The following is a 115343-nucleotide window of genomic DNA, read 5'->3' as shown; positions in this document are numbered from 1 at the left end:
CACCGCCCCCTCGGGAACGGTGGGAACCGCGTCCTTCAGCGTCAATGCGAGCGTTGCCGCCAATTGCCTGGTCAGCGTCCAGAATATCGATTTCGGTAGCCAGGGCGTATTGAGCACCAATGTCGACGCCACCGGTTCCATTACGGCAACCTGCACGCCGGGCACGACCTACACGATTTCCCTGAATGGCGGCACCGCGAACGCCGCGCCGACCGCCAGGAAAATGTCGAAGGGGGCCGAAACGGTGACCTATGGTCTTTACAAGGATACGAACCGGTCGCAGCCCTGGGGCGATGCAAACACCCCGGGAAGCACCGTCGGGGGAAGCGGAACCGGCGCAGGCCAGCTCCTGACAGTCTATGGCCGCGTACCACCACAGACGACGCCGTCTCCTGGGATCTACACCGATACGGTGGTGGTCACGCTCACCTACTGACGCGAAATTCTCAGCCGGTAGACCGTCACGCGGCGTTTTCGACGCCTGGGGCAGCCGGCCCGACTTTCACTGCCGACACGATCGTCTTCTCCTCAAGCGCATCGGAAAAACAGACCCGATTGCGCCCGTTTCGTTTGGCCTGATAAAGGCGCTTGTCGGCAACCACGGCGAGTTTTTCCCAATCTTCGAATGTGCATTGTGCACGCCAGTCGACACCGAAACTGGCCGTGACCGTCAAGCCATGCTCGCCGTCGATGACAGCCTGTGCCAAGGTCTCCCGCAGCCTTTCCGCGGTCGACCGTGCCGATGTTTCACTCACGTCGCAGAGGACGATGATGAATTCCTCGCCGCCATAGCGCGCGAACAGATCATCGGGACGCAGGCATGGCCCTAGAATTTCGGAGACTCTTTGAAGCGCCCGGTCGCCGACGGCATGTCCATATCGATCATTGATCGATTTGAAATGGTCGATGTCGAACATGACGACACTGAAGCCACGGAAACCTGTTTTCTTTGCGGAAAGCAGCCGTCCGACTGCCTCGCCAAGCGCGCGCCGATTGAGGAGTCCGGTCAACGAATCCGTCTGAGAGAGGCGCCTGAGCTCTTCCGTCATCGACTTGCGTTCCATTTCCAGATGCCGCTTGAATCGCTGCTGCTCACGCAGAATATCGAGCCGCTGGAACATTTCGCGCACTTCCCGGCCGGCATGAGGCATTGTCGGTGGCGTCGCGAGGTTGCCCGCGGCAATCTCGTCGATCTGACCTATGGCGGCAAGCATGGGCCTGAAGAGCGAGCGTCGCAGCGTGTAGGCCAACCCGATGACCACCACGATCGCCATCCCCGCCAGCGAGGCGGAGACCAGCATGGCTTTCACAGCGTTCTCCCTAACCCTATCGAACGAAGTCAATGCACTCGTTTCGATGAACTCGCGCAGGATCTCGGTGGACTTCATTCCGGGAACGTAATTTGCCGTGAATTCGGCCGGTGTCGGCGCGTTATCGATGTTCGACTCGAAGGCAACACGCTGGGCATAGGGCAGCGATCCGGCAAAGTAGCTGAGCGTCACCTGATCCAGCAGCCGTGCAACGGCTTGGGATTGCAAGGTGGTGGGCGCATAGGTCTTCAGAAGCGCGTTCACCTCGAAGAGGCTGTTCAATTCGCGGTCGAAGGCGCTGCGATAGTGCGAACGAGCCTGTCCTTGCGAGGTCAGCATCATGACCACATAGGATCCCAGGCGTCCAGCGTGCTCTCTCAGCGTGCCGGCCATCGATGTCAGCATGACTTCGGCGCCGGTCTCCGGTGCCAGAGCAATGATCGATCGGCCCGCAATGTCGCGGTAATCCTGCGCCCGGTCCGCCGCACGAAACATTGCCTGGATCGCCTCTGCGATCTTTGCGCCGCTACGCTCGCTCCGCGGCATGGCGGCCACCGCGTCGACGGCCTGCCTGCCGGATTCCAGCTGCGCCTTGACCGCCATGAACGCGCTGCGCATCTCCGGCGACTGATCTATTTCCATTCGAAAGAGTGTTTCGAGTTCGGCAATGTTCTTGTCGGTCTCATCACGGCTGGCCTTCAAGGCGGCGGCAAATTGCGGCCGCTCGTCTTGCGAAGCGCCCATGAGACTGTTTGCCGGCCCCCGTTCCCTCGAGATCATCGCCGCCGCATGCAGCGCCGCGTGAAAACGGCTGAACTCCGTCACTCCCCGCTTGTAACTGATGTAATCCGACAGGGTAAAGGCAATCGTAGAGCCGGCCATCATCAAGCAAACCATGATAACAGCAACCGCGCCGATCCATTGCAGCTGTTGAATTCTGAGCCGTGACAAGAAATGCTCTCCAAAACTACCTTCTGTTCGACGATTACAACAGATTCATTGGAATCTTCATTTAACGAACAGACTTAAAACTTCTTCATTTTTCGAGAGCGCAGCGACCGCAATAGCCAGCCGGACAGTGTTTGCCTTCACGTCTTTGCGATGACAGCCAGCATCCCACTCGCGGAAGCGATAGGGAAGAATAATGCCGAAAGTGAGGTTTCGTCACATTTTCCCGATTGCCGCGCAGGCGTTGCGGGGCATCTAGTTCTGTACGAAAGCAGGGGGCATGAAATTGACGCGAGCGGAGTAATGCGGCTGGCCGACCACATGCGATATGACAAGCGCATAGACCAGGATCGAACCCAGGACGATGACGATGCCGCTCAGCGGAAAACCCATCTTCGACGTCGCATCCGGTAAAGCTTCGGGCGGATTTATATCAGCATGTTTTTTCGCGGCTGGTCCAACGGCCGGAGAAGGAAGCCGCAGCTCCTTTTCCAGGCGGGCTTGCGCATCAGGATGCTTGCCATATTTGCTCGCGGGCCGCGGTGCGCAGGAAATCAGCCTGTTTGCGCCATCTTTTCGCGTTGTGCTCTATCGCATCGATTGTCCATCCCAAACGGAGTCCTTGAGATAATTAAGGACGATCTGCGGCCCGTGCAGCGTTGGTGCTTGCGTCGGCGATCCTTTCACGCGACACATTTGCCATGAGTGTACCGACAGCCCATCCCTTCGACTTCGATCCGACCTATGGCATGCAGCTCTCGCAGTTGCAGGCCATCGAGACACCGGAAGCCCCGTTCGGCTTCGACGATTTCTGGCGGCAGCGCTACAAAGCCGCCATCGCCGTCGATCCGCAACCGAAACTTCGTCGCAGCAGATTGCGTCACGACAACTGGCATGTTTTCGATATCAGCTATGTGTCGACGGGATCGTTTCAGATCAACGGTTGGCTGCTTATTCCCCGCCATGGTCAGGTGCGCCGCGGGCTCGTCGTCGGACATGGATATGGAGGAAGGGATCAGCCCGAATTCGACTTGCCGCTGGAAGAGGCCGCTGTTCTGTTTCCCTGCAGCCGTGGGCTTTCTTTAAGCGCCCGCCCGCCGATCCCATCGGACGCGTCGGGGCATGTTGTGCACGGCATCGAAAATCGCGACACCTATGTCATCGGCGGCTGCGTCGAAGACATCTGGCTTGCCGTTTCGACCCTGGAGATCCTCTACCCATGGGTTGCCGGCCATATCGGCTATAGCGGCATCAGCTTCGGCGGCGGTATCGGCGCATTGGCGATTCCGTTCGATGCGAGGATCAGACGCGGCCATCTCGTAGTCCCGACTTTCGGGCATCGTCCGCTATGGCTGACCTTGCCGACCGTCGGCAGTGCGCAATCCGTCCAGGCCTATCAGAAGCAACATGGCAGCGTTCTCGAAACCCTGCGTTTCTTCGATGCCGCGATCGCAGCAAGCCGGATCACCGTTCCGATGCTCGTCGCGCCTGCCCTTTTCGATCCGGCCGTTGCGCCGCCCTGCCAGTTCTCCGTCGCAAATGCGCTGCAGAAGTTTAACGAAATCTTCATCCTGGATGCCGGCCACTTCGATTATGCTGGTAGCGAAAAGCAGAACGCAATTCTGCGAGACAAGGTCGGGCGATTTTTCAAGGTGCTATGAACCGCGAATACCTGCGCGCGGCTGGATCGAGACATGGAGCTGCTGGTGTTCGGTCACGCCGGCGCCAAGGTATTGGTGTTTCCCACGCGCGACGGACGATTTTGGGAATATGAGCAGATCGGCATCGTCGCCAGCCTCGCTGACAAGCTGGTCAGTGGGCACCTTCAGCTCTATTGCATCGAAGGGCTGGCCAGGGAAACCTTCTACGATGCTCATCGTCACCCGGCCGAGCGCATTCGCAGGCATAAAGCGTTCGAGGAATATATCCTGAACGAAGTCCTGCCGCTGATGGCGCAGAAGAACGCGCATGAGTGTACCATCGTCCATGGTTGCAGCCTCGGCGCCTTCCAGGCGGCCAGCCTGGTTTTCCGCCACCCTCACCTCTTCCGCAAGCTGGTCGCCTTTTCCGGCCGCTACGATCTGACGATGACGGTCGAATCCTTCACCGACCTGTTCGACGGTTACTATGATGACGAAATCTATTTTCACACGCCGACACATTTTCTGCCGGGGCTAGCCTGCGATTGGCGATTGGAGAAGCTGCGCCAGATCGAGATCGTCATGACGATCGGAGACGCCGATCCCTTCATCGACAACAACCGCCACCTGAGCCGCCTTCTGGCTGACAAGCAGATCGACCATCGACTGCACGTATGGGATGGGCGCGCTCATCGAGCCGGCGCATGGCGCAGAATGGCGCCGCTTTACATCTGATCAGGCGACCGACGCCGTGAACCCGCGTGTTGCGAACTCGTATCCTTCAGTGGGATATCAGGCAAGTCCGGCCGGGATTGGTCGCAAAGCCTTGCGCGCACCGTAATCCCGCTCGTGAGACTTGCGATGTTGCTGCTCGGAGCTTGCGGAGAACTCAACCAGAATGCGGTCCATCATGCCATCCGGATAGGTTCCGGTGTCGGCGGTCTCGACTTCCGACTGGGCAGTAACAATCTTCAGATTCATCTTTAGTCCTCCGGCTCGGCGCGGAAACCCTTGATTCCAATGTTTGTTCCATTAGTATCTGCATAATTGTTAAAAAATTAACTACGTCCGTTAATCAATTCGGGCGACGCGGTATCGAACTTGAACGGTCGGCCGGATTGGAACATTCTTGCAATCCTGGCATTCAATCTCTGATGGATTGGGGATCTTGATGCATCGATCCAAATCACTTTGGAAACCGCACCGGATGCTGCCAGCGAAACAACCGACATCGATTTCGACTTAAGAGTGGCCGCGGACTCCGTTGGAGCCCGCGTGTTCTTTGCATGCCTTCGATCAATCACTGTCCAATCGACGGATAGACTGGAACGGATCATGGCCATCATCATCACTTCGATCATTCTGGCGCTCATCGGCTTGGCGCTCGGCGGCGGCGGACTTTGGCTCATCCTGCTCGGGGGAAGTTTCTTTTATCTTCTGGCCGGACTCGCCTTTCTCCTGACCGCCATCCTGCTTGCCATGCGCAAGGCGGCCGCCCTTTGGCTCTATGCGATTTTCGTGCTTGCAGCGCTTGCCTGGGCGATATGGGAGGTCGGTTTCGACTGGTGGCAGCTCGGTCCGCGCGGCGGCCTCATCATTCTGATCGGGCTCTGGCTGCTGACACCCTGGATCCGGCGCCCGCTCGGCTTTCGCAGCCTCGACGGGGTTCATTATGGAGCCAATCCATGGCCGCTTGCCATTTCTCTCGTCATCGCCGTCGTCGCTGCAGCCTATTCGATGACGACCGATCCTCACGATCTAGCCGGCGAGTTGCCGACGGCCGTCGTGTCAAATGCCCCGATGGGCGGCAATGTGCCTGATGGCGAATGGCATCAGTATGGCAGAACCTCCTTCGGCCAGCGCTATTCGCCCCTCGATCAGATCAATCCGCAGAATGTCGCCAATCTCAAGGAGGTCTGGCGCTACCAGACCGGCGATCTGAAGCGGCCCGACGATATCGGTGAGACCACCTATCAGGTGACTCCGCTGAAGGTGGGCGACACACTTTTCATTTGTACACCTCACAGCCTGGCGATCGCCATCGGTGCGACGGACGGCAAGGAAAAATGGCGTTACGACGCCAATGCCGGCATGAACCCCAACCGCCAGCATCAAACGTGTCGTGGCGTCTCTTACTACCACGACACGGCCGCCGCAGCCGGAGCGCCTTGCGCCGACCGCGTCTATCTGCCGACCTCGGATGCCCGATTGATCGCGCTCGACGCGGCCAATGGCAAGGTGTGCCCGAGCTTTGCCAATCAGGGCACACTGCATCTGGAAGCTGGCATGAAGTACAATCCGGCCGGCTACTATTATTCGACGTCGCCACCCGTCATCGTTGCCGACAAGATCATCATCGGCGGTGCGGTCAACGACAATTACTCGACGCAGGAGCAATCCGGCGTCATTCGCGCCTTCGATGCCCGGACCGGCACATTGCTCTGGAACTGGGACTCGGGCAATCCGGACCATACAGCCCCCATACCCGCGGGACAGACCTACACCACCAATTCGCCGAACAGCTGGTCGGTTTCCAGTGCCGATGAGGCACTCGGCATGGTCTATGTCCCGCTTGGCAACCAGACGCCCGACCAGCTCGGCATGGGGCGCAGCGAAAACGTCGAACGCTTTTCCTCCTCGGTGGTGGCGCTCGATATCAATACCGGCCAGCTCAAATGGGTGCAGCAATTCGTCCATCATGATCTCTGGGACATGGACGTACCGGCGCAGCCCGTGCTCTTCGATCTGACAAAGGCGGACGGCAGCGTCGTTCCGGCACTGGTCGCCTCGACCAAGCAGGGCGACATCTATGTGCTCGATCGCCGCACGGGCGCGCCGATCATTCCCTTTAAGGAGATTCCTGCGTCGGGCGGCACCATTCCGGAGGATCATGCCTCACCAACACAACCGATCTCGGATCTGACCTTCTCGCCGCCGCCGCTCACGGAAAAGGACATGTGGGGCATCTCGCTGTTCGATCAGCTCGCCTGCCGCATCTCCTTCCATCAGCACCAATATGAAGGCCGTTATACGCCGCCATCGCTGCGCGGCTCCATTATCTTCCCCGGCAATTTCGGCACCTTCAACTGGGGCAGTGTCGCCGTCGATCCCGAACGGCAGATCATGTTCGGCATGCCGACCTATCTGGCCTTCACCTCGCGGCTGGTACCGCGTGCCGAAATCCCGCCCAAAGGCGCCGGCGACAAGGGGAGTGAACAGGGGCTCAACCGAAACGAGGGCTCACCCTATGGCGTCTATATGGGACCGTTCGTCAGCCCGCTCGGCATTCCCTGCCAGGCGCCGCCCTGGGGCTATGTTGCCGGTGTCGACCTGAAGACCGGCAAGATCGCCTACAAGCACAAGAATGGTACCGTCCGTGACATGACGCCCTTGCCGTTGCCCTTCAAGGTCGGCGTTCCCGGTATCGGCGGGCCGATGGTGACTAAGGGCGGAGTGGCGTTCCTGGCCGCCGCCGTGGACGATTATCTGCGAGCCTATGATGTCACCACCGGCAGGCAGCTTTGGCAGGCACGCCTGCCGGCAGGCGGCCAAGCAACGCCGATGACCTATACGGCAAGCGACAACAAGCAATATGTCGTCATGGTGGCTGGAGGGCACGGTTCGGTGGGAACGAAGCCTGGCGACTATGTGATCGGCTATACGCTGCCATAGGCCGATGGTTTTGGTCAGCTTTTCCGGGAGCGGAGCTGGTCCGGTTCGATGCGATCGCCATCGGATTCGGAGGGAGGCTCCCAGCCGAAAACGCTGCGGCCGCCATAGGAGTAAGAGCGGTCGAATTCGCCGGCTACGATCTCCTTGAGATCAGGGCCGGTGACATAGCGTTCCAGCATTCTCGACTGATCATCCAGGCGCTTGAGAGCCGACAATTCCTCGTCGCGACCGAGACGGCCTTTCCTGACCGCCGATTTCATCACGCTGATCGTCTCGTCATAGACTTTCAGCGGCACGGGAAAGGGATGCCGGTCCTTGCCGCCATGCGCGAGGGAAAAGCGCGCCGGATCGGAAAAACGGCAGGGTGCGCCATGCACGACTTCGGCGACCATCGCCAAAGCCTTGACCGTTCTGGCGCCGACGCCGGGCGTCAGCAGCAATTCCTGGAAATCGACCGGACCACGGTCGGCCGCGGCGGCGAGATTTCCGTGCAAACGCCGCATGTTCACATCTTCTTCACGCACGTCATGATGTGCCGGCATGATAAGATAGGGCAGCGTCGGCTGAAGCTCGATTTTATCATTTACTTCAGCTTGTCTCTCCAGCGCATTGAATTCACGAATAATTCCGTCCGGACCTATCGAGGCGAGCAAATCGAGCTGTTCGCTGCGGGAGCGCTCCGCACGCCGATCGGCGAGATTGATGATCTCGCCCTGCTCGCGCCCTTCGATGGCTGCGTGGGGCGAATCCAGAAAGCTCGTGAGGCCCTCGGATAACCAATGATAGCGCCGCGCCTGCCGCCGTTCGCCATTCATGCCCTGCTGGATGACGACCCACTTGCCGTCATCCGCGACGATGAAGCCATGCAGATAGAGATCGAAGCCATCCTGCACGGCTGCACTATCCACTTTTGCGATCAGTCGGCTCTTGGTCGCGAGCGACGCGCCGTCGATGCCGACGCGATCGCCGATCTCAAGCAGTTCGCCCGGCGTCTTTCGGGATTGCGCACCACGGCCGCCGCAGACATGGATGCCGAGCTCGCCCGAAAGCGGCGTCAGGCCGCGCTTCAAGGCACCCAGAACGCTTGTCGTAATCCCCGAGGAATGCCAATCCATGCCCATGACGGCGCCGAAAGACTGGAACCAGAATGGATTGGCAAGGCGCCGAAACAGCTCGTCGCGACCATAATGCTGCACGACCGCCTCGGTAATGACGGCACCCAAGCGCGTCATCCGGTCTCCAAGCCAGCGCGGTACGCGGCCGCCATGCAGGGGAAGATCAGCTTTGCCAGCTCTCTGTGCCAAATCCACGACTCTCGTTCTTTATCGAGACATTGTAGTCCCGGGAGCGGAGATATGCCAATCGCAACGCTTTAGCGATCAGCGGAGGCCGTGCACGTTGGATTGTGATGAGATTAGGCCAATACCGGTGTCGGCGCGAAGTCCTGCATTGCTCCCGAAAACGGCTTGGGCAATGGCGAGGCGTAGGAGCTGCGCTTGCTGGTGGAGAGACCCAAGGACACCAGCGCTTCGGCCTGCTTGACCGCCGCGGCAACACCATCCACGACCGGGACACCGTAGATCGATTGCAGCTCCCTTGCGAGATCCGTCATGCCGGCGCAGCCGAGGACGATTGCCTCCGCCCCATCTTCGGCAAGCGCGCGTTCGATTTCCGCCCGCAACTTTCCGATCGCGCCGGAAGACGAGTCCTCAAGCTCGAGAACGGGAATGTCCGAAGCTCGAACCTTCGCTCGCGCGCCCATGCCGTAGCGCTGGACGAGATTATCGATGAGGATGCGCGAACGTTCGAGTGTCGTCACCACGCTGAAGCGCTGCGCCAGAAAGCCGGCTGTTGCAACGGCAGCTTCGCACAAACCGACAACGGGCACATCGCAAAACATGCGTGCGGCTTCCAGGCCGGTATCGTCGAAGCAGCAGATGATCGCGGCGTCATAGCCTTCAGCCCGCCTCTCCCTCAGTTCACGCAGCATACCGGGTACGGCCAGCGCTCCATCGTAATAGCCCTCGATCGAAGCCGGCCCCATTTGCGAGGTGGCAGCAATGATCTCCGTGCCGGCGCTCGCCACGGCGCGTGCAGCGATCGCCGCCTTCTCCGTCATGGAAACGGTGGTATTCGGATTGATGAGCAGCAGGCGCATGATCTTAGCTTTTCTTGGCTTGGCGGCGGCCGAGCATGGTCATGATCGCAAGCGCCAGCAGGATGATGGTGAAGGAAAAGAGCGTCGTCACCGTTCCGAGCGCATAGAGCACCGGCGTCGTGACATTCGTCGTCATGCCGTAGATCTCGAGTGGCAGGGTGTTGTAGGTGCCTGATGTCATCAGGGTGCGGGCGAACTCGTCATAGGACAGCGTAAAGCCGAACAGGCCGACGCCGATCAGGCTCGGTGCGATCATCGGCAGCACGACATGGCGGAAGGTTTGCCAGGAGCTAGCACCGAGATCTCGGGCAGCTTCCTCATAGGCCGGCGAAAACCGGTTGAAGACCGCAAACATGATCAGCACGCCGAAGGGCAACGTCCAGGTCAGATGCGCGCCGAAGGCGGAGGAATACCAGGCCGGCGCGATGCCCCCCTGTTGGAAGACAACGCCGATCCCGAGCGAAATGATGATGGATGGGACGACGAGGCTGGCGACGGTCGCATAGAACAGGAATGTCGAGCCACGAAACCGGCGGCGAAAGGCTAGCCCTGCCAGCAGCGAGACGACAACGGTCACGATCATGACCATCACGCCAAGGATCAAGGAGCGCTGGAAGGAGGCGCCGAAATCGCCGACCGCTTGCTTCTCGAAGAGATTGGCGAACCAATGCAGCGAGACACCATTCAACGGGAAGGTCAGGCCGCCGTCCGGCCCCTGGAAGGACAGGATGATGACCGCCGAGAGCGGGCCATAGAGAAACAACACGAAAATGGTGAAGAAGATCGCCAGGACGTAGAATTCGAGGCTGCGCTTTTCGCGGTTCATCCTAGAGCTCCTTGCGAATATCGACGATGCGCAGGATGGCGGCGACCATCAGCAGCACGACGATCAGCAGCACGACGGCATTGGCGGCGGCCGCCGGATATTGCAGCAGCGACATCTGGTTCTTCATCATCAGTGCGATGGATGCGCTTTGGCCGCCCGACATGACCTGCACGGTGGAAAAATCAGCCATGACGAGCGTGACGACGAAGATGCTGCCGATCGCCATCCCAGGCTTCGCAAGCGGAATGACCACATTCCACAGCACCTGCCATCCGCTGGCGCCGGCATCGCGCGCGGCTTCGAACAGCGAGCGGTCGATGCGCATCAGCGTATTGAAGATCGGCGTCACCATGAACAGCGTGTAGAGATGCACCATGGCCAGCACGACGGCGAAATCGGAATAAAGCAGCCATTCGATCGGCTGCGGGATGAGGCCCATCTCGATCAGCGTCGAATTGACCAGCCCGTTGCGCCCGAGAACGGGTATCCACGAGATCATGCGGATGATGTTGGACGTCATGAAGGGCACGGTGCAGACGAGGAAAAGGATCATCTGCGTCGAGGTACGGCGGATATGAAAAGCCAGGAAATAGGCGACCCAGAAGCCGATGAAGAGTGTCAGCGCCCAGACAATGGCTGTAAATTTCAATGTGTTGAGGTAGGTTTTCCATGTAACCCACGAACCGAGCGTATCGGTGTAATTCGTGGTCAGGAATGCCGGATAGAGGCCGGCGAAATCATAATCCCAGAAACTGACGATGCCGATCATGGCGATCGGCAACAGGAAGAAGAAGCCGAGAATGAGAAACAGCGGCGTTGCCTGCAGATAGGCAACCGCCCAGCCGGGCACGGCTAAACCGCGTCTGGCCTTCTGAGTTTCCTGCTCCGCATCCGAGGAAGCGATTGTCGCCATATTCCGGCTTCTCCATTGATAGGATCCTCTCCCCGCCTTGAAGCGGGGAGAGGAGATGACGGCTATGCAGCTTAGGCAGCGATGAACTCGTTCCAGCGGCGGACCATGTAGCGGTCCTCGTCCATGACCGAGTTCCAGCAGGCGACCGCGCCCATGCGGGTTTCGAAGGAACCGCCGTCGCGGACGGCGCCGGCCTTCTCCATCACCTTGCCTTCCGGAGACAGGATATCGCCCTGCGCCGGCTTGCCTTCGATCCAGTAGCCCCATTCGTCGGCCGACATGAACTGCTTTGCAGTTTCCATGCAGGCGGAATAGTAGCCTTGGCGGTTGAGATAGCCGCCGACCCAGCCGGACGTATACCAGTTGATATACTCATAAGCCGCGTCGAGCTGTGCGCCCTTGAGATGCGAGGCAAGGCCGAGACCGCCGCCCCAGGCGCGATAGCCTTCCTTGAGCGGCTGGAAGGTGCAGGCGATGCCCTTGGAGCGGACGGCGGCAACCGCCGGCGACCACATGGACTGGATGACCACTTCGCCCGAAGCCATCAGGTTGACGCTTTCGTCGAAGGATTTCCAGAAGGCACGGAATTGGCCGTCGCCCTTGGTCTTGATCAGGAACTCGATGGTCTTGTCGATTTCCGCCTTCGTCATGTTGCCCTTGTCGGCATATTTGATCTTGCCGGCGGCTTCCATGATCATCGCGGCATCCATGATGCCGATCGACGGGATGTTGAGGATCGCGGTCTTGCCCTTGAAGGCGGGATCGAGAATATCGGCCCAGCTGTTGATCGGACGGCCGGTGAGATCGGGACGAATGCCGAGCGTATCGGCGTTGTAGATGGTCGGGACCATCGTCATCCACTGCGTCGGCTCCTTGGCGAACTTGCGGGAGGCCTGTCCCTCGACGAAGCCGACCGTGTGCGGCGCCGTGCCCTGTGCAATCACGCTATCGGGCTTCAGCTTGCCATTGATGAACAGTGGCACGATCTTGTCGTAATATTTCAGCTTCTTGACGTCCATCGGCTGCAAGACGCCGGTCGGGAACACCTTCTTGGCGATCCAGTATTCGATGTCGGCGATATCGTAGCTGTTCGGCTGCGTCACGGCGCGCTGGGCGGCGGCATCGGAATCGGTCGCGGTCATCTCGAGCGTGATGCCGAGATCGGCCTTGCACTTCTCCGCAATGGCATTGATGTTCGAAACGCCGGTGCCGAACTGGCGCAGCGTGATGTTCGATTGCGCCCAGATGGTCGGAAAGCCGGTGATGGCACCGGAGCCGGCCATGGCGCCGAGCGCGGCCGCGCCGGTCTTCAGTAGCGAGCGGCGGGAAATGCCTTTCGTCGTCTTGGTAGTCTTGGTTTCAGTTGTCATGTCAGTTCCCCTTTTTTGATGCTTCGGATTTTCATGCGGACATACGGCCGAGAAGGATCGCGTCCTCCTGGGCCCAGCTCAATGAGACGGCGTCGCCGACCGTTATGGATTTGGCGGCGTCATCGTCATTGCTTGCGATCACTGTGAAATCGTCGCTTCCCGCACCGATAACGGTGATCTTCAGCGTCGCACCGCGATATTCGACATTGGAGACCACGCCGTTGAAGCCGAGGCCTTTACCATCAGCCTGCGAAAGCCGGACACGATCGGTGCGGATGGCGATATCCACGGCTTCGCCGGCCTGGCGTCCCGTTCCTCTCACGGAAAAGCCCTGCCCTTCGGGCACGGCCATGGTGATGAGGCCGTCTTCGCTCGCGGTTACCCGCCCCGACAGGACGTTGTGGTCACCCATGAAGCGGGCGACGAAGGCCGTTGCGGGGTGCTCAAAGACCTCCCGTGGCGAGGCGGCCTGCTCGATCCGCCCGTCATTCATGATGACCATGATATCGGCGAGCGCCATCGCCTCTTCCTGGCTGTGCGTGACATGGACGAAGGTGATGCCCAATATCTTCTGCAGCTTCTTCAGTTCGGCGCGCATGCGGATCTTCAGGAATGGGTCGAGCGCCGACAGCGGCTCGTCCAGCAGCAGCGCTTCCGGATCGGTGATCAGCGCGCGTGCCAGCGCGACACGCTGCTGCTGGCCGCCTGAAAGCTGTGCCGGGCGCCGGGTCGCATAGGCTTCCATCTGCATAAGCTTCAGCATTTCGAGCGCCTTGGTCCGACGCTCATCCTTTGCGACACCCTTCATCTTCAGGCTGAAAGCCACGTTGTCGATGAGGTCCAGATGAGGAAACAGCGCGTAAGACTGGAACATCATCGCCGTGCCGCGCCTGGCGGGCGGGAAGTCCGTCACGACGGTGTTTCCAAGGCGGATGTCGCCGGAGGAAATGCCTTCGTGGCCCGCGATCATGCGCAGCGTCGAGGTCTTGCCGCAGCCGGACGGCCCCAGGAAGCAACAATAGGAGCCAGCCGGGATTTTCAGGCTGATCGCATGAACGGCCGTGGTCGCCCCGTAGACCTTCGAAACGGACACTATATCGATCTCTGCCGCTTTCGACATCATCTTCCCCTTTGGTTTGGGAAAGACACTGCATCAATCGTGCCAGTTTCGCTGCGATGCGCTAAATTACTGAAATATTTGTCTTATTCTGAGAGGAATGGTATTCTGCCTTTCTTGAGGCAGTTCGGTGTCTGCTCATCAAATAGGCTATTGTGCTCGATTTGTGCAAATTATTGTATACAATTTAGCATCGTCTTTGCATAAGATTTCATTTAACTTCGGGCCGAAACAAGTTATCATTTTTGGCGACCATTCAGGTAGGCGATTATGGATTCTTCAGCAGACGGGCTTCTGACGCCCATCGACTCCACGGAGACGGGCGCACAGCAAATCCGCGACGCCATTCGTGACGCGATCGTCGAGCGCAGGCTGGCACCCGGTACGAAGCTCTCCGAAAGTGATGTTGGCGGCCTATTCAATGTCAGCCGCACTCTGGCGCGCGCCGCCTTGCAGGCGCTTTCCTATGAGGGGCTCGTCAGCGTTGAAAAGAACAGAGGCGCTTTCGTCGCCTATCCATCGCCCGAGGAAGCCAAGCAGATATTCGCCGCGCGCCGCCTGGTGGAGCCGGGCATATTGAAATCGGCGGCCGAGCGGATTACCCCGGTTCAACTCAGGCAGCTGAGACAGCTTCTCCTGGAAGAAGGCCGCCTGATGGGCGAGCGCGGCCAATCCGCACGCCGCGCCGAGATCAAGGCTTCGGGCGATTTTCATCTGATGGTGGCGGCCATTTCCGGCAATCTTATCATGCAGCGTTTCATGGAGGAGCTTGTCGCCCGCTCGTCATTGGTAATTGCGCTCTACGGACAGTCGAGCGCCTCCAGCTGTGGCCATTCCGAGCACGGTGACATCATCACCGCTCTGGAGCAGAAGGATATCGACACGGCCTGCGATCTGATGCTTCATCACATCGCGCATATCGAGGCGGATCTCGATCTGCGCGAGCGCAAAAGCTTCGGGCTGAAAGAAGCGTTCGAGCGGTGAGACCGCCGTCTTGCAGGCAGTTGCGCTCGGATCGCTGTCTATCGGTTGAAGGGGGAAAGTTGAGTATGACGGAAATCCTCTTTGCCGAGGCCAAGCTCGCTAATGGCTACCCCACTGCAATGAGCGAGGCAGCTTCATGCTCGATCTGGTGATTTCGAATGTCCGTATCGCCGGGCGGGACGGTTGCTACGATATCGGTCTCAGGGATGGCAGGATTGCCGCGATCGAGCATGAGTTGACTGTGGATGCGCCGCGTCACGATATGTGCGGCTGCTTCGCCTTCGGCGGCTTTGTCGACAGCCACATCCATCTCGACAAGGCCTGCATTCTCGACCGCTGCTTCATATGCGAAGGCACGCTGGAAGAGGCCGTCCGCGAGACCGCCAAGGCAAAAGCCGCCTTCACGGTCGAGGACGTCCATGCGCGCGCCGCCCGGGTGGTCGAAAATGCGATCGTCAATGGCACCACGGCGATGCGGACTTTCGTCGAGATCGATCCACGCGCGGCTTATCGGTCATTCGAGGCAATCAAGCAAATCAAGCGCGCCTATGCCTGGGCGATCGATATCCAGATTTGCGCCTTCGCGCAGGAAGGCCTGACCAACGAGGCCGAAACAGAGGGCATGCTGGATCAGGCGCTCCGCGACGGAGCGGATCTCGTCGGCGGCTGCCCTTATACCGATCCCGATCCCCCAGCTCATATCAGCCGGATTTTCGATCTGGCGGAACGTCATGATGTCGACGTCGATTTCCATATCGATTTCGATCTCAACCCATCGGGTTCCGCAATCCCCGCCGTGCTGGCGGAAACGAAGCGGCGGAACTATGGCGGCCGCGTTTCCATCGGCCATGTCACCAAGCTTGCGGCCATGTCGTCCTTCGAAGCCGGCGAGATTGCGAAGCGTCTTGCCGATGCCGGAATCGCGGTGACGGTTCTGCCGGCAACCGATCTCTTCCTGCTTGGCCGGGACAGCGATCATCTTGTCCCGCGCGGCCTTGCCCCGGCGATGCTGCTGACAGGCAATGGGGTTACCGTGACGGTGGCGACAAACAATGTCCTCAATCCGTTCACCCCCTTTGGCGATGCTTCCCTTGCCCGCATGGCCAATTTCTTCGCCAATACAGCGCAGCTGTCGAGGGATGAAGACATCGCCGCGGCATTTGACATGGTCACCATCAATGCCGCGCGAGTGATGGGACGCGACTATGACCTCAAGCTAGGTGTGGAGGCGGATATCGTGGTGGTGGATGCTGCCGATCCGTTGTCGCTGGTTCGTGAAATCCGGCACCCGATTGCCGGCTGGAAGAACGGCAGGCAGACTTTCATGCGCCCACGGGCACGCCTGCTCACACCGGAAGGCTGAAGAGCATGATGCCGAAAGTGTAAGCGGCTTTCGGACAACGTCATGCTTCATCGATCGAAGGCCGATCGCGTCGCGATGCGCCTATCGCTTCAATTCGCGCTCGAATTTTTCGATCTGCTGAAGAACCCACGGATCATCGGCGGAATGTTGAGTTACGTCCTGCTGCAGCCGCGTTTGGCGGCGGCGCAGGATCCAGTCGACGAAAGCGCGAAGCAGCCGCATGCCTATATCCAAGCTCATTTCAATATCTGCGAGGCCCGGCCACCAGGCCCGAAAGCCAATCGGAAGCCGAGCCTCGACAACCGCAAGGCGTTGCGGCCATTGCCTTTCTGCCCGCGCGAAAATGAACGCCAGCTGAACAATGTTGCACGGTAAAATGGTTTACACTTATGTTTCTCGTTAGAGGCAAGTACCCTCTTCCGTGAGTTCGACGGCGTTTACTTCAGAGGAATTGCCGGGATTGATTGCCGATATTTTCCACCAGCTTTCAGGTGTGATTCACGAATGAAAAGCTTTTTTACGCAAGCGTACCGTTATCGGCAAAACTGACCTAGCCGGGAGAGAAGACGACCGTTAGACAATGCCGCGTCGCTTCCGATTTCCCCGGAGCGGCACAAGCTTAGCCTCGCCTGTGCGGGGCTTTTTTCTTTTCGGCCTATGCCTTTCTGCGCCGCGGCTCGCCGCCTGGTGCATAGATCGTGTCCTGCTCGAAAGGAAACACCGAGCCGCACCGGCAGCGGACCATATGCTTGCGCGGATCGTTCGATGGCCGCTCCGTGGAAAAGCCGCGCGGCATCTCGTCTATCTTGAAATCGCGGCTCGTCGCCCGACGATCGTCAGTTTCGGAAACTTCGGCGAAGCCGGTGTGATCGCATTTCGCGCATTCCAGCTTTCGTGAATATCGATCTCTTGCGGCCATTCTCTTCCAGCCCGGGACTCACAACACGTTCCTTCTATCAGCGCTATCGGTGCTCTTGAAGGCCGCAAACAACCTTCGTTGCCGCTCGCTTTGCGTCCTTAAAATTTAAGGGCCGGAAAAATGCGCGTGCCAAGAAAAAGAGATTGACCTGATGGCAGATGTCAGACCAATTTATCGACCCATGACCAAACCGATGCTGACACCCCTTCCCTCCATCGACCGGACGCGGCAAGTCATCGACGCGCTGTCGACCTTCATCGAATCGTCGAAGCTGCAGGCGGGCGACAGGCTGCCGACCGAGCGTGAGCTGATGGCCGCGCTTTCGGTGGGGCGTTCGACCATTCGCGAAGTGCTTACCTACTTCCAGGCACTCGGCGTCATGGAGACGCGCAAAGGCAGCGGCACCTATCTGCTGAAGCCGGTTTCGAAAGCGACGATCCATATGCCGCTTTCCTTCAACCCGTCACATCTGCGCGATGCGCTGCTGCAGACGCTGGAGGTCCGCCGCGGCATCGAATGCGAGGCCGGCATGGTGGCTGCAAGGAAGCGCACCGACGAAGACCTCGTCATCATTGAAGAGAAGCTCAACGAGATGGAGCGCGTCCATATGGCCAAGGGCACATCCGGGCCCGAGGATCTGGCTTTCCATCTTGCCGTCTATGACGCCACCCACAATCCGCTGTTCCGGCAGCTTCTCGAACAGATGCGCGAAACTTTCGAGCGATTCTGGGAGCATCCCTTCGATCGGCAGGATTTTGCTCGCCGGTCCTTCCCCTATCACCGCACGCTGTTCAACGCGATCGTCGACCAGGATCCTGAGGCTGCGCGGGCCGAAACACTGAAAATTCTCGACGTCGTCGAGGAAGACATCAAGGAAATGTCCCAATGACCGACGGGCTAGAGCCGTTCGAACTCGCATCCCTCATTACTGCTCACGACGGCGGCAATTTTGCCGAAGCCGTCGTGCCGCCGATCTTCCAGACATCGCTCTTCACCTTCTCGAACTATGACGAGATGATCGCCTCCTATCGCGGCGAAAAGGTGCGTCCGATCTATACGCGCGGCCTCAACCCGACCGTGCGCATGTTCGAGGAGATGCTGGCAAAACTCGAGGGAGCCGAAGATGCGCTCGGCTTTGCCAGCGGCATGGCGGCGATCTCGTCGGCCGTCTTAAGTTTCGTCGAGCCGGGAGACCGCATCGTTGCGGTCAAGCATGTCTATCCCGATGCCTTCCGCCTCTTCGGCACCGTTCTGAAGCGCATGAAGGTCGAAGTCGCCTACGTCGACGGCCGCGATGAGGAAGCCGTCGCGCGAGCGCTTCCCGGCGCCAAGGTCTTCTACATGGAAAGCCCGACCAGCTGGGTCATGGAAGCGCATGATGTCGGCGCTCTGGCCGCCCTTGCAAAGCAGCACGGCGTCGTCTCGATGATCGACAATAGCTGGGCCACGCCCTACTTCCAGCAGCCTTTGAAGCTCGGCGTCGATCTCGTCATCCATTCCGCCTCCAAATATCTCGGTGGGCACAGCGACGTGGTCGCCGGCGTTGTCGCCGGCTCGAAGGAGATGATCGCGCGGCTGAAGGCGGAAGCCTATCCCTATCTCGGCGGCAAGCTTTCGCCCTTCGACGCATGGCTCCTGATCCGCGGCCTGCGCACCCTGCCGATCCGCATGAAGGCGCATGAGGCGGCGGCGATGACGATCGCCAGGCGGCTGCAGGAGCTCGATGTCGTCGAGCAAGTCTGCCACCCGGGCCTGGCCAACCGGCTGCCATCCGGACTGAATGGCACCTCGGGCCTGTTTTCTTTCATCTTCCGCGAGGGCGTCGATATCCGCGCCTTTGCCGATCGCCTCACGCTATTCAAGCTGGGTGTGAGCTGGGGCGGACATGAGAGCCTGATCGTGCCGGGCGAAGTCGTGCTGCAACAGAAGGCGCAGCCAAACTCAGCGCATACTTTTGGCATCAATCCGCGCTCCGTACGTCTCCATATCGGCCTCGAAGGAACCGAGGCCCTGTGGAAGGAACTCGAGGAGGCAATCGCCGCCGCCTCGTGACATCGTCAATCTGAGAGGAAAACCTAAAAAGGGGGAACCGACATGAAAAGACTGATAACAGCAGCACTCTTTACCGCTCTGATGGGCGGCACCGCCTTTGCCGACACGACGCTCAAGCTTGTGGAAGTCATCACCAGCCCCGAGCGCACCGAGACGCTCAAATCGATCGTCGCCAAGTTTGAGGCCGCAAATCCCGGCACCAAGGTCGACATCATCTCCCTGCCCTGGAACGAGGCCTTTCAGAAGTTCGCCACCATGGTTTCGGCCGGCGATACGCCGGACGTGATGGAAATGCCTGATACCTGGCTGTCGCTCTATGGCAATAACGGCATGCTCGAAAGCCTCGAGCCCTACCTCGCCAAGTGGGAGCATACGGGTGAACTGACGCCCCGCGCGCTTCAGCTCGGCCGGGATGTCAAGAACACCGCCTACATGCTGCCCTACGGCTTCTATCTGCGCGCCATGTTCTACAACAAGAAGATCCTGAAGGATGCCGGCGTCGCCGAGCCGCCGAAGACGTTGGACGAGTTCGTCAAGGCATCCGAGGCCATCTCCAAGCTGCCCGGCAAATACGGCTACTGCATGCGCGGAGGTCCGGGCGGTCTCAACGGCTGGATGATCTTTGCCGCCACCATGGCCGGGGACAATAAATACTTTAAGGATGACGGCACGTCGACGATGAACAGCCCGGGCTGGGCGAAGGGCATCGAGTGGATGGTCGATCTCTACAAGAAGGGCTATGCGCCGAAGGACAGCGTCAACTGGGGCTTCAACGAGGTCGTCGCCGGCTTCTATTCCGGCACCTGCGCCTTCCTCGATCAGGATCCTGATGCGCTGATCGCCGTCGCCGAACGCATGAAGAAGGATGATTTCGGCGTAGCGCCGCTGCCGAAGGGGCCGGATGGCAAGTCCTTCCCGACTATCGGTTATGCCGGCTGGTCGATGTTCGCGACGAGCCAGAACAAGGATCTGTCCTGGAAGCTGATCGCGACCCTTGAAGGCAAGGAAGGCAATCTGGAATGGAACAAGAAGATCGGCGCACTTCCAGCCTATACGGCCGCTGAAAAAGACCCATTCTACGCCGGCGATCAGTTCAAGGGCTGGTTCCAGGAGCTGGCCGACAAGGACACCGTTCCCACTGTCATGCCGACCTATCTTGAGGAATTCGCCTTCTTCAAGGATTCGCTGGCGATCAAGACGTCGCAGCAGGCATTGCTCGGCGATATCTCGGCCAAGGATCTGGCCGACCAGTGGGCCGATTACCTGACCAAGGCCCAGCAGAAATTCCTGGCCAAGAAATAGAACGCACATGCGGCGGCGGAGCGATCCGCCGCCATCTCTGCCCAATTGAAACAGACGGCGTTCGAACGCCGCGAATGGGAACTCTTGCAGATGACTTCGATCACCGACACGCTCGACAGGCGTCACGACCGCAGGCCGTGGCTGAAGCGCCTCGCCGACGCCTCGGAACCTTATCTCTACAGTGCCCCTGCCCTCATCCTCATCATCGCCGTGATGCTGGTGCCGCTGGCAATCGGCATATCCTACGCTTTTCGCGATATTCAGCTGCTCAATCCGTTTTCCGGCGGCTTCATCGGCCTGGAACACTTTCGCGATCTCTCCAAGGATAAGGCCTTCTACTGGGCACTGAAGAATACACTTTGGTGGACCGGCGCCTCCGTGGTGTTGCAGTTCATCTTCGGGCTGATCCTGGCACTTCTGTTGGACAAGCCGTTTTTCGGCAGATCGATCGTTCAGGCGCTGGTATTCCTGCCCTGGGCCGTTCCCTCTTTCCTCGCCGGCCTCAACTGGTCCTGGCTGTTCAATCCGGTCATCGGCCCCATCCCCCATTGGCTCTATGCCATGGGTCTGATGAGTGAGCCGGGCAATATCCTGTCCGATCCGAACTATGCGATGTGGGGGCCGATCATCGCCAATGTCTGGTGGGGCATTCCCTTCTTTGCCATCACCCTTCTGGCTGCTCTCCAGGCGATCCCGCGCGATCTTTATGAGGCGGCTTCGATCGATGGCGCTGGTTGGTTCGAGCGCTTTCGCTCGATCACGCTTCCTTTCCTGGCGCCGACCATCGCCATCACGGTCCTCCTGCGAACGGTCTGGATCTCCAATTTCGCCGATCTGATCGTCGTCATGACGGGCGGCGGCCCGGCGGACCGCACGCAGATCGTCGCCAGCTACATCTTCACACAAGCCTTCAAGCGGCTGGATTTCGGCTATGCCTCGGCCATCGCGCTGGTGTTGCTCATACTCCTGCTTGCCTATTCCATGCTGATCATCCTGCTGCGGCAGACACTGCTGAACAAGGATTGAGCCATGAGACGATCCGTCCTTCCCACCATCGCCCATCGTCTGGCCATTCTTTGCTACGTCGCCTTCGCGCTCTTCCCACTCTTCTGGTTGCTGAAAGTGTCGGTGACGCCGAACGATCTGCTTTATACCGAAGGCGTTCGCATGTGGCCGTCGCGCACGACCTGGGAACACTATGCCTTCGTGCTGCAGCACAGCGACTTTCCGACCTTCTTCAAGAACAGTCTGATCGTCTCCGCCTCGACGGCGGTTGCGGTCACCATTTGCGCGTCGCTCTCCGGCTATGCGCTCTCGCGCTTCAAATTCCGTGCCAAATACTGGATCGTGGCGCTGATGCTGCTGACGCAGATGTTTCCGCTGGTCATGCTCGTCGCGCCGATCTTCAAGATTCTGACGCCGCTGCATCTGACCAACAGCCTGACCGGCCTCGTCATCGTCTACACGGCCTTCAACGTGCCTTTCGCCACCTTCCTGATGCAGTCCTTCTTCGACGGCATTCCGAAGGATCTGGAAGAAGCAGCCATGATCGACGGTGCGACGCAGTTCACCGCCTTCCGGCAGATCATCCTGCCTTTGACGCTTCCCGGCATTGCGGCAACGCTCGGCTTTGTCTTCACGGCGGCATGGAGTGAGCTGCTTTTCGCGCTGATGCTCATCAACGGCAATCAGGCAGCGACCTTCCCGGTCGGCCTTCTCACCTTCGTCTCGAAATTCTCGGTGGATTTCGGGCAGATGATGGCAGCGGGCGTCATGGCGCTCATTCCGGCCGCGCTCTTCTTCCTGCTCATCCAACGCTATCTCGTGCAGGGCCTGACGGCCGGCGCGGTCAAGGGTTAGTCATATGGCATCGATCGATATTCAGAACGTCAAGAAAGCCTACGGCCATGTGCAGGTGCTGCACGACATCGACCTTCGGATCAAGGATGGCGAGTTTGTCGTTCTTGTCGGCCCCTCGGGATGCGGCAAATCCACCCTGCTTCGCATGATCGCCGGCCTCGAGGATATCAGTGGCGGCGAAATCCGCATTGCCGACAATCGCGTCAACGAACTTCATCCGAAAGATCGCGATATTGCCATGGTCTTCCAATCCTATGCGCTCTATCCGCACATGAATGTCGCCGGCAATATGAGCTACAGCCTGCGGCTGCGGAAGATGGCGAAGGACAGCATTTCCAAGGCAGTCGCCAGTGCGGCATCCAAGCTCGGTCTCGACCCGCTGCTGGAGCGCCGGCCGAAGGCGCTCTCGGGTGGCCAGCGCCAGCGCGTCGCCATGGGTCGCGCCATCGTGCGCCAGCCGAAAGCCTTCCTCTTCGACGAGCCGCTATCGAATCTCGATGCTCGCCTTCGTGAACAGATGCGAGCCGAAATCAAGAAGTTGCACGGCGATCTTAAAGCGACGTCGATCTATGTGACGCACGACCAGATCGAAGCGATGACACTGGCGGACCGCATCGTTGCGATGCATGGCGGCGTGGTTCAGCAGGTCGGCAGCCCGCTTGAACTTTACGACCGTCCCGCCAACCTCTTCGTCGCCGGCTTCATTGGCTCGCCCGGCATGAATTTTCTCGATGCAATCTACGAGGGAAATGGTGTCAAGCTCAAGGACGGAACAGTCATCCCGCTTTCGGAGCCGTTGAAAATGGCTGATGGCGCGAAGGTGACGCTCGGCATACGGCCCGAGCATGTCGCGCTATCGTCAGATCAGTCCGGCATGTCCGCCAATGTCGAACTCGTCGAACCCACGGGCTTCGGCATCATCCTGCATCTTTCGCTGCATGGCCTGCCGTTCAAGGTATTCACCCTCGATCGTGGCGCATTGAGCGCCGGCCCCCTCGTGAATGTCGTCTTTCCGGCGCAGCATCTGCATGTCTTCCGTGAGGACGGAACAAGGGCGGCATAGGTCTGTCGCTTTGACCGTGTTATCGCGGCGGCTTCGCAGCCTCCACGGCGTTTCCTATACCAACGAGCGGGCAAAGCAGCCCGGGCCAACCATTCCGTTCCAGGGCTGAGAGTGCCGGCGAATGCAGAAAGCCGATATCGGGGCATTGCCCGGCGCTCGAGCGCCGGGCTGGCCTCTGCCATCAGGCGAAAGGCTCGGTCGGCCCCTTGGACGGCTGGGTAAACCAGCGCGGGCCATCCGCCGTCATATAGATATGATCCTCCAGCCGAATGCCGAATTTCTGCGGAAAGACGATCATCGGCTCGTTCGAAAAGCACATGCCGGGCGCAAGCGCCGTCGCATTGCCGCGCACGATGTAAGGTTCCTCATGGATGTCCAGTCCGAGGCCATGGCCTGCGCGGTGCGGCAGGCCCGGCAGCTTATAGTGGGGGCCGAGTGCGTATTTTGCCAGCACAGCCCGTGCCGCATCATCCAGGCTGGAACAGGCAGCACCCAATTTTGCCGCATCGAAAACCGCTTGCTGTGCCTCGCGCTCGATCGCCCAGGCATCTTCGAAGGCGCTATCGCCGGCCTTCAGCTTGTATGTTCGTGTCAGGTCGGAATGATAGCCGTCGATGCGTGCGCCTGTGTCTACCAGGATGACATCATCTTCACCGAGCGTCTGATCGCCGTCCGCACCGTGTGGCAGCGACGTGGCCTCACCGAAGGACACGATGCAGAAGGTCGAGCCACCATGGGCGCCGGCCTCGCGATGCCGCCGGTCGATGAATTCGATCAGGTCCGAGGCGCGGATGCCGGGCTTGAGCACGGCATGAGCCTGCCTGTGCACGTCAAGCGTCAAGTTCATCGCACATTGGATGAGCGCGATTTCCGCGGGAGATTTGATCCGGCGCAGCCCGTTGATGAGCGGTCCGCCATTGGCCAGTCTTTCAGTTCCAAGCTCGGTCGCCAACGCGTTGTAGAAATAGAGCGGCATATTGTCGTCGAGCGTCAAAACGCCTGAATGTCCAAGCGTGCGAGCGATCAATGCCGCACTGCTCTCCTCCTCCTGCCATTCGAGGATTTCGGCGGGCAGATGCGGCAACGTCTCCACGCGGCTGCGCTCGAAGTCGGGAACGATGTAATAGAGCGCGGTCGGCGTGACGAGTGCGCCCAGAAACCGCTCGCTCGCATGCCAGACGAGCCCGGTGAAATATCGCAGGCTTTCCGTCGGCCCGAGCAGCATACCGGCCAGTCCGTGCGTATCGAGAAGCTGACGAAGCCGCGATAGGCGCTGCTGCCGTTCCTCGTCAGTGATCCGGGATACGGGATGTTGCCACGACATTTTCACTCTCCCTGGTAGACTTGGCCTTACGCTGGTTGGCCTCGACACTATCGTCGCTGTGGGCAAGATGTCGACAATGAAAATACTGGCGTTGCCGCCACTATCCACGATTGTTTGTCGCCATCGCCCACATGGGGTTCGTCGCCCTCGGCTGCCCTGTCGATCGCTAAATTATCTGACAGCGCGGAATCCCTCCCAATGGTTCACTGTCTTCATCGAAACAAGCGGTGGAGTATCGCCATGCAAGTCGCAAACATCACAATTTTTTCCGAGCGCAGCCGTGCCGTCCGCAAGGCCCAGCGTATGCCTCTCTCGATCTTCATCGATATAATGCGCTTCGTCGCGCGCAAAATCGCCGAGAGAAGAAATCGCAATGCGCTGCTTGAGCTTTCCGACGACCAGCTGAAGGACATAGGGCTTTCTCGCGGGCAAGCCGGAAGCGATGTTCATATTTACAGCCGCTACTAAAAATATGAAGCGGAACGTGCTAGGCTCAGGCCATGCAACCTGCTGAAGCGGTGGGATGAGGATTTCGGCATGCTACAATTTTCGACAACCGTACTGCTGAAGACGAAAAGCGTCCTCATCCGCGATGTCGTCTGCAATGGTGAATGTCGGCACAAGAGCGATGAAGAATGCGCCCATAAGACAAGCCTCGTCTATACCTATCGCGGGGTCTTCAAGCGTCACGTCGGCCAAAGCGAGGCCGTTTCGGAAGCCAATCAGGTTGTCTTCTTCAATCGTGGCCAGGACTACAGGATCAGCCACCCCATCGAGGGTGGCGATTCCTGTCTCGATCTCATGATCGATGAGGCCCTGCTTCACGAACTCGCGCCAAAGGAACAGATACAATCCGGCGAAGGCGTCGTTTTCCGCCGCCAGCGCCGTCGTATCGATCCGCGAGCGCAAGCGCTTGTGGCGATGCTTCGTCACGGGCTCAGCCGCAATATTGCCGAAAGTCTGGAGGGCGAAACGCTGGCGTTGACGCTGGTGCGCCGTTCGCTTGGCGAGCGCACCTCGCATGAGGCGGGCGCAAGCTTCGGCCGGCAGAAACTCGTCGACCGGGCGAAGCTCGTGCTGACCTCCGATCTCGCCCGGCGGTGGACGCTTGCCGAGATTGCCAAGGAGGTCGGCGTCTCGCCGGTGTACCTCACCCAGGTTTTCCAGCAGGTCGAAGCCATGCCGCTCTATCGCTATCAGTTGCGGTTGCGGCTGGCGCGAGCGCTCGATCTTCTGGGCTCTTACGACGATCTGACCATGCTCGGGCTCGATCTCGGCTTTTCCAGCCACAGCCATTTCAGCGCAGCCTTCAAGCAGACCTACGGGCAGACGCCGGCGGAATTTCAGCGCTCGGCGCAATTGAAGCCGAAGCGCTACGCGGTTCGCTAAAGATTTTGACAGCACCTATCCGGCAATCGATGCTTTCATGATCCTGCCCCGGCAAGGGGAGAAATCGGGAAAGGATCACGACATGAGGAAAACAACATGCGCCGCCTGTGACTGCGAACTTGGCGCAGACACGATCAAGGTCAACCTTGGCGGCAAATCGGTGGAGGTATGCTGCGAGGAATGTGCGGCTGCCTTGAAGGAAGCCGGGCAATCGACGTCAGCGGCTGCAAGTGGCAAGGAATAGCAAAGCTGCCCCGCCGGCCCGGAGCGGCACGTCGATCAAGTCTCAAAAGAGCCGTATCCAAGGGTGCGGCTCTTTTCATGTGTGACGGCCTCGCTGCACCGAGATCCCTACCTTACGAACTGCAGCTGTTTCGCTACTGCATCCGGCCTTGATGCGGTTGCGATGTTCGCTTTGCGCCTGTTGCGTCAAGAAAAGTTGTAATGAATTGTTGCCGCCGCCGCCCTTGGCAAACTTCGTTCGCAACTTTCCTCCGAGAAGAAATATTCGGAAATGTCGGGACCTATTGCGTTCATATGGCCCCGCTAGCCTCAGCATCCGTCAATCGCAATGAAGGCACTGATCATGAGGCAACGATATATCGTCGCAACTTTGTTGATAACGGCTATCGGCGGCATTGCCGCTTCGGCACTCGCCGGCGAGCCGGCCGCCACGCCAGACGCTCAGACCCCACCCATCGCCCAAATGGCATCGCCACCCCCGCCTCCCCTGTTGCCGGAGGGCTGGGGCTTCCCCGGTCCGCATCCCCAAGGCCCGATGATGGCTTTCGGCGGCGACATGCCCATGCCGCCGCGTGGCTTCCCTTATCCGCCGGATCCCGCCCTGGAACTGGCAGGCAGGTTGTCGGCGATGGAAACCTCGATCGGCATTCGCAGCGCTCAGCTTGATGCCTGGCGGGATTACACCAACGCGCTTATGGATTTTCTGGCCTTTCCTAAGCAACACCCCTCCGGGCTGCCGCCCGCGAATGGTGACACCGTGCAGCAGCCCGATCACGATGCGGACCGGTCGAAAGGGCTTCTTGGCGAGCGGATCGCCGAGCGCTTTCTTAATCGTGCCGCCAAGGCCACGGTCCTCAAGGACAAGGCTGCCGCCCTTCGCAACGTTCTGACAGCAGATCAGCTTGCGAAGCTTGCGGATGCCGAACGATCGCTCGTTCCCGGTCCTCATGCATTCCACTGATCGCAACAGAGGTTCGGTCAGGGAAAAGGCCGCTGCCTAGCAAATTCAGACCATGTCCTCTCCACTTCCAATCGATCGAGATCCCCCCGGACGCGTTGTCGGTTGGAAGGAGCGGCCCCTCCGGGGCTGAATGGTCCGGGAGCGCCCCGCCCGGTGCTCCCGGACCTTCGCGTGCAGCATCGCCAATATCGGCGATCGGGCGAAGAAATCCTCCATCGGATGGACGCCCGGCCCGACGCCGACGATCGTCCATAGCAGCCGGCTGAAAGTCGCCGCCGGCGTGTGTATGGCAGTTGGTGTAGGACGCCAGGACAGCCTACAGCAATTCCTCCTTGAAGCCGTGCGGAATTGCCTGCTCGGCGCTGTGTTCAATTATTTCAGATTTAATTTTACTTTGGTCCATTCTGCGGTCCGATTATCTCGCCGCCACCTGTTTTTGCGCGATGAGTCTTATCTTCAGCGACCTGCCCGCTTGGGCAACGTTCGCTGCCCGCCCGCTGTAGCAACACCATCAAAGTGACTGATTATTCGAGATAAAAATCACGGCAGCATTGCCGGAAAGCAATCCGGCTTCGCCATTCGTGTTGGGGGCGTCATGGCGAAGCCGGGTATGCGGGGCGATCAAAGCCTGCTCGAGCCAAGCTGCTGATCGGCTATAATTTTACATAGGTTGAAGCTCGAAACATTTCCGAATGTTGCTGAATCAGGGCATTTTGACGAATTTTAGTGTCTCGGCTTTTCTATTAGAAAAAACGTTATTTAGTAAGTTCTATGATCTTACTGCAAATACTATTGTTCGTAGAATTTCGAAAATTCTACGTAAGTAAATCCTGTTTAAGGAAAACTTCGCGTACGACCTTGGAGCGTGGCCGAATTTGCATGCTGCTGATTTGTTCGGCCTGTTCCGCTTGATCAGCTCGCGGCCTTGGCCTCGGCACTCTTGAACGATACGACTTGCTCCAGCCCCCGCGGCTGGCGGTTTCGAACGGTGATTTCGCCCTCGAATCGTGTGACGATTTCACGCGCAATGGCCATGCCGAGGCCGGCGCCGGGGAAGGATCTCTGCCTTGCGATGTCGATTCGGAAAAAGGGCTCGAACACCTGATCCAGTCGATCCTCGGGGATGCCGGGACCCGTATCGATAATCCTCACGACGGCCCGGTTGCCAAGGTGCGTGACCGTTACCGTCGCTGACTGGCCATGCGTTGCGGCGTTGATGAGCAGGTTGCGCAAGGCGCGGGTAACGGCCAGCGGCCCCGCGCAGATCGTCGCCTGCTCCAGATCGCCGCTCGCGACGTTCATATCGATCGCCCTCAGTTCCGTGACGATACCGTCGACAATCCTGTCGAGCCGGACCCGCTCCAAGCTGTCCTTGGAAATCTCTTCGCGAACGAGGCCGATGGCGCTGTCTGCGATCCTGTCGAGTTCCTCCAGATCGGCAAACCATTTGCGCCGTTCCTCGTCATCCTGGATGAATTCGGCGCGCAGTCGCATGCGGGTCATCGGGGTTCGCAGATCATGGCCGGCAGCGGCAACGAGCCGCATCCGGCTTTCCGTGGCCGCCTTCACCCTGGCCGAAAGGCCGTTGAGCGCTTGTGCGGTGGCGCGAATTTCACCCGGGCCGCTTTCCGGTATGTGCGGCAGCGTGCCGTCCGGATTGACTGCCGCCACCGCCTGCTCCAGCAGGCGCAGCGGTTTCATGATCTTCGAAGCGGCGAAGATGGAAACGAGTACGCTGCCGATGATGATAAGGCCAAGCCAACCGACAAGGATTTTCCAGCCATCCGGAGGCGGGCCGTGCGGCGTCATCGGCATGACCAGCCATTTGCCGTCGGAGAGCTTCAGCGACGCGATCAACTCGCCTGTCGACTGGTGCGATATGATTGCGTCGCGCATGCCGGAAATGCGAAGCAGCGCCTCCATGAGAAAGCGGGAGAGTTCTTCGTCGGGCGGGCCGCTGGGCGGCATGGGAGCGATGATCAATCCTGCCGATTCCGCCAAGGCTCGATCCTTCTCCGCGAAGGTCGCGAGAATGGCGAGCTGCCGGGCCGTCCGATCGATCGTCATGTCCGGTCGTGGCCCCCGCATGACGAGGCTTGCCACGAAGGAGGAGGAAATGACGACCAGGACGATGGCTGTCAGCAGGAGTAGCGCCAGGCGCGCACCAAGTGACCTCATGAATCGCCTTTGATAGCCGTTACCGGGACAACGAGTTGATAGCCGCCGTTGCGGATCGTTCTGAAAATGGGATCTTCCGTCGTTTCTCCCAGCTTGCGGCGCAACCGGCTCATCAGGACATCGATCGAGCGGTCGGCAGGGTCGCGATCACGCCCCTGCGTCAAGTCGAGCAGCTGATCACGCGACAGCAGCCGGCCGGCGCGCTCGAGAAACGCCTTGAGAAGATCGAATTCGGCACCCGTTAGCGCAATGACCTCGCCATTATTCCGGCTCACCCGACGAAGTTGCGGATCGAGCGTCATATCCGCGAACTGATAGCGCCTTTGCTCGGGCTCTGCCGAAGGGTCCTCGTTCGTACGACGCAGCACGGCACGAATGCGCGCAGCCAGTTCGCGCGGATTGAACGGTTTGCCGAGATAATCATCGGCACCGATCTCAAGACCGAGGATGCGATCTATGTCCTCCTTCAAGGCGGTCAGCAATATGACGGGAATCCTTGGGCGGCGGTTTCGCAGATCACGGCAGAGATCGAGACCGGATCCATCGGGAAGCATCACATCCAGCACGATCAGGTCGGGCTGGCGGCGGTTCAGCGCGTCGTTGCATCCGCGAAGGTCGCTTGCCGTCGAGACGCGGAATCCCTGTTCCTCGAGATATCGGCTCAGGAGCGAACGTATCTCATGGTCATCATCCACGATCAGAATATCCGGCGGTGCGCTGGCGTTCATGGGCTTCATTCCGTTTTCTCAACCCTTATACAAACTATCAATTCGCTGAAAAGAAGGGTTTTACGGCACCAATACGGAATTTCGGCGCAGGAAACGTTGGTTTACAAAATTCCTGGAGCTGGAAATATTCAGCAATAGAATATTGTTCGGCACAGCAGAATAAGACGGCAATCAAGATACCGTCGCCGGCCGGAAGCATATCTTGGCTCATTGTGTGCGAAGCCAGCACGGCGCTCGGATCAGGCGGCTCGCTGCCACTCGACGCTCCAGGCGGAAAGTCGTCCCTCGATGGCGCCGCTATCCATCATCAGGCGAATTTCGATTGGAGCACGCGGATCGACGACATCGACCGGCACTGCCGCTTCGAATGAACCCGTGCCTTGCGGACAGACCCGCAGCTTCCCCAGCAATTCGGTGGCATGAATTTCTATTGTGAAGATCTGCCCGTAACAGTCCTCGTCCACATCGAAATTGAGTTTGGCATTCCAGTGGCCGATCGGCAGGTGCAGATAAGGGCCATAGATCAGACACCGGGCTCCTCCGGTCAGGTCCACGAGCTCGTCCAGACCCTGCTCCAATCTGTCGCCCGAAAAAAACGTCTCCTGCGGCCAGAAGATGGTGCTGCCCTCCCCCCTCGCCGCATCGAACTGCAACGGGTGAAGAACTTTTCTTGCTGTTTCACGCAGGGACTCGCTGAGCTCGGGCACCTCTTCCTGCGGCGTCAGATATCCCGCGATGACCGCCGCCGCGGCCTCCTCCAGCTCCGGCGCTTCGGCGAGCGACAATTGGCCCGACGGCGCCATGCCGACATGCCGCAGCGCCTTTGCAATTTGCTCCAAAGTCAGATCGGTGCTGAAATGGTCATCGATTTCCCTGAGTAGCCGATCGATGCTGCCCTTTTGACTGACGTCGTTGCGGCGCAGGACTAGTGCTGCGGAGGCGTTCGCAAGCGGCTCCAGACAGGCAAGGCTAGCCGACACGGCCCTGACCAGGCCGATATCCCGTTGTTCGGTGGCGCGTGCGAGATAGGAGACCGCGTCGATGGGATCTTCGAGGAACAGCAGAAAGGGCACGTTGACCCTGAGGATCAGTTCCGACAGCCTGGCTTCCGGAAATTGCGAGACGAGCACGGCATGCATCCCGGATCGGCTCTGGACGTGTCGCTTGAGATCCTCGATCGTGTCGGTTGCGATGATTGCGTAGTCGCCGAAGGCTTCGCGTGCGAGCGCGTGGACGGCGGCCACGCCCCAGGAGGACATGACACCCGGCATACCGAAGGCGAAGAGGATGGTCATATCCACGCGCTCCCGTGATCATCCATTGAAAAGCGTGTCATAGAGCGCGCTCACCTTCTGCTGATACCGATCCGGCGAGAAGCGTGCCGCCTGCCTCGGGCCGGCCTTGGCAAACGAGGCGCATAGCGCATCGTCCTGATCCAGGCTGACGATCGCCTTGCGCATTTCTTCGGTATTGTACGGATCGACCAGAAGCGCGGCATTCCCGGCAATTTCCGGGATGGATCCTTCCGTGGAGCTGAGAACCGGCGTTCCGAGCTGCATGGATTCGAGCACCGGCAGGCCAAAACCTTCGTAGAGCGAAGGAAACAGCACGGCGCGCGCGCCTCTGATCAGGCTTATCAGCAAGGGATAGGAGACGAAGTCGAAGCGCTGGATCTGCCGCTGCGGCAGAATGCGGTCTTCGGCACGAAGATAGAAGCGGAACCGATCATCATCGATGAGCTGCTGCGTTTCCGCGCCCTTCCATCCCGGAGCGCCGACGATGATGAGCGGCTTGTTCGTCTTTGCGGCAAGATAGGCTTCGACCAGCCGCGAGATGTTCTTTTTCGGTTCGAAGGCACCGAAGAAGAGGAAATATTCCTTCCAGTCGAGATGGAAGATGCCGGCTATCTCGTTGGCAACCACATCGGCCGGCTTCGCGCGAAGCTGTTCCGGCACGTGAACCGCCTGATAGGTATTGCTGACCCGCGCCTCGTCGGCGCCGAGAACCTTGATGATATCGGCGCGAGACGTCTCGGACACGGTCACGATGTGATCGGCCCGCCGCACGAGGGACCGAAGCATCTTGTAGTGATAGCGCTTGTCGTCCTCGGTGAGATATGGCAGCCGCAACGGAACCAGATCGTGGATCGTATAGATGTTCAATGCCTTCTTTGCAGCAATCGGCATGGGATAGGTGCAATGCAGAAGATCCGGCTGCGTCTCGAACTTCATGGCAAGATTGTTGCCGTAGCGCTTGAAATGATACCTCGCGAGCTGGAACAGGTCATTGGAGGCGTAAACCATGGCGGAATCGCCGAGCTGCGCTTGAAGCGACTTCAGAATGACGGTTCCGCTCAGCGGAATCGGAACGGGCTTGATGCCGAATGGTGCGGCAACGCGCCGGCGCAGCCACCGCTTTGCAGTGGAAAGCGCGCCCGGTACGCGGGCGCTGGTATCGTCAAATAGCAGCACCTCGCGCAATATCGGATCCTTCGGAACGTTTCCGGGCATTCCGTGGACGACTCCGGTCTGATAGCCCAACGCACGCGCCGTCGACATCAAGCTCCTGGTGTAGGTCGCCACACCGGTGCCCTTCTTCAGCGAAAGATTGAGGCCATCGTAAAGGATCGTCTGGCTCACTCCCGTCTCTCCTTCGCCATCTTGCATCCCTCCCCGTCCTCAGGCCGGCTTGTCGCGGGAAAGGACGAGGAGCGAGTCGTCGGCCCCGTATTTCGAGAGCAGGTCCGTAGAGGCGATAGGGACAGCTTCGCCACTGAAGTCGAGACGCCGAAGCGATCCGTAGATGCCGGCAAGGCGCTCGAGAAAACCGCGCGCATCGGCATAGCGGGCGGGATTGAATTCGACGACAAGCATCGGCTTGTGACGGGCAATGGTCTCGCCCATCCCCTCAAGGATGACTTCTTCGGCCCCTTCGGCGTCGATCTTTATGAAGTCGACGCGCGTGCAGGATGCGCTCAACCGGTCGAGCGTCGTTACGGGGACCTTGATGAGGGCCCCATCCTGGGGATGGGGCAGGAAAGTCTCTGCAACGATCAGCGCGTTCTTCGGTTCGCTATGGGGAACATAGAGGGATGCCTCGCCTGATGCCGCGCTGCCGAGCGCCAGCCTCTCGACCCGCGTCCGTCCGAGCAGTCCGTTCAGCTCGACGCTGTGGCGCAGGAAATCCGCAGCATGCGGGTTGGGTTCGACGGCGATCAGTTCGCCCTTGGCTCCGACGAGCTCGGCCAGCAGAAGTGAGTAATAGCCGAAGTTTGCACCGACATCGATCGCGGTCATGCCGCGCCTGACGTTGCGCGCGCAGAACAGGGTCAGCCAGATTTCCCAGAAACCGTCCAGGAGGACATGGGACCCGAACCCCCTGTCGCGGGTATCGATATAGAGCTTATAGCGGCCGAGCACGCGCACTAGAGCCGTATGGTTCCCGAGATAAGCGCTGCTCACTCGCTGCAAAATAGCAGCCTCGGCCTGATGCCGATCGAAAGCCATCAACTCGTGAAGGTGCAGCAGCGGCGAAGAACTCATCTTATCCCTCTCGATCCGGCCTTGATCCGGCATGCCGGCAATGCAATCTGGAGACCGGACAACATCATGAAACTTCCTCGATTCCCGCAGCTCTCTCGCTGCGGGCACGGCTTTCCAGCGATATCCTCAGTTTGCCGTCGATGCGGCTATGCCGACCGATGCGGCAGACAATGCAGTTCCCGTGACGCCCTGGAAGAGACCCATGAATTTCTGAATATCGATCGAGGAAGCATTGGAAATGTAGATGATGTCGCGCGGCTGAACCTCGAAGCTCTGCATGGCGAGCAGTGTCGAGCCGTTTTTCAGGTTGAACCGATAGACGATCGGGACTGGTCCGCCGCGTCTCAGCAATGGATTGTTCGGTGCGACGATGCGGCGGGCAGTGTCGAGCGGCTCATACCGGAAGAGAAAGATGCCCGAAGCATCGGCACGGGCATCCTGAAGGCCTCCCGCACGTGCCACCGCGTTTGCCATGGTCAGGTGTTGCGCGCTGAAGGGCACTTCGCCATTCTGCGCCGATGCGCCAAGGATCGTATAGGTGGTCGGTTCGCGCATGACGGTGACCACATCCTCAGGCCGCAATCTTATGTTCTCGCGCGGGTTCTGGACAATCGCGGTGAAAGGCATGTGCATCGTCCGGCGTCCCCGCGTCAGATAGACGACGCTGTCGTTGACGCTGGCGCGCAGGCCTCCTGCCGCGGCAATCGCATCGAGTACCCGGTCGCCGGCCGGCGACAGCGCGACACGTGCGCCGCCTGCAACCTCGCCCGTAACTGTGACCGTGTTCGAGGCGCTCTGCTGCACCGTCACCAGCGCTTGCGGCTGCACCGCTTTGCCGGCAAGGCCGGAGATTACGGCGCGCTCGACGGAGGCAGGCGTCCGTCCAGCCGCATTGATGCGTCCCACATAGGGAATGCTGATCGTTCCATCGCTATTGATGGTTTGCGGCGGGATCGTAACGGAACTGCCCGTCGCCTGCTGCTGCCCGGAGGTGCTAGCTGCCATTCCGAACAAGCTTCCAGGCGGGGCCTCCCAAAGGCTGACCGAAACGACATCACCGACGGCGATCTTCAGGCCCGGATCACGCGTACCTTCGCCGAAATAAGCCGCCAGACTGGCCTCCGGCCGCGCGGCGCTCCGGACTATTGCCGTCGATATCACGTCGACCAGCGCAAATGGTGGAACGGTACGCGCCGCCGCCTCCTCCAATATGCGGGAGGCCTTGGGTCCGGCCTCCGGCAATGCACAGCCCGTAAGAACGCAGGCGAGAACACACAATAATCCGAACTTCACCGGCATCGACAATCCTGAACGGCATGGAGGCAGTTTTGATGAGGCATCATTGCTCTGAGCACATTAAGCCGTTCCGGCATCGTCACTGCGCTCACGGGTAAACCGAAGGATCGATGATGGGCTGGAGCCATAGGCGTGCTTGTAGAGAACGGAGAACCGCCCGGGATTGGAAAATTGCAGGCTCATGGCGAGGTCGGTGATGCTCTCGGCCTGGCCGCCCTTGATCGCGCCGTGGGCCGCGGCTAGCCTATAGTTGCACAGGATTCCCATCGGTGTGTCACCGCGATAGGTCTTGAACATGCGTTGCAGTGCGCGCGGGCTGCAGCTTGCGGCCTGGGCAAGGTCTTCCAGCATGATCGCGTTATGCAGGTTGTCCCGCATGAAAGCCTCCGCCCTCAGAAGCTGGCGCGGCGCGCTTTCCAATGTTCCGCGATGGAAGGCATCGGAAAGATTGTGCGGAAGCTTGGCAAACAACTTGACGAGAAGAAGCTCGCTGTAGGCCTTTGCGAGCATCACCCTTTCAGCCGGACGAGCTGTCATGAGATCCTTTTCGGCCTGGCGAAGGGTCTGGTATAGCCCCTGCGCGCCGCCTTGACGGAAACTCACCGGTGCCAGGGCGAATTCCTGCACATAGGGCTTGCCCGTCAATTCCTCGAAGTGCTGCCGGATAACCGATTCCGGAATTTGAAACAGCAGCCAGGAACTTCGCGGCTTTATCTCCAGCCGCTTGCCGGCGCGGTCGCTGATGCTGGCGACATTATTGGCAGGAATGCGCAGCGATTTATGCATCCGCTTGTGATTGATTTCCAACTCGCCTGCCAGGACGAATACGATGCTGACACGCGGCACGTCGTGCTTCGCGATAGCCTCCAGGCCAGCAGAGTGCTCCGCACTTATGATGGACGTCGATTGAACGGGCTGCTTGCTGAATTTAAAGGAGTAATCTCCACTGGCTTCCGACGGAACACCCCATTTCCAGTTTGGTTCAAGTACATCGAGATTGCGAACAATTGCATCACGAGAATACACTTCAAAAGTGCCAACGCATTGTTCGGCAACTTTTTCCAACATCGCCATCCGCTATCCTACTCAATATCTCAGATTGCATATTCGCAATCGCCACCACATGATTTTATCGAGCCAGATTTTTTCCAGCGTTCGTTACGAGGACTTCATGGTCTTGCCCCTTGACCACTCCAAATCGTATGATCATTCATCTTAAGTTGTATTATCTGAAAGTAAATTAGCACGACGAATTTTAGCGCGACAGTACAGATAATGACGGCGTTATACAGATTCCTACACCTCCATGCGCTTGCTCAAATTCAGCCTTCGGACGCGACGCCATCGGACAAAAAAGCTTCTACCCGTATAGCCATTATCCCTGTGATATACCGGTGCTGGTTGCAGAAGTAGTTACTGATTTATGCTCCACACTCACCGCGTAATGGTTGTGATGGGGGCATATGTCGTACGCTGCAGAAATATGTGGCGAGAATCGCCGTAATTTCGAAAGCAATCAAAAACGATTTAATTTCGATTAGCCTAATGTATTGGGTGTTTTGACCGGGCGAACCGACGGGATCCGAGGCGTAACGGCATTGTTTCAATGGCTGACGAGAAGATGAGACAATGCCGGCTGACGGGCTTCCGATACTGTCTCATTTTGCAAAATCTGCGCGTGATGTTTGCCATCGACGCTCGAAAAATACAATCAAAGCGGAAGATCTACAATGTAGAGTAGATTCGAAACGCCGTTTCTATGTCATCGAAGACGCGGCCGCGGCCATTTTTCAGGACGAGTGCCGACTTGCACAAATCGCCGATCACATTGAGGTTATGTCCCACGATGATCATTGAACGATCCTTCCGTTTGACAAAAAGTTCTTCGAAGGAGCGCAGCTGGAAACGTTTGTCGCCAACAGCAAGCACCTCATCGATGAGATAACAGTCGAAATCGATCGCAAGCGACATGCCGAAAGCCAATCGCGCACGCATGCCGGACGAGTATGTCCTGATGGGCATGCGCAAATAGCGACCAAGCTCGCTGAAATCCTCCACCAGATCGCGAATTTCGTCGAATGGCTTGTCGTAGATCCGTGAGAGGAAGCGCATGCAGTCAAAACCGGTCATCGAACCGCCGAAGCCGCCGCTCAGCGCTATCGGCCATGACATCGACATATTGCGCACGACCTTTCCGGACGTCGGCTCCTCTATGCCGGCGATCATCCGGACGAGCGTCGATTTTCCCGCGCCGTTATGACCGAGAACGGCGATCTTCTCGCCGCGGCCAATCTTGAAGGTCACGCCGTCAAGCACGCGGCGCATACGCCCATTCACTTCATATTCCTTGACGAGATCGAATACGCCGACAATGCCATCTTCGTGCCAAGGCGCCTCGACCCTCTGGGCCGCGACTTCCGACGGTGCGAATCGCGCGAGACTGGAAGGAAGACTAGTCATTGCTGAGCCGCATGCTCATAGACCTGGATGACGAAGAAGCGCACGATCCAGAATATGGCGAAGCAGATCGCAAGCAGCAGGAGGAATGACTGGAGGCGCTTCGGATAGAGCGCATGGTCCGGCAAGTTCGGATCGGCAATTCGTTCGAGATAGAGTTGCTGCCGTTGCGCATCGATTTTCGCGTTCTCCAGAGAAGCGGTCGCCGAGGTCAGCATTTTCGCGGCCATTTCCCGCTCCAGCAGCAGCTGTTCGTATTGAGCGATACGCGGCGCCATCGAACCGTCGCTGCCGACGATACGTGCCCGTTCGTCGCTGATCTGCCGCTCCATCGCCGCCACTCGTGCCCTTAGCGCGTCATTCTGCGGGCTCCGCGGGGCTTGCTCGTCAAGCGCGGCAAGGCGTGTCTTGCTGTCGGCCAGATCGTCCGAGAGCCGGGCAATCATGTCGAGCGCCGCGGACGACTGCTTGCCCGGATCGACAAGAGCCTCGCGATTGCGGAAGTTCGTCAGTCTCTTCTGCATGTCGGACAGCCTCACCTGACTGTCATTCACCTCGACCTGCGCATAACGGATCGCGTCCTGCCGGGCGCGATCATTCAGGCGATTGATGAGCTCTTCGGCGTGCTGAACCAGGGCGTTCGCCAGACGATAGGCATCATCGGCCTGAAATGCCCTCACATCCAGCGTCGTCACGCCGCTACCACTGTCGGTATGGACGTTTATGAACCGGAGATAATGCTGAAACAGCTCCTCGCTGTTCGCCTCGCGCCACGGCAGAGGATAGCGGTTGAGAAAGTCCGCCTCGGGTCTGGAGAAAATCTCCTTCAGGCCGTCCTTTTCGACGAGCGCGTCAACGGCCGCACGGGACTTGATGAATTCGGTGACGATATAGCTGTCGTCCTGAGCACGAACGAAGCCGGTGCTCTGGAGGAAGCCGCTCAGCAGGCCTGCCGCATTCCTGTTCGGGCTGCGAACGACGAACTGCGTCTCGGAAACATATTGATCGGCAGATATGAAGGCATAATAGACGCCGCCGAGCAGGCCTGGAATGACGACGATCAGTAACAGCAGCAGCTGGGATCTGATCCATCTCACAATTGAAATCGGCCTGGAGACAGGCCGGCCGGTGGTGATGCCGGACGAGCGCGCCGTTACCAATGTGACGAAATCGACAAAATCCTGGTTATTCTCGATACGGCTCATCTGGGACCATCAATCTCTCGGAGAATGGCCGCAACCATTCAATAGTCATCTTGCCGAAGCTCCGCGCGCATCGCGGCAGACTTCCCATTCCGCCTCTCCCAATCGCCACCCCGCCGAGGCGCATGACGCTCGTGACGGCATTTAGTTTCGCAAGAGATTCACATATATCCTTTGAAAGTCAAATATAATTCTCGGTCTATTTGATATTTAACGTATGATCTCAAGAATAATTTGCCTTCTGTCGCAATTAATACTTTGGCGGCGCGATCCGTATGGCGGGGCGAAATTGCGGCGGTGATAACTGCCATTCAATTCGCCATTTCTCCCTCATTGCTGGCTCAAGGAATTCGGAATGGGAAAGCTTGGAGGCATCTTGAACCCTGTCAGCAATCGTGCCGGGCCGAATCGTCGCGAGCGCCCGTGGCTGCAACGCGCAGCCATGAGATATCGGACTGCCATCCTGCAATTGGCGCTTCCCATCTCTCTCGAACCGATCCCGTTCAGGCAATCGGCCGCAGTCCGGCATTGCAGGTCGCTTCGCCCGGGCGGCCGTGACCGCCTCTAGCTTGCATTGGGGGATCTATGCATTTGGATTCGACGATTTTCTCCCAGGACATGCGGGTCTCGACAACAGATACAGGTGAACGGCCGTCCTGGCTGCCTGTGGCGAACGCACAGCTGCTCGCCTTCCTGGCGACCCGGCGGCGTTTTCCCCTGATCGGTCCGGCGATTTCCGCCTCTCTCAGACCGATCGAGCTGATGGCGGGCGCAGCCGCGGATGGCGTCGTGGGTTGGGGGGATGGGCCGCTCGCCCGGATGGCGCGCCTTTATGCGCGCATTCACCGTCTGCCCTTCTGGACCGTCTCCGGCGGCTTTCTGCAATCGCCTGGCGCAAGCACGGCACCGCCGGTTTCCATCGTCACCGACGATCTCGGAATTCATTTCTCCGCCCACCAGCCGTCACGGCTGGAAACTCTGCTCCAGGCAGGGCCGCGGCATAAAGATATTGGTCGTGCGAGCGATCTGCGGCAACGGATCGTCCGCGAGCGGCTTTGCCAGGACAACCATCTGCCGGAGGGTGCCGTACTCCTTCGCCGAAACCACCGCAGGCGTCTGCTGCTCATCGACCAGGCCATCGGAGATCGATCCATCGAAAGCGCCGGCGCCGATGCCGGTGCCTTCGCAAGGATGTGGGCCGCAGCGCGTGCGGACAGAAATGCTGACATCATCATCAAGTGCCATGCCGATGTCGTGGCGGGCCGTGCCAAAGGTTTTCTTCAACCCTATATCCACACAGGCGGAGTGCAGTTCGTCGACAAGGCCGTCTCCCTGCATTCGATACTGGATCTGGTCGATGAGGTCTGGACCGTGTCGAGCCATCTAGGCCTCGAGGCATTGCTGCGCGAAATACCCGTCGTGACCTTCGGCATGCCTTTCTATGCCGGCTGGGGACTGACCGACGATCGCGCCGAAGGCGCTGCAGCAATTGCAGCGCGCGCCCGGCGGACACGGCATGTCAACATCGACGAATTTGCCGACGCGGCATTCCTTCAATATTCCCGTTATGTCGATCCGGTCTCGCGTCATCCGATCACGGCCGAGCAGGCCGTCGAGCGGCTGCTCGAATGGCGCCACCATGCCCGCTCCCTTTCGGGGCGCTATCTTTGCGTCAACTTCTCGCTTCACAAACGCTCGGTAATGCGTCGTTATCTGAGCAGCCCCAGATCCGAGGTGCGGTTCGCCACCGATCCGACGGCCATGCAGATCCAGAATGCAGACACGATCGTCCTGTGGGGGAATGCCGATCCGCCGGAAGAAAGCCTTCTATGGAAAGGTGGCAAGAGATTGCCGATCATTCGGGTTGAAGACGGCTTCATCCGCTCTTCCGGCCTCGGCAGCTCGCTCGTTCCTCCATCCTCTCTCTGCTTCGACAGGCAAGGCATCTACTTCAATGCCTCTGCCCCGAGCCAGCTCGAAACGATCCTGAACGGGACGAATTTCGATGAGGCGCTCCTCGATCGGGCAAAGCGCCTTCGGCAGGCGATCGTCTCGATGGGCATCACCAAATACAACCTGCCGCCGCAGGCCGCGCCGGACTATCGTGCAAAGGCCAAGGGACGGACGATCGTTCTGGTTGCCGGGCAGGTTCCGAACGACGCCTCCCTGCGCTTCGGTATGCCAAGCCATGCGTCCGACGTCGACCTGCTAAAGGCCGCCCGGCGCGCAAGGCCGAACGCGTTCATTATCTACAAGCAGCATCCCGATCTCCTGGCCAGGAATGAAGGCCGTCACCCGCCTTCATCCCCATCGATGAATGCTGCCGATCTTGTCATCGGCAATGTCGGTTTCGACGATCTCCTGCAGGCGGTCGACGAAGTTCATGTCGCGACATCGTTGATCGGCTTCGAGGCTTTGCTGCGCGAAAAGCCGGTATGGTGCCATGGCCTGCCCTTCTATGCCGGCTGGGGTCTAACCCATGACACCGTCGTATCGCTCCGGCGCAAGCGGCTGTTGAGCCTCGACGCTCTCGTTGCCGGCGCGCTCATCCTCTACCCGCGATACTGGTCGAATATCACCGATCTTCCCTGCGAAGCGGAAGATGTGGTCGCCGAGCTCTATCGCGCCCGCCTGGGGGCGGCTCCCAACCCATCAAAACGGCGCTGGCTTGCGCAAGTCATCCACATGCTTGAGGCGAGAAAATCGTGATGAAGCCGATCGTTATGGATATTTCGCGGCTGATGGAGCGGGCGCATTGCCCGACCCCCACAGGCATAGATCGCTACGAGCTTCACTATGCGCACTGGCTGAACGAGCGCCGCAAGCGTGCCGCTATGACCAATGCTTTGGGGGCACCGCAAGCATCCTGGTTTGTCGAAACGGGGCATCACGGCGCGGTATCCGTTGCCACCGAGCGAGCGGACAAGCTCGTCTCCACGCTTGCCCGCCGCTGGGCGGCGAGCGAAGTATCAACCTCTCAGGCTGCTCTTCTCGATCGCATTTTCGCTGCCATCGACGGCAAGATCCAATGGCAGGCGACCGAGGCTAAGCCCGGCGAAGCTCACACCCGGAAGCTGCGCAAGATCGCGCATGTCGTCGCCAATCATTTTGCCCAGGGGCGGACGCTGCCCGGCAACGCATCCTTCGTCCACGTCTCCCATAGTCGGCTGGAGCGAACATCGGCTTTTTCCTGGCTCGAGCAAACCGGGCGGAACGGCGTTTTTTACGTCCATGATCTCATCCCACTTTCGCATCCCGAGTTCGTCCGACCGGAAGAGCCGGAGCGTCATCGTCGAAGGATGGCGACGGTGCTGAAGCACGCCTCCCTTGTGCTGTGCAATTCCCAGGTGACGGCACGGGCGTTACGCACCTTCGCCCAGGAGTGCAACAGCGCGCTCCCCTCCATCGCCGTGCTGCCCCCGGGGGTGGAGCAATGCTTTTTGTCTCCCCCCGATGACATGGCTCGCACGCAAATTCCCTATTTCGTGACGATCGGCACCATCGAACCGCGCAAGAATCACATTCTGCTGCTGCGTCTATGGCAGTATCTGGCAGAACGGGACGGCCCTAGGGCACCTCGTCTGGTGATCGTAGGCAAGAGGGGATGGGAAAACAGCCATATTCTGGCAATGCTCGAACGGTGCCCTGCCTTGCCCGGGCTCGTTATCGAAGTACCGGGGTTGGAGGATGCCGCCTTGGCGCGGCTGGTCGCCGGCGCCGCCGCTCTCCTCGCCCCCTCGTTTACCGAGGGTTATGGCATGCCGATCGCCGAAGCGATCGCTCTCGGCACGCCCGTCGTCGCATCCAACATCAGCGCGCATCGCGAGGCTGCAGGCGGACATCCGGCAATTTTCCTCGACCCTCTTGACGGGCTGAGCTGGAAAGCCGCGCTCGACATGATCGCCGCCTCGCCCCGGCACCGAACCAGACCGGGGCGGCCAGGCGGATGGGACACACATTTCGATGACTTGGAGGCACTGATCGAGGCCGATCTTTCCGCCCGGCGCTATGCGGCCCAACGAGCGCCGCGGCGCGTCGAAACGATATCACCATCGGCAATTCTACAATGATCGGACGGGGAATGACGCACGGGAATGCAAGTGAAAATCAACAGCAGAATAAGTTCAAATCGTCAGAACGACGGGGGAGCAGCGACGTGACAAGTTTTTACGACATCGAGAACTGCTACAAATTCATCCTCGGCCGTCCGATAAACGACGACGAGCGCAATGCCATCGGGCAGAACCTGCTGCAGCTGACGGACATTCCGCTGGACGAGCATCGCCGACGCTTTCTCAGTTCCAACGAGTTCCACCAACGCTATAGCGAATTGCTGTTCGACAATTTCGTACCGAAGTCGATTTGCGTTCTCTTTGAAACGCAATACGATTTTAAGCTGTATCTCGATTTGCGCCAGTACCATATTTCCTTCGGAATCATGAGTGGAGAATATGAGAAATTCGACATCGAACTTGTCAAAGCCATTCTGCCCGAAACCGGACAATTCATCGATGTCGGCGGTAATGTCGGATATTACTCGCTTTCCGTCGCGGCCCATCCGACTTTCAAAGGGACGATCCTTGCCTTCGAACCCCTCCCCAGACTTTGGGGTCTGTTCAACCGATCGATCCTGGAGAATGGCTTTGAAAATCGCCTGAGCGTCCGCCAGCTCGCCCTTGCCGATGCACCGGGAGAGCTACAGCTGAGTGATGCCGAGGATACGGTTAATGCCGGCGCGACGCGGCTGGTCATGAATACGGCCGATACCAAAGCCGGCCGCATGGCGAAGGTCGAGACATTGGATCATGTGATCGGCAGTCTGCGGCCTGATGTCATGAAAGTCGACATTGAGGGGGCGGAAGGCCTGTTCCTGAAGGGCGCGCGTGAAACCATATCGGCGCATAGACCCTCGCTGCTTATGGAGATCAATCGCGACGTGCTCGCCGTTCTCTCGAAAACGACGCCCGGCGCAATTCACCGTCAGCTTGCCGAATTCGGTTACGGCATCTGGACCAGCTCACAAAATCAGCTGACCAGGATCGAGACGTCGGACGAGCTCGATCGGAGTTTCCAGATCGGCACGGTCGCGAACATTCTTGCAGTTCATGAAGATCGCGCAGAAAGGGTCGGCGAGCGCCTTCAGCGCCTCGGATTGGCGCTAGCCTCATCCAAGTCCCAAAAGCATCGGCAGCAGGAGATCGCACTCTGAAAACAGCGGCAATTGATCTTGCGACTTCGACCTGAAATGCCCGCGCATCGCGACTTTACATGGAGACCGACAACATTTGCCGTCGATTTCGGCCGCAGTACTGCACCCCCGGATCGGGCCGCCGTCATGTCATTCGAACTTGATGTGATTGCGGGCCATATTCACCAGGAAAAGCCCGACGGCCGTGGTGAAGAGGCAGCATTTCGTGATGTAGCCGATATCGTAGAAAGTCTGCACGGTATCACCGAAGAAGCCGGCTCGGAAAAGTTCGAAGCAGTGGACGGTGGGAACGTAGAGGGCCAGTTTCTGCGGGCCGCTCGGCAGCCAGGCCACCATGAAGAACATGCCGCCGATCGGGAGTGTGAGATACTGGAACGGCGAAACAAATTTCTCCACGAACTCGAAGCGCTCGGAGCCGGCGGCAAAAATCAGCCCTACGGCGAAAGAGAACCATGCCATGAACAGCCAGCCCGCCAGAAGCGGGCCGAGGTCCTGATAAGGCGGTATGATATTCGCGAGACGAGCGACCGTGTAGACGATGATGAGCGCCGCCGTCGTACCCGCCACCTCCAGAAGCCCGCGCGCGATCAGCGCGTCGGCGAGACGGATCTGACGATGATACATCAAGGGCAGATTCTGACGCAGACACGAGACGGCATGGCCGCTTATGTGGCGCCAGAGCGTCAACGGCATGTAGCCGCTCAGGACGAAGGCCGCGATCGTCAATCCATGTGCTTCGTGACGCATCAAGGTCCACATGACCATGACGCCGGCAGTCAGAATCATCGGCTCCAGCGCAAGCCAGAGGAAACCAATGTTTTCCCGCCCATAGCGGATGAGCATTTCACGCATGATGAGTGCGCCGAGCACGCGCGCCTGGATCTTCAAGCCGGTTATAAACTGCGAACGGCCGCGAGCGTTCGTCGATACGTGATGCATGCGGAGGCCTCCTGTTCGCCATCCCATCTCCGTCGGATGGTGGAACAACGATACCGGCGAAGGCCGCTTGCTCAATCTTCATTGCGTCGGGCCTGGACAATTACCGCCCCCGGTGCACAGGCGCCGACAGATAACGGCAGGCAGTCATCAGTGGGAACGCAACCATGGCTCTGATAAATTCCGAAACGCAAAGCAAGAAGGTCGATGCACGGCAGCCTCGGTTGCCTTTCCGCGAGATGATTAAGCGATCGATCATCGGGCCGGCAAAAACGGGAAAGCACCTCAGGCGCTCAACGCGCCTGCGCGTCTACATGCTCGCGGTCGTCGGTCCTACCCTCGTCGTGAGCGCCTATTATGCCTTCATGGCCGCGCCGATCTACGTATCCGAAGCCTCTTTCGTCGTTCGTATGGCGGCTCCGCCATCATCGAACGTCTTCGGTTCGCTGCTGCAGAATAGCGGCATAACCCGCTCACAAGACGACACTTTCTCCGTGCAGGAATATATCCGCTCGCGCCAGGCACTGAAGGAGCTCACCGAGCAGCTTCCCGTGCGCACCATTTTCGGCAGCCGGCAGGCGGATTGGCTGACACGCTTTCCGCGGCCTTGGGAGAACAGCAGCGAGGAGGAGCTCTATAACTATTACTCGAATCGCGTCTCGGTCATCCACAACGATACGACAGGCATCACCGTGTTGCGCACGACAGCCTTCCACGCGCAGGATGCCGTAGATCTGAATATCGCGTTGCTTTCGCTCGGCGGCAAACTGCTCGACCGTTTGAACGACAGAGCCCGCGGCGATGCGGTTCGCTTTGCCGACAATGAGGTACAGGAAGCGCAGCAGCGGGTCATAGATGCGCAGAAAAACATTACGAATTTCAGAAACAAGGAACTGATGATCGATCCCAATGCCAGTTCCCTGTCGATGGTCGACCTCATCACCAACCTGACTGCCGAGCTGGCCAACACGCGCGCTCGCCTTGCCGAGACGCGCAAGACCGCGCCCGACAGCAACGCTATCCCCTTCCTGACCAGCCAGATCGCGGCGCTGGAACAACAGATCGAAAACGAGCGCGCCAAGATGGTCGGATCGGACAAATCCGTTGCGCCCAGGATTGCCGATTATGAAAGTCTTGTCCTGATGCGCGAATTCGCCAACAAGGCGCTCGTCGCCGCCCTTGATTCGCTGGAAGCAGCCAGGGCCGATGCCCGCCGGCAGCAGCTTTATCTTGAGATCGTCGTACCATCGCACCTGCCTGACGAGGCGGAGATGCCTTATGCGCTCAAGAACATCGCCGTGGTTTTCCTGTCATTGAGCCTCGCCTACCTTCTGGGCTGGCTCATGCTGACCGCCGTCAGGGATCACGAAAGTGGTTGATCCAGGCTTTAGTGCAGTATCGGCCGGCAATGGCAACCCGTTATCAATCGGCGTGCCAGAAGCAGGTATAGATTTCCGACATGCAGGCGCGGATCTCCTGCCCGGCGGTCGAGTCCGCGGTAATATGGCCATAGAGGCTGAACTCCGCATCGCGTGCGCGGATGTAATATCGCAGGGCCGCCTCCATATCCCGCATGGCCTTATAGAGATGTCCGGTCTGGATCTCGACATCGATGACCGCCGCTGCATCGAGATTTTGCGCATATTCGCGATAGACCTCATAAAGCTTCAATGCCTCGTCGAAATCGCCGGCCTCCTTAGTCACGTTCGCATAGACGGCAATCAGGTCGATTTCTCCGTCCGTAATCACCAGGTCGCGCAATTTCGCCTGCGCTTGCCCCCAGCGTCTCGACTGAACCAATTCCATGGCATTCTGACGCTTGCGCTCGATATCGACACGCGAAAGCCGTAAACGCGCCGTTTCGAGATGGCCGGTTATTTCAGCGTCGTCCGGTGCGAGCTCATGGGCACGTTCGTACCATTGCAGCGCGGCCTCAGGCTCATGCATTCGATTGTAGAGGTGGCCAAGCTGCAGATGGATATCGATATCGTCCGGCTCCTCCTTCAGGAAGCGCCGGTATGCCTCCAGCGCCGCCTCGAAATCGCCATTCTCCTTGTGAGCATGGCCAAGCTGCACGAACAACGAAATCCGCGCGGGATACTGCTCCACTGCCTGCTGATAGTAAAAGGCTGCAGTCGCCCAATCACGACGGTCGCGCGCTGCGTCGGCCTCCGCAAGGGCATTGACAGGTGTACGGGCATCGGCTGTGCCGGCTCTGGTCTGTCCGACACGCAAAAGCGTCGATGCAAATCGCAGCTCCCTTCTCATGACACATGCCGCATCGAGATGTTTCGCGGGCGCAGCCAGCAGTCTTCGGGTGGCCGCTCATGAATGCGGATACGCAATTCTATGAAACGATGCTCTCTCTTGATAGTCACGCATACGCTTCCCGAGAACGAGCCGACCAGCGTCATGGCCTGCAGAAAATCGAGACCGGAATTGGCGACGACCTCGATATCGAGCTTGGCCTCCTTCGGTTGGATAAGCTCAAGATCCAGCAGCCAGTCGCCTTCCTTGAAACTACGTTTGGGGCCTGTCAGCAGCCAGCCCGGCTGGACGCTCCAGTTGCTGTCGTTGATCTGCGGCGGCTGCCGCAGGAGGTCGGAGCCGATCATCCAGCCGGCATTGTCGACCTCCCGTACGAAGATGATCGTCGCCTGCCCCTCTGAATCGACCAGAAATCCGGAGGGGGTAATGCTCGCACGGGAGGAATCGCCGACATCCCGCGGCTCGCTGTCGCTATCGGGCAGCAACGTATCCCAGTAGGCCGTCTGGCCTTCCCGACGCGCAATGGCGACGATCCGCTTCACGACGGTGGCGCGGGTGACGACGCCGCGCCGGAGATCGAACTCCAGTCCAAGTCGCTCGGCGGACGTCGGATCCCTTCCGCAGATGCGTGAGAAAGCATAGCGTAGAAAGGCCGCGTCGTCCTCTCGTGCAAAACGCACGAAGTTCTCCACCATGGCGAACTGATCCGGTTCCCTCCGAAGTGCCTGCATCAGGGAGGGACCGCTGAGCGCTGACGGAATGGGGCGGCGAGCCTTCAACGCGTCGACGATGCGCAGCCGATTGGTACCGCCGCGAATGGCATTTGCAAGCGAGAGACGGTCATCCGATGTGAGGTCAGATTCCGTCAGATCCAATGCCTTTGCCCAGGCATCGACGAAGGATTCCGCAGGCAGGGAGAACACGTCTTTCGGCAGAATACTCAAGGGCTGTCTATGCAACTCGGCGATGGTCAATATTGCCCCCCAACATCTTTTCGATGGCTGTGACATGCCGCGCGGCGGTGCGCGGATAGGAATACCAATGGGCTGCCTGGCTGCGATCGCGATCCAGCATCGACAGCAACGCGGGATTTTGCGCGAGGCTCAGCAATGCCTCCGCTATGCACTCTATCTCGGTGTTTTTGACGACATGGCTGATCGGCCACAGGTCCCGCAGGACCGGCGAGCGGGAGCACAGCAGGGGGCGATTGACGCTCATTGCGATGCGCGCCGCCCCGGTCGCCGTCTCGGTCGAATGACCATACAGGAACGAAAGCAGGTCGCACGTCATCAATTCACGACGCAATTCTCCTTCCGGAATGAAATCGAAACGCGCCGTGACCTTCTCGGATATTCCAAGATACTCGATCAGGTTTTCGATCACGGCGCGCGTTGCCCGGGATTCGTCGTTCGCAACCATGCAGTTGAACAGTTTCAGATGCAGTCGAGGCTCGTAGTTCAATGCCTCCGCGAAGGCCAATACGAGACGGTCGATGTTCTTGTGCGGCATCAGGAACCCGAAGGAACCGATCGTAAAACGCGACAGGTCTGGTCCTGGCGCATCTTCCGGCTCAGAAAGAACGCCATGCGGCAAGACGATCGGGTTCAAATGCCCTGAAGCCGAAAGCGCTGCCGCATCTTCCGCCGAATGCACGAAGACCATGTCGAATGCGCGGGTCCAGTCGAGCGTGCCGCCTCGCAAGGCCTCCTTTACGCTGTGCATGGTCAGCACGCGCAGTCGATGAGCCGTGGCGGAGATCGGCTGGATCAACAGCTCCATGTCCGCCGTCGAAAAATGTCCCGGATGATGCTGCATCCATAAGACATCGCCTCGCCCCTGCTCCAATCGCCCCGCCAGGCGCTTGAGCGAAGCGAGGTCATAGCCCCATAGCCTCGATATGCTGCGGGGAATGTTATCGACGATGTTCGAAGGCGTTTCCGGCAAGGCATCGTCCATGATCCGCCGTGCAAAGACGTGGTCAAGCCTGCCCGCGAAGGCCGGTGTGGCGTACAGATGCTGAGAATAGGTAGCGATGCCGCATTGTTGCTGCCAGGAGGAAATGAGATCCATCGTCCAGTCACGCCGCGCTTCGGCAGCGGTAGGGGCGGGTTTGGCAAGGGCAGCCAGCGTGCGGACGGCAACTGACCTCCAGCTGAAATGTGTCTTCAGAAGGGCCTTTGCTTTCTCCGCTCGGCTGGTGGCTTCAGCGGGACGATCAAGCACCGCGCGCATCTGCGAGCCCAGGTGTTCCACCGATGGTTCTGCCCATAGGCTGTGGGAGCCCGCTACATGAGCCTGGGATGCGGACATGTGGCAATCGACCAGCCAGGCCGTATCGGGGCGGCAGAAATCGAGCTGGCCGCTATAGTTCGTGGTCACGACTGGAACGTCGAGCAGCATGGCTTCGGCCAAAGGCAGGCCAAAACCCTCTCCCCTGCTGGGTGCTACCAGCATCGCGGCGGAACGATAAAGCGCGCTCAGCTGGCTGGCATCATAGTGCTGTTCGATGATGGTGATGGGCGGCGCGTCGGCAAGTCTGTTGCGTTTTTCCGCAAGGATCGATGCCAGTACGTTGTTTGGGTTCGGAAACGTCTTGATCACCAGTTCGACCGGTTCATCCGCGCGGAAAGTGCTCAGGAATGCCTCGATCAGGACATCGACACCTTTGCGTGGAAAACAGGAAGAGACATGCAGGATGCGCCGACGTCCGTTTTCCGGCGGCGGCGAAACATCATTCATGGTGTCGGACAAATGATCGCAGCCGGTGCCAATTACCTCAACCGGTATGGTAATTCCGGATCGCTCGAAGCTGTCGTGAATGAAATTCGAGATTACCGTCACGAGGTTAAGATCGCGATTGAAGCGATCCACCAGATATTGAGGGAATTCAAGCTCTTCCCAGGCAAAGGCGATATAGGCGTTCTGCCGCCCGACCATGTCGTGGGTTGCCGGCGGCCAGGTATTTCGCAAATGAATGTCGAAGGTCTCTTTGAACGGATAGTCATCGCGCATGCGGCGCATGACGTCCGTGGCCGCTGAAAGGTTTGCGTCACCCTGCCAGTCTTCCTCGGCGGTGTGGCAGGTCAGATTGACGCCCAAATCTATGAGCGCCTGCGCGAGATGACGATTGACGATCGCCAGACTGTAGTCGCCCTTGAAAACGCCGTCATAGAAAACAGTCTTGCCGGCAAATCTCTCGATCAAAGACCGTTCGTCTATGCGCCCCGCGTCGAGCGGATAGGGCGAAACAGCATCGTCATGGTGCATCCATTACTCCCAGGCACTGGAGACAAACAAATGAGCGATATGGCAAACGGGCAAACTCGTGGACGCATCACTGATACGGATGACGAGAATGCCGGCTTGCGCTTATCGCCTGCTTCAGCTCCGGGCAGCCGTCGCCGTCCGGAGCTTGCTGCTCGGCTGTATGTCAGGATGCCTGAGCTTCTCGGACGAAATAGCCCATTTCCTCGGCCCGCTTTTCAAGAGACGCGCGCGCCTGTTCAAGCACCTTGCCCGCATAGACCGGAGGATAGCACCAGTCATTCCAGGTCCGCGTCGCCGCATCGGCAAGAGAGCCGAACCGCAATACGCCCGGCTCGAGGAAGGAAAGACGCCCACCAAGATCGAGATAGGTTTCGGTCTGTGCTCCCTCGGCAAGGACGATCGCATGCTGCTCCAACTCGATATGGAAATATTCGAATGGGGCCAGCGTCGCCTCCTGCGTGATCGTCGAGCCGTTGATGAGGAACTTGGCCGGGATCAGCGATTCTTCCAGGAACATGCAATGATCGGGAGAGACATAGAGATCGCGAGCGGGAATATTTTCCGCGATAGCGCCCGCCTGGATACGGATCGGGAGCGTGTCGCGGGGCTTGTCGATCGCCTTGGGATCAATCCGGCGACGGCCGACCCATTTGATCTCAGCCACACCCTTGTGAGTGACGACGAGATCGCCGACCCGCAGATCCTCGACCGGAATATTATCTTCCGGCGTCCGGATGAGTGTGCCGCGCAGAAAGCAGCTCGTAAACGTCAGCGTATCTGTGCTGGGGTCGTAGGTATAAGTGACGCCCGCCGGGATCGTATAGGAGCCGAGCGGGCTCAGGATACCCAACGCGCCGTAAAAGGTGACGGTATTGCCGGACTGCTGGACCGAGTTTGAACCCACGATTTCGATCCTGTCGCCGCTCTGAACGTTCGTGACATTCGGTGGCGTCGAAATGTTCAAATTGACGAGACCGGGATCGTATGAGAACAAGCCGGTGCCATTGGCATTGGCAAAGTCCACGGTGACGCCGTTCAGCAAACCGACGTTGAGCGCACTGGCTTCGACGTTAATGCTGGAGCCAGCGCCGATCGCATAAGTATAGGTCGAACCGGCTCCGATATTCGCAAGGCCGGCATTGAGCGTCACATTGGCACCGTTGATGGCTTCGATCGTTGTGTTCGAAAGCGCGCCAGTACCAACAAGACTGCTGATATTGACGTCCACGCCATCGACTATGACCGTGCCGTTGGAAACTAGGTTCAGTTGGAGCGTGTCGGACGAGTTACCGGCATTGCTGCTATTGATGGTGGTCGTGCCGCCATTGATTAGATTTACGTCAATCAAAGCCATGCTATTGTCCTCTCTCTTAGGCTAACATTTTGTCTTTCAAGGCAAAATGAGTGTCAGAACTTATAGTTCAAGCCGACACGGATGGCGTGAAAGTCGGGGCTGGCCTTGGTAGAGAGCGCGTCACCGCCCATGTTCTTGCTCCCGAAATCCACATACTGATACTCGAGTTTTGCCGTGATGTGGTCGGTGAAGGCGTGTTCGACACCTGCGCCAACGGTCCAGCCCGCCTTGGTTGCGTCGTCGTCGAAGCTGCCGACGCCGGCTAAAGAGCCCTTGTACTTGATGTGACCGTAGGCAAGACCGCCGGTGCCGTAGATCAGGGTATTGTCAAATGAGTAACCGATGCGGGGACGGACTGTGCCGTACCAGTCGATCTTCGATGAGGCGCTCGCTATATCGCTTCTGAAGGAATCACTGATGTCAGCGCCCTGGAAATCGGCTTCGAGGCCGATCACCCAGTTGGGATCGAACTGATAGTTGTAGCCGATCTGGCCACCGCCGAGGAAACCCGATCCCTCGATCTTGCCAAACCTGCCGAGATAACTCCCGAACGAGTGGAAACCAACATTGTCATTGCCGCCAAAACCACCGCCCGCATTCAAACCGACATAGAAGCCTGTCCATGAAAATACCGGTGCCGTCTCGGCGGGAGCCTCTGGCGGTGTCGAGACGGCAAGATCGGCCGCATAGCCCGCACTTGCCGCAACCATCGTCAGAAGGAAAGCGGTAGATCCCAAAAACTTGCGCATTCGAAAATTCTCCTCGAAGGAATTCACGAGATTCAACATGTAACTGGTGAAAGTCCACGTCGACGCCATAATATAGGCGTGTTTATAGCTGTAAATACGCCATCACTAATATATATTTTCGGAATACATACTTAATTTGTACAGAATTGTCGTAATATGTATTGAAGTATGACTTCATATTTACTTGTGAGTCGCGATGGATTCCTTTGTTGCCATAGACCGCAACGGAAGGGGTCGATTTTACACCGCGTCGTTCCAGCATCCTGGAATCAGGATGCAGCAGTTCGCAACACCCCTTCTCGATCAGAGAAAGCCGATTGTTTGTGAGCACTTAGTGGTGACGCAATCCGATACGCGCTGTCGCTTTCGATATGGACAGACGCCGGACTGATCTGCAGCTTTTTGCTGCTACTGCAGACATCGATCCGCTGCAGTGGGAGGCTCGACGGGGCGGACCCTTGAAGGTACGTCGAGCCTCCCCAACGGCCATCCACCCTATTCGTCATCTTCACTGAGGATCGATCAAAGATCGCTTCGAGCAATCCTGGCGCGAACATAAGGCCGTATCATGCGCCATCGACCGGCCGCTGTGACGTTGCGAAACAAACAAGCAGCCAGGGTTAGGTTATTGCTCACTCTAATGTCGGCTTTCCAAAGTCAGGCGCAATCAGACTTCTCACGTCGTTTCGCGTATGGACGATATGCCAGTAGCAGGCGACATCTTTGCAACTATCGCAACCGCCAAATTGCGATGGTCGGGAGGTTCGGTCGTCTGCAACATGCATCGGCCGGACCTCCTCGTATCCCTATGGCCAATTCCCGTTCGGCCGCCTTTTGAAGAGAACCGCCAAGACGGGCCAATGGGCAGTCGGCATCGCTGAAAAACGGCTGGCCGCTCTTCATTCAGAGTTCACGAGGATGCCAGCCGCCTTGGCGGCCGCGATGAATGCAGATCGAACCTGCTGCGGCGACGCCCTGCCCGCGATGCCGTCTATGCAGATGTGAAGCGCGTCTTCGAATGCCTCTCCATAGCGCACCGGCCATTGTGTCGTCAGGCACTCCACCGCACGCGTGACGGAATCGACAATCTGAACTTCGCCATCGTCGTCGAGGCTGATTTCGATCGGCTCGAACGCAAGATTTCGGAGATTGCCGGAATTTTCGCCGGAGAAATCCTGCCGATCCTGAACGGCAGTTCGTTCGATCCCTGCGTATCTTCTTTTCATGACCAGCTTGCTCAACAACGTCATGTCGCGAGCGATATCATCTGCCTTTGGCGCAGGGCCAGGAGTTCTAGAGGGATTCGAACGAACAAACCGTCCGCCGACATCAGGGCCGGCGCCAAAATTCTTACCATTCCGCCCCATGCCAACTTGCCCTATTTAGCGTCCTCAACCCCAGCCCATCACAGGCCTATGCCGCGATACGTTGCATCGATAAAAGTATTACTATTAGAAATCAACAATTTAACGTGACCAAAGTAGAGCCCCAAAACGAGTTTGACCAGTATCGCTACAACAAAAACCGTGAATATCAGCTATGGAAACGTTCCCTGCTTGCTTTATAGTGTATAATTATGGAAATTTCGCCTAAAGGCTCCATGAACGGATTTCCTTGTGAGCTAAGCTACATGTCCCCGAGCTACATTTCTCAGAGCTACATGGCAGCGGACATGTTCTGATGGCTACTAACCACGCACGGCCAACCGCCTTCATCGGAGCCCGGTAAAAAACATATGCGCTTCGCGGATCTGCGAATTCGACCGGAAAGGCTTTCACGCCAATCCGGATCGCAGAACGAAGGTGGGAAGGAATACGAGAAAATGAACATCGCCCTGCGCTATGTCGTGCGCGGCCATATTGCAAGCGAGCTAGAGGCCGGTGTTCTGCGATTTTCCGCGAGAGAAATGAAGGGGCGCACCGAAGTGCGCCGCTTGTTCAGACGACGAAAAAAGTCGATGGCGGAACCTGCAATGCGGTGGCAATGCGGCGAAGTTTCGCCGAATCCGCTTCTGCACCAGCCTCGATTTCAATGATTTCCTCACTGGTGAGACCACAGGTTTCAGACAGATCGTCAACCGTATAACCGATGGCTTCACGCGCCTGCCGTACGGCAGCTGCGATTTCCCCATGGGGAACGGTAGAAACCTTTGAACTATCGATATTATTCGGAGTAATGGACATGAAATTTCTCCTTCCAAAGTCCGCCGGCCAGCTCGTTGCCGGGTGAAGGCAGCTATTGCAGCCATGAGGCATATCGACCTAAACAGACACGGCCGAACGCTGGGTCAATATAGGCATCAATGCGGCAAGGGCAAGCATGGAAGCGCATAGCTGCCCGTCGTCTGGCTCTCGGCTCATGTCATATTTTAATATTAGGTGATACCGCTGCACGTTACGGTCACAAATAGCCGAGTGCTTCTGGAGACCTAGTTTGCGATCGTTCACAGCCACGAAATCCGATGGGCCAGCACCATCCATGGCCACGAAGGCTACTTTTTGCTTCTTGCCTTGCGTATCTTCCGTTCGGCCGCAAGCAGGAGACCCTTGAGCTCCGGCTCGCGCACGCGATTGGCCGCTTCGGTGAAAGAAACCCATTCGACGCGGCGCTGGCCTCGCTCCGGGAAGTCCTGCAGCACCTGATCGACCTCAAGCAGATGCAGCTCGACGATGCAGGGAACGCGATTGCCGTCGGCAAGCTGCTTCAGATAGGTGAAGTAGCCGAAAGGCTTCTTCTTCACTTTTCCGCGCACGCCGGCCTCCTCATAAGCCTCGATGGCTGCGACCTCATGGGGTTTCTTGCCCTTGATCGGCCAACCCTTCGGAATGACCCAGCGCCCGCTTTCCCGGCTGGTGACGACGAGCATCACGGCATCGTCGCATTCGACTTCTTTCCTATAGCAGATCGCAGCATATTGTTCGTGGACGCGGCCATGAAGCAGCGCATCCGCATGGGAAGCAAGTTCTGACAGGAAACTCTCCGAACGCCTCAAGGCCTTATGCTGCGCTGATATTGAAGACGCCATGCGCAGCTACCCGCGGCAAGGCCGATAGAGGCAAATCCGCCCCAAAACCGGCAAGTGTGCGCTCATAAAATCCGTCTCCGACACGCTGCCTCCTGTCCTGCGGCTCCGTCGAATTACACAACTGTCAGTATGATGCTGTGAGCCGTTGCAGTGACAGTTTTATGAAGCCTGCTGTTGATGAGGACAGTTGCACGGCTTGTTGCGGTCGATACACGAAACTGTGACCGGCCGGCTGCCGGAGCTGAAACGGCCCCCGAAGGGGCCGTTCCATCCTTGGGAGGATGATGCGAAGCCTACTCGGCCGCCTGCAAGGCAGGCACCTCGATTTCCTCGCTCAATTGCCCCGCCATGGCGGCCGCAAACTTGGTCTGGTCGAGCTCGTTTTCCCAGCGGGCTACGACGATCGTGGCAACTGCATTGCCGACGAAGTTCGTCAGGGCGCGGCATTCCGACATGAAACGGTCGATCCCGAGGATCAGCGCCATGCCGGCGATCGGAACCGAAGGCACGACCGCAAGCGTGGCGGCAAGCGTGATAAAGCCCGCACCAGTGATGCCGGCGGCCCCCTTGGAGCTCAGCATGGCCACCAGCAGCAGCAGCACCTGATCCCCGAGCGACAGCGGCGTATCGGTTGCCTGGGCGATGAACAGCGCCGCCAGTGTCATATAGATATTGGTGCCGTCGAGGTTGAAGGAATAGCCCGTCGGGATGACAAGGCCGACGACGGAACGCTTGCAGCCTGCACGCTCCATCTTGTTCATCAGGCCCGGCAGTGCGGCTTCAGACGATGAGGTGCCAAGCACCAGCAACAGCTCTTCCTTGATATAGCGGATCAGCGCAAGGATCGAAAATCCGTTATAGCGCGCGACGGCGCCGAGCACGACGAGCACGAACAGCAGCGACGTGGCGTAAAAGGTACCGATCAGGAAGGCCAGATTGGCGATGGTGCCGATGCCGTACTTGCCGATGGTGAAGGCCATGGCGCCGAAGGCGCCGATCGGCGCGAACTTCATCAGAAGCGCGACCATGCGGAAGATCGGGGTGGTCAGTGCCTGCAGGAAGTCAGTCACCGGGCGGCCACGTTCGCCGGCGGCGCCGAGCGCAATGCCGAAGACCACCGAGAAGAACAGCACCTGGAGAATATCGCCCTTGGCGAAAGCGCCGACGATCGTGTCCGGGATGATGTTCATCAGGAAGCCGACAACCGACGCGTCATGGGCTTGTGCTGCATAGTTGTTGACGGCCTTCGTATCCAGCGTCGCCGGATTGATGTGCATGCCGGCGCCCGGCTGCACGACGTTGGCAACGATAAGACCGACGATCAGCGCCAGGGTCGAGAAGGTCAGGAAGTAGATGAACGACTTGCCGACGACGCGGCCGAACTTCTTCAAGTCCGACATGCCGGCGATGCCGGTCGTAACCGTCAGGAAGATGACGGGCGCAATGACCATGCGCACCAGTTTGATGAAGGCATCGCCGAGCGGCTGCAACGATGTGCCGAGCTGCGGATAATAATGGCCAAGCAGGATACCGGCGGCAATGGCGGTCAGAACCTGCACGTAGAGATGCCGGTAAAAGGGAAGTTTGCCGCGCGTTTCGGCGGCAGCGATGGGAGCAATCATGATATCCTCCTTTAAGCCCAACCGATCTCTCGGCCCTCCGGGCGACGACTAGAATTCAACAGCCTCCGACTGTTCCGTTCGCCGTTGCAACGGGCATGCCAATTGAGGGACATGGCATCAACTATTTGATTTCATATGATTTAAATTTCTCGAGCGCGAGCATATCTTAAAACATGTGCGGCAATCCGCACATGTTGAATTGCGGTCAGCGCGAAAACATGCACAATATGGCGATGCTACAACGCGCCGCCACAGATCGACTTTTGACGCCAGAGCAACTGAGCCGGCGCTCCCGTCGCGTTTGGCTCGCCTTCGCATTCCTGTGCGCCGCTATCATTGGAGTCGCCCTTTATGGTGCAAGCTTCTACGGCCGTGTCTCCGCGATCGAGGCACTGCAGAGGCAGGCACATACGGACGCCAATCTCAAGGTCGCACTTTTGCGGGCGGTCCTCGAGCGTCCCCGCGCCTTGCCGCTCTTGCTGGCGGATGATCAGCAAGTGCGTGAGGCGCTCGCGGGACGGCGGATCGACGACATCGTTGCTCTGGACCGCAAACTGGAGAACCTCGTTTCCGGCACCAGCGCTTCGGTCCTCTACGTGATCGGCAAGGACGGCGTCACGATGGCCTCCAGCAACTGGCGGGAGCCCTTGAGCTTCGTTGGCAATGACTATTCCTTCCGCGACTACTTCAGCAAGGCTATGGAGGCGGGAACCGCCGAGCACTACGCGCTTGGTACGATCAGCAACCGCCCCGGCCTCTATATTTCGCGCCGCGTCGGCGATGCCGGTTCGGCACTGGGCGTTGTCGTGGTGAAAATGGAATTCGATCAGTTGGAGGCCGATTGGAGTGAGAGCGGCCGTCCCGCTTATGTGACCGACGAACGCGGCGTCATCCTCATCACCAGCCTGCCTTCATGGCGCTTCATGACGACGACGTCACTTGGCCGAGAAGAAGCGGCGGCCATTCGCAAAAGCTTGCAATTCGGCGCCGCTCCGCTCTCGCCGCTGCCGGTCAGCCGTCCGGAGGCCGTCGGCCCGGATGCGACCATCGTTCGCGCCGTCCTGCCCGGCAGCAGCGCCGCCGAATATTTGCGGCTGACGACCTCAATCCCTTCGACGCCCTGGCAGCTCGGCTATCTCATCCCGACCGATCAGGCCATTGCCTCTTCCATGCGCGAGACGCGCTTCCTGACTTTGACCGTCCTGCTGCCGATCCTTGCCTTCGCCGCCTTCCTGTTGCGGCGGCGCCATGTCTCCGTCATGCAGATCGCCGTCAGCAGGATCGCCCGCGAGGAGCTGGAGCGCCGCGTCCTGGAGCGTACCGAGGATCTCAGCCGTGCCCGCGATCGGCTGGAAGCGGAGATCGCCGACCACCGGGCGACGGAGGCCAAGCTGCAGGGGGTGCAGCAGGATCTCGTGCAGGCCAACCGTCTCGCCATTCTCGGTCAGGTCGCCGCCGGCGTCGCTCACGAGATCAACCAGCCCGTCGCGACGATCCGTGCTTATGCAGAGAATGCGCACATCTTCCTCGACAGGCAGCAGACGGAGCCGGTCAAGGACAATCTGTCTGCGATCGCGGCGCTGACCGAGCGCATCGGCACGATCACCGAAGAACTGAAGGCCTTTGGCCGCAAGGGAAGAACCGCGCCCGAGCCGGTTGACATCAGAAGTGCGATCGAAGGTGCCGTCGTCCTGCTGAGGAGCCGGTTTGCCGGCCGTCTCGACGCCCTGAAAATCGACCTGCCGCCGACAGGTCTCCTCGTCGTCGGTACGCGCATCCGACTGGAGCAGGTCCTGATCAACCTTTTCCAGAATGCATTGGAAGCTCTGGAAGGTCGGGAACAGGCCAAGGTCGAGGTCTCGGTACGTGAGACGTCAGACGATGTCGAGATCGTCGTCTCGGATAATGGGCCGGGCATTCCCGCCGCAATCCTCGATCAGCTGTTCACGCCTTTCAATACATCCAAGGAAAAGGGCCTCGGTCTCGGCCTCGTCATCTCCAAGGATATCGTCGTCGATTATGGCGGCCGCATCGATGTCGAGAGCACCGGCATCGGTACCCGCTTCACTATCCATTTGTGCAAGGCCACAGCATGAACGAAAGCTCCCCCGTCTTCCTCATCGATGATGACAAGGATCTGTTGAAGGCGACAAAGCAGACCCTTGAACTTGCTGGCTTTATCGTCTCCGCCTTCCCTGCTGCGACCGAAGCGCTGAACGCTCTGGATGCCGGCTTTGCCGGTGTCGTCGTCTCCGATATCCGCATGCCGCAGATGGATGGCCAGCAGCTCTTCGCCCGCATCAAAGGGTTCGACCCGGATCTGCCTGTCATCCTGATGACGGGCCATGGCGATATACCGATGGCGGTTCAGGCGATCCAGGACGGCGCCTATGATTTCATCGCCAAGCCTTTCGCCACGGATCGATTGGTGCAGAGCGTGCGGCGCGCGGCCGAGAAGCGGCGGCTCGTTCTGGAGAACCGCGCTCTGCGGCAGGCGGCGGAGCAGGCCCAGGGCGATCTGCCGCTGATCGGCCAGACCCCGGCAATTGAGCGGCTGCGCCACACGTTGCGGCAGATCGCCGATACGGATGTCGATGTCCTGGTGACGGGAGAAACGGGTAGCGGCAAGGAAGTCGTGGCAAGCCTGCTGCATCGCTGGAGCCGCCGCGCCAAGGGCAATTTCGTTGCGCTGAATTGCGGCGCCCTGCCCGAAACAGTGATAGAGAGCGAACTCTTCGGCCACGAACCGGGCGCCTTCACCGGTGCGCAGAAGAAGCGCATCGGGCGCATCGAGCATTCGAGCGCGGGAACATTGTTTCTCGATGAAATCGAAAGCATGCCGCCGGCGATCCAGGTGCAGATGCTGCGCGTGCTGGAAATGCGCGAGGTGACGCCGCTCGGGACGAACGAAATCCGCCCCGTCGATCTTCGCGTCGTGGCGGCAGCAAAGGTCGATCTCAGCGATCCAGGCCAGCGCGGCGATTTTCGCGAAGACCTTTACTATCGTCTCAACGTCGTCACGCTTTCGATCCCGCCGCTGCGGGAGCGGCGCGACGACATCCCCCTGCTTTTCGGTTATTTCGCCGAACGTGCCGCCAGCCGCTTCAAGCGCGATGTGCCGGCTGTTACGGCCACCGTGCGCCGCCATCTGCAGCAGCACGATTGGCCGGGCAATGTTCGCGAACTCTCGCATTTTGCCGAACGCTTCGTGCTTGGATTGGAGGCGAGCGTCCTGCCGAAATCCGGCGACGCGCCGACGGTCGAGGCAGGGCTTTCATTGCCCGTCCGCGTCGAGCGCTATGAGGCAGAGCTCATCCGCGAGAGCCTGCAGCAAAACAATGGCGACGTCAGGAAGACGATAGAGGCGCTGGGTATTCCGCGGAAGACTTTCTATGACAAGCTTCAGCGCCACGGGATCGTGAGGGGCGATTTCGCCGGCCTGGACGGTGACGACCGCAGAAGCTGACGGACCAAGGAGATGTCGGGACCACACCTAGGCGCTTGCAAGCCTCAAGTCCGGCATGGAAGCATGCCGTGCCGCAATCTGCGCCGTCCGGTCAAGCGCCAGCATGGCCTGATCGATAACGTCTGCAAGTGCGTCTGCGCTCTTGGCAGCCTGCACGACCAAGGGCGCGCTCAGGCAAATTCGAAGGGCGCTGGCCGGCATCTCGCCGAAAACGGCGCAGCCTACAGGCTGGCCGATATGCACGGCCGCGAACCCATCTTCCTCAATGACCAGTTCCTTGTAGACCGCCGCGGTCTCTACCGCGTTCAAGACACCTGCATTGCCAGCGTCGCGCAGGTAGAACGAAAAGATCGAAGGGATTTCATCCCAACGGCGCACCGATGGAACGCTCCACAGGCAGCGCCGATCAATGGCACGGCTGTCCAGCAACGCAAAGGCAGGATCGTTGGCAAGCCTGGCTGTCACGGCTTCGGCGAAGGCGGAGAGAACGACTGTGAGCTGCTCCTCCGGAAGAACGACGAAGGATTGCAGCTCGAACAAGGCCGCCTTCCAGCGCAGAAGCAGGCCGAAATTGGCGCGTTCGGGCAAGATTTCACGCGCCGCCCAACCCTGTGGCCATTCGGCCCTGCCGCAATAGTCGGCCAGAGCCGCCGGCAGGGGGCGGTGCTTAAAGCGTTCCGACATCTGCGGCGGGCACAGAAGAGCGCCGCTGAAAATCGGTCCGGCAAGGAACTTCGATCCTGTCAGGGCCACCATGAAGCCATGCGCGAGGTAGGCGCGAATCGTTGCCGCCGAAAGGCGGAACTGGCAGCCATCGATCATGATGTCGAGCACGTCGCCGAAACGTGCCTTGAGGCGCAGCACGCTTTCCAGGCTCGGCGCGAGAAGGCTGGTTTTCGACACATCGGTCACGACGAGCAGGCATCTCAAGCCTGCGGCGCGGCCGAGCTCGATCAGGCCACGCAATTCTTCCTCGACTTCGCTATCGGCACGAAGGGAGCCATCCTTGGTGCGGACGGCGATGGTCGCATTGCGCGTCGCATCCCCGGGCCGCAGTTCCTCGCCCTTGGCAACAGCCCTGTCGCTGCTGACGCGGGCCATGAAGTGGCGGCCGGCCGAGGCAGTCATGACGCCGCTGCCGGTCTCGCTGCCCATCAGCGTGATGGTCATCAAGGCGCGATCATCCTCACGCGCCAGAAGCGATGCAGCAAAGAGATGGATGTCCGTGCCCGACGTTGCGAGGATAACGTCGACATGCGGCTGTCCGGCGACCTGATTGAGACCGAGCAGCCGCAGGAGGTCCTGACGTACTCGTCCAATTTCACGCTCATAGATGGTTGCGGCCGATCCGTTTTCCATTTCGCGGACCAGATCGGCGTAGTAGCTTTCGACTTCGGCAAAGGCAGCGGCGGAGATGGTCGATGCGGTGGAAGAGCCGAAAGCAAGGTCGCTCGGACGAGGTGCCGGGCCGTAACCATACATATTGAGGCCGGTGACGATATCGCAATCCAGTCGCTCGTCACCGCCAGAAACCAGGCACTTTAAAAGCGCCTCTCTTTTCTCGCTCGATTGCTGCGACGACGCGCCTGCGATGACATTGTTGTCCAGGGCATTATCATCAGCAACTTGCTGCATGGAGAAGCATTCCTTTTGCGTCATCGGTAAAACGCATTGCAGGAGCGCCTTGCGTTTTCTGCCGGGCGATAAAGCCTCGGCAGCAGGACATTAGACCCGACAAGATGGAGCGAGGCTGACGTGGCCGCGTGACGAAGATCGCTGGCAAAGCCAATAAAAAACCCGCGATCCGGAGACCGCGGGTTCGAAGAAATAACGCGCAAAACTGCCTGTCAGCTTGCGGCTTCGATCTTATCCTGCGTCTTGGTCTCGAAGTCACTGGCATCGTGGCGCTCACGCAGCTGCTCGGACGGATCGCCAGACATGCGATTGACCATGCGGCCGCGCTTGACGGTAGGACGCGAGTAGACCTGTTCGGCCCAGCGCTGAACATTCTTGTAATCCTGCACCTGCAGGAACTCGGCCGCGCCATACTGCCAGCCTTTGACCAAACCGCCGTACCACGGCCAGATGGCGATATCGGCGATCGTATAGTCGCTGCCGGCGATATATTCGCTTTCGGCAAGACGACGGTCGAGCACGTCGAGCTGGCGCTTCACTTCCATGGCGAAGCGATCGATCGCATATTCGATCTTTGTCGGGGCATAGGCGTAAAAGTGACCGAAGCCGCCGCCGAGATAGGGCGCGCTACCCATCTGCCAGAATAGCCAGGAGAGGCATTCGGCGCGAGCCGGCTGCTCGCTCGGCAGGAAGGCGCCGAATTTCTCGGCGAGATACACCAGGATCGAGCCGGATTCGAAAACGCGGACAGGCTTCGGGCCACTGCGGTCGAGCAAGGCCGGAATCTTGGAATTCGGGTTGACGTCGACGAAACCGCTGCCGAACTGGTCGCCCTCGCCGATCTTGATCAGCCAGGCATCATATTCCGCGCCGCTATGACCGAGTGCCAGCAGCTCTTCGAGCAGGATGGTGACCTTCACGCCATTCGGCGTACCAAGCGAATAGAGCTGGAGAGGATGACGTCCAACAGGCAGTTCCTTTTCGTGGGTCGGTCCCGCGATCGGGCGATTGATATTAGCGAACTGGCCGCCATTGGCCTTGTTCCAGGTCCAGATCTTCGGCGGCGTGTATTCGGCAGAACCGGTCATGGGCATCCTCCTGTTTCGGGGAATCACGTTGGGGGTTGGTCTTCGATGTAGCGCGCTACAGGTGTCGCACATAGTGGCGACTGTTCATTTTTGCGAGAGGTGGTCTTCGGTTTTCAAAACAAGCAGCGATCGGAGGTGGCGCAACGGCAATGACCGCGTCCGACGCGCGATGGGGCCGGTGACGATGAAGCGGAAATCGGTTGAATGCGGCCTGAAACGAAAAAGCCTGCCGCGGGAGGAGGAGCGGCAGGCTTTCTACAAGAACCGAACAGCGGACGGGAGGAGGAATGCCGCTGTTCCCGCAGTCGTCCCTGGGAGGAGGAGAAGGACGTCTGCAAAAACGAAGGGATGCGGGAGGAGATGCATCGCTTCGATGAAAAGCATAATAGCCGATTCTTGCTCATAGGATAGGCATTTCTTTGCAGGGCAGTTATGCGCTATGCGAAAAGCGGCTGGCTTTGCAGATCTGCATGCGGCCCGGGAAAAGAGCCTGGACCGTCCCCTCCCCCGGCAAAACAAAAGCGCCTGCTCGGGAAGAACAGGCGCTGGCATAATGCAGCTTTATAAGGAGCCGTCGAGGCCGTTAGCGAGCGATCGCTGCGCGGGCCACATTGCGGATATCACCGCGATCGATACCCAGATCATGCAGTTCGCGCGTGGACATACGGCCCAGTTCGGCGACCGTCTGACGATACTTGCGCCAGTTATTGAAAGAGCGTGCTACGTTCATGATGATCCCCTTTCCTTGGGCTTTCGAAGCTGAGCGGCCGTGCTTGGCGCTCCCGTCGCTTCGATGAGAAATATATAGTCGAACCCCTCAATCTTTTGCAGAGCTAAGAGATCACTGCACCCATGCGCTAGCTGCATGTCTCGCCCGGAAATAAGGCGCTTCCAATTCGCGACCATCGCGGAGGCCTTTGTGATTTGCTGATGACATCGGCGTCTTTGTCTGCGAAAAGAAGGAGGATGAGAGACAGGGGCGTCCGCTTTCCGGCGGGCTGAGAAGAACCCTTCGAACCTGAACCAGATCATGCTGGCGGAGGGAGTCGCTCGGGACCTTGCAACGCTCAGCACGTCGTCCCTTCGCGTCTCGCCCGCCTGAAAGGGGCGATATGCAAGACCAAATCACAGCCGGCAACCTGCTCGCTGCCGTGCGGGCAAACCCACCGCTGGTGCAATGCATTACCAATTTTGTCGCCATGAATATTACGGCCAATGTGATGCTCGCCGCCGGTGCGTCGCCGGCGATGGTGCATGCCGAAGAGGAAGCGGGCGAGTTTGCCGCGATCTCCGGCGCGCTGACGATCAATATCGGCACGCTCTCGTCGGGCTGGCTTGCGGGCATGCTGAAGGCAGCGCAATCGGCCAACAATGCCGGCAAGCCCTGGGTTCTCGATCCCGTCGCCCATTATGCGACAGAGTTTCGTCGCAAGGCGGTAGCCCAACTGCTGGAGCTGCAGCCGAGGATCATTCGCGGCAATGCATCCGAGATCATCGCCCTTGCCGGCGGCACCAGCCGCGGTCAGGGCGTCGATAGCCGCGACGCCGTCGAGCAGGCGGAAGAGTCCGCCCGGCAGCTCGCGGTAAAGCACGATTGCGTGGTCGCCGTTACCGGCGTCACGGATTTCGTGACGGATGGGCGGAAGGCGAAGCGGATCGCCGGCGGTTCGCCATTCATGCCGCAGGTGACGGCCCTCGGCTGCTCGCTGACTTGCCTCGTCGGCGCCTTTGCCGCAGCAACGCCGGATGAGCCATTCGATGCGACCGCGGCAGCACTCACCGTCTTCGCCGTCGCCGGTGCGCAGGCAGGAGCGGCAGCCGATGGTCCCGGCTCTTTCTCCTGGCGCTTCCTCGACGCCCTCGCAGCGCTTACGCCGGAACTGCTGGATCGCGACGCAAGGATATCGGCAGCATGAAAGACTTCGATCTCTCACTCTACCTCGTCCTCGATCCCGTGCTGTGTGGTGACCTCGGCATGATCGAAACGACCCGTGCGGCCGTTGCCGGCGGTGCCACGATCGTACAGCTGCGCGACAAGCATGCTCCGACCGCAGCCGTGATCGAGACAGGCCGCGCTCTCAAAAAGATCCTGCAGGGAACCAATGCCCGGCTGATCGTCAACGACAATGTGGAAGCCGCCATCGCCATCGGCGCCGACGGTCTCCACATCGGACAGGAGGATATGAACGCCGCCAAAGCACGCCGCCGGATCGGGCCGGACATGATCCTCGGCCTCTCGGTGGAAACCGAGGTCCTCGCGACCCTCATAGACCCTGGTATCGTCGACTATGCCGGCATCGGTCCGGTCTTTGCCACACCGACCAAGCCCGATCACAAGCAACCGATCGGCTTCGACGGTCTTGCCCGCATCGTCGGGCTCTGCCCCGTTCCATCGGTTGCGATCGGCGGCCTCAAAGTGGAGCATACGCGAGAGGTTTTCTCGGTAGGCGCGGACGGCCTTGCGGTCGTCTCCGCCATCTGTGGCCAAGCGGACCCGCGAAAGGCGACGGCCCTCATCGCGAACGCCATCAAGGAGGCTCGCCAATGATCCGCAATGTCCTGTCCATCGCCGGCTCCGATCCCTCCGGCGGCGCCGGTATCCAGGCCGACCTGAAGGCCTTCTCCGCCCGCGGCGTTTATGGAATGGCGGCCCTAACCGCACTGACGGCGCAGAACACGCAAGGCGTCGTCGGTGTCCATCCGGTGCCACCCTCTTTCGTGGCGGATCAGATCAATGCGATCTTCGCCGATATCCGGGTCGATGCGATCAAGATCGGGATGATTGCCAACGCCGCGATTGCGGATGCGGTCGCGGACATTCTGGCGCGACATGGCGATGTGCCCGTCGTGCTCGATCCCGTGATGATCGCGAAAGGTGGCGCCGCCCTGCTTGCCGCCGATGCCGTCGACGTGCTGACCATGCGGCTGTTACCGCTTGCGACAGTCATAACGCCGAACCTGCCCGAGGCGGCAGCGCTGTTGCATGACGTGGAGGCCTCAAACCGCGAAGACATGGCACGTCAGGCGCTTGCTCTGGCAGCGTTTGGGCCTTCGGCCGTCCTCATCAAGGGCGGTCATCTTGCGGGTGACGAAAGTCCGGATGTGCTGGCGGGCGCCGGCGGCCTGACCTGGTTCGAAGCCGAGCGGCTGCCGACGAAGAATACGCATGGGACGGGTTGCACGCTTTCCAGCGCCATCGCCGCCGAGATCGCCAAGGGACTGCCGCTGCCGAAAGCCGTCGCCGCCGCCAAAGCCTATCTCGCCGCCGCGGTCGCCGCCTCGGGCCACCTTTCCGTCGGAAGCGGCCACGGACCTGTGCAGCATTTTCATGGGCTCTGGCACACAAACAAGGAGTAGAGAAATGAGCCTGTCACTCAAGGATCAGATCGTCATCGTTTCAGGTGCCGGGCGCGGTCTCGGCGCGGCCATAGCGACGGCCTTTGCTCGGGAGGGCGCAAAGGTTGCCATCAACTATCGTGCCAGCCGTGAGCGGGCAGAGGCGCTGGCGGCAGACCTTGGCGATCATGCGAAAGCGTTTCGGGCCGATATCCGCGATCCTGGAGATACGAAGCAGCTCGTTGCCGAGGTAACTGCGCATTTCGGCGCGCCGACAACAGTCGTCCATAACGCGCTCGCCGATTTCAGCTTCAATGGCGATGCGCGCTCGAAATTGCATGCCTTGAGCTGGGCGGAAATGGCGATACAGCTGGAAACCGCACTGCAAGGCGCTTTGAACCTGATACAGGCGGCGCAGCCGGCAATGGCAACGGCGGGCTTTGGCCGGATCGTCACGATCGGCACGAACCTCTTCCAGAATCCGGTCGTGCCTTATCACGATTATACCGCAGCCAAGGCGGCACTGCTGTCGCTGACCCGCACGGCTGCGTCCGAACTCGGCCCGCTCGGGATTACCGTCAACATGGTCTCCGGCGGCCTTCTGCGCACGACCGATGCCAGCAGTGCCACGCCGGAAGCCGTCTTCGACATCATCGCCGCCAATACACCGCTGCGTCGCGTCACCACACCCGAGGAAGCTGCCGATGCGGTGCTCTTCTTTGCCAGCCCCTGGGCGCGTGCCGTCACCGGACAAAATCTTATCGTCGATGGCGGTCTCGTTTTTGGATAACGGCCCGGAATGAAAAAGGCGCTACCATGGAGGCAGCGCCGATATTGAAGCTTTGCAGCCGACGGTTCGGACAGCTCAAGCCCATCCCATGGTCAGCACGCCGAAGAGAATGACGACGCCGAGCATGATACGGTAGATGACGAAAGGCCAGGTCGAGAAACGCTCCAGAAAGCGCATCAGTCCCCAGATGGCGACGAAGGACGATATGCTGCCCACAATGAGGCCGACGATCAGGATGGACCAGGCTTCCATCGGAATATGGGCCTTGTAGAGTTCGAACAGCTCCTTCAGGCCGGCAAGCGCGATGGCCGGTAAGCCGAGCAGGAACGAGAACCGTGCGGCTTCATCACGCTTCAGACCGAGGAAGAGTGCACCGGTCAGCGTCGAACCCGAGCGCGAGACGCCGGGAACCAGCGCACCGACCTGGGTGATGCCGACGAACAGGGCATCCATCAGCGTCATCTGCTCGATGCCCTTCCTATGACGGCTATAGAGTTCAGCGACCGCCAGAAGCAAGCCCATGACCAGGCAGGCGATGCCGATCACCCAAAGGCTGCGGAAAGATGTGCCGCAGGCATTCAACGACTTCGAAAGCAAGAGGCCCGCGATTGCGATCGGCACCGTTGCAATGACGATGGCGATCGCAAGCCGCATCGCGGGGGAGCGCCAATCCCTCTGCCTGATGGCATCGAGCGATCCGAAGGTGACGTAACGAACGTCGCTCCAGAAATAGGAGACGATGGCGGCAAGGGCCGCAAGCTGCATAGCGGCCGAAAAGGCCGAACCCGGATCCTGCCAGCCGAGCAAGGCCGGCACCAGGCGCATATGGGCAGTGGAGGAGACCGGCAGAAGCTCGGTCAATCCCTGCACGACACCCAGTATCGCGATCTTGGCATAGCCCAGGGCAACAAAGCCCGTGTCTACGCCTTGTGTACAAACATCAGCCACGTTTTGACATCCTCAGTTCTTCATGGGGCTTGGCACCGGAACGGTGCGATGAACTTGCTGTGGAACCGTTTTCCGACACGAAACCAGCGGCAATCTTGTAGGATGCCGTCAACTCCGCACTATGACAGGACGAGGATATAGCCGCGCAGGCTGAATGCTATCTGAAATTGCCGGTTTTGATTTCCGGGTTTAACGGATTTCTAGCCTTCCTCATCCGGCAGCGACTGCATGTGGCGGATGATGGCATAGAATGCGGCAAGGAGGATCAAGGCACCCACCGCGCGGTGGAGATCATGCAATATCGTGTGATGGTGCCTGACCATGAGGCAAGCCAGATTATAAAGAGTTATGGCGACCGCCGTCAGAATAGCGGCCAGAAAAAGCGGCATATTCCGGTGAATGAAATTGACCATCACGCACACCTCGTTTGCATGCGGCCAGATTTCACAAGGAATGGGGAGGAATTAGGACAATTACCCCTCGCCTGACAGCTGCCGAGGCGAAGATCACTTCGTATAGAGCGCGCGCGACCTTTCAAGATGCTTGAGCATCGCCTGCTCTGCTCCGTCGGCATCGTTCTCCGCCATGCGCGCGAGGATCTCCTCGTGCTCGACCAGCGTGAACTTTTCCTTGCCGGTCCAGATCAGCATGTCGGTATGATAGGCCTTCAGCCATGCCAGCATGGCCTCGCTCACAGCGGCGAAAATCGGATTGCCGGAAATCTGGGCAATGCGCGTGTGGAACTGCATGTCGGCCGAAATGAACTCCTCGGCATCCCCCAGGGAAGCGCGTTGACGTTCGATAATGTCGTAAAGATCGGCGATATCTTTTTCGGTTGCGCGCTGCGCCGCTTCGCGCGCCATGCCGCGCTCGAAGAAGATGCGCGCGCTCTTCAAATGTTCGAGCGAGTCGGACGATTGCGAGAGCATGATCTTGGCGGTCAGGTCGACTTGCCGGAAGATCGACTTCGCCGTGAGCTGGAGCACCTTGGCACGCTCGCCGTGCGAGATATTCACCAACCCCATATTGGCGAGCGCCTGCATGGCTTCGCGAATCGCCGGCCGGCCGACGCCGAAACGCTCCATAAGGACTCGTTCGGACGGCATCTCGTCGCCAGGTTTGAGTTCTCCCGATGTGATCAACCGTTCCAGCCGCTCGAATACCTCATCGGACAGCTTTCGACGTACAATTTGTTCAACAGGCTGACCCATGGACCCCCGCTTTCCCAAAACCTTTTCTCCCTTATGCATTTTCGATTGCCGCGGCGGAAGCCCATACGAAACATGTTGTCGACTGCCGGGCAAAAAAATCGTTGCAGAAGTTGGAATACTCATTATACCAGATCACCAGTTTGCGCCACGTGAAAATCGTCGGCGAGAGGAGCATTCAGTCGCTTATGACCATCACCGTTACCTACCGTATCGAAACGCCTGGCAGCATCGAAGCGATGGCCCGCAAGATCGCCAGCGATCAATCGACCGGCACTTTCGTCGCGGTCCCCGGCGAAACGGAAGAACTCAAGGCGCGCGTTGCCGCGCGCCTCAGCGCGATTCGCCCGCTTGCCGATGCGGAGCATCCGACCTGGCCGGAAGTCGCGGAAGGACATGGCCCGATCCGTCGGGCCGATGTCGATATCGCCTTCCCGCTGGATGCGATCGGCACCGATCTTGCGGCGCTGATGACGATCGCGATCGGCGGCGTCTTCTCGATCAAGGGCATGACCGGCATCCGCATCGTCGACATGAAGCTGCCGGAGGCCTTTCGCGATGCACATCCCGGGCCGCAATTCGGTGTTGCCGGCAGCTTGCGCCTGACCGGCGTCAGCGGCCGCCCGATCATCGGCACGATCGTCAAGCCCGCGCTCGGCCTTCGGCCAAAGGAAACGGCCGCGCTTGTCGGCGAGCTGATCGGCTCGGGCGTCGATTTCATCAAGGATGACGAGAAGCTCATGAGCCCGGCCTATTCGCCGCTGAAAGAGCGCGTCGAAGCCATCATGCCCCTTATCCTCGATCACGAGCAGAAGACGGGCAAGAAGGTCATGTATGCCTTCGGCATTTCGCATGCCGATCCCGACGAGATGATGCGCAACCACGATCTGGTGCTGAAGGCCGGCGGCAATTGCGCCGTCGTCAACATCAATTCCATCGGCTTCGGTGGCATGAGCTTCCTGCGCAAGCGCTCCGGGCTGGTGCTGCATGCGCATCGCAATGGCTGGGATGTGCTGACCCGCCATCCCGGTGCCGGCATGGATTTTAGGGTTTACCAGCAATTCTGGCGCCTGCTCGGCGTTGACCAGTTCCAGATCAACGGCATCAGGGTCAAATATTGGGAACCGGACGACAGCTTCGTCGAGTCCTTCAAGGCAATTCGCACGCCGCTTTTCGGCCCATCCGACTGTCCGCTCCCCGTTGCCGGCTCCGGTCAATGGGGCGGCCAGGCGCCGGAAACCTACCAGCGCACCGGCCGGACGACCGACCTTCTCTATCTCTGCGGCGGCGGCATCGTCAGCCATCCCTTCGGACCGGCGGCCGGCGTTCGCGCCATCCAGCAGGCCTGGCAGGCGGCGGTTTCGGACATACCGCTTGCCGACTATGCGAGGAATCATCCGGAGCTTGCCGCCTCGATCACAAAATTCAGTGACGGCAAGGACGCCTAACAGCAATGTCCAGTCTTCCAGCAATGTCCAACCTTCTCCTCAGCTATTATGGCGATGACTTCACCGGCTCCACCGACGTCATGGAGGCGCTTGCCTCGAACGGCGTGCCGACTGCTCTCTTCCTCGACATTCCGAGCGAAGCCATGCTGGAACGGTTCAGGGATTGCCGCGCCATCGGCATTGCCGGCACCAGCCGAAGCGAAACGCCGCAATGGATGGATGAGCATCTGACATCCGCATTCGAATGGTTGAAGGGCCTCGATGCCGCCATATGCCACTACAAGGTCTGCTCGACCTTCGATTCCAGCCCCGGGATCGGCAATATCGGTAAGGCGATCGAGATCGGCAAAGCGCTCTTTGCACAACCCGTCGTGCCCGTTGTGATCGGAGCGCCGCAGCTGAAACGCTACACCGCCTTCGGTCATCTTTTCGCGGCCTATCAGGGCCAGGTCTTCCGCATCGACCGGCACCCGGTCATGAGCCGGCATCCCGTTACGCCAATGGATGAGGCCGATCTCACCTTGCATCTGGGCAAGCAGACGCCCCTCCCCGTCAGCCTCGCGGACCTCGTCATGATGCGGGCAGCCGATGCCGACGTGCGGCTAGATGCGCTGACGAGAGGCAAGGATGGTATCCTGCTTCTCGATGTCGACAGCCCGGAAACCCAGGCTGCTGCAGGACATCAGCTGTGGCGCCTCGCAGGCAAGGGCAATGCTTTTGTCGCAGGCTCATCCGGTGTCGAATATGCCCTTCTCAATGCCTGGCGCAACGAAGGTTTGATCGGAGAGAAGCCGAAGTTTGCTCCTCCCGGCAAGGTCGACCGCCTCGCGGTCGTCTCCGGCAGCGTATCGCCGACGACCGAACGGCAAATCCGCCGCGCCACGGCCGATGGTTTTGACGGCATCGATCTCGATCCCTTGGCGCTTGTCGGCGAAAATGGCGAGCGTGCTCTGGACGCAGCCGTCGCCGCGGGCGTGGCCAGCCTCAAGGCCGGCCGCAGCGTCATTCTTCATACGGCGCTCGGCCCGTCCGCCGACCGTGGCGGCGATATCGACCGCATTCCCGGCGCCCGGCATCGTCTCGGCCAAGCTCTCGGCACGATCCTGCGACGTCTGATCGAACAGGAAAATCTCGGTCGCGCCGTCATTGCCGGCGGCGATACTTCGAGCCATGCCCTGAAGGAATTGCGCGTCGAGGCCCTGACGACACGTCTCCCATTACCGCAAACGCCAGGCTCGCCGCTTTGCACGGCCCATGGCAGCTATGCGCCCACCAACGGCCTGCAGATCGCACTGAAGGGCGGGCAGGTCGGCACCGACGATTACTTCGCGCAGATCCGCGACGGCCGAGCATCTTAGCTGTGCATTCTCGGCAAGGTCATTGGCATGCTCATTGACTCATCATACCACTTGCGATACCACACATTGAAAGTGAACGAGGTACCAACATGACTGCAATTGCTCTTTTCGGCGCCGGCGGCAAAATGGGCTACCGGCTCGCCAAGAACCTGAAAGGCTCGCGCTTCGATGTGCGCCATGTCGAGGTCAGCGATGCCGGCAAGGCCCGACTGAAGAATGACCTTTCCATCGATTGCGTCCCTGTCGACGCCGCGCTGGATGGCGCGGACGTCGTGATCCTTGCAGTACCGGATACCGCGATCGGCAAGGTTGCCGCCGGCATCGTCGACAAGCTGAAACCCGGCACGATGGTCGTCGCGCTCGACGCCGCCGCCCCCTTTGCAGGCCATCTGCCGCAGCGCGAAGACCTCACTTATTTCGTCACCCATCCCTGCCATCCGCCGATCTTCAACGACGAGACCGACATGCAGGCCAAGAAGGACCATTTCGGCGGCCTCTTTGCCAAGCAGCATATCGTTTCGGCGCTGATGCAGGGTCCGGAAAGTGCCTATTCTCTCGGCGAGGAAATCGCCAAGGTCATCTGGGCGCCCGTCATGCGCTCGCATCGCGTCACCGTCGAGCAGATGGCGATGCTGGAACCGGGTCTTTCGGAAACGGTTTGCGCCTCGCTGCTCGTCGTCATGCGCCAGGCCATGGATGAGTGCGTTGCCCGCGGCGTCCCGGCGGAAGCCGCCCGCGACTTCCTGCTGGGCCACATGAACGTGCTCGGCGCCGTCATCTTCAAGGAAGTCGACGGCGTGTTCTCCGATGCCTGCAACAAGGCGATCGAATTCGGCATTCCTGCCCTCATGCGCGACGACTGGAAGAAAGTTTTCGAGCCGCAGGAGATCGCAGAAAGCATCCGTCGCATCACCTGATCGACGTCCCCGGGAGGGCAATGCCCTCCCCTTGCTGCCCTGCCGGGAACAGGGCCTGTTTCATAACTGGGAGGAGACCATGAAACTGACACGCAGACTGACACTTGCAGCCTTTACCGCCGCACTGGCGCTGGGGACGGCGATGCCGGCTTTCGCGGCCGATCTGATCGCCATCATCACGCCGGCCTTCGACAATCCATTCTTCAAGGCAGAGGCCGTCGGCGCCGAGGCCAAGGCGAAGGAACTGGGCTACGAGACGCTCGTCATGACGCATGACGACGATGCCAACAAGCAATCGGAAGTCATCGACACGGCGATCGGGCGTGGCGCCAAAGCTATTATTCTCGACAATGCCGGCGCGGATGCGACGGTCGCTGCACTGAAGAAGGCCAAGGATGCGGGCATCCCCTCCTTCCTCATCGACCGCGAAATCAACGTGACCGGCATCGCGGTCGCCCAGATCGTTTCCAACAACTACCAGGGCGCCCAGCTCGGCGCGCAGGAGTTCGTCAAGCTGATGGGCGAGAAGGGCAATTATGCCGAACTCGTCGGCCGCGAAGCCGATACCAATGCCGGCATCCGCTCGCAGGGTTATCACGACGTCATCGACGACTATCCGGATCTGAAGCTGGTTGCCAAGCAGTCGGCGAACTGGAGCCAGACCGAGGCCTATGCCAAGATGGAAACCATCCTGCAGGCAAATCCTGATATCAAGGGCGTAATCTCGGGCAACGATACCATGGCGATGGGCGCGATTGCCGCTCTGCAGGCCGCCGGCCGCAAGGACGTGATCGTCGTCGGCTTCGACGGGTCGAACGATGTGCGCGACTCCATCAAGGCGGGCGGCATCAAGGCGACGGTCATGCAGCCAGCTTACGCCCAGGCCCAGAAGGCGGTCGAACAGGCCGACGCCTATATCAAGAACAAGACGGCACCGAAGGATGAGAAGCAATTGATGGATTGCGTCCTCATCAATGCCGACAATGCCGACAAGCTTGAGACCTTCGCGCTGAAGAACTGATGCCACTAGGTTGGAGAGCGCGGGAAACTCGCGCTCTCCCGATGTCTTTCCTGCGAGATCGAGGTGTATTGCATGTTGAGGACCAGAGGCGCGCTCGTGGCCCTTGTTTTGGCCGCGGCATTGCCCGGCTGCAAGATTATCAAGACGCCGACGCCCGAGGAGAAAGCCGCGGCGGCAGCAAAGAGTGCCTTCGATCCCGCGGCAAAGGTCGATGCCATCTGGCAATCTCAGGTGCTGCCGAGCATGGAGAAGCGCGCGGGCGACATCAAGACGGTGTTGCAGGCCATAGCCGCTAATCCGGACGATGCCGGCGCGAAATACGGAAATCCGCGAAAGCAGGCTTCATCACCCTGGACCTATGCCGTCAAATTGAGCGGCAAGATCGTCGCTGCCGATACCGCCTCCCGTGCGGGCACCCTCGACGTCGATGTGGATGGCGACGGCGAGGCGGATGCGAAGGTGCAGATCGGTCCGGCCATCCGAGGCACGGCGCTGCGCGACGCGCTGGATTTCCTGGACTTCAACGAATTCAGGAACCAGATCGAATGGGCTCAATTCGGCAAGGCCTTCAATGAGAAGGCAAACTCATCTTTTCTGGCAGCACTGCCTCGCAACGAGCTGATTGGAAAGACGATCACGGTGACCGGCGCGTTTCCACTGCCCCCATCCGGCCAGCTTCCCCTGATCACCCCTTCAGCCCTGACATTGGGGCAATGACCATGAGCGAAACGCCGAGCAACGACATCATCCTGCGCCTAGAGGACGTTTCCAAGGTCTATTCCGGCATCGTCGCCGTCAGGCACGCTAACCTCGAGCTGCACCGCGGCGCGGTCAATGTGCTTGTCGGCGAAAACGGCGCCGGAAAATCTACCTTGATGAAGATCATCGCCGGGGTCGAACGGCCGACCTTGGGCCGCATCCTGCTCGAAGGCGAGGAAGTCTCCTTCAGCAGCCCGGCCGACGCGCAGGCGCGCGGCATCGGCATGATCTTCCAGGAGCTCAATCTCTTTGCCAACATGACGGTGGCCGAAAACATCTTTACCACGCGTGAAATCACCCGCGGCATCTTCGGTATCGACCACAAGGCGCAGATCGCCAGGGCCAACGCGTTTCTGGATCGGCTCGATGCCGGCATAGGCGCCGAAACCATGGTGGAGGACCTTCCGATCGGGCAGCAGCAGCTCGTCGAGATCGCCAAGGCCATCTCGCTCGATGCCCGCATTCTGATCATGGATGAGCCGACATCGGCGCTATCTGCCGCGGAAGTCGATATTCTGTTCAAGGTCATTGCGGAGCTGAAGGCTCAAGGCGTCGCGATCGTCTACATCTCGCACCGGCTGGAAGAACTGATGCGCATCGGCGACTACATCACCGTGCTGCGTGACGGGCAGATCACCGGTCAGGCCATGGTTCGCGATATCGATACGAAATGGATCGTCCGCTCGATGATCGGATCGGACGCCAAGGACTTCGCCAGGGACGGAGGCCATGCGATCGGCAAGGAAGCCTTCCGTGCCGAGGAGATCAGCCTGCCGCGACGCACCGGCGGCCTTGCCGTCGATCATGTCTCGCTGTCGGTGCGCGCCGGCGAAATCCTCGGCATCTACGGCCTGATGGGTGCCGGGCGCAGCGAATTCTTCGAATGCGTGATGGGCCGGCATATGCATTCGACCGGGCGGATCTACATCGATGGGGTCGAGGTTCGCGCACGCGACACCACCAGGCGCATCCGGCACGGTCTGGCGCTGATCCCCGAGGATCGGCAGCGCGAAGGGCTGGTGCAGGTCCTGTCCATCGCCAGCAATTTGACGCTTGCGAGCCTCGGCCGCTTCGCCCGGCTGTTTTTCCATATCGATCCGGGTGCCGAAAAGACTGCCATCCGCGACATGATCCGCGATCTCTCGATCAAGGCGCCCAATCCGGATTTCGAGGTAACCTCCATGTCCGGCGGCAACCAGCAGAAGGTCGTCATCGGCAAGGCGCTGATGACCGACCCGAAGGTGCTTTTGATGGACGAGCCGAGCCGCGGCATCGATGTCGGCGCCAAGGCCGACGTCTTCCGCACCATGCGCAGGCTCGCCGGCAAGGGTCTCGCAATCTTGTTTTCAACCTCCGACCTTGAAGAGGTCATGGCACTTTCGGACCGCATCGCAGTGCTCAGCAACGGCAAGCTCGTGACCGTTCTCGACCGAAGCGAAGCGACGGAAGAGGCCATCATCGCGGCATCCGCCAAGGGACACGGACATACAGGGAAACTCGCGTCATGACCGCAGATACGTCTTCCAGCCTTGCGGCCGATCGCTCGAACGGCTCCGTTCTCCTGACGCTGATGAAGCTCAGGACCTTCATCGCGCTATTTGCCGTCGTCATCTTCTTTGCGATCTTCGCACCGAACTTCACCTCGACCGCCAACATCATCCTGATGTCCAAGCACGTCGCACTCAACGCCTTTCTCGCCATGGGCATGACCTTCGTGATCGTCACCGGCGGGATCGATCTATCGGTCGGCTCGATCGTCGGCCTTTGCGGCATGGTGGCAGGCGCCCTCATCCTGAATGGCGTCGAACTGCCGATCGGCTATACCGTCTACTTCAACATCTACGAGATCATCCTCATCACACTGGCCGTCGGCCTGGGGATTGGGCTGATCAACGGCCTGCTCATCACCAAGCTCAACGTCGCGCCCTTCATCGCCACGCTCGGAACGCTCTATATCGCCCGCGGCCTCGCACTCTTGTCGTCCGACGGGCAGACCTTCCCGAACCTGGTGGGCCGGCCGGAATACGATACCACGGGCTTCGACGTCTTCGGCGCTGGCCGTATGCTCGGCCTTCCCGTCTCCATCTGGATCCTGATCGTGTTGGCGCTACTCGCCGCCTACGTCGCCCGCTCGACGCCGATTGGCCGGCACATCTTCGCCGTCGGCGGAAACGAGCGCGCCGCGCGCATGTCCGGCATCCGCGTCGATGTGGTCAAGATCTTCGTCTATATGTTCTCGGGGCTCTGCGCGGCCATCGTCGGTATCGTCATTTCGTCGGAACTGATGGCGGCGCATCCGGCGACCGGCGAAAGCTTCGAGCTGAACGCGATCGCGGCAGCGGTGCTCGGCGGCACCTCCATGTCGGGCGGCCGCGGCACCATAGGCGGCACGATCATCGGCGCCTTCGTCATCGGCATCCTTTCTGACGGCCTCGTGATGATGGGCGTCTCATCCTTCTGGCAGATGGTGATCAAGGGATTTGTCATCATCATCGCTGTTGTCGTGGATCAGGCGCAACGGCGTCTCCAGCAGCGCGTAACTCTCATGCAAATGGCAAAGGCAGGCTGAAATGGCAGAACTCAAGGGCGCATTGATCGGTTGCGGCTTTTTCGCGATCAATCAGATGCACGCGTGGCAAGACGTCGAAGGCGCCAGCATCGTCGCGATCTGCGACCGCGACCCGGAGCGGCTGAAACTCGTCGGCGACCAGTTCCGCATCGAACGCCGCTACACGGACGCGGCCGCCATGTTCGCCGATGGGGGCTTCGATTTCGTCGACATCGCAACGACGGTGCAAAGCCATCGCGCCCTAGTGGAGATGTCCGCCTCTTACAAGATCCCTGCAATCTGCCAAAAGCCCTTCGCAAAGACGTTGAGTGATGCCAAAGCCATGGTCGCGGCCTGCGCTGCGGCCGGCGTGCCGCTTATGGTGCATGAGAACTTCCGCTGGCAGACGCCCATTCAGGCCGTCAAGCATGCCCTCCAGTCCGGTGCGATCGGCGAACCCTTCTGGGGGCGTTTCTCCTTCCGCTCCGGCTACGACGTGTTTTCGGGCCAACCTTATCTCGCCGAAGGCGAACGGTTCATCATCGAGGATCTCGGCATCCATACGCTCGACATCGCCCGCTTCATCCTCGGCGACGTTTCTTCACTGACGGCCCGCACCAAGCGGGTCAATCCGAAGATCAAGGGTGAGGATGTCGCAACCATCCTGCTCGACCATGAGAACGGCGCGACGTCGCTCGTCGATGTCAGCTATGCCTCCAAGCTTGCGACCGAGCCCTTCCCGGAGACGCTGATCGAACTCGACGGCACGCGAGGCACCATTCGCCTCTCGCAAGGCTATTGCCTCGAGGTCAACGGCCCCGATGGCGTGAGCATCACGGATGCGTCGCCGCGGCTTCTGCCTTGGGCTTCGCGCCCTTGGCACAACATCCAGGAGAGCGTGCTCGCAATTCAGCAGCATTGGACCGATCGCCTTGCCGACGGAGGCGAAACCTCGACGTCGGGCGCTGACAATCTCAAGACCCTGGCGCTGGTCGAAGCCGCCTATGAGAGCGCCGCCAACGGGAAATCCGTCGATATCGGAGCGATGCTGCGATGAAGAGCGAGATCGATCTGTTCCAGCTTTACGGCACGCGCGAGCTCGAAACGCCGCCGGTCCGACTGACAGCGGGCAGGCTTGACGTCGACTTCAAGGACGGCAATCTCCGGGCTATCCGCTATGATGGCGTCGAGGTTCTGCGGGCCGTTTCCTATCTGATCCGCGATCGCGATTGGGGCACCTATGCACCTGATATCGACGATCTGCGGATCAATCAGCATCAGGATGGCTTTTTCGTCAGCTATGTTGCGCGTTGTGCCGGCCCTGAAAATACCGAACTTGTGATCGACGTGCGGATAGCAGCTGAAGCCGATGAAGCCCTGACCTTCGAAGCAATAGCGCTCTCGATGACCGGCTTCGAAACCAACCGCTGCGGCTTCTGCATCCTGCACCCGATCGTGGGGCACGCCGGCACGCCGGTATCGGTCGAGCATGTCGACGGCAGCAGAGAAAACACGCATTTTCCCGATCTTATCGAACCCTGGCAGCCCTTCAAGGATATGCGGGCGATTACGCATGGCGTGATGGCGAACGTAACAGCCGAATGCCGGATGGAAGGCGACACCTTCGAGATGGAAGATCAGCGCAACTGGTCCGATGCTTCCTACAAGACCTATGTTCGCCCGCTTGCACTGCCCTGGCCCTATCGAATTCCAGCCGGCGAGCCGATGCGGCAGCGTATCGTTCTGACCATCGGGAATAAGCGGCGTTCGCCACCCTCTTTTTCCCATACTTCGGATGCAGCGATCACCCTAAGCCCGGGAACAAAATCCGGTGCCATGCCGTCCATCGGTCTTGTCGTTACACCCGAGGAAGCGGACGCAACTCGGGCTGCGCGCAACCGGCTGGCTGAAATCGGACCGCAAGAACTGTTGTTTCACTTCGATCCGAATGCCGGCCATGGCGCTGATGCCTTCAAACGCTTCGCAGCCGTCACCGCACTCCATGCCGGCAAGTCGACGCTGGAAATCGCATTGCCCTGCCGCCAGGCACCGCTTGTCGAAGCACAGCAAATAGCAGACTGGATGCGGGCAGCCGGCTTCAAACCCGATGCCATCATGGTCTCTCCTTCGGTCGACCGGCAATCGACGCCGCCGGGCAGCAAATGGCCCGAGTGCCCTCCTCTTGAGGAAGTCTATGCCGCCGCGCACGCCGCCTTTCCCGATGTGCGTATCGGCGGCGGCATGCTGAGCTATTTCACCGAGCTCAATCGCAAACGTGGGCCAGCCGACACTCTCGATTTCATTACGCATTGCACCAATCCCATCGTGCATGCGGCTGACGATCTGAGCGTCATGCAGACGCTGGAAGCGCTGCCATTCATCACGCGTTCCGTACGCGCCATTTACGGCGACAAATCCTATCGCATCGGCCCATCGACCATACCGATGCGGCAGAACCCCTATGGCAGCAGGACAATGGACAATCCCCGCGGCGGCCGTATCGCAATGGCCAACACCGATCCGCGGCACAATGCCCGTTTTGGAGAAGCCTTTGCGCTGGGTTACGCTGCCCGTGTCCTCGATGCCGGACTGGAATGCCTGACGCTTTCGGCACTGACAGGATCTTTCGGCCTGATCGCTGGAGAGAACGAGCCATCGGCGGCAGGCACTAAACGACCGCTGTTCAATACGGTCGCGGCGCTATCCCGCCTCGCCGGCCAGCCATGGCACGAGTGCCTGTCGTCCGATCCGAGCGCGGTACTCAGCTTCATCACGGTACGATCCGGCGGATCGCGGTCGCTCCATCTGGTCAATATCACACCCATTCCGCAACGGGTGGAGCTGGAGACATTCCAGCTGAAGGAACAGACTGAAAGCAAGAGGCTCTTGCTTGATGCCTATAGCACAGTTTCGGCAGCCTTGATGGATTGACCTTCAATCGGAGACGCGCATGTTAGTCCCAACGATCGCAATGATTTGGAGGACTGCGTGAAGACGAAGAAGCTGATCAACGAAGGCGCGGCCGCCGTGGATGAAATGCTGGCCGGGATACTCGCAGCCCATCCGCGCCATCTCCGCGCCGTTGAAGGATCGCCGCGCTCGATCGTGGCGAACCATGGTCCGCGAGATGGTAAGGTCGGCCTGGTCATCGGCGGCGGCTCCGGACACGAGCCGACATTTCTCGGCTTCGTCGGCAAGGGACTGGCCGATGCCGCCGCCATCGGCAATGTCTTCGCCTCGCCGCCGCCCGATCCTATCATCGAATGTGCCAGGGCTGTCGATGGCGGCGCCGGCGTGCTGTTCATGTATGGCAATTACGCAGGCGACGTCATGAATTTCGACATGGCGACGGAAATGCTTGCCATGGACGATATCGAGGCGCGTACCGTGCTGACGACGGATGACATCGCGTCTGCACCGGTCGATCAGAAGGAGCGCCGTCGCGGGGTTGCCGGCAACGTCTTCATCTTCAAGGCTGCGGGTGCCGCATGCGACCTGATGTACGGTTTCGACGATGTCGAACGGGTGGCACGCTGGGCGAATGAGCGCACCTATACGATGGGCGTCGCACTCTCGCCCTGCTCTCTGCCGCAGACGCGCAAACCGAATTTCGAGATCGGCGCCGACGAGATGGAGATCGGCATGGGCATCCATGGCGAGCCCGGCGTCGCACGCGGGCCGATGCGGTCTGCGGACGAGGTGACGAGCGAACTCGTCGGCAAGATTCTCGATGAGATGAAGCCGGCACGCGGTGACCGGGTTGCCGTGCTCGTCAACTCCTTGGGCTCCACACCGCTGATGGAACTCTACATCATGATGCGCAAGGTCAAGGCCATGCTCGACGATGCAGGCGTCGTCATTCACTTGTCGCTGGTCGGCAATTACTGCACGTCGCTGGAAATGGCTGGAGCCTCCATCACCCTCATCCATCTCGATGACGAATTGCAGCGACTGATCGATCACCCCTGTGATTGCGCCATGTTCCGCTCCGGCGAGGTTTTGTAATGACAACGGTTACAACGGAGGATCTGAAATCGCTTTTCGTGCGGATCGCCGAAGCGATGGCCCGCGAGAGGGATCGTCTCTGCGAACTGGACGGCGTGATCGGCGACGCTGACCACGGCATCGCCATGGAGCTCGGCTTTACCGCCGCCGCCAAGGCGGTTTCGGAGCTGGATTCATCGACATCCGAGCCGACGCTGGTCTTCAACACGGCGGCGAAGTCCTTCCTCAACGCCGTGGGTGCCTCGTCCGGACCGCTCTATGCGACCGCCCTGATGCGCGCAGGCGCGGTCGCCAAGGGAAAGTCGTCATTGAGCGACGACGATATGGTCGAGATATTTTCTGCCTTTGCCAAGGGCATTCAGGATCGGGGCAAGGCAGAGGTCGGCGAAAAGACCATGGTGGATGCCTGGGCACCCGCCGCCACCGCCTGCCGCGCGGCCAGGGATCGAGGGCTTTTGCTTGCCGACTGCTTGGCCGCCGCCCTTGAAACCGGCGAAGCGGGCGCGGAAGGAACCAAAAATATGATCGCGGCAAAGGGCCGCTCGTCGCGCCTCGGCGATCGGGCCTTGGGACACATCGATCCCGGCGCGGCTTCGGCCGTGGTCGTCATCGCCTGCTTCCGCGACCACTTCATGTGATACCGCTGATAAGCTCATCATACCAGTTGACATGTTGACAACGATTTGTCAAAACCGCCCTCAGCTTTGCTCAGAGGAGGACGGGAAATGGCTGGCAACTTCAAATATGCGCGTTGGTTCGGCGCTGCTGCGATAGCGGCGGCGGCTTTCTCGGCAACCAATGTCGCCGCGGAAGACTTGACGCTGTGGACATTGAACTTCGACAACGGCGCGGCGAATGGCGCGCTGAAGAAGGTGGCGAAGGATTTCGAAGCCGCCAACCCCGGCACCCACATCGAAATCGTCCAGCGCGGCGTCGATGAGCACAAGACCGCGCTTCGTGTTGCAGCGGGTTCCAGCAAGGGCCCGGATATCTATTTCAGCTGGGCCGGTCTTGGCCTCGGCGGCGAATATGTGAAGGCGGGCCTCTCGCTGCCGCTCGACAAATACTACACCCAGTACAAGTGGAACGACGAGCTGCTCCCGTCGGCCGCCGCTTTTGCGGATCTCTATCCGGGCGGCAAGCATGGCGTTCCCTTCACCTTCAAGGGCGAAGCGATCTACTACAACAAGAAGCTTTTCCAGAAAGCCGGCATCACAGGGGAACCAAAGACCTACGAGGAGCTGCTGGCCGCAGCCGATAAGCTCAAGGCCGCAGGCATCCCGGCCTTCACCTTCGGCGGCTCGGTCAACTGGCACGTCATGCGCCTGATGGATGTGCTGCTCGAAACCAAGTGCGGCGCCGACAAGCACGACGCGCTGATGGCGATGAAGACCGACTGGACCAAGGAGCCCTGCGCGACCGACGCATTTACCGAATTTGCCAAGTGGACGAAGGATTACACGCTGAAGCCCTTCATGGGCATCAGCAACCAGCAGTCCTATACGCTGTTCGTCGCCGGCCGCGCCGCGATGATGCTCGAAGGCGACTGGCTGGTCAGCCAGCTGAGCGGCAGCAAGGTCAATCTCGACGATTACGGCGTCGTGCCGTTCCCGACGAACACCAACCGCCTCTATGGCTTTGCCGAGTACAATTACGTCAGCACCAAGAGCAAGAGCCCGGATCTTGCGGCAAAGTTCCTCGACTACTTCCTCTCGACGAAGGTGCAGCAGGATCTCGTCGGCCAGATCAGCTCGATCTCGGTCAACAAGAATGTCCAGTACACCGACCAAAAGCCGCTCGAGGCGAAGTGGCTGGAGATCTTCAAGACCTACAGCAAGGTCTACATGAATGGCGATCAGGCCTTCCCGCTCGACATCACCACCGAATACTTCCGGGTGATCAACGATGTCGCCTCCGGCAATATCCAGCCGGCCGATGCCGCCAAGCAGCTGCAGACCTTCATCGCCGGTCGCACCTGATCTTTCGAGGGAAGCCGTCACTCCGATTGCCAATCGCTACGGCGGCTTCCCTCACCTTCATGCCCATGCGTCAGCTGCCGCCGGGAGCAATCAGAAATGTCATTCCGCAATCGTACTCATGATTCTCGCGTCCAGGCAGTGATCCTGCTTGCGCCGGCCATGCTGATCTACGTGATTTTCGCGCTCTATCCGATGCTGAACGTTGTGGTGCTGAGCTTTCAGAAATGGAACGGCCTCGATCCGCAGCGCCCCTTCGTCGGCTTGGCGAACTATCAATATATCTTCACGCAGGATCCGGTCTTCTGGGTCGCTTTCCGCAACACCGTGATCTGGACGATCATGTGCGTGATCTTTCCGCCCATGGTCGGCCTCTTGCTCGCACTGAGCCTTAATCAGAAGCTTTTCGCCCGCAATACCTTCCGCGCCATCTTCTATCTGCCCGTCATCATCGCCCCGATCGCGGTCGCGACCATGTGGAAATGGATGTACGATCCCTTCTTCGGTCTCTTCACCGAAATCCTGACCACAATGGGTCTGCAGGACTGGATCCAGGACTGGCTCGGCGACAAGGATATCGCGCTCTATTCCGTCTTCGTTGCCTATCTCTGGCAATCCGTCGGCTTCTCCATGGTCCTGTTTCTCGCCGGCCTGCAAAATGTCTCGCAGACGCTGGTCGAAGCCGCCCGCATCGATGGCGCTGGGCGCTGGAACATCTTCCGCTACGTCACCCTGCCCGCGCTGCGCACGACGCTGACGATTGTACTTGTGCTCTCGGTGATCTCGTCGCTGAAGGCGTTCGACATCGTCTATGGCCTGACAGGCGGCGGGCCGGCGCAATCCACGCAGATGCTGGCGCTCTGGGCCTTTACGCAGGCCATGCAGATCTTCGATTTCGGCCGCGGTGCCGCGATCTCGGTCGTCCTGCTGCTCATCACCATCGTCGTCGTCATTCCCTACCTGCGCTGGACGCAGAAGCATGAGGAGGCCGAACAATGACGGCAGCATCGGCCACATCCATGTCGGACGACTTCGAAACGATTGCACCGGCAAAGCGCAAGCGCGATCCTGTCCTGATCGGCCTGTGGATCGCACTGCTGGTCGTCGCTGCGATCTGGCTCGCGCCTTTCGTCTTCATCGTCTTCACCTCGCTGAAAACGCAGGCTGATGTGACGTCGACCGGCGCCTTCATGCCGCCGCTCGATCCAGCCTTCGAGAATTATTCGAGCGCCTGGGGCCGCGGCAATTTCGCCAGCGCCTTCCTGAACAGCACCATCATTACCGTCATCAAGGTGCCGCTCGGGCTTATCCTCTCGGCAATGGCCGCCTATGCGCTCGCCAAGATCCGCCTGCGGTTCGGCAAGTTGCTGCTGCTCCTCGTCATCTTCGGCACCATGATCCCGTTCCAGGTGATGCTGGCGCCGCTGTTCACGCTGGTCAATTCGCTCGGCCTCATCGACACCTATCCCGGCGTGATCCTTCCCTATATCGCCTTCGGTGTGCCCTATCAGGTCTTCATTCTGCACGGCTTCTTCAAAGGCATTCCGAAGGAATTGTCGGAAGCCGCCCTGATCGACGGCGCCAGCCATTTCACCATCTTCCGCCGGATATTTCTGCCTGTCTGCCTGCCGGTGCTCGCGGCGCTGCTGATCCTGGATTTCGTCTCGACATGGAATGAATTCGCAATGGCGCTCGTGCTGCTGCAGGATCAGCACATGTGGACGCTGCCGCTCGGGCTCATGTCCTTCCAGGGCCAGTTTTCCAACGATTACGGGCAGTTGAACGCGGCGATCGTCATGACCGTGCTGCCGGCCACCATCGTTTATCTGATCTTCCAGCGCTACTTCGTCTCCGGCCTCACCTCCGGCGCGGTCAAGGGCTGAGCGGTCGGACCATCCATACATCTTCCGAGGAGAATATCATGTCCAACGCGTCCGTCGAAAAATGGGGAGTCTTCGAAGCGGCCTTCAACGGCCCTTCCGGTGGCAATCCCTATCTCGATGTGGCATTCGATGCCGTCTTCAGCCAGAACAGCCGTGAGGTACGCGTGCCCGGCTTCTATGATGGCGACGGCGTCTATCGCGTTCGCTTCATGCCGGACAATGAAGGCGATTGGTCGTTCCGCACGCGCTCGAAGACATCGGAACTGGATGACAAGACCGGCTCTTTCGTTGCGACCAAGCCATCCGAAGGCAATCACGGCCCCGTGCACGTCCGCAACAAATTCCATTTCGCCTATGCCGACGGCAAGCCTTTCCTCTCCTTCGGCACGACCTGCTATGCCTGGACGCACCAGCCGCTCGAGATGCAGGCCCAGACGCTCGATACACTGAAGAAAGCGCGTTTCAACAAGATCCGCATGGGCGTTTTTCCGAAGGATTACCCCTATAACGTCAACGAACCGCTCTATGCCTGCTTTGAAAAAGGTGCGGACGGCAGGCAAGATTTCGACCGGCCGAACCCCGTCCTCTTCCGCCATTTCGAGAGCCAGGTCGCAGCCCTCTGCGATCTCGGCATCGAGGCCGATATCATCATGTTCCACCCCTACGACCGTTGGGGCTATGCCGACATGACGGCCGAGCAGGATTTCCGCTATGTCGCCTATCTCGCGGCGCGGCTTGCCGCTTATCGCAATGTCTGGTGGGCGCTTGCCAACGAGTACGACTTCCTTCTCGACACCAAGCCGCTGCAGCAGTGGGACCGCTATTTTCACATTCTCGAAGAGAACGATCCCTATGGCCATCTGAAGTCGATCCACAACGGCGAGCCGACGATGAACTTCGATCATCGCAAGCCGTGGGTCACCCATACCTGCATTCAGAACTGGGACGTGAAGCGCACGCAGGAATGGCGCGAGGCCTATGGCAAGCCTGTCGTCAACGACGAGCCGGAATATGAGGGCAACATCATCCAGTCCTGGGGCAATCTGACAGCACAGGAGCTGGTGCATCGTTTCTGGATCACAGTGACACGCGGCGGCTATGCCGGCCATGGTGAAACCTATTCGCATCCGGAGGATCTGATCTGGTGGGCCAAGGGCGGCGAGCTGCGCGGCGAGGCCTGGAAGCGCATCGGCTTCCTGCGCGATCTTCTGGAGCAGGATGTGGTCAACGGCCTAGAACCCATGTCCTCGTATGGCGAATGGCCGTGGACCCGCGTTTCCGGCGCGCATGATGGTGATGTCAGTTACATCTATCTCGGCGAACACCAACCCACTGTCTGGTCCACTGGGCTGCCCAAGGATGGAACCGACTATGATGTCGACATTATCGACACATGGGAGATGACGATCACGCCGGCGAAAAAGGTGGAAGCACCGATTCCGCATCCGACGCGCCACGGCGCGATCGTGCGCGGCGGCAAGGCGGATGCCGCCTTCGGCGTGGAGCTGCCGGGCAGGCCATACCAGGCGCTCCGCATCCGCAAGAAGCACTGATCGATCTTCAGGGAAAGAATGTCATGTCCGGATTGACCATTAAGAACGTCAGGAAGTCCTACGGCGCGGTAAACATCATCCATGGTGTGGATGTCGAAATCTCGGACGGCGAATTCGTCATTCTCGTTGGCCCTTCGGGCTGCGGCAAGTCCACATTGCTGCGCATGATCGCCGGGCTGGAAGACATCACCGGCGGTGAGATCTCGATCGCCGGACGGGTTGTCAACGACCTGCCGCCGAAGGATCGCGACATCGCCATGGTATTCCAGAACTATGCGCTCTATCCGCAGATGACGGTGGCGCAAAACATGGGCTTTGCGCTGCAACTTGCCGGCGCGAAGCGTGCGGAGATCGACCGGAAAGTCGGCGACGCGGCCAAGATACTGGGGTTGCAGCCATTGCTGGATCGCAAGCCCGCCCAGCTTTCCGGCGGCCAGCGCCAGCGCGTCGCCATGGGCCGGGCCATCGTGCGCGATCCGAAAGTCTTCCTGTTCGATGAACCGCTCTCCAACCTCGACGCCAAGCTGCGCGTGAAGATGCGCGCGGAAATCAAGGCGCTGCACCAGCGCTTGAAGACGACGATCGTCTACGTGACGCACGATCAGATCGAAGCCATGACCATGGCCGACAAGATCGTCGTTCTGCAGGGCGGAAAGGTCGAGCAGGTCGGTTCGCCGCTGGAACTCTACGATCGGCCCAAAAATGTCTTCGTGGCCGGTTTCCTCGGTTCGCCGGCCATGAATTTCCTCGAAGGCAAGGTCACCGGCGGCGCGTCACCGGCACTAGTGCTGCCGACCGGCACCCGCATCGAACTTGCCACTGCTCCGGCTCAGTCGGAGGACCAGGAGGTCGTCCTGGGAATACGTCCGGAAGACATTTCCTTCGCCTCGGAAGACGGGGTGGCGGCAACCGTGACCGTCGTCGAGCCGACTGGTTCGGAAACGCATGTCGCGCTTGACCTGGAAGGCAAGGAACTGACGTGGGTCATGCGGGAGCGCGCCGAACTCGCACCGGGGCAGACGATTCGGATCTCGCTCAAGACCCCGAACCTCCACTTCTTCGACAAGGCCAGCCAGCAACGGCTGGGATAACAGAAGCGCCGGTTGGCTCGGATCACTCAGCCGCGCGCTTTTGACCGCCGTTCATGACCAGGAAAACCCGTTTGACGAAGGCGTCGCCATCAAACTGCCGGGCGGCACCTTCGGTCGTATGCTCGGGGCGATCGAATATGAAGGCTTCGATATTGACAACGGGCAGGTTGAAGCGATTGCGGACCTGGCCGATCATCGCGGTATGCGTGACCACAAGCTGGCAACCATTCGGCTCGAACCACTCGTGAAGCCCGGTCGTGGGGATAATCAGCACCGTCAATCCCTGTTGCGACAGAACCGTGCCGATGCGGGACGCCACCTGCTGATTGTCGAGACAGATCAGCACATCGGTTTGTGAAGGGGACGGCGCCTGGTTAGCCTGCATCAAGTGACCTCTCGTTCGAATACGAGCGGAATATACCGATTCGGGCGTGACGTGGTGTTATGAGTTGTTACATTTTGTTGCAGATCGAAGGCGCATTCGATGGCGTGCCAAGACAGGAGCACCCTCATGTATAACACCAGAAAAATCTATTAAGTTATTCCATTTACGTTATATTTATACGCTGCCGAGGATTTCGGCTGGTCGCTTATAGCCATAGCTCGCTAGACCGGCGCCCGACGGCGGCGGCTATGCCTGAGGTCGATGGCCGTATGCCAGACGATCGTCGCGAAGATGATCGCTCCGCCGACAAAAGTGGCAACCGGCGGCATCTCCGAGAAGAAGAGCCAGACCCAGAAGGGCGTCAGCACGATCTCCATCGAGCTGATGAGTGCAGCGTCGGCAGCCGGCATCTTTCTTGATCCGAACAGGAAAAGGACGAAAGCCAGCGCAAAATTCGTCGCCCCGAATGCGGCGAGCAGAAGCCAGTTGTGAACGTCCACCGAGCTCGTCGAGGCAAAGGGCACGAAGACTACGAAGGTCAGAAGCCCGCTGACGACGCTCGATGGCAGGATCGGGATGCCGGGATCCATGCGAGGGATGACGATGATAAGGGCAAAGGTGACCGTCATGCCGAGCGCCAGCAGATCGCCAGCGCCGGTACCGCCGCCAATCGAAGATGCGACAATGACCGCAACGCCGACAAGGCAGATGCCGCCGGCCACCAATGTCCGCTTCGCGACCTGCTCCTTCAGCATGATCCAGCTGAGAAACGCGGCGATGAACGGGGCGGTCGCATAGATCATCGTCACGTTTGCGACCGTGGTCGTATAAAGTGCGCCGATGAAACACGCCTGGCTGATGGTCTGGCAAGCCAGCATCGCCAGCCCGGCGGGATGAAAGATCGATGCCCATTGCCGCCTGGAGAACCCACCTTCGAGGAAAAAGCTGGGAATCAGCAGAAACAGACCACCGAACAGCGAACGCCAGGAGATCGCCGTCCATATGTCCGTGGTCAGGAGACGTGCGTAGATGCCGCTGCAGCTCCACGCAAGCATTGCTGTCGCCACGAGTAGCACGCCCCTCTCATAATCGCTGGCAAAAGCGGAGCGGGTCGGAAGCTGGAATGTCATGTATGGACTCAGGGAATGAGCAGAAGGAACCTGCCCTGTGTGCGCCGATATTTGACATCAGGCAAACGAATAGTAGAGATAGTGGCTATCAGAAATATTTGTGACCTGCCATGCGCGAACCTATCGAAAGCGATCTGCTGCGGACCTTTCTCGTCGTCACCGAGACAACTAATTTTTCTATCGCGGCGCAGCGGATCGGCCGCACCCAATCGGCTGTCAGCGCGCAGATCAAGCGGCTCGAGGATACGATCGGCGAAACGCTCTTCGAAAGAAGCGCTCGCGGAGCGGTGCTGACCCGCGCCGGCACTCAGTTGCTTCCCTACGCGCAGCGGGTGATCGAGCTCCTGAACGAGGCTGCGGCAAATATCCGCACGAAGCCCCTGGACGGCCCAGTCCGGATCGGCATTCCGGAGGAATACAGCCAGACCATTCTTCCCGCCGCCTTGGCCGCTTTCGCTATCAGGCATCCGGCCGTCGAAGTCACTGTCTCCTGCGATTACACGGTGCACAACCTGGCCGCGCTGGAAAAAGATGAGCTGGACCTGGCCGTCGTCTTCGACTGGAACAACCAGAGCAAAGGCGAAGTTCTCTGTATCGACCCAACGGTCTGGGTGACATCATTGGTCCATCGCGTGCATGAGGCGACACCGCTGCCCATCGCTGTTTATCGGGATTCGACATGGTGCCGCGATTTCGCCCTGAAATCATTGGAGCAAATCGGGCGGCGTTATCGTATCGCCTTCATTGCCGACACGAGTTCCGGCTTGAAGAATGCCGTCTCCGCCGGGCTTGCCGTGACGACGCTATCGCGCAGCAACATTCCGCATGGCTGCCGGGAGCTGACGAGCGATGACGGCTTTCCGCCGGTCGATTCTTCCCGTGTCGTGCTTCGCCGCAACCCCTATCATTCGAGCGAGGCAATCCGCGAACTGGCGGAAATGGTGCGCGAGGCGTTTCAGCCTATGTCGGCTCTGCTGCAGTTGTAGTGCGCCGGCGCAGCCTGCGGCGCGTCTCGGACGGACTTTCGGAAAAGCTGGCACGGTAACTGCGGGAGAATGCCGATGCCGAATTGAAGCCGGTTGCATCGGCAATCTCGGTAAAGGAGGCTTTCGTCTCGATGACCTTGCGCCGAGCCGCATTCAACCTCAACGCCAGGTAATGCACATGCGGCGGCGCACCGATACTCTCCTGGAAGAGCGCCTGCAGATGGCGGGCGCTGACGCCGACCCGACGGGCAAGACGTGTCAGCACCAGCGGCTGCTCGATATGATCCTCCATCAGGCGAATGGCTTGAGCAACGCGGGGATCGCGCATGCGCAGACCGGCCGTTGATGGTGAAAGCTCCGCGGCGCTTGGCGTGCTTGCCGGCTCGTAGATGAACAGGCGGCTGACTTCCAGCGCCAGCGAATAGCCCTGCCGCCGCCGGATGATCTCCAGCATGAGGTCGACCGTCGGCAACGAACCGGCAGTGGTGATCCGCTTACCATCGATCACGTAGCGATCCTTGACCGCGCGCACCTGCGGATAGGCCAGCGCAAAATCGTCGTAGTCCTCCCAGTGGACGGCGGCGGAGACATTATCCAACAAACTTGCTTCGGCCAGCAGCCAGGTGCCGGACTCGATGCCGGCAACCATCGACCTGTGACGCGCGGTTTGCGACAATTGCATTTTCAATGCCTGCGTCGCGTTGCGACGCCAATTGTAGCTGGCGAGCACGAAAAGCGGTGCGGTATCCGAGCTCGAACGAAAGCTGGAACAGGCGGGCACCGGAATAAGGCTCGTCGTCTCCGCGGGAGACCCATCCGGTGTGAAAAGGCGCCAGCGATAGAGCTCGGCTCCGGAAATGCGGTTGGCCCCGCGCAGAGGTTCGATCACCGAAGCGATCAGGATGAGGTTCGTCTCCGGAAGGATCAGGAGGTCGATGTCGAGTGTTTCGTTCGCCGCTGTCAGCATCACGCATTCCTCCAGTAGTTCCGAAACTGTATCGAATGCCTCCGATAATGCAAAGCATGAAGGCGTCTCATGGCTCGTAATGTCCTTAATACGAGGGAGAACAAAAATGCCTCTTGCAATGAATCGCGATGTCTTCATCACCTGTGCCGTCACCGGCGCCGGCGATACGGTTTCCAAATCCAGCCATGTTCCGATCACTCCCAAGCAGATCGCGGAATCCGCGATCGACGCCGCCAAGGCTGGGGCGGCAGTGGTTCACTGCCATGTCCGCGATCCGGAAACGGGCGCCGCCAGCCGCCGCAACGAGCTCTATAGGGAAGTGACCGACCGTATCCGTTCGGCAGACATCGATGTCGTACTGAACCTGACCGCCGGCATGGGCGGCGACTTGATTTTCGGCGATGTCGAGAGCCCCCTGCCCCTGAATGCCAAGGGCACCGATATGGCCGGCGCCACCGAGCGTGTCAGCCATGTCGCCGAATGCCTGCCTGAAATCTGCACGCTCGATTGCGGCACGATGAACTTCAATCTTGGCGACTACGTCATGACCAACACGCCCTCGATGCTGCGGGCCATGGCGAAGAAGATGACCGATCTCGGCGTGCGCCCCGAGATCGAGGCCTTCGATACCGGTCATCTCTGGTTCGCCAAGCAGCTTGCCGAGGAGGGCTTGATCGAGGATCCGGTTCTCATCCAGCTCTGCATGGGCATCCCCTGGGGGGCGCCCGATGACCTCAACACCTTTATGGCGATGGTCAATAACGTTCCCAAAAGCTGGACCTTCTCGGCCTTTTCCATCGGTCGCAACGCGATGGCCTACCCGGCGGCTGCGATCCTTGCCGGCGGCAATGTCCGCGTCGGGCTGGAGGACAATCTCTATGCCGGAAAGGGCATGCTCGCGACCAACGCGCAGCTCGTCGAAAAGGCGGTGCAGGTGGTGGAAGGCATGGGCGCGCGCATCATCGGCCCCGAAGATGTCCGCAAGAAGTTGAAACTGACGAAGCGCTGAGGCCCCGATGACCAAGATCAACAAGGCGGCCTGTATCGGCGGCGGCGTCATCGGCGGCGGATGGATCGCCCGTTTCCTGCTCGCTGGCATCGATGTCGATGTCTACGACCCGCATCCAGAGGCAACGCGCATCGTCGGCGAAGTTCTGGCCAATGCCGAAAAGGCCTATGCGATGCTGACCGGTGCGCCGCTGCCGCCGCGTGGAAAGCTCACCTTCAGGGACACGCTGGAAGCAGCTGTCGAGGGCGCCGACTGGATTCAGGAAAGCGTGCCCGAGCGGCTGGATCTCAAGCGCAACGTGCTGATGCAGATTGATGCAGCCGCAAAGCCCGAGGCCTTGATCGGCTCATCCACCTCCGGCCTTCTGCCGACCGATTTGCAGCGCGACATGCGCCATCCCGAGCGCCTCTTCGTCGCCCATCCCTATAATCCCGTCTATCTCCTGCCGCTCGTCGAAATCGTCGGTGGCGAAAAGACCAGCGCTGCCACCATTCAGGCGGCGATGGAGCGCCTGCCGCCGATCGGCATGAAGGGCGTGCATATCGCCAAAGAGATCGAGGCTTTCGTCGGCGACCGCCTGCTGGAAGCCCTTTGGCGCGAGGCCTTGTGGCTGATCAAGGACGATATCTGCACCGTCGAGACGTTGGACGATGTCATCCGCTATTCTTTCGGCCTGCGCTGGGCGCAGATGGGCCTGTTCCAGACCTATCGCATCGCCGGCGGCGAGGCGGGCATGCGGCATTTCCTGGCGCAGTTCGGCCCTGCCCTGCAGTGGAACTGGACGAAGCTGATGGACGTCGTCGATCTCGACGACGCACTTGTCGAAAAGATCGGTCAGCAGTCGGATGAACAGGCCGATGGCCTGTCGATCCGTGAACTCGAGCGCATCCGTGACGAAAATCTCGTCGGCATCCTTCAGAGCCTGAAGGGAAGCCATGGCGGCAAGGGCTGGGGCGCGGGCAAGCTGCTGAAGGATTTCGAGCAGCATCTTTGGAGCGCGGGTGGCGGAGCGAAGCAAGGTTTCGACATATCGAGGCCGCTGCGCCTGATCGACACGAAGGTCAGCCCGGCCTGGGTCGATTATAACGGCCATATGACCGAGCATCGCTACCTGCAGGTGTTCGGCGATACGTCGGATGCGCTGTTGCGCCTGATCGGCGTCGATCTCGATTATGTCGAGCGCGGTCACAGCTACTACACGGTAGAGACCCATATCCGCCATCTCGGCGAAGCTAAGCTCGGACAGGTCATCCATTCGACGGCGCAGATCCTCGCATCCGATGAAAAGCGGCTGCATGTCTTCCATGCGCTGCACGACAGCGCCAGCGGTGAGGTGATCGCCACCGCCGAACAAATGCTACTGCATGTCGACGCGAAAGCAGGCAGAGCCGTTGCCGCACCGGAGGAGGTGCTGAGCAAATTAAGGCCGATCGCCGCTGCGCACGCAGCTTTGGCCGTGCCGGAGGGAGCCGGCCGTCATGTGGGACAAAAACGCTAGGAGGAAGCGATCGTGAATTTCGGGCTCAGCGAAGAACAGGAGATGATCGTCAAGACGGTCAGGGACTTCGTCGAGACGGAGATCTATCCGCACGAAAACGAGGTCGAGCGCACCGGCTTCGTGCCACCCGATCTTGGGCTGGAGATCAAGCGCAAATGTATCGAGCTCGGCTTCTATGCTTGCAATTTCCCGGAGGAGGTCGGCGGCGCCGGGCTCGATCACGTCACCTTCACGCTCGTTGAACGCGAGCTCGGCCGCGGCTCGATGGGGCTCACCGTCTTCTTCGGACGCCCATCCGGCATCCTGATGGCCTGCGAGGGCGAGCAGAGGGAGCGCTACCTCCTGCCGGCAGTGCGCGGGGAAAGGGTCGATGCGCTCGCCATCACCGAACCGGATGCCGGCTCCGACATGCGCGGCATGAAATGCGCAGCACGGCAGGATGGTAACGATTTCGTACTCAACGGCACGAAGCATTTCATCTCGCATGCCGATGTCGCCGATTTCGTCATCGTCTTTGCCGCAACCGGCGAGGAAGACACACATCGTGGCCTCAAGAAGAAGATCACAGCCTTCCTGGTCGATCGCAGCACCCCAGGCTTCGAGATACTGAAGGGTTATGACTCGGTCTCCCATCGCGGCTATCACAACTGCATCCTGAACTTCACCGATTGCCGCCTGCCTAAATCACAGGTGCTCGGAGAGGTGCATCGCGGTTTTGATCTTGCCAATCAGTGGCTCTACGGGACCCGCCTGACGGTTGCCGCCACCTGCGTCGGCCGGGCGCGACGCACCTTTGATCTGGCCCTGTCCTATGCGGCTGAGCGCAAGCAATTCGGCAAGCCGATCGGCGCCAATCAAGGCGTGTCGTTCAAGCTCGCCGACATGATCACTGAGATCGACGCGGCCGATCTGCTCACACTGTCGGCCGCCTGGAAGCTCGATGCTCGGATCCCGGCCAATCGCGAAATCGCCTCGGCCAAGCTCTATGCGTCGGAAATGCTCGCTCGCGTCACCGACGAGGCAATCCAGATCTTTGGCGGCATGGGCCTGATGGACGACCTGCCGCTCGCCCGCTTCTGGCGCGATGCCCGCGTCGAACGCATCTGGGACGGCACCTCGGAAATCCAGCGGCACATCATCAGCCGCGACCTGCTTCGGCCGTTCGGAGCATGAGCCCATGACCCAGCGTTCGCTCGACCGCCTGATCCGACCCAGAACGATCGCCGTCTTCGGCGGTAGAGAGGCACGGCGCGTCATCGAGCAATGCGACCGCATGGGATTTGCCGGCGAAATCTGGCCGGTGCATCCGACACAGGAAGACGTGCTCGGCCGCCGCTGCTACCGGTCGGTCGCCGAACTGCCTGGCGCGCCGGATGCCGCTTTCGTCGGCGTCAACAGGGTGCTTACCGTCGATATCGTGAGCGAGCTTTCCGCCAGAGGCGCCGGCGGCGCCGTCTGCTATGCCTCAGGCTTCAGCGAGGCTGTGGTGGAACTGGCTGACGGAGCGGATTTGCAGCGCGCTCTGGTCGAAGCGGCAGGTAGCATGCCGATCGTCGGCCCGAATTGTTACGGCATGATCAACGGGTTGGACGGCGCCCTGCTCTGGCCGGATCAGCATGGCATCGTGCGAACCGAGCGCGGTGTCGCGATCCTGACGCAATCCTCCAACATCGCCATCAACTTGAGCATGCAGAGACGTGGCCTGCCCATCAGCTACCTGATGACAGCGGGCAACCAAGCGCAGACCGGGCTGTCGGACCTTGCGCGGGCCGTTCTTGAAGACCCGCGCGTCACAGCGGTCGGCCTGCATATCGAAGGCTTCGGTGATATAAGGGCACTGGAAGCCCTCGCCATGCGCGCCCGAGAGCTGAAGAAGCCCGTCGTCGCGCTGAAGGTCGGAAAATCCGAACAGGCTCAACGCGCCACCGTTTCGCACACAGCCTCGCTTGCCGGCAGCGATGCGGTGGCCGGCGCCGTTCTCGATCGCCTCGGCATCGGTCGTGTCGAAACGCTGCCGGAGCTCGTAGAGACGCTGAAACTCCTGCATGTTGCCGGGCCGCTGGAAAGCAATGCCATCTCCTCTATGAGCTGTTCGGGCGGCGAGGCCTCACTGATGGCGGATGCCGCCGTCGGCCGCAACGTCGAATTCCGTGCCCTGAAACCCGAACAGCTACCCGCCTTGCGCGCGAGCCTCGGCCCGATGGTGACGCTTTCCAATCCGCTGGACTATCACACCTTCGTCTGGGGTGATCTGGCCCGGCAGACGGAGGCCTTCAGCGCCATGTTCGCCGGCGGCTATGCCCTCAATCTGCTCGTTCTCGATTTCCCACGCGAGGATCGTTGTGATGGCGCCGACTGGATGATTACTGTTGCGGCGGTTGCAGCGGCAGCGAAACAGACGGGCGCCCGCGCAGGCATTCTGGCGACCCTGCCGGAAAACATGCCGGAACCGATTGCCGAGCAGTTGATCGAAGCTGGGATCGTGCCGTTTTGCGGCATCAGCGAGACGCTGGTGGCGGCGGATATCGCCAGCGGTATTGCCAAGGCCTGGAATGGGCCGCTGCCATTGCCGCTCCTCAACGTCTCCATCACCGAAGGCGAGGTAGAGACCCTGAGTGAAGCTGCCGCCAAGGCAGAGCTTGCAGCAACGGGCCTTGCCGTCCCACTAGGCAGGACCGCCACCACGCCAGGCGAGGCGGCCGATTGCGCGGAGCAGCTCGGCTTTCCGGTCGCGCTCAAGGCGCTCGGCGTCGAGCACAAGTCCGATGTCGGCGCGGTCAAGCTCAACCTGTGGGATAGAAACGCCGTCGGGGACGCGGCGGACGGCATGGCCGGTGTCGCACACGGATTCCTTGTCGAGCGGATGATCGACCGCCCTATCGCGGAGCTGATCGTTGGTGCGGTCCGCGATCCGGTCGTCGGCCTGACCCTGACGGTCGGCGCGGGCGGAATTCTCGTGGAATTGCTTGAGGATTCCGTCGTTTTGCCACTCCCCGTGACGAAAGCCGAGGTTCTCGAGCGGATTTCGCGGCTGAAGGTTCGGAAATTGATCGAAGGCTATCGCGGCAATGCAGGCAGCAGCCTCGAAATCGTTGCTGACGCCGTCCTATCAGCGGCAGAATATGTCGTAAAGAATGCTGCAAAGCTTGAAGAACTAGACATTAATCCATTGATGGTTCTAGCAGAATCTCGGGGCGCCATTGCGGCGGATGCCCTCATCCGGCGAAGGAGGTAGCGGAAGTTGCAAGACCCCATTCGAACCCGCTCCGAAGACGGCATCCTCGAGGTCATCATCGACCGGCCCAAGGCGAATGCCATCGATCTCGCGACCAGCCGCAAGATGGGGCTGATCTTTCGCGATTTCCGCGACAACCCGGATCTGCGCGTCGCCATCGTCACCGGTGCCGGCGAAAAGTTCTTTTCCGCCGGCTGGGATTTGAAGGCCGCGGCTGATGGTGACGCGGTCGACGGCGATTATGGCGTCGGCGGCTTCGGTGGCATGCAGGAACTGCGCGACCTCAACAAGCCGATCATCTGCGCCGTCAACGGCATCTGTTGCGGCGGCGGGCTGGAGATCGCTCTGTCAACCGATCTGATCATCGCCGCGCCGCACGCGACCTTCGCGTTGCCTGAAATCCGCTCCGGCACCGTCGCCGATGCGGCTTCGATCAAGCTTCCGAAGCGCATCCCCTATCATATCGCCATGGATATGCTGTTGACCGGCCGTTGGCTCAATGTCGAGGAAGCGCATCGCTGGGGCTTCGTCAACCAGATCGTTCTCGCCGACAAGCTTATGGACAGGGCCTGGGAGCTCGCCCGCCTGCTCGCAAGCGGGCCGCCGCTCGTCTATGCAGCGATCAAGGAAATCGTTCGTGAAGCGGAAGGTTCGACGTTTCAGACTGCCATGAATAAGATTACCAAACGGCAGTTTGCAACCGTCGACGTCCTCTATTCGAGCGAAGATCAATTGGAAGGCGCACGGGCTTTCGCGGAAAAGCGAGCTCCAATCTGGAAAGGAAGGTAGGAGGCGGCAGCAACCGCTGAATTTCCCGCATGTCACGGGCAACAAACAGGCTTCAGGCGGAAGAGGAACCGAGACCTGAAGTGGCTTGCCCGGGAATTTGTCAACACGGCAAGAAGAAGGAACAGGGGAATGAACGACTATACGAAATATCTCGCAAGCCGCGTCACCGCAGGCGGGCTCAGCCGCCGTGAATTCATGGGACGCGCAATGGCCGCCGGCGTGACTTTGACGCTCGCCGACAAACTCTTCACCGAAGGTGCGATGGCAGCTGAGCCGAAGCGCGGCGGTCATCTTAAGCTTGGCCTCGAAGGCGGTGCTGCAACCGATTCAAAAGACCCGGCAAAATTCCTGTCGCAGGTCATGTTCTGCATCGGCCGCTGCTGGGGCGACATGCTGGTGGAATCCCACCCGCTGACGGGTGCTGCCGTTCCCTCGCTCGCAGAATCCTGGGAGCCGTCGAAGGATGCCGCTACCTGGACCTTCAAGATCCGCAAGGGCGTCAAGTTCCACAATGGCAAGGATCTGACCATCGACGACGTCGTCGCCACGCTCAAACGCCATACCGATGCGAAATCGGAATCGGGCGCGCTCGGCGTCGTGAAGTCGATCAAGGAAATCAAGGCCGATGGCGACAACCTCGTTCTGACCTTGACCGAAGGCAACGCCGACTTGCCGTTGCTGTTGACCGATTACCACCTCGTCATCCAGCCGAATGGCGGTTATGACGATCCCTTGGCCTCGATCGGTACCGGCCCGTATAAGATGGTCAGCTTCGAGCCCGGCGTGCGTGCCACGTTCGAGCGCAACAAGGACGACTGGCGCACCGACCGCGGCTTCGTCGACAGCGTCGAAATCATCTGCATGAACGATGCAACGGCGCGTATTGCGGCGCTTTCGTCCGGTCAGGTCCATTACATCAATCGCGTCGACCCGAAGACCGTGGATCTTCTGAAGCGCGCGCCGAACGTCGAGATCCTGGCCACAGCCGGCCGCGGCCATTACGTCTTCATCATGCATTGCGACAAGGCGCCTTTCGACAACAACGACCTGCGCCTTGCGCTGAAATACGCCATGGACCGCGAGACCATGGTCAAGAAGATCCTCGGCGGCTACGGCAAGGTCGGCAACGATTTCCCGATCAACAGCACCTATGCCCTCTTCCCGGAAGGCATAGAGCAGCGCGCCTACGATCCGGATAAGGCCGCCTTCCATTACAAGAAGTCGGGCCATAGCGGATCGGTCTTGCTGCGCACCTCCGAAGTCGCCTTCCCTGGCGCCGTCGATGCGGCCGTTCTTTACCAGGAAAGCTGCAAGAAGGCGGGGATCAACATCGAGGTGAAGCGGGAGCCGGGCGACGGCTACTGGACGAATGTCTGGAACGTCCAGCCCTTCTCCACCTCCTATTGGGGCGGACGGCCGACGCAGGACCAGATGTATTCCACCGCCTATCTCTCGACGGCGGACTGGAACGACACGCGCTTCAAGCGCCCCGACTTCGACAAGCTCCTGCTTCAGGCCCGCTCCGAACTGGACGAAGCCAAGCGCAAGGAGCTCTACCGCGCCATGGCGATGATGGTGCGCGACGAAGGCGGCGTCATCCTGCCGATGTTCAACGATTTCGTGAACGCCTCCACCAAGCAGGTGAAGGGTTACGTCCACGATATCGGCAACGACATGTCGAACGGCTATGTCGCGACCCGCGTCTGGCTGGACGCCTGATGCCCGAAGCCGGGCGAAAACGCCCTCATCTCTGACACAGCCAGGACCGCGAAAACCTTTCGCGGTCCTCCCGACGTTTCAAGCAATTCCCGGAAAATGCACAGCTGTTTTTCGTCCGGAATTGCGTAAAACAACAAGATTGAGCGGCTTAACGATTCCCATGAAACATGGAGCCGCTCTCAGTGCGAGGCATCGGCCATGTCCAATTCACCTCCCGGAACCGTTCTGCCCGGGTTGAGGTTCAAGCAGCGCTTCCCGCTGCTGTCCCTTATTATCGAGCGTTGCGTGCTCAGTATCGTTCTGCTCTTTGCGGTTTCCGTCCTGATCTTCGGCGGGCTCGAAGCCCTGCCCGGCGATTTCGCCACCACCTATCTTGGCCAGTCCGCAACGCCGCAGGCCGTCGCCAATATCCGCGAGGAGCTTGGCCTCAACCGGCCTGTGGTCACCCGCTATGTGCAATGGCTCGGCAACGCCGTGCAGGGAGATTTCGGCACCTCCTGGGCGAGCAAGAATTCTGTCGGCGAGCAGATCGGCAAGCGGCTCGGCAATTCCCTGTTTCTCGCTGGCTTTGCCGCCTTGATCTCGGTGCCGCTGGCGGTCTGTCTGGGCATGCTGGCGGTCCACTTCCGTAACCGCATGCCGGACAAGATCATCAATGTCATCTCGCTAGCGGCGATCTCGCTGCCGGAATTCTTCATCGGCTATCTCCTCATCATGTTCTTTTCCGTCAAATTCGGTATCGCGACCTTTCCGGCGACGGTCTTCGACGGCATGGGCGTCATCGACCGGCTGAAGGCGATCGCGCTGCCGACAGCGACGTTGGTTCTGGTGGTGCTCGCGCACATGATGCGCATGACTCGCGCGGCCATTCTGTCCGTCATGTCTTCGGCCTATATGGAAACTGCCGAACTCAAAGGGCTCTCCGCCTTCCGCGCCATCGTCAAGCACGCCGCCCCCAATGCGCTGGCGCCGATCATTAACGTGATCGCGCTGAACCTTGCCTATCTCATTGTCGGCGTCGTCGTTGTCGAGGTTGTCTTCGTCTATCCCGGCATGGGTCAGTATATGGTCGATGCCGTGACGGTGCGCGACATGCCGGTCGTCCAGGCCTGTGGGCTGATCTTTGCCGCGGTCTACATCTTCCTCAACATGACGGCGGACATTCTCGCCATCATCGCCAACCCGCGTCTGAGGCATCCGCGATGAGATTGAGAGATATTCCCATCACCGCCTGGGTCGGCATCATCGGTATCTTGATCGCCTTCATCTGCGCGATCTTCGCGCCCTGGATCGCTCCTTTCGGCGAGACGGAAGTCGTCGGTAACGTCTGGCAGCCTGCCGATGCGCAATATTTCTTCGGCCTCGACAATCTCGGCCGCGATATCCTGTCGCGTCTGATCTACGGCACCCGCACGACGCTCTTCGTCGCGCTGGCGGCAACGATCATTTCCTTTTCGCTCGGCATCATCCTGAGCTTTACCGCTGCCGTCTCGCGCGGATGGATCGACACGGTCTTTTCGCGCTTCAACGACCTGATGATGTCGATCCCGACACTGATCTTCGCGCTCGTCGTGCTGGCGGTTCTGCCGCAGAATCTGATCGTGCTGATCCTCGTCATGGCGATCCTCGACTCCACCCGCGTCTATCGCCTCGGCCGCGCCGTGGCGCTCGATGTCGCGGTCATGGAATTCGTCGAAGCCGCGAAGCTGCGCGGTGAGGGCAAGATCTGGATCATCTTCCGCGAGATCCTGCCGAATACGCTATCGCCGCTGCTGGCCGAATTCGGGTTGCGCTTCGCCTTCTCGATCCTGTTTCTCTCCACCCTCTCCTTCCTCGGCCTCGGCATCCAGCCGCCGGCAGCCGACTGGGGCGGCATGGTCAAGGACAACAAGGATGGCATCATCTTCGGCATCTCCGCCGCGCTCGTGCCGGGTTCTGCCATCGCGGCACTCGCAATCTGTGTCAATCTGGTGGTCGACTGGCTCTTAAGGCGCACCTCCAGCCTCAAGGGAGGGCGTGGCGATGCCTGAGCTTCTTTCCGTTCGCGATCTCAAGATCGAGGCCACCAGCTATCCGCCGGGCGAGCCACCGAAACGCGTCACCATCGTCGATGGCGTCTCCTTCGACTTGCAGAAAGGCAAGGTGCTCGGGCTGATCGGCGAGTCCGGTGCCGGCAAGTCCACCATCGGCCTTTCCGCCCTCGCCTATGGCCGTGGCGGCGCCGAGATCACCGGTGGCCAGGTATTGCTTGACGGCACCGACATCCTGCCGCTCGGTAAATCCGGCATCCGCAGGATTCGTGGCGCCCGGGTCTGTTATGTCGCGCAATCGGCAGCGGCCGCCTTCAATCCGGCGCATCGGCTGGGCGATCAGGTGATCGAAGCAACCGTGAAACATGGCTTGATGACGAAGGAAGAGGCAAGAAAGCGGGCGCTCTATCTCTTCCGCGTGCTTGGCCTGCCCAATCCGGAAACCTTCGGGGACCGCTATCCGCATCAGGTCTCCGGGGGCCAGCTGCAGCGCGCCATGACCGCGATGGCACTCTGCTCCAATCCCGAACTGATCGTCTTCGACGAACCGACGACCGCGCTCGACGTCACCACGCAGATCGACGTTCTCGCGGCCATCAAACACGCCATCGAGGAGACGCATACGGCCGCGCTCTATATCACCCATGACCTCGCTGTCGTCGCTCAGATTTCCGACGACATCATGGTATTGAGGCATGGCAAGACGGTGGAATATGGCAGCGTCCAGCAGATCATCGAGGAGCCGCGCCAGGATTATACCCGCGCCCTCGTCAACGTCCGCCAGGAGGCGCGTGCAGAAGCCGCCGATCAGACGAGCGCACTTTTGAAAGTCGAGAATATCAGTGCGCAATACTCGAATGGTTTCAAAGTATTGCACGATGTTTCTCTACACGTTCCTAAAGGCCAGACGCTAGCGGTCGTCGGCGAGTCCGGTTCCGGCAAATCGACGCTTGCCCGCGTCATCACCGGCCTGCTGCCGCCAAGCGACGGGCGGATTTCCTTCGACGGCAAGCCGTTGACACCGGCCTTGAAAGACCGCTCGCGGCAGGAGCTGCGGCGCATCCAGTTGATCTATCAGATGGCCGATACCGCCATGAACCCGCGCCAGACCGTGCGCGATATCATCGGCCGCCCGCTGACCTTCTATGACGGCCTCCGTGGCGCTGCAAAGACGGCGCGTGTGAAGGAGTTGCTGGATCAGATCGAGATGGGCAATGGCTTCATCGACCGTTATCCGGCCGAGCTTTCCGGCGGGCAGAAGCAGCGTGTCGCCATCGCCAGAGCACTTGCGGCCAAACCGGAACTCATCCTCTGTGATGAGCCGACCTCGGCACTCGATCCGCTGGTTGCCGAAGGCATTCTGAAGCTGCTCTTGAAACTGCAGGAAGAGGCGCATCTTTCCTACGTCTTCATCACCCATGACATCGCCATCGTGCGCGCCATCGCCGACAGCGTTGCGGTGATGCATCGCGGCAAGCTCGTCCGCTTCGGCCCGAAATCGGAGGCGCTGTCGCCGCCTTTCGACGATTACACCGACCTGCTGCTGAAATCCGTACCTGAGATGGAGATCGGCTGGCTGGAGCGCGTGCTGACGACGCGGAGGATGGCAAGCGCTGGCAATTGAAGGCTCGAAATCTTCAATACTCTGCCGGCACCGCATAGACTTCTGCGGATGGATCAGCGAGGAATGAGCGGACCGTCGGCGGCAGCCGGCGTGACGATAGCGGCAGCGGCCCGCAGCGCGACAGAAGCTCGCGCAAATCGGGCTCGGCGCCGACATGGCGCCAGATCATCCGCGACGCATAAGGGAGGTTTTCCTTTCGCCAGGAAACTCCCATAGTCGTCCCGCGCAGATAGACGCGCTGATACTCGTCGAAGGGCAGGAGGATCGTCTGTGACAGTATGGGATTTGGGCCGACGACCCGCTCCGTAATGAAGATCCGGTTTCGATAGAAGGCGGCCAAACCCACATATTTCGAAAACTGCTGGATGCCGTTTCCGGGGTCTCGCAGGCGCTCCATCGATTTGACATGCACCAGCCCGCCCTGCTCGATAATGCGACTGCAGGAACAGACAACCATTCCAGGCCAGGACGGTGAGCGATGGTAGGTCTGGAAATAGCCGATATGGCGCCGGAGCGCGGTTAGATCTCCGGGGAACGCCTTTAACAATTCGGAACTTTGATTGAGGTCCAGCGCCGGTTTGCGAAGCCGCTCGCGAAAGAGCCTGGGAGCGAGACCAAAGTCGGCTGCATCCAGATCGAAATACTTGGCGATACGCGCCAGATTATGAGCAGACGGCCGCGTCTGACCATTGATATATCGGTTGAATTGTTGCCGGTTGATATCGATTGCACGGCACAGATGCGAAATGGAACGCTGCGTTGCGCAGGCAATTTTAAGGTTCTCGACCAGGTGAGGCATCCGCAACTCCGTCTTGGAATGAACTAGCGTAAACTCGCTTAAAGATGCGTCAAGTCGCGAAATTGCGTGAAGCAGCCTGACCTCTACGTTCCCTCCCAACGAAGTTGAAAAAGGGAACTGCAATGACACGTGAAAAGGACCAATCTTCGCCTCTGAGCATCGGCCGCCGTCATTTCCTGGGCGGTGCCGTCGCGCTGGGCGCTTTGCCTGCCCTCACCTCCGGTCTCCTGATGCCGCGCGATGCCCGCGCGGAGGAAGCGAAGCGCGGCGGTCATCTGAAACTCGGCCTCAAGGGCGGCGCCACCAGCGATGCGCTCGACCCGGCAACCTATAGCGCCTCCGTCTTATTCGTCATTGGCCGCCTCTGGGGCGACACACTTGTCGAATCCGACCCTAAGACCGGCGCACCCTTGCCGTCGCTGGCGATTTCCTGGACACCATCGGCGGATGCATCCGTCTGGACCTTCAAGATCAGGAACGACGTGCAGTTTCACGACGGCAGCAAGATGACCGTTGCCGATATCGTCGCGACACTGAAACGACATGCAGACAAGAATTCGCAGTCCGGCGCTCTGGGGCTGATGGCCTCGATCACCGGTATTGAAGAAAAAGCAGGCGATCTTGTCCTGGCGCTTTCGGAAGGCAATGCGGACCTGCCGCTCCTTCTCACCGATTACCACCTGATCATTCAGCCGAAGGGCGGCGTCGATAGGCCGGCGGCGGCCATCGGTACAGGTCCCTACATTCTGAAAAGCTTCGAACCGGGCGTTCGCGCCACCTTCGAGAAGAACCCTACGGATTGGCGCTCCGACCGCGGCTTTGTCGACAGCGTCGAAATCCTCGTCATCAACGACAACACCGCCCGCATTGCAGCGCTCGCCTCCGGTCAGGTCCATTTCGTCAACAATGTCGACCCGAAGACCGTCCCGATGCTGAAGCGGGCACCGACCGTCGACATCCTCCGCAATGCCGGCAAGGGCTTCTACTGCTTCCTGATGCATTGCGACACGGCGCCCTTCGACAACGCCGATCTTCGGCTTGCGCTGAAATATGCGATCGACCGTCAGTCGATCCTCGACAAGGTTCTGGGCGGCTATGGAACGATCGGCAACGACTATCCGGTCAATTCCAACTACGCTCTCGCCCCGACCGATATCGAGCAACGGCCGTATGATCCGGATAAGGCTGCCTTCCATTTCAAGAAATCGGGCCTCGATCGCCCCGTTCAGTTGCTTACATCCGATGCAGCCTTTCCGGGCGCCGTGGATGCGGCGATCCTGTTCCAGCAAAGCGCGCGCAAGGCCGGCATTACGATCGACGTCAAGCGCGAGCCGGAAGACGGCTACTGGACCAATGTCTGGAACAAGCAGCCCTTCTGCGCCTCCTTCTGGGGCGGCCGTCCGACCCAGGATTCGCGCTACTCTACGTCCTACCTGTCGACCGCAGAATGGAACGACACGCGTTTCAAGCGCCCTGACTTCGACAAGTTGGTCCTGCAGGCGCGGTCTGAACTCGATGAAGCCAAGCGCAAGGTGCTTTATCGGCAGCTGGCGCTGATGGTGCGAGACGATGGCGGTCTGATCCTGCCCGTCTTCAACGACTACATCATGGCCTCTTCGAAAACGCTGAAGGGATATGTCGACGATATCGGCAACGATATGTCCAACGGCTACATCGGCAGCCGTGTATGGTTTAATGCCTAAACCTCTTCTGGATATATGACCATGTCAGACCGCAGCTTCACGACCATCGAAAATCAGTGGATCACCCTGAAGGACGGCACGCGGCTCGCCGCGCGCATCTGGATGCCCGACGGCGCAGAGAGCGATCCCGTGCCGGCGGTCTTCGAGTTCCTGCCCTACCGCAAGCGCGACGGAACGAGCCCGCGTGATGAATCCACCTACCCGGTCTTCGCCGCAGCCGGGATTGCCGGCGTGCGTGTCGACATCAGGGGCTCCGGAGAGTCCAGCGGCATTATCGACGGCGAATACACCGAGCTGGAGCTCGCCAATGCCTGTGAGCTGATCGCCTGGATCGCAGCACAACCTTGGTCGAACGGCTCGGTCGGCATGATGGGCATTTCCTGGGGCGGCTTCAACTGCCTGCAGGTCGCAGCCTTGAAGCCCCCGGCGTTGAAGGCGGTAATATCGATCGCCTCCACGGTCGATCGCTATAATGACGACATCCACTACAAGAACGGCTGCCATCTCTCCGCCCAGCTCTCCTGGGCGGCGACCATGCTTGCCTACCAGTCGCGCTCGCCTGATCCAGCCATCGTCGGCGACGACTGGCGCGATATGTGGCTGGAGCGCCTTGAGCAGGAACCTTTCTTCATGGAGGAATGGCTCCAGCATCAGCGTCGTGACGATTTCTGGCGGCACGGGTCGATCTGCGAAGATTTCGCAAGCTTCGATATTCCCGCCATCGTTATTGCCGGCTGGGCTGACGGTTATCGCAACACGCCGCTGCTGGCCGTCGAGGGTCTCGGCGAGAAAGCGAAGGCATTGCTCGGCCCGTGGATCCACAAATATCCGCATTTCGCCTGGCCGAAGCCGCGCGTCGATTTTCATGGCGAAGCCATCGCCTGGTGGAACCACTGGCTGCGTGGCGAACCTAACGGCGCCGAGGCCATGCCATCGGTGCGTGCCTATATTCTCGATTCGATAAAGCCAGCCACACGCCGCGACTTCGACCCCGGCTTCTGGATCGCGAAGCAAGAATGGCAGCAGCCCGAGATGCAGTGCTTCTATGTCGAGCAATTCGGCACGCTGATGGAAGGCATGCCGATCCCGCATGCGCCGGAACATCCCGTCTACCTGCGCTCGCCGCTCGACACGGGCACGGCCTCGGGCGAATGGTTCACCCTGAAGCCCGATGCGGAATTGGCGATCGATCAGCGTGTCGACGATGCCGGGTCGCTGACCTTCCAGACAGCGCCACTGGTCGAGGATCACGACTATCTCGGTCGCCCGGTCGTCACCTTGACGCTGCGGTGCGATGCCGAAACCGCCAATCTGTGCGCGAGGCTCGTCGATATCCATCCGGACGGCACGGCAACGCGCGTTTCCTTCGGCGTCCTCAATCTCGCCCATCGCAACGGCAATGCTGCGCCGGAGCCGCTGATTAAGAGTCAGCAGGTCCAGGTGACTCTGACGCTCGATGCCTGTGGCTATCGTTTCCGCAAGGGGCACCGCATTCGCCTGTCGCTGTCGACAGCCTATTGGCCGATGGTGCTGCCGCCACCTGAAGATCCGGGACTGACGATCGATATCGCCTCCATCGGCCTTGCTTTGCCGCAGCTCGGTGCACATGAGATTATCGACATCAAGCAGCCCGACAACCCCGATCCGCTGCCGAAATATATCGAACATGCACCGGGCTCGACGAAGCGACAGGTGGTGCGCGATCTCTCGGCCGGCGTCACCCGCTATGAAATTCATGAGGACACCGGCCTCTTCGAACATCCCGGCACGGGACTTTCCACACGGCAGTTGCGCGAAGAGGTCTGGTCGATCGCGCCGGACGATCCGCTGTCGATGACGGGCATCTCGACATGGACCTGCGACATGAGCCGCCCCGGCTGGTTCGTTCGCACGGTGGCGACATCGTCCATGTCGTGCACGGCAAAGGACTGGGTGATCAGCGCCTCGGTCGTTGCCTATGAAGGCGAGACCGAGATTTTCCGGAAGATCTTCGAGGAGAAGCGTATCGCGCGCGACCTGATGTAGGTCAACGGGAGCCCGCAAACCGGCTTGCCGCCGCGCAGATGGCGGCAAAGCCGACCCGCGCACCTTCGCTCATATGCCGTGCCCGCAGCCACGCATGCACCATTTGCGGCTCCTCGCGGAACCAGACTTCGACGCCTGCTTGCGCGAGCCGAGCCGCGTAATTGCGGCCATCGTCGCGCAGAGGATCGTAATGCGCAACCGTGATGAAGGTTGGTGGAAGTCCGGCCACGGAAGACGAGGCAAGCGGCTCGGCGACCGGATTGCCTGACGGAGCCTGCAGAATGGTGCGATAATAGGCGACATCCGCGGTCGTCAGCCCCGGCGCGTCGGCCATCTCCTCATAGGAGCCGGAGACGAGATCGCCGCCGAGCGCAGGGTAGATCAGGATCTGGCCGACAATTCCCGAAAGCCCCTCCGCTTGCGCCCGCACGACCAATCCCGCCGCGAGATTGCCGCCGGCGCTGTCGCCGATCAGCACGACCGACGTCTTCTCGGCAAGCAGCTGCTCGAGAACACTGAAACAATCATCCGTCTGCGCCGGCCAGCGATATTCCGGCGCCAGCCGATAATCGACCGAGACCAGCTCGGCGCCGGCATGATCGGCGATCTCGGCGCAGATGGCATGATGGCTTTCAAGCGAGCCGACGACGAAACCACCGCCATGGAGACACAGCAGCTTCGTTGCGGTACGGATATTGGCGGGCTTGTAACGCCTGACGGGAATCGTTCCGGATACGAGATCATCCGCGGTCTGCATGCCGTCGGGCAAGGGGCGATCGAAGCGCGCGCATAAGGCGTCATACCATTGGCGCTGTTGCGTAATGGAGGCCGTGACCGCATCCGGCGGATAAAAGGAGTCGCAGATCTCCATGAACTGCAGGATGCCTGCCTCGTTCGGCATGGGACGCTCGGCAGTAGCCATCGGATATCCTCGATTCGTGCCTATCGATCAAGGATAGCGCAACGATGCAAGCGAATGCTTACCTGCCTACGGCCAGCACCGCCGCGATGGCGACATCTGCCTGGTTGCGCCGCGTTCAATCGGCCGCAAATACGCTGCTCGACAGCAGGGAAAAACCCGTAGGCATCTGCATGCATTGCGCGTTGGACCAGGTGAGTACTGCAAGCGCGAGAGCCGCGCCAATCACAAGCCGAAGCATGATATTTCCTCATCGGTGTTGCTGCCATCGCGAGCTCAGTTGCATCGCGGGCATTGGATCGTTAGGCCAGCGCCGTGGAAGCGGCAGGGTTCCGTCTATATGGACCTCGTGCGGCTGACTTATGGCCAAGTCATGGCAGGAATTGAGTGTTCGCGAGCGATCCGCTCGGTGCTGGCCCGATCGCGGGGTTGGACCTTCACCTTGCGTGATATTGCTCGTCCGTCACATGCTCCAGCCAATCCACCACCTTGCCGTCGAGATGTTCGTGGATGGCGATATGGGTCATGGCTGTTGTCGGCGAAGCGCCGTGCCAGTGCTTCTCGTTCGGTTCGAACCAGACGACATCCCCGGGCCGGATCTCCTCGACCGGGCCGCCTTCGCGCTGAGCGAGGCCAAGGCCGGCGGTGACGATCAAGGTCTGGCCGCGCGGGTGGGTATGCCATGCCGTCCTCGCGCCAGGTTCAAAGGTGACGCTGCCGGCGGCGGCCCGGCGGGCGTCATTGGCAGCAAACAGCGGGTCAATCCTGACCGTACCGGTGAACCAGTCGGAGGGGCCTTTGCCGGAGGGTTGCGTGCCGTTCTTCTTGATGTCCATGATGACGTCCTTCCTGAAATCGGCTGCGTTGGCGCGACCGTGTGGGAATTAACTTAGCTCACGATTCACGGAGCGGTAGAGGGCCGTTCACGCATAGACTTATGAATAGGGACGATAAATCCCTTTCGAGTGGGAGGACGTAGCAAGTGCCCTGGGGTTGACCGTGCAGCCATGTTCATCGCGACATCAAGGCGCGGATGCTGCGATCTGCCGACTGCAGCAGCTCGAAGGCTTCGTAACGCCGCTGATGCAGCGCCTTGACGGCGCCATCCGCCGGCTCGAACCTCTTCGCCAGCCGTGACATGGCAGCCATGGCTTCCACGAGCGAGCCGCGATGTCCGCCAGCCGTAGCGCCGAGCATGGCCGCACCGAGAAGAACGGGCTCCTCCGTATCGGCGACAGCGACCGACCTGCCGGTCGTATCCGCCAAAAGCTGACGTACCAATGCGCTCTGGGCAGCCCCGCCGCTGGCGATGATGAGATCGCAGGTGATCCCGTCCTGTGCCAGCTTTTCGAGCAACTGCTTGAGGCCATAGCCGATACCGCAGAGGCCGGCGACATAAAGAGCGATCAGATCGTCGATGCCGGTTTCGAGCCCAAGGCCGGAAATGACGGCGCGCGCATCAGGATCGGCATAGGGCGACCGGTTACCGAGGAACTCGGGAACGACCTGTATGGATTGCGCGAGCTTTACGGCGTCGGATGTGTTTCCGCTCGCCTTCATGGCCTGCCGGTCCAGCCAGGCGACGAGCGACAAGCCTTCCGTCTCGGCCTTCTGATGCGCCTCGCCGGATGCCGGATGCATGGTAACGAGATGATCGATCGCAGCCCCTGCCGCAGACTGGCCGCCTTCCGTCAGCCAGAGGCCAGGCACCATGGCCGAATAATAGGGTCCCCAAACGCCATCGACGAACACAGCGTCATCGCTCGACGCCATCGAACAGGCGGAGGTGCCGAAGATATAGGCGAGCCTGTTCCTGACATCGGCTTTGCCGTCCGGTCCCTGGCCGCCAAGCGTGCCGACGCCGCCGGCATGGGCATCGATCAACGACGCACCGACCGGCGTACCAACGACGAGGCCAAGATCGCCGGCGGCAGCTTCGTTCAAGCCGCCACCGAGTGCGGTACCCGGCTCGACGATTTCTGTACCGATCCGCACAAAGCCTTCGTCGGCCAGCTCACCAAGGCCGATATCCTTGAAATATTGCGCGTCCCAGCGCTTTTCGTGGGCGAGATAGGTCCATTTGCAGGTGACCGTGCAGACCGATCTCTGCAGCGAGCCGGTTGCGCGCCAGGTCAGATAGTCGGCGAGATCGAAGAAATGATCCGTTGCCGCGAAGGATTGCGGCAGGTTTCGCTTCAGCCACAAGAGCTTCGGCGTCTCCATCTCGGGTGAGATACGGCCGCCGACATAGCGCAGCACGGCATGGTTGCCGGCATTGATCTCCGCCGCCTCGCCGGCCGCGCGATGATCCATCCAGACGATGATATTGCGATCGGCATCGCCCGATGGTCCCACAGCCACGGGCCGGCCATCCGCCTTGACCGCGACCAGTGAACAGGTTGCATCGAAACCGATGCCCGAAACGTCACCGGCCGCTATCTTTGCCGCTGCGACAGCCTCTTTGACGCTGTCGCAAACCGCCTTCCATATCTGCTCGCTCGACTGCTCGACGATACTGCCGGCCTCGTGCCAGATGGTGATCGGCCGCTTGGCGGCGGCGAGCAGATGGCCATGCGCATCGAAAACCCCGGCCCGGGCGCTGCCGGTGCCGACATCGATGCCGATGAAATAAGGTGCCGTCATCAGAGATCCGTACTCAAAGGCAGGATCACCAGATCCCGGATTACGATGTTACGCGGTCTGGATAGCATGAAGAGCACCGCTTCCGCCACTTCGGTCGCCTCCATCAGGCCGCCCGCGGCAATCGCTTCGTCAAGCTTTGCCTGTGGCCAGTCGCTGATCAGTGCCGTTACCACCGGCCCCGGCGCCACGGCGCCAACGCGGATGCCATGCTTGGCGACCTGGCGCCGAACCGTGTGCGTAAAGGCCTGCACGGCATGCTTGGACGCCGTATAGATCGGCTCCCAGACCACCGGCACCAGACCGGCGATCGAGCTGGTCATGATGATATCGCCTGTTTTGCGCTCGATCATGTGCGGCAGCACCATGCGAACCGAGCGGAAGGCCGCGTTGATATTCAGATCCAGCATACGGTCCCAGGAATCGGGATCGCCTTCCGCAACCTCCCCGCCGATATAGGCGCCGGCATTGGCATGGAAGATATCGAGCTTGCCGAACTTGCCAAGAATCTGCGGCATCATCGTCGCTACGCTCTCTGGGTTCAGAAGATCGACGACGACGGGAAAGGCGTTCGGCCCTAGTTCTGCGCAAAGGCTTTTCAGGCTGTCTTCAGCCCGGTCGACGAGGGCGACACTGGCGCCCTCGTTCAATAGCGATTTGGCGCATTCCAGGCCAATTCCAGACGCAGCCCCGGTGATGGCGGCGACCTTGCCGGCAAAATCCTGTCTCATAGCAATCCTTACCTTCTTGAAGAAATCAGCCGCGCCCATGCGAGGCGCGGGAACGACGGGCGAGCGAGTCGACGATGACGGCAATGGCAAGAACTGCCCCAGTGATCATGTAGCGAAGCGCCGACGACAGATCGAGCATGGTGAGGCCGCTCGCGATCGACTGGATGACGATGATGCCGAGCAGTGCCGAATAGGCGCTGCCGCGGCCGCCGAAGAGGCTGGTGCCGCCGATGACGGCCGCCGCAATCGCATTCAGATTGACGTCGCCTGTACCCGCCTGCTGGCTGGCAGAGGCGAGACGTGCCGCCGCCAGCACACCACCAAGGGCTGCGAACATGGCGCAGAGAACGAAGGCGCTGGTATAGATCCTGCGTACGTTGATACCGGCGCGGCGCGCTGCCTCGCGATTGCCGCCGACGGCGGACATCGACCGGCCCCATTGCGTGCGCGTCAGTGCGTAGTCCATGACGATAACAAGCACCACGAACAGGGCAAACATCCAGGGAATGCCGCGATCCTGATTGAGATAGAAGGCGACGAACTCCAAGGCCACGGTGATCACAGCCGCCTTCGCCAGCAGGCCGCCGACGGAGGGCGCGGAGAGGTGCGCCTGCTTGCGTCGCCGCACAGTACCCAAGCCGGTCACCAGCAGGACCGCACCCGGAATGAGCGCGAAGAGATAGGCAAGCGGTCGAGGAATGACAAGGAGTTGGCCGAAATTCACGATCGCCGAGCCATAGGGCAGATTGATCGAGCCGGTGGCGCCAAGCAGATAGAGCTGCATGCCGAGTACGGCGAGAAGGCCTGCCAATGTGGCAACGAAGCTCGGCATACCCAGGCGGTTGAACAGCACGGCATAGATCACGCCAATCACGCCACCGACGACCAGCGCCGCCAGGATCGCCAAGGCCACCGGCCAGCCCTCATTCACCCAGAGCATGCCGACCATGGCCGAAGCGAAGCCACTGATCGAGCCGACGGAAAGATCGATCTCACCGACCATCAGCACGCAGACTATGCCGAGCGAGATGATGCCGACGGTCGAAGCATCGAACAGCAGATTGGCGAGGTTGTTGCTTGAAAGGAAGGTCGGGTTCAGCGTGCCGAACACCGTCCAGATGATGACGAGACCGACGACGACGGGCAGCGAGCCGAGATCGCCGGAACGAACCTTGTCGATGGAGGAGCGGATGGTCGCGCCAAGCCCGGTGTCATGATTGACCCGGACGTCGCTGCGGTCAAGCAGCATGGTCGATTGCTTGCTGTCCTGGCTCATGGCTGGCCCCCTTCCCTCAATTCCTGCTGGGCCTGACGCCTCCCTGCCCGTCGCGACACGGCGTTTTCCGTGGCTCCGGTGATGGCGCTGACGAGTTCCTGGTTCGAGGCATCTGGATAGAAGATGCCGTTGTTGCGGCCGAGGCGCAGTACGACGATGCGGTCGGCAACGGCGCGCACATCCTCCATATTGTGGCTGATCATGATGACACCGAGCCCCTTGTCGCGGACGCGTTCGATAAGGTTCAGCACTTCGGCGGTTTGTGCGACGCCGAGCGCTGCGGTAGGCTCGTCGAGCATGATGAGTTTCGGCTCGAGCAGCAGCGAACGGGCGATCGCCACCGTCTGCCGCTGGCCGCCCGAAAGGGATGCGATGGGGATGCGTACGCTCGGGATACGCGCGGCAAGCTCATTGAGCAAAGTCCAGGCGCGAACCTCCATCGCGGTTTCGTCGAGCTTCAGCGGACTCAGTTCCCGGCCGAGGAAAATGTTGGCGACGACATCGAGGTTCTCGCAGAGCGCCAGATCCTGGAAAACCGTGGCGATGCCGAGATCAAGAGCCGTTGCGGGATCGCTGAGCGTTACCTGCTTGCCACGGAATGTGATGGTGCCCGCACTCGGTTGATGGACACCGGCCAGAACCTTGACGAGCGTCGATTTGCCGGCGCCATTGTCGCCGACAAGCGCCACCACTTCACCGGCATGCACATCGAGGTTGATATCCGTCAGTGCCGAGACGGCGCCGAAGTGTTTGGAGATCCCTTTGAGGCTGAGCACAAGCTCGCCGGACGGGGCTCTATGATCGGAAGCGTTACTCATGACTCGCCACCTTCTCGGGTTGAAATGCTATCGGATGCGTTTTGCCTCCGGCCGCCGAAGCGGCCGGAGACTGGGAGGAGCAGCCTTAGCTGCCGATACCGAGTTTCTTGCAGCCATCGGCATAACGGTCGTTGCAGAGCTGTTCCGGCGTCTGGATCGGCTTGCCGTTGACCGTCTTGTCGATGATCTCGGCCTTCAGGTTTTCGGACGTGACCAGGGCCGGCGTGAAGAGCTTGGTCGGCGTGTCGAAGAGCTTCGTGTCGGCCTTCGGCGTCTCGCCGGAGAGCAGCTCGATCGCGACATTGGCGGCAGCAGCCGCCACGATCTCGCTCGGCTTGGAGATCGTATTATACTGATCGCCCGAAATGATGAGCTGCAGGCCGGCAATGGTCGCATCATTGCCCGTGACCGGCGGCACCGGATCGTAGCCGGCGGCCTTGAAGGCAGCGACGGCCGCACCACCCGTGCCGTCATTGGCGGCGACGACACCGAGGATCTTCTTGCCGAAGCGGGTGATTTGGCCGCTTGCCCATTGCTGCGCCTTTGGCGGTGCCCATTCCGGCGTGTCGAATTCGGCCAGCACCGGATAGCCGCCGTCGGCCAGACCGGCATGGATGCCCTTCTTGATCAGGCCGGCAGCAGCATCGGTCGGCGAGCCATTGATTTCGAGAAGGCCGCCATCGCCAGCCTTCACGCCCTTCGCCTTCAAATGATCGACCAGTGACTTGGCGATCATCTTGCCGATCTCTTCATTGTTGAAGGACACGTAGTAGTCGGCGGCCG

Annotated in this window: 102 protein-coding genes, 1 pseudogene and 1 riboswitch (1 of these 104 running past the window's edge); of the genes and pseudogenes, 55 read left to right on the top strand and 48 right to left on the bottom strand. The window is 59.9% G+C overall.

Annotation, left to right across the window (positions count from 1 at the left end):
- A protein-coding gene (locus tag PH552_RS19685; protein ID WP_112345033.1) for a Csu type fimbrial protein crosses the window boundary here: on the top strand, positions 1-436 show its 3' end. It extends 527 nt beyond the left edge of the window; the window shows 436 of its 963 coding nt (coding positions 528-963); its start codon lies beyond the left edge, outside the window; it ends in the stop codon at positions 434-436.
- Between the two features lie 25 nt (positions 437-461).
- Here PH552_RS19685 and PH552_RS19680 read toward each other — a convergent pair whose 3' ends face one another.
- Together PH552_RS19680 and PH552_RS19675 are read right to left on the bottom strand one after the other, a co-directional pair.
- On the bottom strand, positions 462-2261 hold the full coding sequence (locus tag PH552_RS19680; RefSeq protein ID WP_285166253.1) for a diguanylate cyclase: 1800 nt from the start codon (positions 2259-2261) through the stop codon (positions 462-464).
- Positions 2262-2513: 252 nt separating this feature from the next.
- Entirely contained in the window at positions 2514-2651 is a 138-nt protein-coding gene (locus PH552_RS19675; RefSeq protein WP_162736997.1) for a hypothetical protein, read from the bottom strand.
- Between the two features lie 308 nt (positions 2652-2959).
- Here PH552_RS19675 and PH552_RS19670 point away from each other — a divergent pair, with 308 nt between their 5' ends.
- Together PH552_RS19670 and PH552_RS19665 are read left to right on the top strand one after the other, a co-directional pair.
- Entirely contained in the window at positions 2960-3919 is a 960-nt protein-coding gene (locus PH552_RS19670) for an acetylxylan esterase (RefSeq protein ID WP_113250292.1), read from the top strand.
- Positions 3916-4633: pseudogene (locus PH552_RS19665) on the top strand (esterase family protein). Before PH552_RS19670 ends, PH552_RS19665 begins: the two are co-directional and overlap by 4 nt.
- 57 nt (positions 4634-4690) lie before the next feature.
- Here the strand turns inward: PH552_RS19665 and PH552_RS19660 are convergent.
- Entirely contained in the window at positions 4691-4879 is a 189-nt protein-coding gene (locus tag PH552_RS19660) for a hypothetical protein (protein ID WP_112345029.1), read from the bottom strand.
- 354 nt (positions 4880-5233) lie between these two features.
- On the opposite strand from PH552_RS19660, the gene PH552_RS19655 reads away from it, so the two are divergent.
- Entirely contained in the window at positions 5234-7570 is a 2337-nt protein-coding gene (locus tag PH552_RS19655) for a glucose/quinate/shikimate family membrane-bound PQQ-dependent dehydrogenase (protein ID WP_285166252.1), read from the top strand.
- A 14-nt stretch (positions 7571-7584) separates the two neighbouring features.
- On the opposite strand, the gene PH552_RS19650 is transcribed toward PH552_RS19655, so the two are convergent.
- The 6 genes from PH552_RS19650 to PH552_RS19625 all read right to left on the bottom strand — a co-directional run bounded on the left by PH552_RS19650 (position 7585) and on the right by PH552_RS19625 (position 13957).
- Positions 7585-8874 carry a DUF763 domain-containing protein gene (locus PH552_RS19650; RefSeq protein WP_112345027.1) on the bottom strand — a complete coding sequence of 430 codons (1290 nt, stop codon included), beginning with the start codon at positions 8872-8874 and terminating at the stop codon, positions 7585-7587.
- 110 nt (positions 8875-8984) lie between these two features.
- Entirely contained in the window at positions 8985-9728 is a 744-nt protein-coding gene (locus tag PH552_RS19645; protein ID WP_112345026.1) for an aspartate/glutamate racemase family protein, read from the bottom strand.
- 4 nt (positions 9729-9732) lie between these two features.
- Positions 9733-10554, bottom strand: a complete 822-nt coding sequence (locus PH552_RS19640; RefSeq protein WP_112345025.1) for an ABC transporter permease — start codon at positions 10552-10554, stop codon at positions 9733-9735.
- Position 10555: 1 nt separating this feature from the next.
- Positions 10556-11467, bottom strand: coding sequence for an ABC transporter permease (locus PH552_RS19635; protein WP_112345024.1), 912 nt, complete (start codon positions 11465-11467; stop codon positions 10556-10558).
- Positions 11468-11538: 71 nt separating this feature from the next.
- Positions 11539-12837: an ABC transporter substrate-binding protein gene (locus tag PH552_RS19630; RefSeq protein ID WP_112345023.1), complete on the bottom strand. Its 1299-nt coding sequence runs from the start codon at positions 12835-12837 to the stop codon at positions 11539-11541.
- A 31-nt stretch (positions 12838-12868) separates the two neighbouring features.
- Positions 12869-13957 carry an ABC transporter ATP-binding protein gene (locus PH552_RS19625; RefSeq protein ID WP_285166251.1) on the bottom strand — a complete coding sequence of 363 codons (1089 nt, stop codon included), beginning with the start codon at positions 13955-13957 and terminating at the stop codon, positions 12869-12871.
- Between the two features lie 267 nt (positions 13958-14224).
- Here PH552_RS19625 and PH552_RS19620 point away from each other — a divergent pair, with 267 nt between their 5' ends.
- From PH552_RS19620 to PH552_RS19610, 3 genes are all read left to right on the top strand, one after another.
- A complete protein-coding gene (locus PH552_RS19620) occupies positions 14225-14938 on the top strand; it encodes a GntR family transcriptional regulator (protein ID WP_112345021.1) in 714 nt (237 codons plus the stop codon).
- A 136-nt stretch (positions 14939-15074) separates the two neighbouring features.
- Positions 15075-16301 (top strand): amidohydrolase family protein, encoded by a 1227-nt coding sequence (locus tag PH552_RS19615; RefSeq protein WP_285166250.1) that lies wholly within the window; start codon positions 15075-15077, stop codon positions 16299-16301.
- Positions 16302-16343: 42 nt separating this feature from the next.
- On the top strand, positions 16344-16676 hold the full coding sequence (locus PH552_RS19610; RefSeq protein WP_162736996.1) for a hypothetical protein: 333 nt from the start codon (positions 16344-16346) through the stop codon (positions 16674-16676).
- A gap of 280 nt (positions 16677-16956) precedes the next feature.
- Here the strand turns inward: PH552_RS19610 and PH552_RS19605 are convergent, their stop codons facing one another.
- Positions 16957-17220 carry a hypothetical protein gene (locus PH552_RS19605; protein WP_285166248.1) on the bottom strand — a complete coding sequence of 88 codons (264 nt, stop codon included), beginning with the start codon at positions 17218-17220 and terminating at the stop codon, positions 16957-16959.
- 193 nt (positions 17221-17413) lie between these two features.
- On the opposite strand from PH552_RS19605, the gene PH552_RS19600 reads away from it, so the two are divergent.
- The 6 genes from PH552_RS19600 to PH552_RS19575 all read left to right on the top strand — a co-directional run bounded on the left by PH552_RS19600 (position 17414) and on the right by PH552_RS19575 (position 23497).
- Complete coding sequence (locus PH552_RS19600; protein ID WP_112345219.1) at positions 17414-18109, top strand: FadR/GntR family transcriptional regulator; 696 nt, start codon at positions 17414-17416, stop codon at positions 18107-18109.
- Positions 18106-19272: a PLP-dependent transferase gene (locus PH552_RS19595; protein WP_113250246.1), complete on the top strand. Its 1167-nt coding sequence runs from the start codon at positions 18106-18108 to the stop codon at positions 19270-19272. Before PH552_RS19600 ends, PH552_RS19595 begins: the two co-directional genes overlap by 4 nt.
- Before the next feature lie 42 nt (positions 19273-19314).
- Positions 19315-20574, top strand: a complete 1260-nt coding sequence (locus PH552_RS19590; protein WP_112345017.1) for an ABC transporter substrate-binding protein — start codon at positions 19315-19317, stop codon at positions 20572-20574.
- A 90-nt stretch (positions 20575-20664) separates the two neighbouring features.
- A complete protein-coding gene (locus PH552_RS19585; RefSeq protein ID WP_112345218.1) occupies positions 20665-21600 on the top strand; it encodes a carbohydrate ABC transporter permease in 936 nt (311 codons plus the stop codon).
- 3 nt (positions 21601-21603) lie between these two features.
- Positions 21604-22434, top strand: coding sequence for a carbohydrate ABC transporter permease (locus PH552_RS19580; protein WP_112345016.1), 831 nt, complete (start codon positions 21604-21606; stop codon positions 22432-22434).
- 4 nt (positions 22435-22438) lie between these two features.
- Complete coding sequence (locus tag PH552_RS19575; protein WP_112345015.1) at positions 22439-23497, top strand: ABC transporter ATP-binding protein; 1059 nt, start codon at positions 22439-22441, stop codon at positions 23495-23497.
- Positions 23498-23678: 181 nt separating this feature from the next.
- Here PH552_RS19575 and PH552_RS19570 read toward each other — a convergent pair whose 3' ends face one another.
- Positions 23679-24821 carry a M24 family metallopeptidase gene (locus tag PH552_RS19570; protein WP_112345014.1) on the bottom strand — a complete coding sequence of 381 codons (1143 nt, stop codon included), beginning with the start codon at positions 24819-24821 and terminating at the stop codon, positions 23679-23681.
- Positions 24822-25061: 240 nt separating this feature from the next.
- Here PH552_RS19570 and PH552_RS19565 point away from each other — a divergent pair, with 240 nt between their 5' ends.
- From PH552_RS19565 to PH552_RS19550, 4 genes are all read left to right on the top strand, one after another.
- Positions 25062-25289 (top strand): DUF1127 domain-containing protein, encoded by a 228-nt coding sequence (locus tag PH552_RS19565; RefSeq protein ID WP_112345013.1) that lies wholly within the window; start codon positions 25062-25064, stop codon positions 25287-25289.
- A gap of 69 nt (positions 25290-25358) precedes the next feature.
- The gene (locus PH552_RS19560; RefSeq protein WP_112345012.1) at positions 25359-26210 is read left to right on the top strand and encodes a helix-turn-helix domain-containing protein; all 852 of its coding nucleotides are present in this window, start codon (positions 25359-25361) and stop codon (positions 26208-26210) included.
- An 82-nt stretch (positions 26211-26292) separates the two neighbouring features.
- Positions 26293-26454 carry a hypothetical protein gene (locus PH552_RS19555; RefSeq protein WP_169643208.1) on the top strand — a complete coding sequence of 54 codons (162 nt, stop codon included), beginning with the start codon at positions 26293-26295 and terminating at the stop codon, positions 26452-26454.
- 342 nt (positions 26455-26796) lie between these two features.
- Entirely contained in the window at positions 26797-27414 is a 618-nt protein-coding gene (locus PH552_RS19550) for a hypothetical protein (protein ID WP_112345010.1), read from the top strand.
- Between the two features lie 912 nt (positions 27415-28326).
- Here the strand turns inward: PH552_RS19550 and PH552_RS19545 are convergent.
- The 9 genes from PH552_RS19545 to PH552_RS19505 all read right to left on the bottom strand — a co-directional run bounded on the left by PH552_RS19545 (position 28327) and on the right by PH552_RS19505 (position 38820).
- Positions 28327-29592 carry an ATP-binding protein gene (locus tag PH552_RS19545; protein ID WP_112345009.1) on the bottom strand — a complete coding sequence of 422 codons (1266 nt, stop codon included), beginning with the start codon at positions 29590-29592 and terminating at the stop codon, positions 28327-28329.
- On the bottom strand, positions 29589-30320 hold the full coding sequence (locus tag PH552_RS19540; protein ID WP_112345217.1) for a response regulator: 732 nt from the start codon (positions 30318-30320) through the stop codon (positions 29589-29591). The genes PH552_RS19545 and PH552_RS19540 overlap by 4 nt, the downstream gene beginning before the upstream one ends.
- Before the next feature lie 239 nt (positions 30321-30559).
- A complete protein-coding gene (locus PH552_RS19535; RefSeq protein WP_112345008.1) occupies positions 30560-31615 on the bottom strand; it encodes a hypothetical protein in 1056 nt (351 codons plus the stop codon).
- 18 nt (positions 31616-31633) lie between these two features.
- Complete coding sequence (locus PH552_RS19530) at positions 31634-32959, bottom strand: glycosyltransferase family 4 protein (RefSeq protein WP_245430476.1); 1326 nt, start codon at positions 32957-32959, stop codon at positions 31634-31636.
- A 39-nt stretch (positions 32960-32998) separates the two neighbouring features.
- A complete protein-coding gene (locus PH552_RS19525) occupies positions 32999-33862 on the bottom strand; it encodes an FkbM family methyltransferase (protein WP_112345216.1) in 864 nt (287 codons plus the stop codon).
- A 126-nt stretch (positions 33863-33988) separates the two neighbouring features.
- Positions 33989-35161 carry a polysaccharide biosynthesis/export family protein gene (locus PH552_RS19520; RefSeq protein WP_112345006.1) on the bottom strand — a complete coding sequence of 391 codons (1173 nt, stop codon included), beginning with the start codon at positions 35159-35161 and terminating at the stop codon, positions 33989-33991.
- Positions 35162-35218: 57 nt separating this feature from the next.
- On the bottom strand, positions 35219-36004 hold the full coding sequence (locus PH552_RS19515; protein ID WP_245430475.1) for a helix-turn-helix transcriptional regulator: 786 nt from the start codon (positions 36002-36004) through the stop codon (positions 35219-35221).
- 879 nt (positions 36005-36883) lie between these two features.
- On the bottom strand, positions 36884-37618 hold the full coding sequence (locus PH552_RS19510; RefSeq protein WP_210260432.1) for an ABC transporter ATP-binding protein: 735 nt from the start codon (positions 37616-37618) through the stop codon (positions 36884-36886).
- Positions 37615-38820, bottom strand: a complete 1206-nt coding sequence (locus tag PH552_RS19505) for a KpsE/RkpR family capsule polysaccharide export protein (RefSeq protein ID WP_285166247.1) — start codon at positions 38818-38820, stop codon at positions 37615-37617. The genes PH552_RS19510 and PH552_RS19505 overlap by 4 nt, the downstream gene beginning before the upstream one ends.
- A 582-nt stretch (positions 38821-39402) precedes the next feature.
- Between PH552_RS19505 and PH552_RS19500 the strand changes: the two genes are divergently transcribed.
- The 3 genes from PH552_RS19500 (at position 39403) to PH552_RS19490 (ending at position 44026) form a co-directional block, all read left to right on the top strand.
- Positions 39403-41526 (top strand): capsular polysaccharide biosynthesis protein, encoded by a 2124-nt coding sequence (locus tag PH552_RS19500; protein ID WP_169643210.1) that lies wholly within the window; start codon positions 39403-39405, stop codon positions 41524-41526.
- Positions 41526-42887 carry a glycosyltransferase family 4 protein gene (locus PH552_RS19495; RefSeq protein WP_112345001.1) on the top strand — a complete coding sequence of 454 codons (1362 nt, stop codon included), beginning with the start codon at positions 41526-41528 and terminating at the stop codon, positions 42885-42887. The genes PH552_RS19500 and PH552_RS19495 overlap by 1 nt, the downstream gene beginning before the upstream one ends.
- Before the next feature lie 86 nt (positions 42888-42973).
- Positions 42974-44026, top strand: a complete 1053-nt coding sequence (locus tag PH552_RS19490; protein ID WP_113250397.1) for an FkbM family methyltransferase — start codon at positions 42974-42976, stop codon at positions 44024-44026.
- A 129-nt stretch (positions 44027-44155) separates the two neighbouring features.
- Here the strand turns inward: PH552_RS19490 and PH552_RS19485 are convergent, their stop codons facing one another.
- Positions 44156-44965 carry an ABC transporter permease gene (locus PH552_RS19485; protein WP_112344999.1) on the bottom strand — a complete coding sequence of 270 codons (810 nt, stop codon included), beginning with the start codon at positions 44963-44965 and terminating at the stop codon, positions 44156-44158.
- Between the two features lie 164 nt (positions 44966-45129).
- On the opposite strand from PH552_RS19485, the gene PH552_RS19480 reads away from it, so the two are divergent.
- Positions 45130-46341 carry a KpsE/RkpR family capsule polysaccharide export protein gene (locus PH552_RS19480; RefSeq protein ID WP_112344998.1) on the top strand — a complete coding sequence of 404 codons (1212 nt, stop codon included), beginning with the start codon at positions 45130-45132 and terminating at the stop codon, positions 46339-46341.
- A gap of 43 nt (positions 46342-46384) precedes the next feature.
- On the opposite strand, the gene PH552_RS19475 is transcribed toward PH552_RS19480, so the two are convergent.
- The 9 genes from PH552_RS19475 to PH552_RS19435 form a co-directional block, all read right to left on the bottom strand.
- Positions 46385-47230, bottom strand: coding sequence for a tetratricopeptide repeat protein (locus PH552_RS19475; protein WP_112344997.1), 846 nt, complete (start codon positions 47228-47230; stop codon positions 46385-46387).
- Positions 47227-48174 (bottom strand): hypothetical protein, encoded by a 948-nt coding sequence (locus PH552_RS19470; protein WP_245430474.1) that lies wholly within the window; start codon positions 48172-48174, stop codon positions 47227-47229. The genes PH552_RS19475 and PH552_RS19470 overlap by 4 nt, the downstream gene beginning before the upstream one ends.
- Positions 48175-48181: 7 nt before the next feature.
- Complete coding sequence (locus PH552_RS19465; protein WP_112344995.1) at positions 48182-50497, bottom strand: glycosyltransferase family 4 protein; 2316 nt, start codon at positions 50495-50497, stop codon at positions 48182-48184.
- Positions 50498-50660: 163 nt separating this feature from the next.
- The gene (locus PH552_RS19460; protein ID WP_113250398.1) at positions 50661-51851 is read right to left on the bottom strand and encodes a Hint domain-containing protein; all 1191 of its coding nucleotides are present in this window, start codon (positions 51849-51851) and stop codon (positions 50661-50663) included.
- A 53-nt stretch (positions 51852-51904) separates the two neighbouring features.
- A complete protein-coding gene (locus PH552_RS19455) occupies positions 51905-52600 on the bottom strand; it encodes an outer membrane protein (RefSeq protein WP_112344993.1) in 696 nt (231 codons plus the stop codon).
- 899 nt (positions 52601-53499) lie between these two features.
- A complete protein-coding gene (locus PH552_RS19450) occupies positions 53500-53826 on the bottom strand; it encodes a DUF982 domain-containing protein (protein WP_246698446.1) in 327 nt (108 codons plus the stop codon).
- Between the two features lie 711 nt (positions 53827-54537).
- Positions 54538-54783, bottom strand: a complete 246-nt coding sequence (locus tag PH552_RS19445; RefSeq protein ID WP_112344991.1) for a helix-turn-helix domain-containing protein — start codon at positions 54781-54783, stop codon at positions 54538-54540.
- A gap of 308 nt (positions 54784-55091) precedes the next feature.
- Entirely contained in the window at positions 55092-55625 is a 534-nt protein-coding gene (locus PH552_RS19440; protein WP_113250400.1) for an NUDIX hydrolase, read from the bottom strand.
- Between the two features lie 293 nt (positions 55626-55918).
- Positions 55919-57247 carry a dicarboxylate/amino acid:cation symporter gene (locus tag PH552_RS19435; RefSeq protein ID WP_112344988.1) on the bottom strand — a complete coding sequence of 443 codons (1329 nt, stop codon included), beginning with the start codon at positions 57245-57247 and terminating at the stop codon, positions 55919-55921.
- A 218-nt stretch (positions 57248-57465) separates the two neighbouring features.
- Here PH552_RS19435 and PH552_RS19430 point away from each other — a divergent pair, with 218 nt between their 5' ends.
- A complete protein-coding gene (locus tag PH552_RS19430; RefSeq protein ID WP_112345214.1) occupies positions 57466-59343 on the top strand; it encodes a sensor histidine kinase in 1878 nt (625 codons plus the stop codon).
- Complete coding sequence (locus PH552_RS19425; RefSeq protein ID WP_113250401.1) at positions 59340-60713, top strand: sigma-54-dependent transcriptional regulator; 1374 nt, start codon at positions 59340-59342, stop codon at positions 60711-60713. The genes PH552_RS19430 and PH552_RS19425 overlap by 4 nt, the downstream gene beginning before the upstream one ends.
- A 27-nt stretch (positions 60714-60740) precedes the next feature.
- On the opposite strand, the gene PH552_RS19420 is transcribed toward PH552_RS19425, so the two are convergent.
- The 3 genes from PH552_RS19420 to PH552_RS19410 form a co-directional block, all read right to left on the bottom strand.
- Positions 60741-62348, bottom strand: coding sequence for a hypothetical protein (locus tag PH552_RS19420; RefSeq protein WP_112344986.1), 1608 nt, complete (start codon positions 62346-62348; stop codon positions 60741-60743).
- A 212-nt stretch (positions 62349-62560) separates the two neighbouring features.
- Positions 62561-63436 (bottom strand): glutathione-dependent disulfide-bond oxidoreductase, encoded by an 876-nt coding sequence (gene yghU / locus PH552_RS19415; protein ID WP_112344985.1) that lies wholly within the window; start codon positions 63434-63436, stop codon positions 62561-62563.
- 583 nt (positions 63437-64019) lie between these two features.
- Complete coding sequence (locus PH552_RS19410) at positions 64020-64166, bottom strand: DUF1127 domain-containing protein (protein ID WP_112344984.1); 147 nt, start codon at positions 64164-64166, stop codon at positions 64020-64022.
- Between the two features lie 235 nt (positions 64167-64401).
- Positions 64402-64498, top strand: a riboswitch (TPP riboswitch).
- A gap of 50 nt (positions 64499-64548) precedes the next feature.
- Here PH552_RS19410 and thiM point away from each other — a divergent pair.
- Genes thiM through PH552_RS19390 form a run of 4 tightly spaced genes read left to right on the top strand, consistent with a single transcriptional unit; the run spans position 64549 to position 67562 of the window.
- Entirely contained in the window at positions 64549-65352 is an 804-nt protein-coding gene (gene thiM, locus PH552_RS19405) for a hydroxyethylthiazole kinase (RefSeq protein WP_112344983.1), read from the top strand.
- Positions 65349-65984: a thiamine phosphate synthase gene (gene thiE / locus PH552_RS19400; protein ID WP_112344982.1), complete on the top strand. Its 636-nt coding sequence runs from the start codon at positions 65349-65351 to the stop codon at positions 65982-65984. The genes thiM and thiE overlap by 4 nt, the downstream gene beginning before the upstream one ends.
- Positions 65981-66793 carry a bifunctional hydroxymethylpyrimidine kinase/phosphomethylpyrimidine kinase gene (gene thiD / locus PH552_RS19395; RefSeq protein ID WP_112344981.1) on the top strand — a complete coding sequence of 271 codons (813 nt, stop codon included), beginning with the start codon at positions 65981-65983 and terminating at the stop codon, positions 66791-66793. Before thiE ends, thiD begins: the two co-directional genes overlap by 4 nt.
- A gap of 4 nt (positions 66794-66797) precedes the next feature.
- Positions 66798-67562, top strand: a complete 765-nt coding sequence (locus PH552_RS19390; protein ID WP_112344980.1) for a 3-oxoacyl-ACP reductase — start codon at positions 66798-66800, stop codon at positions 67560-67562.
- Between the two features lie 75 nt (positions 67563-67637).
- Here PH552_RS19390 and PH552_RS19385 read toward each other — a convergent pair whose 3' ends face one another.
- The 3 genes from PH552_RS19385 to PH552_RS19375 form a co-directional block, all read right to left on the bottom strand.
- Positions 67638-68510: an undecaprenyl-diphosphate phosphatase gene (locus tag PH552_RS19385; RefSeq protein ID WP_112344979.1), complete on the bottom strand. Its 873-nt coding sequence runs from the start codon at positions 68508-68510 to the stop codon at positions 67638-67640.
- A gap of 200 nt (positions 68511-68710) precedes the next feature.
- On the bottom strand, positions 68711-68923 hold the full coding sequence (locus PH552_RS19380) for a hypothetical protein (protein WP_112344978.1): 213 nt from the start codon (positions 68921-68923) through the stop codon (positions 68711-68713).
- A 93-nt stretch (positions 68924-69016) separates the two neighbouring features.
- On the bottom strand, positions 69017-69721 hold the full coding sequence (locus PH552_RS19375; protein ID WP_112344977.1) for a transcriptional regulator NanR: 705 nt from the start codon (positions 69719-69721) through the stop codon (positions 69017-69019).
- Positions 69722-69906: 185 nt separating this feature from the next.
- Between PH552_RS19375 and oiaX the strand changes: the two genes are divergently transcribed.
- The 16 genes from oiaX (at position 69907) to PH552_RS19295 (ending at position 88277) form a co-directional block, all read left to right on the top strand.
- Positions 69907-71166: a 3-oxo-isoapionate-4-phosphate decarboxylase OiaX gene (gene oiaX / locus PH552_RS19370; protein WP_112344976.1), complete on the top strand. Its 1260-nt coding sequence runs from the start codon at positions 69907-69909 to the stop codon at positions 71164-71166.
- A gap of 23 nt (positions 71167-71189) precedes the next feature.
- Complete coding sequence (locus PH552_RS19365; protein ID WP_112344975.1) at positions 71190-72524, top strand: four-carbon acid sugar kinase family protein; 1335 nt, start codon at positions 71190-71192, stop codon at positions 72522-72524.
- An 89-nt stretch (positions 72525-72613) separates the two neighbouring features.
- A complete protein-coding gene (locus PH552_RS19360) occupies positions 72614-73441 on the top strand; it encodes a phosphogluconate dehydrogenase C-terminal domain-containing protein (protein ID WP_112344974.1) in 828 nt (275 codons plus the stop codon).
- A gap of 79 nt (positions 73442-73520) precedes the next feature.
- Positions 73521-74462, top strand: coding sequence for a D-ribose ABC transporter substrate-binding protein (locus PH552_RS19355; RefSeq protein WP_095436537.1), 942 nt, complete (start codon positions 73521-73523; stop codon positions 74460-74462).
- Between the two features lie 72 nt (positions 74463-74534).
- Positions 74535-75179 (top strand): DUF2291 family protein, encoded by a 645-nt coding sequence (locus PH552_RS19350; RefSeq protein WP_112344973.1) that lies wholly within the window; start codon positions 74535-74537, stop codon positions 75177-75179.
- Positions 75176-76729: a sugar ABC transporter ATP-binding protein gene (locus PH552_RS19345; RefSeq protein ID WP_112344972.1), complete on the top strand. Its 1554-nt coding sequence runs from the start codon at positions 75176-75178 to the stop codon at positions 76727-76729. The genes PH552_RS19350 and PH552_RS19345 overlap by 4 nt, the downstream gene beginning before the upstream one ends.
- A complete protein-coding gene (locus tag PH552_RS19340; protein ID WP_112344971.1) occupies positions 76726-77790 on the top strand; it encodes an ABC transporter permease in 1065 nt (354 codons plus the stop codon). Before PH552_RS19345 ends, PH552_RS19340 begins: the two co-directional genes overlap by 4 nt.
- A gap of 1 nt (position 77791) precedes the next feature.
- Positions 77792-78826 (top strand): Gfo/Idh/MocA family protein, encoded by a 1035-nt coding sequence (locus PH552_RS19335; RefSeq protein ID WP_112344970.1) that lies wholly within the window; start codon positions 77792-77794, stop codon positions 78824-78826.
- A complete protein-coding gene (gene apnL / locus PH552_RS19330) occupies positions 78823-80700 on the top strand; it encodes a D-apionate lactonase (RefSeq protein ID WP_112344969.1) in 1878 nt (625 codons plus the stop codon). Before PH552_RS19335 ends, apnL begins: the two co-directional genes overlap by 4 nt.
- A 57-nt stretch (positions 80701-80757) precedes the next feature.
- The gene (locus tag PH552_RS19325) at positions 80758-81774 is read left to right on the top strand and encodes a dihydroxyacetone kinase subunit DhaK (RefSeq protein WP_112344968.1); all 1017 of its coding nucleotides are present in this window, start codon (positions 80758-80760) and stop codon (positions 81772-81774) included.
- Positions 81774-82412, top strand: coding sequence for a dihydroxyacetone kinase subunit DhaL (gene dhaL, locus PH552_RS19320; protein ID WP_112344967.1), 639 nt, complete (start codon positions 81774-81776; stop codon positions 82410-82412). The genes PH552_RS19325 and dhaL overlap by 1 nt, the downstream gene beginning before the upstream one ends.
- Before the next feature lie 87 nt (positions 82413-82499).
- A complete protein-coding gene (locus tag PH552_RS19315) occupies positions 82500-83753 on the top strand; it encodes an extracellular solute-binding protein (RefSeq protein WP_112344966.1) in 1254 nt (417 codons plus the stop codon).
- Between the two features lie 96 nt (positions 83754-83849).
- Positions 83850-84749 carry a carbohydrate ABC transporter permease gene (locus PH552_RS19310; RefSeq protein WP_112344965.1) on the top strand — a complete coding sequence of 300 codons (900 nt, stop codon included), beginning with the start codon at positions 83850-83852 and terminating at the stop codon, positions 84747-84749.
- The gene (locus PH552_RS19305) at positions 84746-85633 is read left to right on the top strand and encodes a carbohydrate ABC transporter permease (protein ID WP_112344964.1); all 888 of its coding nucleotides are present in this window, start codon (positions 84746-84748) and stop codon (positions 85631-85633) included. The genes PH552_RS19310 and PH552_RS19305 overlap by 4 nt, the downstream gene beginning before the upstream one ends.
- 38 nt (positions 85634-85671) lie before the next feature.
- The gene (locus PH552_RS19300) at positions 85672-87186 is read left to right on the top strand and encodes a DUF5060 domain-containing protein (RefSeq protein WP_112344963.1); all 1515 of its coding nucleotides are present in this window, start codon (positions 85672-85674) and stop codon (positions 87184-87186) included.
- A gap of 23 nt (positions 87187-87209) precedes the next feature.
- Entirely contained in the window at positions 87210-88277 is a 1068-nt protein-coding gene (locus tag PH552_RS19295) for an ABC transporter ATP-binding protein (protein ID WP_113250402.1), read from the top strand.
- 22 nt (positions 88278-88299) lie between these two features.
- Here PH552_RS19295 and PH552_RS19290 read toward each other — a convergent pair whose 3' ends face one another.
- Together PH552_RS19290 and PH552_RS19285 are read right to left on the bottom strand one after the other, a co-directional pair.
- Complete coding sequence (locus PH552_RS19290) at positions 88300-88662, bottom strand: hypothetical protein (RefSeq protein ID WP_285166245.1); 363 nt, start codon at positions 88660-88662, stop codon at positions 88300-88302.
- 221 nt (positions 88663-88883) lie between these two features.
- A complete protein-coding gene (locus PH552_RS19285) occupies positions 88884-89792 on the bottom strand; it encodes a DMT family transporter (protein ID WP_112344960.1) in 909 nt (302 codons plus the stop codon).
- Positions 89793-89902: 110 nt separating this feature from the next.
- Here PH552_RS19285 and PH552_RS19280 point away from each other — a divergent pair, with 110 nt between their 5' ends.
- A complete protein-coding gene (locus PH552_RS19280; protein WP_112344959.1) occupies positions 89903-90778 on the top strand; it encodes a LysR substrate-binding domain-containing protein in 876 nt (291 codons plus the stop codon).
- Here PH552_RS19280 and PH552_RS19275 read toward each other — a convergent pair.
- Complete coding sequence (locus PH552_RS19275; RefSeq protein WP_112344958.1) at positions 90753-91745, bottom strand: GlxA family transcriptional regulator; 993 nt, start codon at positions 91743-91745, stop codon at positions 90753-90755. The genes PH552_RS19280 and PH552_RS19275 overlap by 26 nt on opposite strands.
- Positions 91746-91851: 106 nt before the next feature.
- Here PH552_RS19275 and bcoG point away from each other — a divergent pair, with 106 nt between their 5' ends.
- From bcoG to PH552_RS19230, 9 genes are all read left to right on the top strand, one after another.
- Positions 91852-92754 (top strand): 3-dehydrocarnitine:acetyl-CoA trimethylamine transferase BcoG, encoded by a 903-nt coding sequence (gene bcoG, locus PH552_RS19270; protein WP_112344957.1) that lies wholly within the window; start codon positions 91852-91854, stop codon positions 92752-92754.
- A 7-nt stretch (positions 92755-92761) separates the two neighbouring features.
- Positions 92762-94252 (top strand): carnitine 3-dehydrogenase, encoded by a 1491-nt coding sequence (locus tag PH552_RS19265; protein WP_112344956.1) that lies wholly within the window; start codon positions 92762-92764, stop codon positions 94250-94252.
- A 12-nt stretch (positions 94253-94264) separates the two neighbouring features.
- Complete coding sequence (locus PH552_RS19260; protein WP_112344955.1) at positions 94265-95425, top strand: acyl-CoA dehydrogenase family protein; 1161 nt, start codon at positions 94265-94267, stop codon at positions 95423-95425.
- Between the two features lie 4 nt (positions 95426-95429).
- Positions 95430-97487 (top strand): acetate--CoA ligase family protein, encoded by a 2058-nt coding sequence (locus tag PH552_RS19255; RefSeq protein ID WP_113250404.1) that lies wholly within the window; start codon positions 95430-95432, stop codon positions 97485-97487.
- 6 nt (positions 97488-97493) lie between these two features.
- A complete protein-coding gene (locus tag PH552_RS19250; protein WP_112344953.1) occupies positions 97494-98276 on the top strand; it encodes a carnitinyl-CoA dehydratase in 783 nt (260 codons plus the stop codon).
- Between the two features lie 129 nt (positions 98277-98405).
- Entirely contained in the window at positions 98406-99995 is a 1590-nt protein-coding gene (locus tag PH552_RS19245) for an ABC transporter substrate-binding protein (protein WP_112344952.1), read from the top strand.
- A gap of 198 nt (positions 99996-100193) precedes the next feature.
- Complete coding sequence (locus PH552_RS19240) at positions 100194-101201, top strand: ABC transporter permease (RefSeq protein ID WP_112344951.1); 1008 nt, start codon at positions 100194-100196, stop codon at positions 101199-101201.
- Complete coding sequence (locus PH552_RS19235; RefSeq protein WP_112344950.1) at positions 101198-102025, top strand: ABC transporter permease; 828 nt, start codon at positions 101198-101200, stop codon at positions 102023-102025. Before PH552_RS19240 ends, PH552_RS19235 begins: the two co-directional genes overlap by 4 nt.
- On the top strand, positions 102018-103649 hold the full coding sequence (locus PH552_RS19230) for an ABC transporter ATP-binding protein (protein ID WP_112344949.1): 1632 nt from the start codon (positions 102018-102020) through the stop codon (positions 103647-103649). Before PH552_RS19235 ends, PH552_RS19230 begins: the two co-directional genes overlap by 8 nt.
- 13 nt (positions 103650-103662) lie before the next feature.
- Here PH552_RS19230 and PH552_RS19225 read toward each other — a convergent pair whose 3' ends face one another.
- Positions 103663-104448 (bottom strand): helix-turn-helix domain-containing protein, encoded by a 786-nt coding sequence (locus PH552_RS19225; RefSeq protein WP_112344948.1) that lies wholly within the window; start codon positions 104446-104448, stop codon positions 103663-103665.
- 122 nt (positions 104449-104570) lie between these two features.
- Here PH552_RS19225 and PH552_RS19220 point away from each other — a divergent pair, with 122 nt between their 5' ends.
- Complete coding sequence (locus PH552_RS19220; RefSeq protein WP_112344947.1) at positions 104571-106151, top strand: ABC transporter substrate-binding protein; 1581 nt, start codon at positions 104571-104573, stop codon at positions 106149-106151.
- Between the two features lie 21 nt (positions 106152-106172).
- Positions 106173-108176: a CocE/NonD family hydrolase gene (locus tag PH552_RS19215; RefSeq protein WP_112344946.1), complete on the top strand. Its 2004-nt coding sequence runs from the start codon at positions 106173-106175 to the stop codon at positions 108174-108176.
- Between the two features lies 1 nt (position 108177).
- On the opposite strand, the gene PH552_RS19210 is transcribed toward PH552_RS19215, so the two are convergent.
- The 8 genes from PH552_RS19210 to PH552_RS19175 all read right to left on the bottom strand — a co-directional run.
- A complete protein-coding gene (locus PH552_RS19210; RefSeq protein ID WP_112344945.1) occupies positions 108178-109098 on the bottom strand; it encodes an alpha/beta hydrolase in 921 nt (306 codons plus the stop codon).
- Between the two features lie 115 nt (positions 109099-109213).
- Positions 109214-109336 (bottom strand): hypothetical protein, encoded by a 123-nt coding sequence (locus PH552_RS19205; RefSeq protein ID WP_281024054.1) that lies wholly within the window; start codon positions 109334-109336, stop codon positions 109214-109216.
- A gap of 196 nt (positions 109337-109532) precedes the next feature.
- Positions 109533-109931 (bottom strand): (R)-mandelonitrile lyase, encoded by a 399-nt coding sequence (locus tag PH552_RS19200; protein WP_112344944.1) that lies wholly within the window; start codon positions 109929-109931, stop codon positions 109533-109535.
- A 175-nt stretch (positions 109932-110106) separates the two neighbouring features.
- The gene (locus PH552_RS19195; protein WP_112344943.1) at positions 110107-111738 is read right to left on the bottom strand and encodes an FGGY-family carbohydrate kinase; all 1632 of its coding nucleotides are present in this window, start codon (positions 111736-111738) and stop codon (positions 110107-110109) included.
- Positions 111738-112466 carry an SDR family oxidoreductase gene (locus tag PH552_RS19190; RefSeq protein ID WP_112345213.1) on the bottom strand — a complete coding sequence of 243 codons (729 nt, stop codon included), beginning with the start codon at positions 112464-112466 and terminating at the stop codon, positions 111738-111740. The genes PH552_RS19195 and PH552_RS19190 overlap by 1 nt, the downstream gene beginning before the upstream one ends.
- Positions 112467-112491: 25 nt before the next feature.
- Complete coding sequence (locus PH552_RS19185; protein WP_285166244.1) at positions 112492-113742, bottom strand: sugar ABC transporter permease; 1251 nt, start codon at positions 113740-113742, stop codon at positions 112492-112494.
- The gene (locus PH552_RS19180) at positions 113739-114560 is read right to left on the bottom strand and encodes an ATP-binding cassette domain-containing protein (protein ID WP_112344941.1); all 822 of its coding nucleotides are present in this window, start codon (positions 114558-114560) and stop codon (positions 113739-113741) included. Before PH552_RS19180 ends, PH552_RS19185 begins: the two co-directional genes overlap by 4 nt.
- Before the next feature lie 85 nt (positions 114561-114645).
- Positions 114646-115343 (bottom strand): substrate-binding domain-containing protein (locus PH552_RS19175; RefSeq protein ID WP_285166243.1); only part of this gene is annotated, 698 nt, incomplete at its 5' end.

This window comes from Rhizobium aureum, assembly GCF_030182495.1.
Classification (GTDB): domain Bacteria; phylum Pseudomonadota; class Alphaproteobacteria; order Rhizobiales; family Rhizobiaceae; genus Rhizobium; species Rhizobium tropici_C.
The sequence above is the reverse complement of the archived record's forward strand: the minus strand, read 5'-3'. Positions and strand labels throughout refer to the sequence as shown.

Bases quoted from the DNA above. Each gene is read 5' to 3' on its own strand.
- PH552_RS19235 (WP_112344950.1), top strand. From the start codon at position 101,198: ATGAGATTGAGAGATATTCCCATCACCGCCTGGGTCGGCATCATCGGT.
- PH552_RS19445 (WP_112344991.1), bottom strand. From the start codon at position 54,783: ATGTCCATTACTCCGAATAATATCGATAGTTCAAAGGTTTCTACCGTT.
- PH552_RS19500 (WP_169643210.1), top strand. From the start codon at position 39,403: ATGCATTTGGATTCGACGATTTTCTCCCAGGACATGCGGGTCTCGACA.
- PH552_RS19450 (WP_246698446.1), bottom strand. From the start codon at position 53,826: ATGAAAAGAAGATACGCAGGGATCGAACGAACTGCCGTTCAGGATCGG.
- PH552_RS19215 (WP_112344946.1), top strand. From the start codon at position 106,173: ATGTCAGACCGCAGCTTCACGACCATCGAAAATCAGTGGATCACCCTG.
- PH552_RS19345 (WP_112344972.1), top strand. From the start codon at position 75,176: ATGACCATGAGCGAAACGCCGAGCAACGACATCATCCTGCGCCTAGAG.
- PH552_RS19595 (WP_113250246.1), top strand. From the start codon at position 18,106: ATGACCGACGGGCTAGAGCCGTTCGAACTCGCATCCCTCATTACTGCT.
- PH552_RS19535 (WP_112345008.1), bottom strand. From the start codon at position 31,615: ATGACCATCCTCTTCGCCTTCGGTATGCCGGGTGTCATGTCCTCCTGG.
- PH552_RS19205 (WP_281024054.1), bottom strand. From the start codon at position 109,336: ATGCTTCGGCTTGTGATTGGCGCGGCTCTCGCGCTTGCAGTACTCACC.
- PH552_RS19425 (WP_113250401.1), top strand. From the start codon at position 59,340: ATGAACGAAAGCTCCCCCGTCTTCCTCATCGATGATGACAAGGATCTG.
- PH552_RS19475 (WP_112344997.1), bottom strand. From the start codon at position 47,230: ATGAGAAGGGAGCTGCGATTTGCATCGACGCTTTTGCGTGTCGGACAG.
- PH552_RS19440 (WP_113250400.1), bottom strand. From the start codon at position 55,625: ATGGCGTCTTCAATATCAGCGCAGCATAAGGCCTTGAGGCGTTCGGAG.
- PH552_RS19635 (WP_112345024.1), bottom strand. From the start codon at position 11,467: ATGGCGACAATCGCTTCCTCGGATGCGGAGCAGGAAACTCAGAAGGCC.
- PH552_RS19300 (WP_112344963.1), top strand. From the start codon at position 85,672: ATGTCCAACGCGTCCGTCGAAAAATGGGGAGTCTTCGAAGCGGCCTTC.
- thiD (WP_112344981.1), top strand. From the start codon at position 65,981: ATGATCCGCAATGTCCTGTCCATCGCCGGCTCCGATCCCTCCGGCGGC.
- PH552_RS19310 (WP_112344965.1), top strand. From the start codon at position 83,850: ATGTCATTCCGCAATCGTACTCATGATTCTCGCGTCCAGGCAGTGATC.
- PH552_RS19375 (WP_112344977.1), bottom strand. From the start codon at position 69,721: ATGGGTCAGCCTGTTGAACAAATTGTACGTCGAAAGCTGTCCGATGAG.
- PH552_RS19220 (WP_112344947.1), top strand. From the start codon at position 104,571: ATGACACGTGAAAAGGACCAATCTTCGCCTCTGAGCATCGGCCGCCGT.
- PH552_RS19605 (WP_285166248.1), bottom strand. From the start codon at position 17,220: ATGGCCGCAAGAGATCGATATTCACGAAAGCTGGAATGCGCGAAATGC.
- PH552_RS19180 (WP_112344941.1), bottom strand. From the start codon at position 114,560: ATGAGTAACGCTTCCGATCATAGAGCCCCGTCCGGCGAGCTTGTGCTC.
- PH552_RS19420 (WP_112344986.1), bottom strand. From the start codon at position 62,348: ATGCAGCAAGTTGCTGATGATAATGCCCTGGACAACAATGTCATCGCA.
- PH552_RS19575 (WP_112345015.1), top strand. From the start codon at position 22,439: ATGGCATCGATCGATATTCAGAACGTCAAGAAAGCCTACGGCCATGTG.
- PH552_RS19655 (WP_285166252.1), top strand. From the start codon at position 5,234: ATGGCCATCATCATCACTTCGATCATTCTGGCGCTCATCGGCTTGGCG.
- PH552_RS19435 (WP_112344988.1), bottom strand. From the start codon at position 57,247: ATGATTGCTCCCATCGCTGCCGCCGAAACGCGCGGCAAACTTCCCTTT.
- PH552_RS19465 (WP_112344995.1), bottom strand. From the start codon at position 50,497: ATGCACCATGACGATGCTGTTTCGCCCTATCCGCTCGACGCGGGGCGC.
- PH552_RS19340 (WP_112344971.1), top strand. From the start codon at position 76,726: ATGACCGCAGATACGTCTTCCAGCCTTGCGGCCGATCGCTCGAACGGC.
- PH552_RS19565 (WP_112345013.1), top strand. From the start codon at position 25,062: ATGCAAGTCGCAAACATCACAATTTTTTCCGAGCGCAGCCGTGCCGTC.
- PH552_RS19335 (WP_112344970.1), top strand. From the start codon at position 77,792: ATGGCAGAACTCAAGGGCGCATTGATCGGTTGCGGCTTTTTCGCGATC.
- PH552_RS19285 (WP_112344960.1), bottom strand. From the start codon at position 89,792: ATGACATTCCAGCTTCCGACCCGCTCCGCTTTTGCCAGCGATTATGAG.
- PH552_RS19625 (WP_285166251.1), bottom strand. From the start codon at position 13,957: ATGTCGAAAGCGGCAGAGATCGATATAGTGTCCGTTTCGAAGGTCTAC.
- PH552_RS19410 (WP_112344984.1), bottom strand. From the start codon at position 64,166: ATGAACGTAGCACGCTCTTTCAATAACTGGCGCAAGTATCGTCAGACG.
- PH552_RS19545 (WP_112345009.1), bottom strand. From the start codon at position 29,592: ATGAGGTCACTTGGTGCGCGCCTGGCGCTACTCCTGCTGACAGCCATC.
- PH552_RS19225 (WP_112344948.1), bottom strand. From the start codon at position 104,448: ATGCCTCACCTGGTCGAGAACCTTAAAATTGCCTGCGCAACGCAGCGT.
- PH552_RS19620 (WP_112345021.1), top strand. From the start codon at position 14,225: ATGGATTCTTCAGCAGACGGGCTTCTGACGCCCATCGACTCCACGGAG.
- PH552_RS19525 (WP_112345216.1), bottom strand. From the start codon at position 33,862: ATGAGTTCTTCGCCGCTGCTGCACCTTCACGAGTTGATGGCTTTCGAT.
- PH552_RS19615 (WP_285166250.1), top strand. From the start codon at position 15,075: ATGCTCGATCTGGTGATTTCGAATGTCCGTATCGCCGGGCGGGACGGT.
- PH552_RS19540 (WP_112345217.1), bottom strand. From the start codon at position 30,320: ATGAACGCCAGCGCACCGCCGGATATTCTGATCGTGGATGATGACCAT.
- PH552_RS19660 (WP_112345029.1), bottom strand. From the start codon at position 4,879: ATGAATCTGAAGATTGTTACTGCCCAGTCGGAAGTCGAGACCGCCGAC.
- PH552_RS19670 (WP_113250292.1), top strand. From the start codon at position 2,960: ATGAGTGTACCGACAGCCCATCCCTTCGACTTCGATCCGACCTATGGC.
- PH552_RS19585 (WP_112345218.1), top strand. From the start codon at position 20,665: ATGACTTCGATCACCGACACGCTCGACAGGCGTCACGACCGCAGGCCG.
- PH552_RS19645 (WP_112345026.1), bottom strand. From the start codon at position 9,728: ATGCGCCTGCTGCTCATCAATCCGAATACCACCGTTTCCATGACGGAG.
- PH552_RS19290 (WP_285166245.1), bottom strand. From the start codon at position 88,662: ATGCAGGCTAACCAGGCGCCGTCCCCTTCACAAACCGATGTGCTGATC.
- PH552_RS19245 (WP_112344952.1), top strand. From the start codon at position 98,406: ATGAACGACTATACGAAATATCTCGCAAGCCGCGTCACCGCAGGCGGG.
- PH552_RS19520 (WP_112345006.1), bottom strand. From the start codon at position 35,161: ATGCCGGTGAAGTTCGGATTATTGTGTGTTCTCGCCTGCGTTCTTACG.
- thiE (WP_112344982.1), top strand. From the start codon at position 65,349: ATGAAAGACTTCGATCTCTCACTCTACCTCGTCCTCGATCCCGTGCTG.
- PH552_RS19485 (WP_112344999.1), bottom strand. From the start codon at position 44,965: ATGCATCACGTATCGACGAACGCTCGCGGCCGTTCGCAGTTTATAACC.
- PH552_RS19255 (WP_113250404.1), top strand. From the start codon at position 95,430: ATGACCCAGCGTTCGCTCGACCGCCTGATCCGACCCAGAACGATCGCC.
- PH552_RS19610 (WP_162736996.1), top strand. From the start codon at position 16,344: ATGCTTCATCGATCGAAGGCCGATCGCGTCGCGATGCGCCTATCGCTT.
- PH552_RS19275 (WP_112344958.1), bottom strand. From the start codon at position 91,745: ATGCTGACAGCGGCGAACGAAACACTCGACATCGACCTCCTGATCCTT.
- PH552_RS19195 (WP_112344943.1), bottom strand. From the start codon at position 111,738: ATGACGGCACCTTATTTCATCGGCATCGATGTCGGCACCGGCAGCGCC.
- PH552_RS19365 (WP_112344975.1), top strand. From the start codon at position 71,190: ATGTCCAACCTTCTCCTCAGCTATTATGGCGATGACTTCACCGGCTCC.
- PH552_RS19495 (WP_112345001.1), top strand. From the start codon at position 41,526: ATGAAGCCGATCGTTATGGATATTTCGCGGCTGATGGAGCGGGCGCAT.
- PH552_RS19240 (WP_112344951.1), top strand. From the start codon at position 100,194: ATGTCCAATTCACCTCCCGGAACCGTTCTGCCCGGGTTGAGGTTCAAG.
- yghU (WP_112344985.1), bottom strand. From the start codon at position 63,436: ATGACCGGTTCTGCCGAATACACGCCGCCGAAGATCTGGACCTGGAAC.
- PH552_RS19350 (WP_112344973.1), top strand. From the start codon at position 74,535: ATGTTGAGGACCAGAGGCGCGCTCGTGGCCCTTGTTTTGGCCGCGGCA.
- apnL (WP_112344969.1), top strand. From the start codon at position 78,823: ATGAAGAGCGAGATCGATCTGTTCCAGCTTTACGGCACGCGCGAGCTC.
- PH552_RS19380 (WP_112344978.1), bottom strand. From the start codon at position 68,923: ATGGTCAATTTCATTCACCGGAATATGCCGCTTTTTCTGGCCGCTATT.
- PH552_RS19265 (WP_112344956.1), top strand. From the start codon at position 92,762: ATGACCAAGATCAACAAGGCGGCCTGTATCGGCGGCGGCGTCATCGGC.
- PH552_RS19190 (WP_112345213.1), bottom strand. From the start codon at position 112,466: ATGAGACAGGATTTTGCCGGCAAGGTCGCCGCCATCACCGGGGCTGCG.
- PH552_RS19640 (WP_112345025.1), bottom strand. From the start codon at position 10,554: ATGAACCGCGAAAAGCGCAGCCTCGAATTCTACGTCCTGGCGATCTTC.
- PH552_RS19390 (WP_112344980.1), top strand. From the start codon at position 66,798: ATGAGCCTGTCACTCAAGGATCAGATCGTCATCGTTTCAGGTGCCGGG.
- PH552_RS19430 (WP_112345214.1), top strand. From the start codon at position 57,466: ATGCACAATATGGCGATGCTACAACGCGCCGCCACAGATCGACTTTTG.
- PH552_RS19185 (WP_285166244.1), bottom strand. From the start codon at position 113,742: ATGAGCCAGGACAGCAAGCAATCGACCATGCTGCTTGACCGCAGCGAC.
- PH552_RS19630 (WP_112345023.1), bottom strand. From the start codon at position 12,837: ATGACAACTGAAACCAAGACTACCAAGACGACGAAAGGCATTTCCCGC.
- PH552_RS19510 (WP_210260432.1), bottom strand. From the start codon at position 37,618: ATGACTAGTCTTCCTTCCAGTCTCGCGCGATTCGCACCGTCGGAAGTC.
- PH552_RS19315 (WP_112344966.1), top strand. From the start codon at position 82,500: ATGGCTGGCAACTTCAAATATGCGCGTTGGTTCGGCGCTGCTGCGATA.
- PH552_RS19460 (WP_113250398.1), bottom strand. From the start codon at position 51,851: ATGGCTTTGATTGACGTAAATCTAATCAATGGCGGCACGACCACCATC.
- PH552_RS19590 (WP_112345017.1), top strand. From the start codon at position 19,315: ATGAAAAGACTGATAACAGCAGCACTCTTTACCGCTCTGATGGGCGGC.
- PH552_RS19505 (WP_285166247.1), bottom strand. From the start codon at position 38,820: ATGAGCCGTATCGAGAATAACCAGGATTTTGTCGATTTCGTCACATTG.
- PH552_RS19230 (WP_112344949.1), top strand. From the start codon at position 102,018: ATGCCTGAGCTTCTTTCCGTTCGCGATCTCAAGATCGAGGCCACCAGC.
- oiaX (WP_112344976.1), top strand. From the start codon at position 69,907: ATGACCATCACCGTTACCTACCGTATCGAAACGCCTGGCAGCATCGAA.
- PH552_RS19455 (WP_112344993.1), bottom strand. From the start codon at position 52,600: ATGCGCAAGTTTTTGGGATCTACCGCTTTCCTTCTGACGATGGTTGCG.
- PH552_RS19570 (WP_112345014.1), bottom strand. From the start codon at position 24,821: ATGTCGTGGCAACATCCCGTATCCCGGATCACTGACGAGGAACGGCAG.
- PH552_RS19600 (WP_112345219.1), top strand. From the start codon at position 17,414: ATGCTGACACCCCTTCCCTCCATCGACCGGACGCGGCAAGTCATCGAC.
- PH552_RS19355 (WP_095436537.1), top strand. From the start codon at position 73,521: ATGAAACTGACACGCAGACTGACACTTGCAGCCTTTACCGCCGCACTG.
- PH552_RS19550 (WP_112345010.1), top strand. From the start codon at position 26,797: ATGAGGCAACGATATATCGTCGCAACTTTGTTGATAACGGCTATCGGC.
- PH552_RS19200 (WP_112344944.1), bottom strand. From the start codon at position 109,931: ATGGACATCAAGAAGAACGGCACGCAACCCTCCGGCAAAGGCCCCTCC.
- PH552_RS19480 (WP_112344998.1), top strand. From the start codon at position 45,130: ATGGCTCTGATAAATTCCGAAACGCAAAGCAAGAAGGTCGATGCACGG.
- PH552_RS19280 (WP_112344959.1), top strand. From the start codon at position 89,903: ATGCGCGAACCTATCGAAAGCGATCTGCTGCGGACCTTTCTCGTCGTC.
- PH552_RS19675 (WP_162736997.1), bottom strand. From the start codon at position 2,651: ATGGGTTTTCCGCTGAGCGGCATCGTCATCGTCCTGGGTTCGATCCTG.
- PH552_RS19555 (WP_169643208.1), top strand. From the start codon at position 26,293: ATGAGGAAAACAACATGCGCCGCCTGTGACTGCGAACTTGGCGCAGAC.
- bcoG (WP_112344957.1), top strand. From the start codon at position 91,852: ATGCCTCTTGCAATGAATCGCGATGTCTTCATCACCTGTGCCGTCACC.
- PH552_RS19560 (WP_112345012.1), top strand. From the start codon at position 25,359: ATGCTACAATTTTCGACAACCGTACTGCTGAAGACGAAAAGCGTCCTC.
- dhaL (WP_112344967.1), top strand. From the start codon at position 81,774: ATGACAACGGTTACAACGGAGGATCTGAAATCGCTTTTCGTGCGGATC.
- PH552_RS19295 (WP_113250402.1), top strand. From the start codon at position 87,210: ATGTCCGGATTGACCATTAAGAACGTCAGGAAGTCCTACGGCGCGGTA.
- PH552_RS19580 (WP_112345016.1), top strand. From the start codon at position 21,604: ATGAGACGATCCGTCCTTCCCACCATCGCCCATCGTCTGGCCATTCTT.
- PH552_RS19360 (WP_112344974.1), top strand. From the start codon at position 72,614: ATGACTGCAATTGCTCTTTTCGGCGCCGGCGGCAAAATGGGCTACCGG.
- PH552_RS19305 (WP_112344964.1), top strand. From the start codon at position 84,746: ATGACGGCAGCATCGGCCACATCCATGTCGGACGACTTCGAAACGATT.
- PH552_RS19210 (WP_112344945.1), bottom strand. From the start codon at position 109,098: ATGGCTACTGCCGAGCGTCCCATGCCGAACGAGGCAGGCATCCTGCAG.
- thiM (WP_112344983.1), top strand. From the start codon at position 64,549: ATGCAAGACCAAATCACAGCCGGCAACCTGCTCGCTGCCGTGCGGGCA.